Source organism: Methylobacterium sp. Leaf108, from assembly GCF_001423265.1.
In the GTDB taxonomy this organism is placed as follows: Bacteria; Pseudomonadota; Alphaproteobacteria; order Rhizobiales; family Beijerinckiaceae; genus Methylobacterium.
In genome coordinates, this window is sequence record NZ_LMND01000012.1 from 121,286 (window position 1) to 233,790 (window position 112,505).

General features: G+C 69.3%; 109 protein-coding genes and 2 tRNA genes (1 of these 111 cut by a window edge). 61 read left to right on the plus strand and 50 right to left on the minus strand.

The window, feature by feature from the left end; genetic code table 11:
* Together arfB and ASF39_RS08775 are read right to left on the minus strand one after the other, a co-directional pair.
* Positions 1-155 carry the beginning of an alternative ribosome rescue aminoacyl-tRNA hydrolase ArfB gene (gene arfB, locus ASF39_RS08770; protein ID WP_055887845.1) on the minus strand. It extends 268 nt beyond the left edge of the window, so only the first 155 of its 423 coding nucleotides appear in the window; its start codon is at positions 153-155; the stop codon falls past the left edge of the window.
* 18 nt (positions 156-173) lie between these two features.
* Positions 174-458 carry a BolA family protein gene (locus ASF39_RS08775; protein ID WP_055887842.1) on the minus strand — a complete coding sequence of 95 codons (285 nt, stop codon included), beginning with the start codon at positions 456-458 and terminating at the stop codon, positions 174-176.
* Positions 459-575: 117 nt separating this feature from the next.
* Here ASF39_RS08775 and ASF39_RS08780 point away from each other — a divergent pair, with 117 nt between their 5' ends.
* The 4 genes from ASF39_RS08780 (at position 576) to cobT (ending at position 4,867) form a co-directional block, all read left to right on the plus strand.
* Positions 576-1,202, plus strand: coding sequence for a DnaJ domain-containing protein (locus tag ASF39_RS08780; protein ID WP_056282869.1), 627 nt, complete (start codon positions 576-578; stop codon positions 1,200-1,202).
* A 239-nt stretch (positions 1,203-1,441) separates the two neighbouring features.
* Positions 1,442-2,425: a cobaltochelatase subunit CobS gene (gene cobS / locus ASF39_RS08785; protein WP_055887835.1), complete on the plus strand. Its 984-nt coding sequence runs from the start codon at positions 1,442-1,444 to the stop codon at positions 2,423-2,425.
* Positions 2,426-2,443: 18 nt separating this feature from the next.
* The gene (locus ASF39_RS08790; RefSeq protein WP_056282871.1) at positions 2,444-2,938 is read left to right on the plus strand and encodes a DUF29 domain-containing protein; all 495 of its coding nucleotides are present in this window, start codon (positions 2,444-2,446) and stop codon (positions 2,936-2,938) included.
* 27 nt (positions 2,939-2,965) lie between these two features.
* The gene (cobT, locus tag ASF39_RS08795; RefSeq protein ID WP_056282874.1) at positions 2,966-4,867 is read left to right on the plus strand and encodes a cobaltochelatase subunit CobT; all 1,902 of its coding nucleotides are present in this window, start codon (positions 2,966-2,968) and stop codon (positions 4,865-4,867) included.
* Between the two features lie 5 nt (positions 4,868-4,872).
* On the opposite strand, the gene ASF39_RS08800 is transcribed toward cobT, so the two are convergent.
* Positions 4,873-5,805 carry an AEC family transporter gene (locus tag ASF39_RS08800; RefSeq protein ID WP_056282877.1) on the minus strand — a complete coding sequence of 311 codons (933 nt, stop codon included), beginning with the start codon at positions 5,803-5,805 and terminating at the stop codon, positions 4,873-4,875.
* Between the two features lie 152 nt (positions 5,806-5,957).
* The gene (gene rpmB, locus ASF39_RS08805) at positions 5,958-6,263 is read right to left on the minus strand and encodes a 50S ribosomal protein L28 (RefSeq protein WP_056282880.1); all 306 of its coding nucleotides are present in this window, start codon (positions 6,261-6,263) and stop codon (positions 5,958-5,960) included.
* A gap of 409 nt (positions 6,264-6,672) precedes the next feature.
* Between rpmB and ASF39_RS21145 the strand changes: the two genes are divergently transcribed.
* From ASF39_RS21145 to ASF39_RS08870, 15 genes are all read left to right on the plus strand, one after another.
* Positions 6,673-7,464, plus strand: a complete 792-nt coding sequence (locus ASF39_RS21145) for a hypothetical protein (protein ID WP_244472326.1) — start codon at positions 6,673-6,675, stop codon at positions 7,462-7,464.
* 451 nt (positions 7,465-7,915) lie between these two features.
* A complete protein-coding gene (locus tag ASF39_RS08810; protein ID WP_056282883.1) occupies positions 7,916-8,779 on the plus strand; it encodes a DUF3108 domain-containing protein in 864 nt (287 codons plus the stop codon).
* 5 nt (positions 8,780-8,784) lie between these two features.
* Complete coding sequence (locus tag ASF39_RS08815; RefSeq protein WP_056282886.1) at positions 8,785-9,165, plus strand: hypothetical protein; 381 nt, start codon at positions 8,785-8,787, stop codon at positions 9,163-9,165.
* A 76-nt stretch (positions 9,166-9,241) separates the two neighbouring features.
* A complete protein-coding gene (locus ASF39_RS08820) occupies positions 9,242-12,688 on the plus strand; it encodes a helicase-related protein (RefSeq protein WP_056282888.1) in 3,447 nt (1,148 codons plus the stop codon).
* Between the two features lie 17 nt (positions 12,689-12,705).
* The gene (locus tag ASF39_RS08825; protein ID WP_055887810.1) at positions 12,706-12,999 is read left to right on the plus strand and encodes an RNA-binding S4 domain-containing protein; all 294 of its coding nucleotides are present in this window, start codon (positions 12,706-12,708) and stop codon (positions 12,997-12,999) included.
* Between the two features lie 224 nt (positions 13,000-13,223).
* Positions 13,224-13,562 carry a ferredoxin FdxA gene (gene fdxA / locus ASF39_RS08830; RefSeq protein WP_055887807.1) on the plus strand — a complete coding sequence of 113 codons (339 nt, stop codon included), beginning with the start codon at positions 13,224-13,226 and terminating at the stop codon, positions 13,560-13,562.
* Positions 13,563-14,057: 495 nt separating this feature from the next.
* Entirely contained in the window at positions 14,058-14,633 is a 576-nt protein-coding gene (locus ASF39_RS08835) for a CarD family transcriptional regulator (protein WP_055887804.1), read from the plus strand.
* 282 nt (positions 14,634-14,915) lie between these two features.
* Positions 14,916-15,788 carry an RNA polymerase factor sigma-32 gene (locus ASF39_RS08840; RefSeq protein ID WP_055887801.1) on the plus strand — a complete coding sequence of 291 codons (873 nt, stop codon included), beginning with the start codon at positions 14,916-14,918 and terminating at the stop codon, positions 15,786-15,788.
* 149 nt (positions 15,789-15,937) lie between these two features.
* On the plus strand, positions 15,938-16,171 hold the full coding sequence (locus ASF39_RS22040; RefSeq protein ID WP_210168662.1) for a hypothetical protein: 234 nt from the start codon (positions 15,938-15,940) through the stop codon (positions 16,169-16,171).
* Positions 16,172-16,285: 114 nt separating this feature from the next.
* Positions 16,286-16,993, plus strand: a complete 708-nt coding sequence (locus ASF39_RS08845; protein ID WP_244472327.1) for a 4'-phosphopantetheinyl transferase superfamily protein — start codon at positions 16,286-16,288, stop codon at positions 16,991-16,993.
* A gap of 97 nt (positions 16,994-17,090) precedes the next feature.
* Positions 17,091-17,167 (plus strand) — tRNA-Pro (locus tag ASF39_RS08850).
* 87 nt (positions 17,168-17,254) lie between these two features.
* Positions 17,255-19,318, plus strand: coding sequence for a glycosyltransferase (locus ASF39_RS08855; RefSeq protein WP_244472328.1), 2,064 nt, complete (start codon positions 17,255-17,257; stop codon positions 19,316-19,318).
* A complete protein-coding gene (locus ASF39_RS08860) occupies positions 19,315-20,403 on the plus strand; it encodes a glycosyltransferase (RefSeq protein WP_055887789.1) in 1,089 nt (362 codons plus the stop codon). Before ASF39_RS08855 ends, ASF39_RS08860 begins: the two co-directional genes overlap by 4 nt.
* A 280-nt stretch (positions 20,404-20,683) precedes the next feature.
* Positions 20,684-22,153: a GumC family protein gene (locus tag ASF39_RS08865; protein ID WP_056282891.1), complete on the plus strand. Its 1,470-nt coding sequence runs from the start codon at positions 20,684-20,686 to the stop codon at positions 22,151-22,153.
* A 164-nt stretch (positions 22,154-22,317) separates the two neighbouring features.
* Positions 22,318-23,115 carry a WecB/TagA/CpsF family glycosyltransferase gene (locus ASF39_RS08870; RefSeq protein ID WP_082494453.1) on the plus strand — a complete coding sequence of 266 codons (798 nt, stop codon included), beginning with the start codon at positions 22,318-22,320 and terminating at the stop codon, positions 23,113-23,115.
* A 12-nt stretch (positions 23,116-23,127) separates the two neighbouring features.
* Here the strand turns inward: ASF39_RS08870 and ASF39_RS08875 are convergent, their stop codons facing one another.
* From ASF39_RS08875 to ASF39_RS08895, 5 genes are all read right to left on the minus strand, one after another.
* A complete protein-coding gene (locus ASF39_RS08875) occupies positions 23,128-23,697 on the minus strand; it encodes an NUDIX hydrolase (protein WP_055887784.1) in 570 nt (189 codons plus the stop codon).
* Positions 23,698-23,829: 132 nt separating this feature from the next.
* Entirely contained in the window at positions 23,830-24,081 is a 252-nt protein-coding gene (locus ASF39_RS08880) for a sulfurtransferase TusA family protein (protein WP_056282894.1), read from the minus strand.
* Between the two features lie 86 nt (positions 24,082-24,167).
* Positions 24,168-24,602: a hypothetical protein gene (locus ASF39_RS08885; RefSeq protein WP_056283504.1), complete on the minus strand. Its 435-nt coding sequence runs from the start codon at positions 24,600-24,602 to the stop codon at positions 24,168-24,170.
* 189 nt (positions 24,603-24,791) lie between these two features.
* Complete coding sequence (locus ASF39_RS08890; protein ID WP_056282897.1) at positions 24,792-26,159, minus strand: glutamate--cysteine ligase; 1,368 nt, start codon at positions 26,157-26,159, stop codon at positions 24,792-24,794.
* Positions 26,160-26,302: 143 nt separating this feature from the next.
* The gene (locus ASF39_RS08895) at positions 26,303-27,055 is read right to left on the minus strand and encodes a 16S rRNA (uracil(1498)-N(3))-methyltransferase (RefSeq protein WP_056282900.1); all 753 of its coding nucleotides are present in this window, start codon (positions 27,053-27,055) and stop codon (positions 26,303-26,305) included.
* 297 nt (positions 27,056-27,352) lie between these two features.
* Between ASF39_RS08895 and ASF39_RS08900 the strand changes: the two genes are divergently transcribed.
* The gene (locus ASF39_RS08900) at positions 27,353-27,811 is read left to right on the plus strand and encodes a hypothetical protein (protein ID WP_244472354.1); all 459 of its coding nucleotides are present in this window, start codon (positions 27,353-27,355) and stop codon (positions 27,809-27,811) included.
* Positions 27,812-27,821: 10 nt separating this feature from the next.
* Positions 27,822-28,769, plus strand: coding sequence for a 4-hydroxybenzoate octaprenyltransferase (ubiA, locus tag ASF39_RS08905; protein ID WP_056282903.1), 948 nt, complete (start codon positions 27,822-27,824; stop codon positions 28,767-28,769).
* A gap of 13 nt (positions 28,770-28,782) precedes the next feature.
* Here ubiA and ASF39_RS08910 read toward each other — a convergent pair whose 3' ends face one another.
* Positions 28,783-29,295 carry a DUF6101 family protein gene (locus ASF39_RS08910; protein ID WP_056282906.1) on the minus strand — a complete coding sequence of 171 codons (513 nt, stop codon included), beginning with the start codon at positions 29,293-29,295 and terminating at the stop codon, positions 28,783-28,785.
* 317 nt (positions 29,296-29,612) lie between these two features.
* Between ASF39_RS08910 and ASF39_RS08915 the strand changes: the two genes are divergently transcribed.
* Positions 29,613-30,443 (plus strand): 3'(2'),5'-bisphosphate nucleotidase CysQ, encoded by an 831-nt coding sequence (locus tag ASF39_RS08915; RefSeq protein ID WP_082494454.1) that lies wholly within the window; start codon positions 29,613-29,615, stop codon positions 30,441-30,443.
* Between the two features lie 139 nt (positions 30,444-30,582).
* On the opposite strand, the gene ASF39_RS08920 is transcribed toward ASF39_RS08915, so the two are convergent.
* Positions 30,583-30,834, minus strand: a complete 252-nt coding sequence (locus tag ASF39_RS08920; RefSeq protein WP_055887766.1) for a hypothetical protein — start codon at positions 30,832-30,834, stop codon at positions 30,583-30,585.
* Positions 30,835-31,028: 194 nt separating this feature from the next.
* Positions 31,029-31,238, minus strand: coding sequence for a cold-shock protein (locus tag ASF39_RS08925; RefSeq protein ID WP_055887763.1), 210 nt, complete (start codon positions 31,236-31,238; stop codon positions 31,029-31,031).
* 289 nt (positions 31,239-31,527) lie between these two features.
* On the opposite strand from ASF39_RS08925, the gene ASF39_RS08930 reads away from it, so the two are divergent.
* Positions 31,528-31,917 (plus strand): hypothetical protein, encoded by a 390-nt coding sequence (locus ASF39_RS08930; protein ID WP_055887760.1) that lies wholly within the window; start codon positions 31,528-31,530, stop codon positions 31,915-31,917.
* Positions 31,918-31,924: 7 nt separating this feature from the next.
* Here the strand turns inward: ASF39_RS08930 and ASF39_RS20390 are convergent, their stop codons facing one another.
* From ASF39_RS20390 to ASF39_RS08955, 6 genes are all read right to left on the minus strand, one after another.
* Positions 31,925-32,143, minus strand: coding sequence for a hypothetical protein (locus ASF39_RS20390; RefSeq protein ID WP_056409316.1), 219 nt, complete (start codon positions 32,141-32,143; stop codon positions 31,925-31,927).
* A 227-nt stretch (positions 32,144-32,370) separates the two neighbouring features.
* The gene (locus ASF39_RS08935) at positions 32,371-32,670 is read right to left on the minus strand and encodes a hypothetical protein (RefSeq protein WP_056282909.1); all 300 of its coding nucleotides are present in this window, start codon (positions 32,668-32,670) and stop codon (positions 32,371-32,373) included.
* A gap of 272 nt (positions 32,671-32,942) precedes the next feature.
* Positions 32,943-34,307 (minus strand): acetyl-CoA carboxylase biotin carboxylase subunit, encoded by a 1,365-nt coding sequence (accC, locus tag ASF39_RS08940; protein ID WP_055887754.1) that lies wholly within the window; start codon positions 34,305-34,307, stop codon positions 32,943-32,945.
* An 11-nt stretch (positions 34,308-34,318) separates the two neighbouring features.
* Positions 34,319-34,792 (minus strand): acetyl-CoA carboxylase biotin carboxyl carrier protein, encoded by a 474-nt coding sequence (gene accB / locus ASF39_RS08945; RefSeq protein WP_055887751.1) that lies wholly within the window; start codon positions 34,790-34,792, stop codon positions 34,319-34,321.
* Between the two features lie 16 nt (positions 34,793-34,808).
* Entirely contained in the window at positions 34,809-35,273 is a 465-nt protein-coding gene (gene aroQ, locus ASF39_RS08950; RefSeq protein WP_055887748.1) for a type II 3-dehydroquinate dehydratase, read from the minus strand.
* A 118-nt stretch (positions 35,274-35,391) separates the two neighbouring features.
* A complete protein-coding gene (locus tag ASF39_RS08955) occupies positions 35,392-36,183 on the minus strand; it encodes a DsbA family protein (RefSeq protein WP_055887746.1) in 792 nt (263 codons plus the stop codon).
* Positions 36,184-36,383: 200 nt separating this feature from the next.
* On the opposite strand from ASF39_RS08955, the gene ASF39_RS08960 reads away from it, so the two are divergent.
* Both ASF39_RS08960 and ASF39_RS08965 read left to right on the plus strand, forming a co-directional pair.
* Positions 36,384-37,544, plus strand: a complete 1,161-nt coding sequence (locus ASF39_RS08960) for an aminotransferase class I/II-fold pyridoxal phosphate-dependent enzyme (RefSeq protein ID WP_056282912.1) — start codon at positions 36,384-36,386, stop codon at positions 37,542-37,544.
* A gap of 3 nt (positions 37,545-37,547) precedes the next feature.
* The gene (locus ASF39_RS08965) at positions 37,548-38,252 is read left to right on the plus strand and encodes a DUF429 domain-containing protein (RefSeq protein ID WP_056282914.1); all 705 of its coding nucleotides are present in this window, start codon (positions 37,548-37,550) and stop codon (positions 38,250-38,252) included.
* Positions 38,253-38,349: 97 nt separating this feature from the next.
* On the opposite strand, the gene ASF39_RS08970 is transcribed toward ASF39_RS08965, so the two are convergent.
* Positions 38,350-39,330 carry a TorF family putative porin gene (locus tag ASF39_RS08970; RefSeq protein ID WP_082494455.1) on the minus strand — a complete coding sequence of 327 codons (981 nt, stop codon included), beginning with the start codon at positions 39,328-39,330 and terminating at the stop codon, positions 38,350-38,352.
* A 453-nt stretch (positions 39,331-39,783) separates the two neighbouring features.
* Here ASF39_RS08970 and ASF39_RS08975 point away from each other — a divergent pair, with 453 nt between their 5' ends.
* Positions 39,784-40,155 (plus strand): hypothetical protein, encoded by a 372-nt coding sequence (locus ASF39_RS08975; protein ID WP_056282917.1) that lies wholly within the window; start codon positions 39,784-39,786, stop codon positions 40,153-40,155.
* Between the two features lie 159 nt (positions 40,156-40,314).
* Here the strand turns inward: ASF39_RS08975 and fae are convergent, their stop codons facing one another.
* Positions 40,315-40,854 carry a formaldehyde-activating enzyme gene (gene fae, locus ASF39_RS08980; protein WP_055887735.1) on the minus strand — a complete coding sequence of 180 codons (540 nt, stop codon included), beginning with the start codon at positions 40,852-40,854 and terminating at the stop codon, positions 40,315-40,317.
* A 171-nt stretch (positions 40,855-41,025) separates the two neighbouring features.
* Between fae and ASF39_RS08985 the strand changes: the two genes are divergently transcribed.
* Entirely contained in the window at positions 41,026-41,244 is a 219-nt protein-coding gene (locus ASF39_RS08985; protein ID WP_056282919.1) for a hypothetical protein, read from the plus strand.
* Positions 41,245-41,250: 6 nt separating this feature from the next.
* Here ASF39_RS08985 and ASF39_RS08990 read toward each other — a convergent pair whose 3' ends face one another.
* From ASF39_RS08990 to ASF39_RS09015, 6 genes are all read right to left on the minus strand, one after another.
* Positions 41,251-41,682, minus strand: a complete 432-nt coding sequence (locus tag ASF39_RS08990) for a hypothetical protein (RefSeq protein ID WP_200938192.1) — start codon at positions 41,680-41,682, stop codon at positions 41,251-41,253.
* Between the two features lie 82 nt (positions 41,683-41,764).
* Positions 41,765-42,136: a PIN domain-containing protein gene (locus ASF39_RS20395; RefSeq protein WP_244472355.1), complete on the minus strand. Its 372-nt coding sequence runs from the start codon at positions 42,134-42,136 to the stop codon at positions 41,765-41,767.
* Positions 42,124-42,411 (minus strand): type II toxin-antitoxin system VapB family antitoxin, encoded by a 288-nt coding sequence (vapB, locus tag ASF39_RS09000; RefSeq protein WP_056282924.1) that lies wholly within the window; start codon positions 42,409-42,411, stop codon positions 42,124-42,126. Before vapB ends, ASF39_RS20395 begins: the two co-directional genes overlap by 13 nt.
* A gap of 58 nt (positions 42,412-42,469) precedes the next feature.
* The gene (metH, locus tag ASF39_RS09005; RefSeq protein WP_056282927.1) at positions 42,470-46,222 is read right to left on the minus strand and encodes a methionine synthase; all 3,753 of its coding nucleotides are present in this window, start codon (positions 46,220-46,222) and stop codon (positions 42,470-42,472) included.
* A gap of 86 nt (positions 46,223-46,308) precedes the next feature.
* A complete protein-coding gene (gene metF, locus ASF39_RS09010; RefSeq protein WP_055887715.1) occupies positions 46,309-47,232 on the minus strand; it encodes a methylenetetrahydrofolate reductase [NAD(P)H] in 924 nt (307 codons plus the stop codon).
* Between the two features lie 55 nt (positions 47,233-47,287).
* Positions 47,288-48,337: a metalloregulator ArsR/SmtB family transcription factor gene (locus ASF39_RS09015; RefSeq protein ID WP_056282930.1), complete on the minus strand. Its 1,050-nt coding sequence runs from the start codon at positions 48,335-48,337 to the stop codon at positions 47,288-47,290.
* Between the two features lie 242 nt (positions 48,338-48,579).
* Here ASF39_RS09015 and ASF39_RS09020 point away from each other — a divergent pair, with 242 nt between their 5' ends.
* Complete coding sequence (locus ASF39_RS09020; protein WP_056282934.1) at positions 48,580-49,902, plus strand: homoserine dehydrogenase; 1,323 nt, start codon at positions 48,580-48,582, stop codon at positions 49,900-49,902.
* 117 nt (positions 49,903-50,019) lie between these two features.
* A complete protein-coding gene (glpX, locus tag ASF39_RS09025; RefSeq protein WP_056283509.1) occupies positions 50,020-51,003 on the plus strand; it encodes a class II fructose-bisphosphatase in 984 nt (327 codons plus the stop codon).
* 45 nt (positions 51,004-51,048) lie between these two features.
* Here the strand turns inward: glpX and ASF39_RS09030 are convergent, their stop codons facing one another.
* The 4 genes from ASF39_RS09030 to ASF39_RS09045 all read right to left on the minus strand — a co-directional run bounded on the left by ASF39_RS09030 (position 51,049) and on the right by ASF39_RS09045 (position 54,212).
* Positions 51,049-51,921 (minus strand): tetratricopeptide repeat protein, encoded by an 873-nt coding sequence (locus ASF39_RS09030; protein ID WP_056282937.1) that lies wholly within the window; start codon positions 51,919-51,921, stop codon positions 51,049-51,051.
* A 320-nt stretch (positions 51,922-52,241) separates the two neighbouring features.
* Positions 52,242-53,348 (minus strand): 5-(carboxyamino)imidazole ribonucleotide synthase, encoded by a 1,107-nt coding sequence (locus ASF39_RS09035; protein WP_056282939.1) that lies wholly within the window; start codon positions 53,346-53,348, stop codon positions 52,242-52,244.
* 5 nt (positions 53,349-53,353) lie between these two features.
* Positions 53,354-53,881: a 5-(carboxyamino)imidazole ribonucleotide mutase gene (gene purE / locus ASF39_RS09040; protein ID WP_055887702.1), complete on the minus strand. Its 528-nt coding sequence runs from the start codon at positions 53,879-53,881 to the stop codon at positions 53,354-53,356.
* Positions 53,882-53,993: 112 nt separating this feature from the next.
* Complete coding sequence (locus ASF39_RS09045) at positions 53,994-54,212, minus strand: DUF465 domain-containing protein (protein WP_055887699.1); 219 nt, start codon at positions 54,210-54,212, stop codon at positions 53,994-53,996.
* A gap of 222 nt (positions 54,213-54,434) precedes the next feature.
* Between ASF39_RS09045 and ASF39_RS20400 the strand changes: the two genes are divergently transcribed.
* The 4 genes from ASF39_RS20400 to ASF39_RS09060 all read left to right on the plus strand — a co-directional run bounded on the left by ASF39_RS20400 (position 54,435) and on the right by ASF39_RS09060 (position 58,354).
* Positions 54,435-54,611 carry a DUF465 domain-containing protein gene (locus ASF39_RS20400; RefSeq protein ID WP_082494456.1) on the plus strand — a complete coding sequence of 59 codons (177 nt, stop codon included), beginning with the start codon at positions 54,435-54,437 and terminating at the stop codon, positions 54,609-54,611.
* 162 nt (positions 54,612-54,773) lie between these two features.
* Positions 54,774-56,708, plus strand: a complete 1,935-nt coding sequence (locus ASF39_RS09050; protein WP_056282942.1) for a propionyl-CoA synthetase — start codon at positions 54,774-54,776, stop codon at positions 56,706-56,708.
* A gap of 138 nt (positions 56,709-56,846) precedes the next feature.
* Positions 56,847-57,965 carry an NADH:flavin oxidoreductase/NADH oxidase gene (locus ASF39_RS09055; protein WP_056282945.1) on the plus strand — a complete coding sequence of 373 codons (1,119 nt, stop codon included), beginning with the start codon at positions 56,847-56,849 and terminating at the stop codon, positions 57,963-57,965.
* Positions 57,966-57,982: 17 nt separating this feature from the next.
* Positions 57,983-58,354 carry a hypothetical protein gene (locus tag ASF39_RS09060; RefSeq protein WP_055888084.1) on the plus strand — a complete coding sequence of 124 codons (372 nt, stop codon included), beginning with the start codon at positions 57,983-57,985 and terminating at the stop codon, positions 58,352-58,354.
* Positions 58,355-58,360: 6 nt separating this feature from the next.
* Here the strand turns inward: ASF39_RS09060 and ASF39_RS09065 are convergent, their stop codons facing one another.
* A complete protein-coding gene (locus ASF39_RS09065) occupies positions 58,361-59,230 on the minus strand; it encodes an MBL fold metallo-hydrolase (RefSeq protein WP_055888083.1) in 870 nt (289 codons plus the stop codon).
* 130 nt (positions 59,231-59,360) lie between these two features.
* Here ASF39_RS09065 and ASF39_RS09070 point away from each other — a divergent pair, with 130 nt between their 5' ends.
* From ASF39_RS09070 to ASF39_RS09095, 6 genes are all read left to right on the plus strand, one after another.
* A complete protein-coding gene (locus ASF39_RS09070) occupies positions 59,361-60,632 on the plus strand; it encodes a glycosyltransferase family 1 protein (RefSeq protein ID WP_055887682.1) in 1,272 nt (423 codons plus the stop codon).
* A gap of 191 nt (positions 60,633-60,823) precedes the next feature.
* Positions 60,824-61,147 carry a rhodanese-like domain-containing protein gene (locus tag ASF39_RS09075; protein ID WP_055887679.1) on the plus strand — a complete coding sequence of 108 codons (324 nt, stop codon included), beginning with the start codon at positions 60,824-60,826 and terminating at the stop codon, positions 61,145-61,147.
* A 141-nt stretch (positions 61,148-61,288) separates the two neighbouring features.
* On the plus strand, positions 61,289-62,401 hold the full coding sequence (locus ASF39_RS09080) for an efflux RND transporter periplasmic adaptor subunit (protein ID WP_055887676.1): 1,113 nt from the start codon (positions 61,289-61,291) through the stop codon (positions 62,399-62,401).
* A 101-nt stretch (positions 62,402-62,502) separates the two neighbouring features.
* The gene (locus ASF39_RS09085) at positions 62,503-65,715 is read left to right on the plus strand and encodes a multidrug efflux RND transporter permease subunit (RefSeq protein ID WP_055887673.1); all 3,213 of its coding nucleotides are present in this window, start codon (positions 62,503-62,505) and stop codon (positions 65,713-65,715) included.
* 67 nt (positions 65,716-65,782) lie between these two features.
* Positions 65,783-65,860 (plus strand) — tRNA-Pro (locus ASF39_RS09090).
* Positions 65,861-66,046: 186 nt separating this feature from the next.
* A complete protein-coding gene (locus ASF39_RS09095; protein WP_156648445.1) occupies positions 66,047-66,706 on the plus strand; it encodes a YoaK family protein in 660 nt (219 codons plus the stop codon).
* Positions 66,707-66,766: 60 nt separating this feature from the next.
* On the opposite strand, the gene ASF39_RS09100 is transcribed toward ASF39_RS09095, so the two are convergent.
* Positions 66,767-67,270, minus strand: coding sequence for a pyridoxamine 5'-phosphate oxidase family protein (locus tag ASF39_RS09100; protein ID WP_055887670.1), 504 nt, complete (start codon positions 67,268-67,270; stop codon positions 66,767-66,769).
* A gap of 189 nt (positions 67,271-67,459) precedes the next feature.
* Between ASF39_RS09100 and ASF39_RS09105 the strand changes: the two genes are divergently transcribed.
* A complete protein-coding gene (locus tag ASF39_RS09105) occupies positions 67,460-68,578 on the plus strand; it encodes an Mrp/NBP35 family ATP-binding protein (protein ID WP_056282949.1) in 1,119 nt (372 codons plus the stop codon).
* A 7-nt stretch (positions 68,579-68,585) separates the two neighbouring features.
* On the plus strand, positions 68,586-69,221 hold the full coding sequence (gene mobA / locus ASF39_RS09110; protein ID WP_055887665.1) for a molybdenum cofactor guanylyltransferase MobA: 636 nt from the start codon (positions 68,586-68,588) through the stop codon (positions 69,219-69,221).
* Between the two features lie 16 nt (positions 69,222-69,237).
* Here the strand turns inward: mobA and ASF39_RS09115 are convergent, their stop codons facing one another.
* From ASF39_RS09115 to coaD, 5 genes are all read right to left on the minus strand, one after another.
* Entirely contained in the window at positions 69,238-70,149 is a 912-nt protein-coding gene (locus tag ASF39_RS09115) for an EamA family transporter (protein ID WP_056282952.1), read from the minus strand.
* A gap of 304 nt (positions 70,150-70,453) precedes the next feature.
* A complete protein-coding gene (locus tag ASF39_RS09120) occupies positions 70,454-70,915 on the minus strand; it encodes a peptidylprolyl isomerase (protein WP_055887658.1) in 462 nt (153 codons plus the stop codon).
* A gap of 2 nt (positions 70,916-70,917) precedes the next feature.
* A complete protein-coding gene (locus ASF39_RS09125; RefSeq protein WP_055887655.1) occupies positions 70,918-71,415 on the minus strand; it encodes a hypothetical protein in 498 nt (165 codons plus the stop codon).
* A 14-nt stretch (positions 71,416-71,429) separates the two neighbouring features.
* Positions 71,430-71,978 (minus strand): peptidylprolyl isomerase, encoded by a 549-nt coding sequence (locus ASF39_RS09130; protein WP_055887654.1) that lies wholly within the window; start codon positions 71,976-71,978, stop codon positions 71,430-71,432.
* A 75-nt stretch (positions 71,979-72,053) separates the two neighbouring features.
* Complete coding sequence (gene coaD / locus ASF39_RS09135) at positions 72,054-72,554, minus strand: pantetheine-phosphate adenylyltransferase (RefSeq protein ID WP_056282954.1); 501 nt, start codon at positions 72,552-72,554, stop codon at positions 72,054-72,056.
* Between the two features lie 270 nt (positions 72,555-72,824).
* On the opposite strand from coaD, the gene ASF39_RS09140 reads away from it, so the two are divergent.
* The 9 genes from ASF39_RS09140 (at position 72,825) to ASF39_RS09180 (ending at position 82,238) form a co-directional block, all read left to right on the plus strand.
* Complete coding sequence (locus ASF39_RS09140) at positions 72,825-73,472, plus strand: Maf-like protein (RefSeq protein ID WP_055887649.1); 648 nt, start codon at positions 72,825-72,827, stop codon at positions 73,470-73,472.
* Positions 73,469-73,678, plus strand: a complete 210-nt coding sequence (yacG, locus tag ASF39_RS09145; protein WP_056282959.1) for a DNA gyrase inhibitor YacG — start codon at positions 73,469-73,471, stop codon at positions 73,676-73,678. Before ASF39_RS09140 ends, yacG begins: the two co-directional genes overlap by 4 nt.
* 77 nt (positions 73,679-73,755) lie before the next feature.
* Complete coding sequence (gene recQ / locus ASF39_RS09150; RefSeq protein ID WP_056282961.1) at positions 73,756-75,612, plus strand: DNA helicase RecQ; 1,857 nt, start codon at positions 73,756-73,758, stop codon at positions 75,610-75,612.
* A 183-nt stretch (positions 75,613-75,795) separates the two neighbouring features.
* The gene (locus tag ASF39_RS09155; protein WP_056283515.1) at positions 75,796-76,959 is read left to right on the plus strand and encodes a hypothetical protein; all 1,164 of its coding nucleotides are present in this window, start codon (positions 75,796-75,798) and stop codon (positions 76,957-76,959) included.
* A 110-nt stretch (positions 76,960-77,069) separates the two neighbouring features.
* Positions 77,070-79,289, plus strand: coding sequence for a phosphoribosylformylglycinamidine synthase subunit PurL (gene purL / locus ASF39_RS09160; RefSeq protein ID WP_056282965.1), 2,220 nt, complete (start codon positions 77,070-77,072; stop codon positions 79,287-79,289).
* A 22-nt stretch (positions 79,290-79,311) separates the two neighbouring features.
* The gene (locus ASF39_RS09165; protein WP_055887638.1) at positions 79,312-79,548 is read left to right on the plus strand and encodes a BolA family transcriptional regulator; all 237 of its coding nucleotides are present in this window, start codon (positions 79,312-79,314) and stop codon (positions 79,546-79,548) included.
* 23 nt (positions 79,549-79,571) lie between these two features.
* Positions 79,572-80,078 carry a DUF29 domain-containing protein gene (locus ASF39_RS09170; RefSeq protein WP_056282968.1) on the plus strand — a complete coding sequence of 169 codons (507 nt, stop codon included), beginning with the start codon at positions 79,572-79,574 and terminating at the stop codon, positions 80,076-80,078.
* A gap of 27 nt (positions 80,079-80,105) precedes the next feature.
* Positions 80,106-80,444, plus strand: coding sequence for a Grx4 family monothiol glutaredoxin (gene grxD, locus ASF39_RS09175; protein WP_055887632.1), 339 nt, complete (start codon positions 80,106-80,108; stop codon positions 80,442-80,444).
* Positions 80,445-80,819: 375 nt separating this feature from the next.
* The gene (locus ASF39_RS09180; RefSeq protein WP_082494458.1) at positions 80,820-82,238 is read left to right on the plus strand and encodes a DUF882 domain-containing protein; all 1,419 of its coding nucleotides are present in this window, start codon (positions 80,820-80,822) and stop codon (positions 82,236-82,238) included.
* 46 nt (positions 82,239-82,284) lie between these two features.
* On the opposite strand, the gene eutC is transcribed toward ASF39_RS09180, so the two are convergent.
* From eutC to ASF39_RS09220, 8 genes are all read right to left on the minus strand, one after another.
* Positions 82,285-83,082 carry an ethanolamine ammonia-lyase subunit EutC gene (eutC, locus tag ASF39_RS09185; RefSeq protein ID WP_056282970.1) on the minus strand — a complete coding sequence of 266 codons (798 nt, stop codon included), beginning with the start codon at positions 83,080-83,082 and terminating at the stop codon, positions 82,285-82,287.
* Positions 83,079-84,473: an ethanolamine ammonia-lyase subunit EutB gene (locus ASF39_RS09190; RefSeq protein ID WP_056282973.1), complete on the minus strand. Its 1,395-nt coding sequence runs from the start codon at positions 84,471-84,473 to the stop codon at positions 83,079-83,081. The genes eutC and ASF39_RS09190 overlap by 4 nt, the downstream gene beginning before the upstream one ends.
* Positions 84,474-84,550: 77 nt before the next feature.
* Positions 84,551-85,411, minus strand: coding sequence for a transglutaminase family protein (locus tag ASF39_RS09195; protein WP_055887622.1), 861 nt, complete (start codon positions 85,409-85,411; stop codon positions 84,551-84,553).
* Between the two features lie 181 nt (positions 85,412-85,592).
* Positions 85,593-86,219, minus strand: coding sequence for an LUD domain-containing protein (locus ASF39_RS09200; protein ID WP_055887620.1), 627 nt, complete (start codon positions 86,217-86,219; stop codon positions 85,593-85,595).
* Positions 86,216-87,793, minus strand: a complete 1,578-nt coding sequence (locus tag ASF39_RS09205; protein WP_056282975.1) for a lactate utilization protein B — start codon at positions 87,791-87,793, stop codon at positions 86,216-86,218. The genes ASF39_RS09200 and ASF39_RS09205 overlap by 4 nt, the downstream gene beginning before the upstream one ends.
* Positions 87,790-88,533 carry a (Fe-S)-binding protein gene (locus tag ASF39_RS09210; protein WP_055887615.1) on the minus strand — a complete coding sequence of 248 codons (744 nt, stop codon included), beginning with the start codon at positions 88,531-88,533 and terminating at the stop codon, positions 87,790-87,792. The genes ASF39_RS09205 and ASF39_RS09210 overlap by 4 nt, the downstream gene beginning before the upstream one ends.
* 95 nt (positions 88,534-88,628) lie before the next feature.
* A complete protein-coding gene (gene poxB, locus ASF39_RS09215) occupies positions 88,629-90,392 on the minus strand; it encodes a ubiquinone-dependent pyruvate dehydrogenase (RefSeq protein ID WP_056282979.1) in 1,764 nt (587 codons plus the stop codon).
* A gap of 61 nt (positions 90,393-90,453) precedes the next feature.
* The gene (locus tag ASF39_RS09220; RefSeq protein WP_056282984.1) at positions 90,454-91,065 is read right to left on the minus strand and encodes a cysteine hydrolase family protein; all 612 of its coding nucleotides are present in this window, start codon (positions 91,063-91,065) and stop codon (positions 90,454-90,456) included.
* Between the two features lie 263 nt (positions 91,066-91,328).
* On the opposite strand from ASF39_RS09220, the gene ASF39_RS09225 reads away from it, so the two are divergent.
* The 3 genes from ASF39_RS09225 to ASF39_RS09235 all read left to right on the plus strand — a co-directional run bounded on the left by ASF39_RS09225 (position 91,329) and on the right by ASF39_RS09235 (position 95,065).
* Positions 91,329-93,983, plus strand: a complete 2,655-nt coding sequence (locus tag ASF39_RS09225; RefSeq protein ID WP_244472330.1) for a PBP1A family penicillin-binding protein — start codon at positions 91,329-91,331, stop codon at positions 93,981-93,983.
* 83 nt (positions 93,984-94,066) lie between these two features.
* Positions 94,067-94,246, plus strand: coding sequence for a hypothetical protein (locus tag ASF39_RS09230; RefSeq protein ID WP_055887606.1), 180 nt, complete (start codon positions 94,067-94,069; stop codon positions 94,244-94,246).
* A 117-nt stretch (positions 94,247-94,363) separates the two neighbouring features.
* The gene (locus tag ASF39_RS09235) at positions 94,364-95,065 is read left to right on the plus strand and encodes a VIT family protein (RefSeq protein ID WP_056282987.1); all 702 of its coding nucleotides are present in this window, start codon (positions 94,364-94,366) and stop codon (positions 95,063-95,065) included.
* A gap of 46 nt (positions 95,066-95,111) precedes the next feature.
* Here the strand turns inward: ASF39_RS09235 and ASF39_RS09240 are convergent, their stop codons facing one another.
* Positions 95,112-95,804 carry a ceramidase domain-containing protein gene (locus tag ASF39_RS09240; RefSeq protein ID WP_056282992.1) on the minus strand — a complete coding sequence of 231 codons (693 nt, stop codon included), beginning with the start codon at positions 95,802-95,804 and terminating at the stop codon, positions 95,112-95,114.
* Positions 95,805-95,912: 108 nt separating this feature from the next.
* Between ASF39_RS09240 and xth the strand changes: the two genes are divergently transcribed.
* Both xth and ASF39_RS09250 read left to right on the plus strand, forming a co-directional pair.
* Positions 95,913-96,707 (plus strand): exodeoxyribonuclease III, encoded by a 795-nt coding sequence (gene xth, locus ASF39_RS09245; RefSeq protein WP_056282995.1) that lies wholly within the window; start codon positions 95,913-95,915, stop codon positions 96,705-96,707.
* 85 nt (positions 96,708-96,792) lie between these two features.
* The gene (locus ASF39_RS09250; RefSeq protein WP_055887586.1) at positions 96,793-97,419 is read left to right on the plus strand and encodes a glutathione S-transferase family protein; all 627 of its coding nucleotides are present in this window, start codon (positions 96,793-96,795) and stop codon (positions 97,417-97,419) included.
* Positions 97,420-97,455: 36 nt separating this feature from the next.
* Here the strand turns inward: ASF39_RS09250 and ASF39_RS22045 are convergent, their stop codons facing one another.
* The 4 genes from ASF39_RS22045 to ASF39_RS09265 form a co-directional block, all read right to left on the minus strand.
* Positions 97,456-97,593 (minus strand): hypothetical protein, encoded by a 138-nt coding sequence (locus ASF39_RS22045; protein ID WP_210168663.1) that lies wholly within the window; start codon positions 97,591-97,593, stop codon positions 97,456-97,458.
* A gap of 65 nt (positions 97,594-97,658) precedes the next feature.
* The gene (locus tag ASF39_RS09255) at positions 97,659-98,564 is read right to left on the minus strand and encodes a tetratricopeptide repeat protein (protein ID WP_055887584.1); all 906 of its coding nucleotides are present in this window, start codon (positions 98,562-98,564) and stop codon (positions 97,659-97,661) included.
* The gene (gene ilvD / locus ASF39_RS09260) at positions 98,551-100,281 is read right to left on the minus strand and encodes a dihydroxy-acid dehydratase (protein WP_056282996.1); all 1,731 of its coding nucleotides are present in this window, start codon (positions 100,279-100,281) and stop codon (positions 98,551-98,553) included. Before ilvD ends, ASF39_RS09255 begins: the two co-directional genes overlap by 14 nt.
* Before the next feature lie 522 nt (positions 100,282-100,803).
* On the minus strand, positions 100,804-102,483 hold the full coding sequence (locus tag ASF39_RS09265) for a methyl-accepting chemotaxis protein (protein ID WP_056282999.1): 1,680 nt from the start codon (positions 102,481-102,483) through the stop codon (positions 100,804-100,806).
* A gap of 440 nt (positions 102,484-102,923) precedes the next feature.
* Here ASF39_RS09265 and ASF39_RS09270 point away from each other — a divergent pair, with 440 nt between their 5' ends.
* The 6 genes from ASF39_RS09270 (at position 102,924) to ASF39_RS09295 (ending at position 112,048) form a co-directional block, all read left to right on the plus strand.
* Positions 102,924-104,738: a site-specific integrase gene (locus ASF39_RS09270; protein ID WP_056283002.1), complete on the plus strand. Its 1,815-nt coding sequence runs from the start codon at positions 102,924-102,926 to the stop codon at positions 104,736-104,738.
* Between the two features lie 283 nt (positions 104,739-105,021).
* Positions 105,022-107,004 carry a class I SAM-dependent DNA methyltransferase gene (locus ASF39_RS09275; RefSeq protein ID WP_056283005.1) on the plus strand — a complete coding sequence of 661 codons (1,983 nt, stop codon included), beginning with the start codon at positions 105,022-105,024 and terminating at the stop codon, positions 107,002-107,004.
* Positions 107,001-108,431 carry a restriction endonuclease subunit S gene (locus ASF39_RS21150; RefSeq protein WP_156648439.1) on the plus strand — a complete coding sequence of 477 codons (1,431 nt, stop codon included), beginning with the start codon at positions 107,001-107,003 and terminating at the stop codon, positions 108,429-108,431. The genes ASF39_RS09275 and ASF39_RS21150 overlap by 4 nt, the downstream gene beginning before the upstream one ends.
* A gap of 70 nt (positions 108,432-108,501) precedes the next feature.
* Positions 108,502-108,717, plus strand: a complete 216-nt coding sequence (locus ASF39_RS09285; RefSeq protein ID WP_056283013.1) for a DUF433 domain-containing protein — start codon at positions 108,502-108,504, stop codon at positions 108,715-108,717.
* Entirely contained in the window at positions 108,717-109,046 is a 330-nt protein-coding gene (locus ASF39_RS09290) for a DUF5615 family PIN-like protein (RefSeq protein WP_056283015.1), read from the plus strand. Before ASF39_RS09285 ends, ASF39_RS09290 begins: the two co-directional genes overlap by 1 nt.
* On the plus strand, positions 109,043-112,048 hold the full coding sequence (locus ASF39_RS09295; RefSeq protein ID WP_056283019.1) for a type I restriction endonuclease: 3,006 nt from the start codon (positions 109,043-109,045) through the stop codon (positions 112,046-112,048). Before ASF39_RS09290 ends, ASF39_RS09295 begins: the two co-directional genes overlap by 4 nt.
* Positions 112,049-112,505 lie beyond the last annotated feature (457 nt).

Below are 112,505 nucleotides of genomic sequence, written 5' to 3' on the forward strand. Positions count from 1 at the left end.
TCCGGCAGGGAGCTCGAGCGGCGGGCATCGAAGCGCAGTTGCACGGCGGTGGAGAGCTTGTTGACGTTCTGGCCGCCGGGGCCGGAGGCGCGGACGAAGGTCTCCTCCAGCTCCGCCTCGTCGATGGCGATGTGGGGGGTGCATTGCAGGACCATCGGCACTCCCCCGCCGGTTCAGGCGGCGTCGGCCGGCGTGCGGGCGCGCACGGCCAGGGCGTGCAGCCCGCGCTGGAAGGCGGGCTCCAGGAGGGCGTTGACGAGGCGATGACGCTCGACCCGGCTCTTGCCCTCGAAGGCCGCGGAGACCACGTCGAGCCGGAAGTGTGTCTCACCCGCCTCCCGCCAGCCGCCGTGGCCGGCGTGGAGATGGGATTCGTCGACGACATCGAGGCTCACCGGCGTCAGCGACGCCTCCAGCGTCCGGGCGATCCACGCCTTCAGCGTTTCTGTCTCGGCCATCGTCACCCTCTTTTCGGTCCCCGCACCGGCTTACCGGCGTCAACCCCCGATGTCGGCATGCGTCATCAGGCCCGGCGCCCTTGTGTCCCCGGGCGCCCCCCTCATAATCGCCTTGTCATGGATCTCAACTCGCGCCTGTTCGACCGTATCCGCATCAAGCCGACCTGCGACGAGCCCAAGGCGGCCGCCGCCGCGTCGTGCGAAACGCCCGGCTGCCAGAACGCCGGGCTCTATCGCGCCCCCAAGGGGCGCAAGGCGGAAGGCCAGTACTGGCGCTTCTGCATCGACCACGTGCGCGCCTACAACGCGACGTACAATTATTTCGACGGCATGAACGACGCCGCGGTCCAGGCCTATCAGAAGGACGCGGTCATCGGCCATCGCCCGACCTGGGCGATGGGGGTCAACCCCGCCACCCGCGCCGGCAAGACCGACGCGCCCGAGGCGAACCGCGATTGGGCCTACGTCGACCCCCTCGGGGTCCTGCGGTCGGAAGGCGTCGGCGCCAAGACCCGGCGCGCCGCGCCCGAACCGATGCGACCGCGCCATTCCGCCAAGGTCCTGCGCGCCCTCGACGTGCTCGGGCTCGACGAGGGAGCCGATACCGCCGCCATCAAGGCGCAGTACAAGGTGCTGGTGAAGCGCTTCCACCCGGACGCCAACGGCGGCGACCGGTCGTTCGAGGAGAGGCTGCGCGACATCATCAAGGCGCATGACACCCTGCGCGCGGCCGGCCTGTGCTGACCGGTCGGACCGTCCCGGCACGATCGATGCACGCCCGCCGTTTTCCGGGCCGGGTACGGTAATTTGCCCGACGGGCCCTATATGCGATGAACGATCCCTTCGTTCGCAGTCTTGGCGTCAGACGCCGGCCGTGGTGAAGGGACATGCCGCGCCGCTCATCCGCGGATGCGGCACCCCGCCCGAGACACACCCTGCGAGGACCGAGCCCGAGGGCCGGCCCCGCCCCGACGAGGTCACGTATGCTCTCTGACGACACGCCCGCCTCGCTCCCCGACCGGACCGTCTCGGTCCGCGACGTGTTCGGCATCGACATCGACCTCAAGGTCCCGGCCTTCTCGCAGACCGACGAGCACGTGCCCGACCTCGACCCGGACTACCTGTTCGACCGCGAGACCACCCTGGCGATCCTGGCGGGCTTCGCGCGCAACCGCCGCGTCATGGTCACCGGCTATCACGGCACCGGCAAGTCGACCCACATCGAGCAGGTGGCCGCGCGCCTGAACTGGCCCTGCATCCGGATCAACCTCGACAGCCACGTCTCCCGCATCGACCTCGTCGGCAAGGACGCGATCGTCGTGAAGGAGGGCAAGCAGATCACCGCCTTCCAGGACGGCATCCTGCCCTGGGCGTTGCAGAACAACGTCGCGCTGGTGTTCGACGAGTACGACGCCGGCCGGCCCGACGTGATGTTCGTGATCCAGCGGGTGCTCGAGGTCTCGGGCCGCCTGACGCTGCTCGACCAGAAGCGGGTCATCCGCCCTCATCCGGCCTTCCGGCTGTTCGCCACCGCCAACACGGTGGGCCTGGGCGACACCTCCGGCCTCTATCACGGCACGCAGCAGATCAACCAGGGCCAGATGGACCGCTGGTCGATCGTCACGACGCTGAACTATCTCGCCCACGACCGCGAGGTCGACATCGTCCTGTCGAAGGCACAGCACTACCAGCGCGACGGCGGCCGCGACATCGTCAACCGCATGGTGCGCGTCGCCGACCTCACCCGCAACGCCTTCATGAACGGCGACCTGTCCACCGTCATGAGCCCGCGCACCGTGATCACCTGGGCCGAGAACGCCGAGATCTTCGCCGATGTCGGGTTCGCGTTCCGCGTCACCTTCCTCAACAAGTGCGACGAGCTCGAGCGCACCCTGGTGGCTGAGTTCTACCAGCGCGCCTTCGGCAAGGAATTGCCCGAGAGCGCGGCGAACGTGGCCTTGAGCTGACGACGATAGGAGGACGCGATGGGTGAGCCGGCTCTGAAAGGCGCGCCGCTTACCGATGGAGCGAGCCCCTCCGGAGGGCGGACGCGCCACGAGGACGACCTCTTTACCTGGGTTCAGGAGCAGGTCGCCCTGCTCCGGGCCGGTGCGGTCGAGACGATCGACGTCGCGAACATTGCGGAGGAGCTCAACGACGTGGGTGCCGAGCAATACGATCGTCTCGAAAGCGCCCTCGAAGTCCTCTTGATGCACATGCTGAAATGGGACCATCAGCCGGAACGGCGCAGTCGGAGCTGGGTCCTCACGATCGTCGAGCAGCGCAAGCGCGTCGACAAGGTCCTTCGCAAGAATCCCGGGTTGAGGCCCCGCATCGCCGAAGCGGTCGAAGATGGTTTCGACCTCGGCCGGGTGCGCGCGGCTCGCGAGATGAAACGCGATTTGGATACCCTTCCCGATCCGTGCCCCTACGACTGGGACGCGATCACCTCGCGGCCATTCTCTTTGGCCGAGGCATAGGCGCTCGAACCGGAATCACCCTGAAGAATGTCCATCTCCAACCGCAAGACCGGTGACCGCCGCGAGCCCGTCTCCGAGCCCCTGAAGCGTTCGGTGGCCGGCTGCCTGCGCGCCATCGCCAAGCGCGCCGAGGTCGAGGTGACCTATGCCAGCGACCGGCCGGCGCTCACCGGCGACAAGGCCCGCCTGCCCGAGCCTCCGCGAAAACTGACGCCCGGGGACGTGGCGATCCTGCGCGGCAACGCCGATTCCATGGCGCTCCGGCTCGGCTGCCACGACGTCGGCGTCCATCGCCGTCTCGCCCCCGAGAACGCGGCGGCGCGGGCGGTCTACGATGCGGTCGAGCAGGCCCGCGTCGAGGCGATCGGCTCGCGGCGGATGTCGGGGGTCGCCAGCAACATCTCGGCGATGCTGGAGGACCGCTATCACCGCGGCGGCAAATACGAGGACATCACCGACCGCGCCGACGCACCGATGGAGGACGCCGTCGCCCTGATGGTGCGCGAACGCCTCACCGGACAGGCGCCGCCCCTCGCCGCGCGCAAGATCGTCGAGCTGTGGCGCGAGCACATCGAGGGCAAGGCCGGCACGAACCTCGACGGCCTGCTCGGGTCGATCGAGAACCAGCGCCATTTCGCCCGCACCGTGCGCGAACTGCTGTCCTCCCTCGACCTGGCCGACGAGACCCCCCTCGATCCGGACGACGACGACAACGACGACGACAACGATTCGCAGGACGACGAGCAGCAGCCCAGCGACGGGGATGCCGAGGAGCAGTCGCAGGGCGACAAGGCCGAGATGGATTCCTCGGAGGAGGCCTCCGACGACCTCCAGGAGGGCGCCACCGAATCCGCCGACGCGCCATCGGGCGAACTGCCCGACGAGGCCGAGGACGCGGAATCGGAGGAAGCCTCCGAGTCATGGCGGCCGCCGCCCACCAAGGTGAACGAGGCACGCGGCCCCGACTACAAGGTGTTCAACCCCCGCTTCGACGAGATCATCCACGCCGAGGATCTCTGCGACGGCGAGGAGCTGGCGCGCCTGCGCAGCTACCTCGACAAGCAGCTCGCCCATCTCCAGGGCGTCGTCGGGCGCCTCGCCAACCGCCTGCAGCGCCGGCTGCTCGCGCAGCAGAACCGCGCCTGGGACTTCGACCTCGAGGAGGGCCAGCTTGACCCGGCCCGGCTCGTGCGCGTGGTCACCGACCCGTTCCAGCCGCTCTCCTTCAAGCAGGAGAAGGACACCAACTTTCGCGACACGGTCGTCACGCTGCTCCTCGACAATTCCGGTTCGATGCGCGGACGCCCGATCACCGTGGCGGCGACCTGCGCCGACATCCTGGCCCGCACGCTGGAGCGCTGCGGCGTCAAGGTCGAGATCCTGGGCTTCACCACCCGCGCCTGGAAGGGGGGGCAGTCGCGCGAGGCGTGGCTCTCGGCCGGCAAGCCCAACACGCCCGGCCGCCTCAACGACCTGCGCCACATCGTCTACAAGTCGGCGGACGCCCCCTGGCGCCGCGCGCGAAAGAACCTCGGCCTGATGATGCGCGAGGGCCTGCTCAAGGAGAACATCGACGGCGAGGCGCTGGACTGGGCGCACAAGCGGCTGCTCGCCCGCACCGAACAGCGCAAGATCCTGATGGTGATCTCCGACGGCGCCCCGGTCGACGATTCGACCCTGTCGGTGAACCCCGGCAACTACCTCGAACGCCACCTGCGCTGGATGATCGAGGACATCGAGACCCGCTCGCCGGTGGAGCTCCTGGCCATCGGCATCGGCCACGACGTGACGCGCTACTATCGCCGCGCCGTGACGATCATCGATGCGGAGGACCTGGGCGGCGCCATGACCGAAAAGTTGGCGGAATTGTTCGAGGAGGATGCCAAGGATACCGGCCGTCCCGTCCGGAAGGGCGGCGGCCGTCGCTGACGGGCCTACACCCGTCCCAGCACCCACAGCCAGCCGGCGGTCGAGAGGATCGCCAGCAGGGTCGAGGCGAGGATCGCGGCGGCGATAGGACCCTTCTCGGTGCCGTAGCGGTTGGCCAGCAGGTAGGCGTTGATGCCCACCGGCATCGCCGCGAACAGCACCGCCACGCCGGCATAGGCCGGCGGCATGGTGAAGACGTGGAAGGCGAGCACCCAGACCACCAGGGGATGGATGCCGAGCTTGAGTGTCGCGATCGACAGGGCGCCGGGCAGGTCGTGGACGAGGCGGTAACGGCGCAGGCCAGCGCCCAGCGCGATGAGGGCGCAGACCGACGCCGTGCCGGCCACGGCGTCGATGAGTTGCTTGGCCGGCCCGGACGGGACGATCGCGAACTGTCGCAAGATGAGCCCGAGCACCAGGGCGACGATGATCGGGTTGCGCACCAGCACCCACGCCAGCCCGCGCAGGCGCGCCAGGAACGACTTGTCCCCGTCAGCCTCGATGAGGAAGGTCGCGGCACCCATCATCAGCGGCAGATGCACGGCGAGCAGCATGAACAGCGGGAAGGCTCCGGCCTCGCCGTAGGCCTGCAGGATCATCGGCACGCCGACGAAGACCGTGTTCGACTGGCTGGAGGCGAAGCCGTGCAGGACGGCGCCGCGCCGGTCGATGCCCCCGCGTCGCCGTGCGATCAGCGAGCCGATCGCCCAGGCCACCGCCGCCCCGCCGAAGTAGCTGATCCAGTAGCTCGGGGTGATCTCCCCCGAGAGCCCCGGCCGCGTCAGGGTATCGAGGATCAGGGCGGGCACCGCGAGGGCGAAGACGTATTCCGAGAGTCCGTCGCTCACCCGTTCGGACAGGACCCCGGCCAGGGCCGCCGCCCAGCCGAGGAGCACGATCCCGAAGATCGGGACGATGAGGGCGACGATGCCGGTCAGGTGTCACTCGCTGACGACGGAGGGAAAACGCGAAAAGACCGCTGCGCGCGTCAGGCGCGAAGCGGTCTTTTCGATGGACACAACCTCGATCCGATCCTTGGGATCCGATCCTTGGGGCCGGCACGCGCTTCGACGTGCCGACGCATCGCCGGTCAGGCGGCGACCGGGGTCTCGACCTCGGCGAGCTTCTTGTGCAGCTCGCGCTTGATGAGGCGGGCGGCCTGCGACAGCTCGATCTCGCGGGCCTTGATGAGGAAGGCGTCGAGGCCGCCGCGGTGCTCCACCGAGCGCAGGGCGTGGGCCGTGACGCGCAGGCGCACCCGGCGCTTGAGGGCGTCCGACTGCAGCGTGACCTGGCACAGGTTCGGCAGGAACCGGCACTTGGTCTTGCGGTTCGAGTGGCTCACGAGGTGGCCGGTCTGCACGGCTTTGCCCGTGAGTTCGCAACGGCGCGACATGATCAGAAATCCCGTTTTCGTTTCGCGAAGGCCGGCCGGCTCGGCGGGAGGCTGTCCCCGCACCGCGAACGAAAGCCTCACGCACGCCCGATCCGATCGACCGGCGCTGTCATTGGAGGCGCGATGCTATAGGGGCTGGGGAGGGTATCCGTCAAGGCTGACGATGGGTCGATCAGGGCCATCGGGTGGCCCCATCGTCGGGACGGGTTGTAGCGTTGAGATTTGTGACTGCCACTCTTAATCACGACTGCCATGCGGTGAGTCAGGATAGTTCGACTCGGCTGTCGAGCCATCTACAAGGCACGGTCCAGAAGTCGTTGTATTTATGACAATAAAACATGTCTCCGGCGATGGTTATTGTATTTACTGCGGCGCAAGTTGTGACGTGGGCCTTCTCACGAAGGAACACGTGATACCGGACTCGCTCGGAGGCAAGTTAATATATGATGGTGCAAGCTGCATGATTTGTGCGGGCATTATTTGCGCTGTAGAAGATCATGTGTGCGGCAAAGTTTTAAAAAACTATAGATTTATAAAAAGATTCAAATCAAAAAGAAAACAGCCTTTAACGAGACAAGCAACATCAATTATAGAAGATATTCCACATACTATTGATCTAGATCGACACCAACTCCCTGGCTTCGTAACCCTTCCTTGCTTTAGGCCGCCACAAATTTTGCTTGGTGAAGCCCCAAGCGAGATATACCAAACAACCATGCTCAGAACGTGGAAACGAGCTCCAGCGGTCTTTTCCGAGAAAAATTTCAATCCGAAAAGAGTCATCTACCGAACCGATATACGTTTTGATTATTTTTTACGCTTTGTTGCCAAAATTCTTCATTCTTATACCATGGCGATCATGGGTCGAGGAAGTTTTGAACCGATGTTAATCGATCTAATTCTTGGAAAATATAAATACCCATCATATCTTATTGGCGGCATGCATTGGACTCCACTACCCACGCAGGAATTAAGACAAGAAATCGAAGTAGTCTACCATCGAATAAATAAAGATATATACCTTATCGGGCGCTTGAGGATTTTAAGTAATTTAGGGCGCGTGGATTTTACGGATGGATCACCCGTTTATCTCGGCGTGATTGGTAAAATCCCGCATGCCAGTCAAATGCAATACAGTAGCGCGGTCTACGAAGACGGTCTTGACGCGCTGGTAAAAAAATTCTCGTTCGACGTTAGTTAAATTATCTTATTCGGGGCTACTACGATAGTGAGCGCAATTCACACAATGCAAAGAGGCTCTTCGGAAGTCACCCAAAGACGACGGCATCCTCATCGTCTGGATATTTTCCTGATGTTCTAGCCGCGTTTATACTTGCATACACTACAACTGATGCTTGCCTGAAATCAGCAGATCTGCAGTACGACTTTCCCGTAGCACTTGCGATATCAACGTCACAATCAGGACGAATATCCTCCAAAAGCCCGCGGCGCGGGGCGCTCTTCGCGCCCCGTATCATCGACGATCGAGCGTTCACCCCATTCTCCTGCGGGCGGCGCCCGGCCGTGGCGACACGCTCGAACGATGTGTTAACCATCAACGGGCGACGATGCGAGCGTCGGGTCAGGTCGGCCCGTCCGGCGGCACGCATGCGACGTCGCGCGGCCTCGCGAGAACCCGAGTTCCTGAGCCCATGAGCGCCACGCGCCTTCTCGTCATCGCCTTCGCACTCACGACGGTCGCTGCCGTCCCCGCCCACGCGAAGCCGAAGGCCAGCCCCGCCCTCGTCACCGTCGAGTACGGCGTCAACCTCGCGGGCATCCCGATCGGGACCGCGCAGGTCTCCGGCTCGTTCGAGGGCACCCGCTACCGGATGGACGTGTCGGCGCGTCTCACCGGCCTCGTCGGCGCGGTCACCGGCGGCATGGGTTCGGCCCGCGCCAGCGGCCTCATCACCGCCGCACCTCAGCCGAGCACCTTCGCCATCGCCACCAAGACGTCGAACGCCGGCATCGCCGTACGGATGGCGCTGGCCGGCGGCAACGTCACCCAGGCCGAGATCACGCCGCCGCTCGTCGACCTCGGCGACCGCGTGCCGATCACCGCCGCCAACCGCAAGGGCGTGATCGACCCCGCCAGCGCCCTGATGATGCCGGCCATCGGCAAGGGCGCCCTCACCGACCCCGAGAACTGCAACCGCACCCTGCCGGTGTTCGACGGTGCCACCCGCTTCAACGTGACCCTCAGCTACGGCGAGACCCGCATGGTCGAAAAGCCCGGCTATTCCGGCCCGGTGCTGGTCTGCAACGCCCGCTACCAGCCCATCGCCGGCCATCGGCCCGACCGGCCGGGCGTGAAGTTCATGGAGGACAACCGCGACATGTCGGTGTGGTTGGCGCCCGTGGACGGTACCCGCGTGCTGCTGCCGGTGCGTATCGCGGTGCGCACCACCATCGGCACCAACATCATCGAGGCGACCCGCTGGGTGCGCAGCGGCGGCGCCACCACCGCCGCCACTCCGGGCTCGGGCGCGGTCGCGAGCCTCGACGGACGATAGGGCGGATGCGCGGCATCGCGTCCCCGGCAATTCTGGCGCTCCCGGCGATCCTGGTCGCGCTCATGACCGGGCCGGCCCTGGCGGAGGTGCTCGAGTCCGGATCCTCCTGCGGCGGGGACGCCTATTCCTCCGCGCAGGTGATCGAGGGCCGGCCGCCGCGGCGCGGGCCGCTCACCACCGTCCCCGACACCCTCTGCGCCGACGTAGCGCCCCGCGCCGGCTCGACCCGGATCGAGATCTACGGCGTACCGGGTTTGGGCGACGTGCCGGGCCTGGGCGACCCCGGCCGCGACGACGGCATGGTTGGCGCCGGGCAGGGTCGCGCCCCATATGAAGGGGATCGCGCTCCGGCGCGGCGTTCCGCGCCACGGTATCGGAGCGACTGACCCTCGTCGTTTCCTCGCGCGATCCTCGATCTCACGCGCCGACGGCCTCTTCGCCCCAAGGGACCGCTCCCTCACGATGACCCGCCGTTCCCTCCCCCCGCAGGCCCGCTCGCGCGGCGTCACGGCGGTGCTCGGGCCGACCAATACCGGCAAGACGCATCTGGCCATCGAGCGGATGCTGGCGCATCAGACCGGCATGATCGGCCTGCCGCTGCGGCTGCTGGCGCGGGAGGTGTACCTGCGCGTCGTGGCTCGGGTGGGGGTCGACAAGGTCGCCCTCGTCACCGGCGAGGAGAAGATCAAGCCGGACCGGCCGCGCTACTGGATCTGCACCATCGAGGCGATGCCGCGCGACCTCGACCTCGCCTTCGTCGCCATCGACGAGATCCAGCTCGCCGCCGACATGGACCGCGGCCACGTCTTCACCGACCGCCTGCTGCACCAGCGCGGCCGCGACGAGACCCTGCTGATCGGCTCGTCCACCATGCTGCCGCTGGTGCAGTCGCTGATCCCCGGCGTCGAGACCACGACCCGGCCGCGCCTGTCGAAACTCACCTTCGCGGGCGACAAGAAGCTCTCGCGCCTGCCACGACGCACCGCCATCGTCGCCTTCTCGGCCGAGGAGGTCTACGCCATCGCCGAGCTGATCCGGCGCCAGCGCGGCGGGGCGGCGGTGGTGCTCGGCGCCCTGTCGCCGCGCACCCGCAACAGCCAGGTGGAGCTCTACCAGTCCGGCGACGTGGACTACCTCGTGGCCACCGACGCGGTCGGCATGGGCCTCAACCTCGATGTCGACCACGTCGCCTTCGCCGCCAATTGGAAGTACGACGGCACCCGCTTCCGCAAGCTGACGCCCCCCGAGATGGGCCAGATCGCCGGACGGGCCGGGCGCCACCTGTCGGACGGCACCTTCGGGTCCACCGGCCGCTGCCCGGGTTTCGAGCCCGAGATGGTCGAGGCCCTGGAGAGCCACAGCTTCGAGCCCCTGCGCGTCCTGCAATGGCGCAACCCGGACCTCGCCTTCGATTCTCTCAAGGCCCTGCAGGAAAGCCTCGACGAGCATCCGCACGAAAAGGGCCTGACCCGCGCGCCCATGGGCGAGGACCAGTCGGCCCTGGAAATCCTGATGCGCGAGGACGACATCCGCGACCTCGCGCAGGGACGGGCGGCGGTGCAGCGGCTGTGGGACACCTGCGGCGTGCCCGACTACCGCAAGGTCCATCCCCAGACCCATGCCGACCTCGTGGCCCAGCTCTACCGCTTCCTCATGCGGGGGATGGCCGGGCGCATCCCCGACGACTGGTTCGCCAAGCACGTCGCCATGATCGACCGCATCGACGGCGACATCGACGCGCTGTCCCAGCGGATCGCGCAGGGGAGGACCTGGACCTTCGTCGCGAATCGCCCCGACTGGCTTCGCGATCCCCTGCATTGGCAGGGCGAGACGCGTCGGGTAGAGGACAGGCTGTCCGATGCCCTGCACGAGCGCCTTGCGAGCCGTTTCGTCGACAGGCGCACCAGCGTCCTGATGCGGCGCCTCAGAGAGAAGACGATGTTGGAAGCTGAGATCACCGCCGGCGGCGATGTCACCGTCGAGGGGCAGCATGTCGGCCACCTGCATGGCTTCCAGTTCGTGCCCGATCCGGGCGCGGAGGGCCATGAGGCCAAGACCTTGCGCAGTGCCGCCGAGAAGGCCCTGGCCGGCGAGATCGAGGCGCGGGCCGAGCGGTTCTCGGCGGCGGCCGATTCCGTCGTCGTGCTGTCGCACGACGGCGTGATCCGCTGGACCGGCGACCCCGTCGCCAAGCTGACGCCCGGCGACAAGCTGTTCGAGCCGCACATCCGCCTCCTGGCCGACGAGCAGCTCACCGGCCCCGCCCGCGACAAGGTCGAGGCACGGCTCACCGCCTGGCTCAAGGCGCATGTCGTGCGCCTGCTCGGGCCACTGATGGAGATCGAGACCGCGGCCGACCTCGTCGGCCTGTCCAAGGGCATCGGCTACCAGGTGGTCGAGGCGCTCGGCGTCCTCGAGCGGTCGAAGGTGATGCACGAGATGCGCAGCCTCGACCAGGACGGCCGCGGCGCCCTGCGCCGTCATGGCGTCCGGTTCGGCGCCTACCACATCTTCCTGCCGGCCCTCCTCAAGCCGGCGCCGCGCACCCTCGCGGCCCAGCTCTGGGCCCTCAAGAACGGCGGCCTCGACCAGCGCGGCCTCGACGAGATCGCGCATCTGGCCGGCTCTGGCCGCACCTCGATCAAGGTCGACCCCGAGATCGCCAAGGGCCTCTACCGCGCCGCCGGCTTCCGGGTGTGCGGCGAACGGGCCGTGCGCGTCGACATCCTCGAGCGCTTGGCCGACCTGATCCGCCCGGCCATCGCCTACCGGCCCGGCACCACGGCGGGCGACGCGCCGGCGGGAGCGGCCGACGAGGATACCTTCGTGCCGACGGTGGGCATGACCTCCCTGGTCGGCTGCTCGGGCGAGGATTTCGCGTCGATCCTGAAGTCGCTGGGCTACGCGCCCGAAACCCGACCGGGTACGGCGATCACCGTGCCGCTGATCCCGGCGGCGGCCACGAAGCCGATCTCGCCGGCCGCCGCGGCCGAAGCCGGCGACGAGCCCCGCGATGGCGATATCGCCGCGGCGGCACAGGACGGCGAGAGCGCCCCCGAGCCGACCGCCCCCGACGCGGAAGCGGGCGGGACCGTCGAGGAGATGCCGGTGGAGCCGGATTCGGTCGCCGCGCCCGAAGCGATCGCCGAGGCCGAAGAAACCTTCGCGCCTGAAGTAACCACCGCGCCAGAAGAGATCGCCGAGGCCGGCTCGCAGGTCGTTCCGGGCTCGACTCCCGATTCCGTCCTGCCCGACGAGACGCCGGCCGCGGTCGAAGACGCCGTCGCCGAGACAAGCGCCGAAGTCGCATCGGACGATGCGGCGGCCGGGCAGGAGACCGCCGAGCAGGAGACGCCCGAGCCGGTGGCCGATGCGGCTGCGATTGCCGGCGATGTCGACGTGGTCGCCGGGGATGCCTCGTCGGAATTGGTCGAGGCTCCCGCCGAAGCGGAAGAGCCCGCTGCGGAAGGCGTGGTGACCGAGGTCTGGCGTCTCCAGCGCCAGCAGCGCAATCCCAACCCGCGCCAGAACCGGCCCCGTGGCGGACGCGATGCGCCGGCCTCGGCCGGTCGCGGCCCAGGGGCTGGCCGTCAGGACGACCGCGGCCAGCAGGATCGCCGCCCCGGCGCGGCCGGCGCTCCCGACAACCGGCGCAACCGCTCGGGCGAGGCACCCCGCCCCGGCGCGGAAGGCCGCGAAGCCCGGCCCGAGGGCGGCCGGCCGCAGCGCCGCGAGCGTTTCGAGCCGGGCCGCACCCGCCCCGAGCGCCGCGACGAGCCGCGAAACGCACCCCCGCGCGAGGACCAGCGGCCGGCCCGGCGCGAGCGGGCCCCGGACCCGGATTCGCCCTTCGCCAAGCTCGCCGCCCTCAAGGCGCAGCTCGAGGCGGGAGACGGCGGCAAGCGTTAGGGCGATCGCGGCGGGCGATGAAGGCCGACCGGCAGCGGCTCGACAAGTGGCTCTGGTTCGCGCGGTTCGCCAAGTCCCGCGCCTTGGCCGCACGCCTCGTCACCGACGGCTTCGTCCGGGTCAACGGCGTACGGGCGCAGAGCACGTCGCGGGCCGTGGCTTGTGGCGACGTCCTCACCGTGGCGGCCGCCCATGCCACCGCGACGGTCAGGATCCGCGATCTCGGGGACCGGCGCGGGCCGGCCCCGGAGGCGCGCCTCCTCTACGACGACCTGTCCGCAGGCGCCTCCGATCCGGCGACCAACGCGTGATGTGGGAGTACCGAGGGAGCGTACGGACCGGGACCTGCGCCGACCCGGCGCTTGTCACGTCGTTTGGCAGCGTCTAGAGCCCTGGCTGCCGAAGGAAAGCCGAAAACGGGCATCCCTCGGCCGAACCCGTTAACCGTCATGCAAGATCGCTGACGCACCATCCCGTGACCAAGTCCGAGGCGACTTGAGGGCTCCGGGCCACCGGATCGAGGACTGAAGGCTCAATGACCTACGTCGTCACCGAGAACTGCATCAAGTGCAAGTACATGGACTGCGTCGAGGTCTGTCCGGTCGATTGCTTCTATGAAGGCGAGAACATGCTCGTCATTCATCCGGACGAATGCATCGATTGCGGCGTCTGCGAGCCGGAATGTCCCGCCGAGGCGATCAAGCCCGACACGGAACCGAGCCTTGAGAGTTGGCTGAAGGTCAACGCCGACTACGCCAAGAGCTGGCCCAACATCACCCAGAAGAAGGACGCTCCGGGCGACGCCAAGGAGTGGGACGGCATCGCCGGCAAGTTCGACGCGCATTTCTCCGCCAATCCCGGCACGGGCGATTGAGGCAACCCTCGCGCTCGCCCTGTTGGCGACCGCGATGACGATCCGTCGACCGCGCTGCCGGCCCTCGTGCGCTCGCGGATGGCGGCCGGTGATGCTGCGGGTGCGTGCACGACCGAAGCGCGAAATCCTGCCCGTTTCCCACCGCCCCGCCTGAACACGCTCCGGCAATCCTTTGATTTGCCATGCCGTTTGTGGTACACGGTGTGCCTGCCGTCGTTCGCGCCTGACGTGCTTTCTCCGACCGCTCCTGGTGGCTTCCAACGTCGTGTTGGGAAACGGATATCGCATGCGATCGACTGTGAGGATCGCCTCGGCGCCTCTCACGGTCTTTCATTCGTGAAGTCCGATCGACGGCAAGCCCAGGGAAACCCGGTGGCCTCCTGCGAGACTCGCAGAGGGCCGGTGGGTAGGGGCTCAGACCGGGTGACCCACCCCGGGCGACACGTTGCAGCGCGGGTTTTTCATACCGCGTGATGTTCTGGAGGCGCTTCTCGCATGACCACAGCTAAGAAGACGACGGCTGGCCGCCAAGGCTTCAAGACGGGAGAAGCGGTGGTTTATCCGGCTCACGGTGTCGGTCGCATCACGGCGATCGAGGAGCAGGAGATCGCCGGATACAAGCTCGAGCTGTTCGTGGTCTCCTTCGAGAAGGACAAGATGGTCCTGCGCGTCCCCACCGCCAAGGCCAACAGCGTCGGCATGCGCAAGCTGGCCGAGCCGGAACTGGTGAAGAAGGCCCTCGACGTGCTGACGGGCCGCGCCCGGATCAAGCGGACGATGTGGTCGCGCCGCGCCCAGGAGTACGAGGCCAAGATCAATTCCGGCGATCTCCTGTCGGTGACCGAGGTCGTGCGCGACCTGTTCCGGTCCGAGGCTCAGCCCGAGCAATCCTACAGCGAGAGGCAGCTCTACGAGGCGGCCCTCGACCGGATCGTGCGGGAGATTTCGGCCGTGAACCGGGTCACCGAGACCGAGGCCCTCAAGCTGATCGAGCAGAGCCTGGCGAAATCACCCCGTCGCGCCAAGGGTGAGGCCGAGCCCGAGGAAGACGTCCAGGAAGAAGCCGCCTGAGGCCCCCCCCGGCGAGCATCGGGCGAACGATAGGGTCTGAAAATCCCGGCCTCCCCCCATCGTCCGACGGTTCGAATTCGACACAGCCCGGTGCGCAAGCATCGGGCTTTTTTCATCGCACGGTCCCGCGTCATCATGCCCCGTCGGCGAGACGCCCGGAACCATGGCTCCCGCCCTAGGTTGTCGCAGGCCTGACAAAGGTCTGAAGGTCGTCGTCTGTTCGCCCGGGAAACCCCGGTGGCCGCGACAGACGCGCTCGATGCAGGAAACGCGGAGGCGGGCATGGCGGATATCGCTGGGATACGTCGGCAGTTCATTCGTACCGCGATGGAGGCTCCCTTCCTCGCCCGCGACGAGGAACGCGGCCTCGCCGTCGCGTGGAAGGACAGCCGCAACGAACAGGCCCTGCACCGCCTCATCTCCGCCCACATGCGGCTCGTCATTGCCATCGCCGGCCGCTTCCGCCACTACGGATTGCCGATGGCCGATCTCGTCCAGGAAGGTCACGTCGGGTTGATGGAGGCCGCCGCCCGGTTCGAGCCGGAGCGCGAGGTGCGGTTCTCCACCTATGCCACATGGTGGATCCGTGCATCGATCCAGGATTACATCCTGCGCAACTGGTCGATCGTCCGCGGCGGCACGAGTTCGGCGCAGAAGGCCCTGTTCTTCAACCTGCGACGCCTGCGTGCCCGTCTCATGCAGTCCACCGAGGAGCATGTGGGCGACGAGATCCACCGGCGCATCGCCACCGCCATCGGCGTGTCCCGCGAGGACGTGGCCTTGATGGACGCGAGGCTGTCCGGTCCTGACATGTCGCTGAACGCCCCCATCGGCGACGAGGGTGAAACCTCCTCCGAACGGATGGACTTCCTCGTCGACGGGGCCGACTTGCCCGACCAGACCGTCTCCGAATCCGTCGACGGCGAACGGCGCCTGACGTGGCTGAACGAAGCCCTCGCCGTCCTGTCGGAGCGCGAACTGCGCATCCTTCGGGAGCGCCGGCTTGCGGAAGACCAGGCGACCCTCGAGGCCCTGGGCCAGCGCCTCGGCATCTCCAAGGAGCGGGTTCGGCAGATCGAGAACCGCGCGTTGGAGAAGCTGCGCCGGGCTCTGGCGGAGCGTTTTCCGCAGACGGGCGGCAACGTCTACGGCTGACGTCGGGCAGCGCTCCCCACCGGAACGCCGCGTTGCAATTTTATGACAGCGCCGTCCGCGTTTCATGAAAATCGAATTTAGCGGACGCCATGGGGTGTACGCCTGCGACTGACCCGTGAAACCTGGGCGCCCTTCGACGCGGGTTCGCCATGACCGATCACTCCCCTTCCTGGACGCCGATCCTCTTGATCGTCGGCACCGTCCTGGCCCCCGTGGTCGTCGCCGTGTCGGTCCCTTGCGACATGGGGTGGCCGGCTTTCTGCGGCTTGGTTTACGGCGTCGTGGCAGCATCCGAATGCGCGTATCTGGCGTGGCTCTTCCTCGGACGGTCGTCGTCGGCGCAAGCTGCTTGGCGGCAATCGGATTGGCACACGCACACTTGATGCGACGGCGACCGGACCGGTCGCCCGCGCCATTCGATCGTGGCCGCCAGAAGGTCGGGACCTCGGCAGGTCCGGCCTTGCCCTGAGATGCGGGTCGCGAAGACGGCGGACGACGTGGCAAGCGGCGTCTGGGTCGTCAACCTCGCCCGTGAGCACCTGGGGCCTGCGGCCGTCAACGCCATCCTGTCGCCGGACGAGATCGCGCGGGCCGACCGCTTCCTGAGGCCGGCCGACCGCCGCCGCTTCCTCGGCAGTCATCTCGCGGTGCGGCTCGTTCTCGGGCGCGCCCTGGGCATCGATCCCGCTGACCTGGACTTCGCGGCCGGGCCGAACGGAAAGCCGGAGCTGAAGCCCTGTGGACGGGACCGGCTCGACTTTAACCTGTCGCACTCCGGCGATTTCGCCCTCATCGGCGTCTCGCGCCAGGGCGCGATCGGCGTCGACGTCGAAGTCGCACGCCCGATCGCGGATACCTTGCGCGTCGCACGCGCTCATTTCGCGCCGAGCGAAATCCAGACCCTCGAAGGCTGCACATCGGAGGCCCTCCCCGGCGCCTTCTTCGCATGCTGGACGTGCAAGGAAGCCTTCGTGAAGGCCACCGGCGCCGGTCTGTCGAAGCGACTCGACCGGTTCGCCGTGACGATCCCTCCCGCACCGGCACGGGTCGTCTCCATCGATGGGGATGCGACGGCGGGGCGGACCTGGAGCCTGCACCGCCTCGCACCGGCTCCCGGCCATGTCGGCGCCGTCGCCATCGCGGCGCCCGATACCGCCTGCGAGGTGCTGCATCTGGAGCCCGGTTGGGCGCGGGCGCGCTGGTGAGGCCGCGGCGACGACAGTCGGGACGACCGCAACGATCCGCTTGCGGCGACCGACATGGGTCGCTATAGCTCCGGGCGTCGGCGGCAACGCCGGCTGTCGGAGTGTAGCGCAGTCTGGTAGCGCACCACGTTCGGGACGTGGGGGTCGTAGGTTCGAATCCTATCACTCCGACCAATTTTCCCGCATACCGTTTCCATCGTCGCCGAATGCCTTGGGCGAGCCGGACACGGTTCTGAGGCAATCGGCCGTTTGGCGGGATACGTGCTGGCGACGGTCCCGGACCCTGGAACGGCGCGGTTCGGCGAGGCGGCGCACGGCGTTTCCGGGTGGCCGTTCGATGCCGACCCCTCCCCGCCTCTGCCCCTTGCCCTTCCCGACGGTAGTCCCTGGCCTTCGGTCACCGTCATCGTCCTCGAAGAGGGCGACGCCACCGGCCTTGCGGCGACACTGGCCGCGATCCACCGCCAGACCTACCCGGCACTCGACCACCGGATCGCCGCGGCGAGCCCCTCGACATTCGAACGCTCGGTCGCGGACCGTGATGCCGATGCGGTGATCGTGCTGCGCGCGGGCGACCTCCTCGCACCGGATGCCGTGGCGGCGATGGCGTTCGAAGCGGCCATGACGGGGGCGCAGGTGGTGACCGGCCTGCGGGTCCTTTACGACCGTGCGGTCCTCGCCATCGACGTCGTCGCCCATCCCCCCGGCCGAATCGGCGCGACCGCCCCGGCGATACAGGACGCCGCCCCACCCGGCTTCGGAGAATGGCTCCTCGACCGGCGCGCCGTTGAACGGGCCGGCGGCCTCGACCTGTCCGGCACGCAGCCGATGGCAGACCTCTGGCGGCGCATGGCCGCTAACGGCGCCCACCTCGCGCGGGTCGGCAGGCCGGTGGTGCTGCAGCGTGTCGACGCCGAGGTCCATGGGGCGCACCCGCCGGCCGCCGGCCTGTCGATCGTCTCGCTCACCGACATCGGCTATACCGCCGGCGCCGGCATCGCGCACCGCCGCCTGGCGGAGGCGCTGGGCCTGGCGGGCCACCGCATCGCCCACGTCAGGCTCGCCGACGAATCGCCGCCGGCCGCCGCCGAATGGACGGACGCCTTTCCGCGCTCGGAACAGGCGATCCTCGCGGGCGGCCACGACCTCGTCCTCGCCGGCAACCTCCACGGCACCACCCGCAGCACCCGCGTCCTCGCCCGCCTGGGGAAGCACCTGCCGGTCGTCGCCGTCCTGCACGACCTGTTTCCGCTCACCGGCCGCTGCGCCTTTCCCAAGGGGTGCGCGATCATCGCGAACGGCTGCAGCGCCGCCTGCCCGTCACCGAACTATTATCCCCAGTTGGCCCCGAGCCGGATCGCGCGTGCGCATGCCGACAAGCGTGACGTGCTGGTGGAGGCTGGCGCGCCCCTGCTCCTGGCCAATTCCGCCTGGACGCGAGAGGCGGCGCGCGATCTCGCGCCGGCCTCGACGCGGATCGCCCAGATCGACCTCGCCTTCCCCACGGGCGTCTTTCGCCCCGGCGACCGCGCCGACCTGCGGCGCCGGCTCGGCCTGCCGCCGGACGACGTCATCGTGATGTTCGGGGCGGTGATCGTGGATGCACCGGGTAAGGGCTTTGCCGATCTGGTGGCGATTTTCCGTCGCGTGGCGAGGCCGGGCATCCGCTTCGTGGCGGCCGGGCGGCTCGACGATCCGTCCGTGTTCGGCCTGCCCGATCTCATCAGCACCGGGCCGATCGGCGACGAGGCGGTGCTGGCCGATTGGTACCGCGCCTGCGACATCTACCTCACCGCCAGCCAGACCGAGACCCTCGGCCAGACGCCGATCGAAGCCGGGCTGTGCGGAACGCCGACGGTCGCCTACCGCTCCTGCGGCCTCACCACCGCCGTCATCGACGGCGTCTCGGGCCTCCTCGCCCCCACCGACCCGATGGCGCTCGCGGCCCTGCTCGCGCGGCTGATCGACGATGCCGGCCTGCGCCGCGATCTCGGCGCCTGGGGCCGCATCGCGCTGGAGAACCGCAACAGCTACGCGGCGGCTGCTCTGCGCTTCGACGACGTGGCCCGCCGGGAGGGTTTCGCGGCCTCGAGCGCCCTCGGCGGCCGCGTCCGGCTGTCGCCGGATCTCCTGGGGTATTACGCCTTCGCCGCACGCCGCCATCCGGGGGAGAGGGGAACGGTGCCCGCCGACAGGGGTGCCGCCACGCGATACCTGCGCCGGGCCAAGCACGCCGTATTGGGGCGGGGAATGCCGCCGTGGCTCCGGCGCTTCCTCCACCTGGCCAGCCTCGCCCGGCGCCGCCTGAACGGGACGTCCCGATGACCAGCGCATCCGATCGCAGGCGGATCTATGTCGACCAGACCCACCTGCGCGGCCACGTCACCGGCATCGAGCGCGTGGCGATGGAGCTCGTGTCCTCGCAGACCCTGGCGCCGCACGAGGTGCGCGAGATCAGGAGCAGCGGGCTCGCCAGCCTCGTCGCCTGGCAGCAGGTCGGGCTGCCGGCCCTGGGCCTCGCCGACCGGTCGGCGCTCTTCGTCTTCCCCGGCTTCCCGCCCGGCCCCCTCAGCGTGCTCCTCGGCGAACGGTGCATCACCTACGTCTACGACACCTTTCTCATCACGCGGCCGCAGGAATTGAACTGGAAGAGCCGCGTCTACATGGCGCCGAGCTTCCGCTTCGCGGCGCGCTTCGGGCAGCGGTTCCTCGTCATCTCGCGTACCACCGGCGCCGCCCTGCGCGCCTTCTGCCGGGACGATGCCCTGGTCGCCCTGCTGCGGCCGCCGGTGCGCGATGTCTTCGGCCTCGCCGACATGAGCGGCCCGGCGGTCCATCGGCCCGGCGATCCCCTGCGCCTGCTGGCGGTGGGAACCATCGAACCACGCAAGGACTACCCGGCGGCCATCGCCATCGTCGCCGCCCTCAACGCCGCCGGCATGCCGGCCGAGCTTCACGTCGTCGGCCGGACCGGTTGGGGGCAGCATGCCTTCCTCGCCGATCCGCCTCCCTTCCTCACCCTGCACGGCTATCTCGACGATGCCGGGTTGAAGGCGCTGGCCGGGCGCTGCCACCTCCTGATCTCGACGTCACGCGCCGAAGGTCTCGGCCTGCCGCTGCTCGAACTCCAGCATGGCGGCATGCCGGTGGTGGCGCCCGAGGGCGAGGTCTTCGCCGAGGTGCTGGGTTCCTCCGGCCTCTTCATCGCTCCGGACGATCCGGGCAAGGCGGCCGCGACCCTGATCGAGGCGGTCCGGACAGGGCGGCTCGGCGAGCTGGCGGCCCGCGCCAGACCCAACGTCGCCCGCTGGAACGCCCTGGCCGGCGCCGACGCCGAACGCTTCCGGGCCTTCCTGGTTCGCGGCGTCGAGGCCTACGCGGACGATCCGGAGGCGGTGGTCGGGCCCTAATCGTGAAAAGGCCGCAGCCGCATCCCGCGACGGCCCTGCGGCGGGTCCGCCCTCGGTCATGCACCGGGGATCGCGATCTCGGTAGACGCACGCGTTGACCGGCCGGCGATTGTCGCCGCTCCTGTCCGACGGGGCGAGAGCGGAAGGCCGGCACGAAAACCATGGCACGCCCGATGCGAATTTTCGTGTGCAACTGGCGTCGGCAGGGCCGATCGTGCCGAAACGGCACGATCCTGCGTCTTGTGGAGAGTGGCGGCGTAGCGTTCGGGGACCACGGCAGATGTTCGATTTCGGAAACGACGTCAGGGGCGAACCGGTGACCATGGCGGCGCCGGTCGAGCCCGGCCTCGACGGCCGGGCGATCCTGCGGCGCCTGCGCCAGGGTTTCGGCTTCATCGTGCTGACGGCCTTGTTCATGGTCGCCGTGGCGGTGGCCGCCCTGACGATGCTGGCGCCCCGCTACGCCTCCGGCATCCAGATCCTGGTGGACCCCGCGGACCTGCGGGTGCTCGACAACGACATCAGCAACCGCACGCCACAGGCCGACAGCGGCGTCTCGCTCGCCGAGAGTCAGGTGCGGGTGATCCAGTCGGACAACGTCCTGCTGCGCGTCGTGCGCAAGCTCGACCTGGCCTCCGACGACGAGTTCCTACGGCCGCCCTCCACCAGCCCGCTGGTCAACAGCGTCAAGCAGGTGCTCGGCATGGAGCCGCCGCCGGGCGGCAGCGATCCGGTCAACATCGCCCTCGATTCCCTTCGGCTGAAGACCACCGTGCGCCGGCCCGAACGGACCTTCGTCATCGACGTCATCGTCGAGACTCAGGAGCCCGAAAAGTCTGCCCGGATCGCCAACGCCATGGGCGACGCCTTCTTCGCGGAGGAAGCCGCCGCGCGCACCGACATCGCCCGGCGCGCCTCGGAATCGCTCACCGGCCGGCTCGCCGCCCTACGACAGGCGGTGGAGGAGGCCGAGCGCAAGGTCGTGCGCTATCGCCAGGACAACAAGCTCGTGAGCACCAGCGGCCGGCTGCTGAGCGACCAGCAGCTCGGCGACCTCAACCAGCAGCTCGTCACCGCCTCGATCCGCACCGCCGAGGCCCGCGAGCGCCTCGACCAGGCCAAGCGGATGCGGGCCGGCGAGGCCGGGACCGCCCTGCCCGAGATGCTGCAATCCACCGAAATGCAGAACCTGCGCCAGCAATACGCGACGCTCTCGCGCACCACCGCCGAGCTCGCGACCCGACTCGGCGAGCGCCACCCGGCCATGGCCGAGCAATACGCCCAGCAGCGCGACCTCCAGCGCCTGATCCAGCGCGAGAAGGAGCGGATCATCGACACGTCCAAGAAGGACTACGACCGCTCCGCGGCGAGCGAGGCCGCCATCCGCAAGAGCCTGGAGGGCGCCAAGGCCGAGACCGCCGCCAACGACCGCGCCAACGTGGGCCTACGCGAACTGGAGCGTGAGCTCGACGCGCGCAAGGCGGTCTACGAAACCTTCCTGCGGCGCTCGCGCGAGACCAACGAACAGGAGCGGCTCAACAACGCGAACGTGCGCATCATCTCGTCGGCGACGCCGGCGCGGGTGCGCAGCTGGCCGCCCTCCCCCAAGGTGGTCCTGCCCCTCGCCCTCGGGGTCGGCGTGCTGCTCGGCGCCCTCATCGCGCTGTTCCTGGGCGCGGGTCGCGACCGCAAGCGCCGGGAACCGGACGTGGTGATCCCGGGCCGCAGCTTTCGCGCCGTCGACGCCTGACCCGTGGCCGGGGCGACGCGCCGCAGTGGCCCGATGTTCGCAACGGGCATTCCGTATTCCCGGCGGCGTCGATGGTGTTGGGGCCCTGGATGGAAGTCGGTATGGCTGGGCGCGCGCCCCGCAACGTCGACGGCGGATGCGTGCGGCGCGGTAGGATCGAATGAATGGGCCTGAAACTGTTCGGTCTCGACTTCACGAAGGGGAGCGCGCGGGAGGTGCTCGCCGCCGCCGCGGCTGCCGACCACGGCCGGCCGCGCCTCGTCGTGACCGCCAACATGGACCACATCATCAGCCTGTCCGAGAACGCCGCCTTCCGCCGCGCCTATGACGGCGCCGCGGCGCGGACCCTCGACGGGATGCCGCTCGTTTGGCTGGCGCTCCTGCGGGGGCAGCGAGACGCCCGCCGCGTCACCGGCCACGACATCCTCGCCGAGGCCCTGGGCGAACCCTGGACGCCGCAGCGCCGGGTCTTCGTCGTCTGTGCCAGCGACCGGGTGGCCGACGCCGCCAGGGCCAGGATCCTGAGGGATGGCGGCACGCCGGACGCCGTGGCCGTGGCGGTCCCGCCGACCGGCTTCGAGCGGGACGCCGTCTACGGGGCCGACCTCGCCCAGCGCGTGAAGGCCCATGGCACCACGCTCCTCGTGATGGCGGTGGGCGCGCCGCGTTCCGAGATCTGGGTCGACCAGCACGGGACGGCGCTCGGGGCTCCCCTGGTCGTCGCGGTGGGCGACGCCTTGAGCGTCGCGGCGGGGCTGCAGACCCGGGCGCCGGTCTTCATGCAGCGCAACGGGCTCGAATGGCTGTACCGGTTCGCCCACGATCCCCGGCGCCTGTTCCACCGGTACTTCGTCCGCTCCTGGCGTTTCCTGGCGCTGATCGGAACGGAGTTCTCCGACGGACGAAGCGATCCTCCGGGACCGATGCGACCCAAGGCGGACCGCGTCTCCTCGAACCTGTGATCGCGGCCCGCGTCAGGCGGCGAACAGGTCGGGATGGCGTACCCGCAGGGTCAGGACCAGCATCAGGGTCTTGAGGTCGGTGAGTTCGCCCCGGTCGCTCATCGCCGCCAGGGTCGACAGGGCGATCTCGTGGACGGTGATCGTCTCCTGCTCCTCGGAGAGGCCGCCGCCCTCCCCGTGCCGGTCGGCGGCGCCGTAGGGAGCGAGGTAGAAGTCCATCTGTTCGGTGGAGATCCCCGGCATGCTCCAGCCGCAGGTGACGTGCTCGAGGTCGCGCAGCGTCACGCCGACCTCCTCGCTCGCCTCCCGCCGTGCGCCCTCCTCCGGGTCGGGCTCGTCGAGGAGGCCGGCGGGCACCTCGAGGAGGGAGGGAATTCCGGCGGCGAAGAAGGCGGCCGGCCTGAACTGTTCCGCGAGCAGGGCCACCCGGCGCACCGGATCGTAGGGCAGCACGGCGACGGCACGACCGTGGTCTTCGATCTCGCGCTTGATCCGGCTTCCGTCTTCGAGGGTGATCTCGGCCACGAGGAACCGGCTCCAGCCATCGTGCAGAATACGGGTGCCGCGGATCACCGGTGCCATGCTGTCCTTTCCCGGCCGGACGACCGTCGCCCGCGGCGACGCTCCCGGCTCCAAAGGCCGGGTACCAGACGAGATGGAGCACGATTGAGGCAGGCGTACCGGTTCGGTGCACCGGCATAGGGCGAACGGCCGTCACTCGGGCGCGAAAACCCGCGTTCCCCGGCGGATCGTGAAGCGGATGGCCTCGCCGTGCCGTCCCTGACCTTCGAGGAGGTCGCCCTCCTCCCGCACGAGGTGGGGAATATCGATCGCCGCTAGCGGATCGGTGCAGACGACGGCGAGGGTTCGTCCGGGGGACAGCCGGCGCAGGGCACGGCGGGTCTGGAGCACCGGCAGCGGGCACTTCAGGCCGGTGAGATCGAGTTCGACGAGATCGTCCGACATTGTCACCCGAACACTGGTCATCTCATGAAAAAGCCCCGCCGGGCGGTCGCGCCGGCGGGGCCTGTCTCGAGGGTCGGTCGTTACGGTCAGTAGCCGTAGCCGTAGGCCGGGTAGCCGTAGACCGGACGGGCGTAGCCGTAGCCGTAGACCGGGCGGGCATAGCCGTAACCACCGCCGTAGCCGTAGCCGCCACCGTAACCACCGCCGTAGCCGTAACCGCGGTCGTAGTAGCCGTAACGGGGAGCGGCGCTGGCGGCGAGGGCGCCACCGATGATGCCGAGGGCGGCACCGGCCGCCAGGGCACCGCCGACGCCGACACCGCGACGGCCGTACCCGCGACCGTAGCCACCGCCGTAGTAGCCGCCGCCGCGATAGCGGACCTCCTCCACATGGGCCGGCTGACCGGCGATCTGGTTGGCGTTCACTGCGGCCAACGGCGCGGCCTGCGACGGGGTGAAGGACCCGGCGGTCATGGCGACGGCGGTCGTTCCGGCGAGGGCGAGAGACATGATGCGCGACATGCGGAAAATCTCCATCTCTTGAAGTATGCTGTTTCTGCAACAGGCAAGATGAACCATAGCCGAACGGATGAGTTCCATGCGTGCGTGTGGACACGCCGTCATCGGATGCGCGCGGCTTGCCCGAGAAACGCGCGCGGCTCGCCCGAGAAATGCGCGCGGCTTGCCCGGGAGGCCCCGGGCAGGCGGCGCTCAGAACGTGCAGGTTCGGAAGGCGGGTTCGACGGACCGCTGCCATTCGCCCTCGAAGAGGGCCAGGCGCTCTTCGGCGAGGGATCGCCCGGCTGCGACGATCTCCTCCAGGGGGCGCAGATAGACGCACTCGTCGCGGCCGGTACCGTCGCGGCGACCGCGCGCCGACAGCCCGCGCCGTGCGATGGCCAGTGCTTCGGCGGCGACCGCACCGACGCTGCGGCCGCCCACGGTGGCCGCGAGCCCGAGGCGCGGCACGGTGGCGCGCAGGGAATCGCGCTCCGCCGACGTCCACTCCCGCACCAGCTCCCATGCGTCGGCGAGGGCGTCGGCGTCGTAGAGCAGACCGGTCCAGAAGGCCGCCTGCGCGGCGATCATCGCCGGACCGCCGACGTCCGCCCCGCGCATCTCGATGAAGCGCTTCAGCCGCACCTCCGGGAAGGCCGTGGAGGCGTGGTTGGCCCAGTCCGATACCGTGGCGTATTCGCCCGGAAGGGTGGCGAGCCGCCCCGCCATCAGGTCGCGGAAGGAGGCGCCCGAGACGTCGTGATAGGTCTCGCCGCGCTTGACGAAATACATCGGCATGTCGAGCAACCACTCGACGTAGGCGTCGTAGCCGAAGCCCGCCTCGAAGGCGCGCGGCAGCATGCCGGTGCGGTCGCCATCGGTATGGCGCCAGATCTCGGAGCGGCGGGAGAGGAAACCGTTGGGCCGCCCGTCGGCGAAGGGTGAATTGGCAAACAGCGCCGTCGCCACCGGCTGCAGGGCGAGGGCCACCCGCATCTTGGTGGCCATGTCGGCCTCGGAGGAGAAATCGAGGTTCACCTGCACGGTGGCGGTGCGCAGCATCATGTCGAGGCCGAGCGTGCCGACCTTCGGCATGTAGGCGGCCATGATTCGGTAGCGGCTCTTGGGCATCACCGGCGTCTCGGCCCGCGTCCACTTCGGGCTCATGCCGAGGTCGAGGAAGCCGATTCCCATGGGCTCGGCCACCGCGGCCACGGCGTCGAGATGGGCGCCGAGTTCGGCCATGGTGCCGTGAACGTCGGGCAGCGGTGCGCCCGACAGCTCGAACTGGCCGCCGGGCTCCAGCGAGATCGCGCCGCCCTCCGCGCCGGCCAGGCCGATGAGATGGCCGGCATCCTCGATTGCCTCCCAGCCCGTGCGACGGGCGACGCCTTCGAGGAGGGCGCGGATGCCGCGTGTCCCCTCGTAGGGCACCGGGCGGTTGTCGGCGCGGTAGAAGGGGATCTTCTCGTGTTCGGTGCCGATGGCGAACTGCGAACGCGGCTTCTCGCCGGCCGCAAACCACGCGACGAGTTCGTCACGCGTGGTGAGCGGCGTGGTGTCGGACGTATCGCGCGCCATGCGCTGCCTCACGAAAAAAGTACGGCGGAAAAAAGAGGACGGACCGTCCCCTTGCAGGAAGGCGCGCCGGATCGGGGCGGAACCGCCACGGCCGATGTGGGCTCCTTAGTCCAGCGGGCAAGGGCGGACAACGCGCCGTGGCATCAGCGTGTGTCGCCGAGCACCGACTGCACCAGCGCGAGTGCCACCACGGCGGCGGTATCGGCCCGCAGGATACGCGGCCCCAGCGACAGGGCGACCGTGTTGGGCCGCGCCGAGACCAGGTCGCGCTCCTCCCGCGAGAAGCCGCCCTCGGGTCCGATCAGCACCGCCAGCGGCGGCGGCGTGGCGGGATCGGCCGCCGCCCTCAGGGCGGCGATCGGATCGGCGATCGGCGCGTCCTCGTCGCAGAACACCAGGAGCCGGTCCGGGGCGAGGTCGGCGAGGGCCGCGGGCAGGCGCACCGCCGGCGGCAGGTCGGGAATGGCGAGGATGCCGCATTGCTCGGCGGCCTCGATGGCGTTGGCGCGCAGGCGGTCGGCGTTGATGGTCTCGCCCTGGGTATGGCGGGTGAACACCGGGCGGATGGTGCCGGCCCCCATCTCCACGGCCTTCTGGGCGAGGTAGTCGAGCCTCGCCGTCTTGAGGGGCGCGAACAGGTAATGCAGGTCCGCGGCCGCCGGCTGCGGCCGCAACCGCTCGCGCAGGTGCAGGTCGGCGCTCTTGCGGCCGGTCTGTGCGATCTCGGCGCGCCACTCGCCGTCGCGGCCGTTGAACACCAGCACCGGGTCCGTCGGCACCCGGCGCATGACGGTGAGGAGATAGTTCGCCTGCGCCCTGTCCAGGGGCAGAACCGCATCCGCCGACAGCGGCCGGTCGATGTAGAGGCGGGGCGCGGTGAAGTCGTAGGCGGCCATGGCGCGCTTGGTCGCGCGGTTGCCCGAGCCCTGTCAACGGCCGTGCGGCGCGGCGCGGAACGCGGCATTGCATAAATACAACACCGACCGGTTTTTGCGCCTTTGCCCACACGTCGGACGCTGCGATCGTTTGCGGCTCGAAAGACGCCACATTCCTATGCGGAAACGGGCGCTGATCGAGGTCGTCGCAGCGGACGAGCCGCCCGCGACCCATGGTGTCGCGACGGCGAGGTCGCTCGGGCTCGGGCATGTCGCCCTCGAGCCGGGCGAGGAGAGGGAGGTCTTGAAATGTCTTTCATGCGTATCGCCGTGGCGATGACGGCACTGCTCGGCGGTCTCGCGGCCGCCGGTCCCGCCCTGGCCCAGAGCGCCGAGTGCGGCGAGATCCAGAAGACGCTGCAGGCCCGCAAGGACCTCGTGGCCAAGGCCAACGTGGCCTCGTCGGCCAAGGTGAAGATGACGCCGCAGGCCGCCTGCGCCCTGTTCGGCAAGCTCCAGTCCAACGGCACCGAGGGCCTGAAGTGGATCTCCGCCAACAAGGAGTGGTGCTCGATCCCCGATTCGTTCGCCGAGGGCTTCAAGGCCGACCACACCAAGGTCGTCGGCATCCGCACCAAGGTGTGCAACGTCGCCGCCCAGGCCACCAAGATGGAGGCCCAGGCCCGCGCCCAGGCCCAGAACGGCGGCGGCGGTGGCGGCCTGCTCGGCGGCCCCGGCCTCACCGGCAGCCTGAAGATGCCGCAGGGCGCCCTCTGAGCCTGCCGGCGTGACAGCCCCGCCGGTCGTCGAAGACCGCGTCGCCGATGCGGTGAGCGGGCATTGGGTCGATCGCCGGGCACCACGCCCGGCGCGGCCCTACCTGCGCCTGGCGCGGATCGACCGGCCGATCGGCTGGTGGCTGCTGCTGCTGCCGTGCTGGTGGTCCTCGGCGCTCGCGGCGATCGCAGCGGGGCGTGCCCTGCCCGATCCCTGGCACCTTGTCCTGTTCCTCGTGGGTGCCATCGCCATGCGCGGGGCCGGATCCACCTACAACGACATCGCCGACCGCGACCTCGACGCGCAGGTCGCGCGCACCCGCAACCGCCCTCTCCCCTCCGGGCAGGTCCGGGCGCGACAGGCCGCCGTCTTCCTGGTGGTGCAGGCCCTCGTCGGCCTCGCCGTGCTGGTGCAGTTCAACGCCGTCGCCATCGCGGTGGGCGTGGCCTCGCTGGTCTCGGTGGCGATCTATCCGTTCATGAAGCGCGTCATGCCGATGCCGCAGCTCGTCCTCGGGCTGGCGTTCTCCTGGGGCGCGCTGATGGGCTGGGTCGCCCTGTTCGGTGGGCTCCAGGCCCCCGCGCTCCTGCTCTACGGCGGCACCGTCGCCTGGGTGATCGGCTACGACACGATCTACGCCCTGCAGGACATCGAGGACGACGAGATCGCCGGCATCCGGTCTTCGGCGCGGTTCTTCGGCGAGCGGGTCAGGCTGGCCGTGGGCCTGTGCTACGGCGCGGCTGCGGCCCTCGTCTTCGCCGCCGGCTGGCAGGCGGGCATGGGCATGGTCGGGGCGCTGGGCGTCGGCCTGTTCGCCGCCCATCTCGGATGGCAGGTCCGGCGTCTGCGCGCACGCGACGGGCACGGAGCCCTGGGCCTCTTCCGATCCAACCGCGATGCCGGCCTGATCCTGTTTGCCGGCCTCGCCGCCGATGCGGCCTGGCAGGGTCTTCTCTAACCTTCACCCGACCTCAAGACAGCGCGCCGCCGACGATCTCCGATTCGCCGCGGTGGATGAGCGGGCGCACGGGAAGCTGACCGGTCTTGCGCCGCACGAGGAAGCGGGGGCGCCGGTTGGTGAGGAACCCGTGGCGGCGACGCGCCTTGGTGGCCCCGAGGGCGACCGGGCCGATCTGGCGCGACACCGTGGCGAGTTCGCCGTCCTCGCGGACGATCATCCGCGGCAGGCCCGATTTCGCCGACACGTCGCGCCACAGCGCCACCACGTCGTCCTCGTCGAACGGGCCGAGGCGGCTGAGGGTGGCGCCGGCGGCATCGACGATCAGCAGGGCGAAGCGATCCTCGCCGCAGGTCTCGGCATCGCCCGCGGCGAAGCTGAGGGCGATGCCGGCGGGCGTGGCGCTACCGCCGATCCGCCCGAACATCGGCAGCCGCGAGACCACCGCATCGTGGGCGAGCGGCGCCACATCGTCCTGGACGATTCCGGCCTGGGCGCCGGCGGAGATGGTTGCGAAAGTCTTCATCGCGAGTATTGCCTTCTAGCTCGTGCCGGGCACAGTCGGGCTGTGCGTCATGACAAGAACATTGGCCTCGCAACTCCTCTGTCCTCCTTAAGAGCGACAGTTAAGCGATCGTGGCCGGGGTGAAAGCGGCCGGAATGCTCAACGGTTCCTTGCCTCGATCCGCGAAACGGGAAGGCACCCGCGGCGCCTGCGATCCTTGTGGCGTCCCCGGCGCCGCCCTACAACGCGACGGTAGCCGCCCCGAGTCACGTCGTGACCGGTCTTCGGCCGTTCACGAAAAGCCCTTCAGCCCCACCCCGATCAGTCCCCGGAGCCGCATGTCCGCCTCGATGTCCCCCGACGCCGCTCGGGCCTTGCTGCCGGCGCTGCGCGAGACGATCCGCGAGGCAGCCGATCTCGCCCTGCCGTTCTTCCAGGCGGGCGGCCAGACACGGGCACGGATCTGGTCGAAGGCCGGGGGATCGCCGGTGACGGAGGCCGATGTCGCCGTGGACACCTTCCTCAAGATCAGGCTGAGCGGCCTGCTGCCGGAGGCGGCCTGGCTTTCCGAGGAGACCGCTGACGATGCCGTGCGCCTCGGCAGCGATTTGGTCTGGATCGTCGATCCCATCGACGGCACCCGGGCCTTCCTGTCCGGCCATCCCGACTGGTCGATCGCCGTGGCGCTCCTGGCCGGCGGCGTACCGGTGCTGGGCTTCGTCCACGCGCCGGTACCGGACCGGTTCTACGAAGCGGTGGCGGGGGGTGGCGCCACCTGCAACGGCACTCCGATCGCGGCCTCGGCGCAGGCGGACCTCGCCGGCGCCCGGGTCACCGGACCCAAGCCGATGATCGAGCGGCTGGCACGGGGCGGGACACGGGACGGCGTGAAGCCGCCGATGGTGCAGGTCGACCGCGTGCCGTCGCTGGCGCTGCGCATCGCGCGGGTCGCGGAAGGCTCGATCGACGTCGGGCTTGTCTCGTCGGATGCCCGTGATTGGGACCTGGCGGCCGCCGATCTGCTTCTCACCGAGGCGGGTGGCGCTGTCACGGACCCCGGCGGCACCCCGACCGCCTACAACCGCCCGGATCCCGTCCACGGCGAGCTGGTCGCGGTCTGCGGCGGCCTGCGTCACGCCGTGATCGACGCCTTCGGCCGGCGCATATGAAAACCGCCACACTTTGCGGTGCGGCGGCGATGGTCGTTGCTATCGTATCGTGAAGGATCGGTCGCTACGCGTCGGGCTAGGCTTTTAGGGCCGAGCCTGCACGGACGGTGACATCACCGTCCGTCGGGCGTCCCGTCGATCAGGCCCGGACGCTTTCGCGCAGGGCGATCGCGGAAGGGGCGAGCCCGAAACGCTCGGCCAGATGCCACCGCAGTTCACGAGGCGAATGATAGTTGTAGGACCGATCGATCCGATCGGTGAGGTCGACGGCGCCATCGTTCAGGCTTTTCACGTCACCGGTCCGCGCCTGTTTCAGGCGGGCCACTTTGAAGGTAACCGCATCGGTCACGGGCGAACGCGCTCCGCGCTGGCGGGTGTATTCGAACAGCATGTTGTTGTGTGTTGGCTTTCAGGTGTCCTAGGAGGTCGCCCTCGGGCGACTCGCTCCAGATTTGCTTGGATATCGTCTGTCGTATGTGCCATCCGGCAACGATCTCCCACGGGAGAAGGTCGTCGGAAAGCGGAGACCGGTCTTATCATCCGGCGTGGTGACGCCAGCCCGATGGGCACGACGTCGGAGGGGCCTCAGGCCGCCTGGAGGTTTCCAGCCGAATCCTTGCCGCTGCGCTTGTCCGTCTGGATCTCGTAGGAGATCTTCTGGCCCTCGACGAGGTTGCGCATGCCAGCCCGCTCGACTGCGGAGATGTGAACGAACACATCCTTGCCGCCGTCATCCGGCTGAATGAAGCCGTAGCCCTTGGTCTCGTTGAACCACTTAACAGTGCCGGTATTCACGAATAAAACCTCGTATCGTTCACGTCCCCACCGTGGTGGCTCATCGCTGAGCGTCGCACGCCAGGGTATTTTCAGTCCTGCGGGAACAGCTAAGGTCTCGCACGCCGGCTGAGACAGGCGACCGCTCGACCTCGGCCCGCTACCCACTACTTAGGCTGAGGATGCGGCGGCAACAAGGCGTTTCGCCTGCATCCGCTGCCGCAGCCCCCCGAAACCCCGCAACCGGCCCCTGTGTTCTTCGCGCCCGGCTGTGCATATAAGAGTTCGGCCCCAGGCAGTTAGGCGATCCATGGCGGGTATTTCGGTTTCCCTCGAAGGCGCGAACATCCAGCTCTCCTTCCAGAAGGACGAGCAATCGACCGCCGTCGTGATGGACGCGCGGGCGGCCCGCGCCCTGGTGCGGGCGGTCGGCCATCTCCTCACCGCCATCGACGAACCGGACGACGCCGACACGATCGAGGACCTGAGCGACGAGGACATCGCCATGCTCGAGGTGACCTCGTCGGTGATCGAGGTGGGGACCGACGACAAGGGCCAAGCCGTCGTCGCCCTGCAGGCAGGTGCGCTGCCGCCTTTTCAACTGCGCCTGACGGACGAAGAGGCCCGTCACGTCGCGACGAGCCTCTCGGAGATTCTGAGTGCCCCGCGCGACGTTCGCGCCTCGCACGGGGACCATTGACGGGCGCCTACATTCTCACGCCGGGATCTGTCGGACCGCCGGGCAGGTAGTCCGGCTCGGAACCGGGGCCGCCGGGTTCGCCAATGCCGGGGTCGTCCACCGGGTAGGGAGACCGGGGGCCGGTCGGCCCGATGTCGGGGTCCTGGTCGGGGGGCGGTGGCATCGGCAGGTCGCCGGGGATGCCGCCGGGCAGGGGCTCTGGGATCGGTAGGCCTGGGTTGGCCATGGATTACCTCCTCTCGATCCGGGGTTGTGCGGGGTCAACCGATGCCCGCCGCAGGGGTTCCCGATTCGCGGCTCGCGAGCGCCGGTGCCCCGACCCGCCAGTCTCCTCGCCCGACCGCGGATTGGGCTCCGGATCAGGGCTCGGTCTGCACCAGACGCCGGAACGCGAAAGGGCCGGCCCCTCTCGGAGCCGGCCCTTCACCCGGAGATGATCGAGGGCGATTTGGCTCAGCGAGCCGGGCCGCCCGAGGTGTTGCCGGTGTTGGGGACGGTGCGGTTGTTCTGGTCGGCGTTGCCGCCCTTGGCCGAATCGCCAGCACCCATGCCGGCCGCACCGGGAGCGACAGGCGCCGCGTCCGGATTGGGAGCCATGCCACGGGTCGAGGGATTGTCGATCGGACCGCGGGTGGTGCTGCCGGCCTGCGGAACCGCCCGCTCAGGCTGGCTCACGTTGCCCGAGGGCGACTGGGCGAGGACCGGGGTCGCCGCAACGAGGGCAGAAGCGATCACGAAAGAAGTCAGACGCATCGGTAGGGTCCTTAACGGTCGAACGGGCCACCCTGAAACGCACGACAGCGTTTCCCCTGTGGCATCGCGGCAAGAACGATCCCGGCAGGGCCGTTGTTCCCCCCGTGACAGAACATCGGGCGTCGGCGTCAAGATCGCGGTCCGCCTGAAACACCCCACGAAGTGCGAAACTCGCCGGAGACCTGATTGCATCGTCCCGCGTGGTGTTCCCGGGCACGGAAAGCCTTGACGACCCAGGGGCCTGACCTTGGATCGGCCGCGCCCCGAGCCGATCAGCCGGCCGTCTGCGCGTCGAGGCCGCCTTCTTCCAGGAAACGCTCGAGCCAGTGGATGTCGTAGGCCCCGGCCTGCACCTCGGCATTGCGCACGAGGGTGCGGAACAGGGGCAGCGTGGTGTCGACCCCGTCCACCACGAACTCGTCCAGCGCCCGGCGCAGGCGCATCAGGCACTCGTTGCGGGTCCGCCCGTGGACGATGAGCTTGCCGATGAGCGAATCGTAGTGCGGCGGGATGCGGTAGCCCTGGAACACCGCCGAATCGACCCTGACCCCGAGGCCGCCCGGGGGATGGAAATAGGTGATCAGGCCGGGCGAGGGCCGGAAGGTGGCCGGGTGCTCGGCGTTGATCCGGCATTCGATGGCGTGGCCGGAGACCGAGATGTCGTCCTGCGTCACCGACAGCGGCAGGCCGGCCGCCACCCGGATCTGTTCGTTGACGAGATCGATGCCGGTGATCATCTCGGTCACCGGATGCTCGACCTGGATGCGGGTGTTCATCTCGATGAAGTAGAAGCGCCCGTCCTCGTAGAGGAACTCGACTGTGCCGGCGCCGAGGTAGCGCAGTTCCTGCATCGCGCGGGCGCAGATGCCGCCGATCTCTTCGCGCACGCCCGCGTCGATCACGGGCGAGCCGCCCTCCTCCCAGACCTTCTGGTGGCGGCGCTGCAAGGAGCAGTCGCGCTCGGCCAGATGCACGGCGTTGCCCTGCCCGTCGCCCAGCACCTGCACCTCGATGTGGCGCGGCGTCGTCAGATACTTCTCGAGGTAGACCGCGTCGTCGCCGAAGGCGGCCTTGGCCTCGGTGCGGGCGAGGTTCAGGGCCTCCTCGAGTTCGGCCTCCGATTGCGCCACCTTCATGCCGCGACCGCCGCCGCCGGAGGCCGCCTTGACGAGGACGGGATAGCCGATCTCGGCGGCGACACGCTTGGCCTCGTCGGTGTCGGTGATACCGCCCTCGGAACCCGGCACGCAGGGGATGCCGAGGCGCTTGGCCGTGCGCTTGGCCTCGATCTTGTCACCCATGATGCGGATATGCTCGGCCTTCGGCCCGATGAAGCCGATGCCGTGGTGGGCCAGCACCTCGGCGAAGCGCGCGTTCTCGGAGAGGAAGCCGTAGCCCGGATGGACCGCGTCCGCCCCGGTGATCTCGCAGGCCGCGATGATGGAGGGGATGTTGAGGTAGCTGTCGCGGGCGGACGGCGGCCCGATGCAGACGCTCTCGTCGGCCAGGCGCACATGCATGGCATCGGCATCGGCGGTGGAATGCACGGCCACCGTGGCGATACCGAGCTCCTTGGCCGCCCTCAGGATCCGCAGGGCGATCTCGCCCCGGTTGGCGATCAGGATTTTCTCGAACATGTGGGCGCCCGTCACTCGATCACGAGGAGCGGCTCGCCGAACTCGACCGGCTGGCCGTCCTCGACGAAGATCGCGGTGACGGTGCCGGCGCGCGGCGCGACGATCTCGTTGAAGGTCTTCATCGCTTCGATGAGCAGCAGCTTCTCGCCCGCGGCGACCACCGAGCCGACGTCGACGAAGGCCTTGGCGTCCGGCGACGGCCGCCGATAGGCGGTGCCCACCATCGGCGACGGGAGCGCACCCGGATGCGCGGCCGCCGGCTTGGAGCGCTCGGCACCCGGCCCTGCCAGGGGCGGCGGGGGCGGCGCGGGGGCGAGGGCCACGGGTGCCGGCGCGGCGACCTGGACCTGGACCGGCTCGATCCGGCGGACCACGCGGATGCGCAGGTCGCCTTTCTCGATCTCGATCTCGGTGAGGTCGGTCTCGGTGACGAGATGGGCGAGCACGCGCACGAGCTCGGGGTCGAAGGGATCGTTCTTGGACATCGGGTCGGTCTTGGACTCAGGCGAGAGTGGGGGAGGCGGCGGCGCGCGCCGCGATGATGTGCGCCAGGGCGTCGAGGCCCAGCGCATAGCTATGGGGGCCGAACCCGCAGATCACCCCGGCGCAGACGGGGGCGATCAGCGAGACGTGCCGGAAGGCCTCGCGGGCGTGGACGTTGGAGAGATGCACCTCGACGGCGACGACGCCGCTGCCGGCGATGGCGTCGCGAAGGGCGATCGACGTGTGGGTGTAGGCGGCCGCGTTGATGAGAACCCCGGCGCCGGCCCGGCCGGCGGCCTGGACCAGGCCGACGAGATCGCCTTCGCAGTTGGTCTGGTGGAAGCCGAGCGCGACCCCGAGCGCGTCGGCGCGCAGGCGCAGGTCACGCTCGATGTCGGCGAGGGTAGCGCTGCCGTAGATCCCGGGCTCGCGCGTGCCGAGCAGATTGAGGTTGGGTCCGTTGAGGACGTGGATCGGGATCATGACGTCGCGTTCAGGAGCGGTCGGGCGGACTGGCGCCGCCACGCCGGGCGGTCCCGGCGTGGATCGGTGAGGCGGGCGCGGGCCGGAAAGGCCGGCCCCGCCGCGGAGCGAGCGGGGATCAGCAGCTCGCGTGGCCGCACTGGCGCACGTCGGCGATGGTCTTGCGGATCGGCTCGATGCCGACGGCGCCGGGGATGATCTCGTCGCCGATGACGAAGGCGGGCGTGCCCGAGAGGCCGAGCTTGTCGCCCAGGCCCACGTTCTCGGCGAGCGCGGCCTTCACCTCGGCCCCTTGCGCGTCCTTGGCGAGACGGGCGACGTCGAGGCCCATCTCCTTGGCCACCGCCATCGCCTTCTCGGCGGTCACCCGGCCCTTGCTCTCCAGGAGCTTGGTGTGGAACTCGAACAGCTTGTCGCCCTTCAGCTGCTGCTTGGCGGCCAGCGAGATCTTGCTCGCCTCCAGCGATTCGGCGCCGAGCACGGGGAAGTCCTTGAGGACGACGCGCAGCTTGGGGTCCGACTTGATCAGCGCCTGGATGTCGGTCAGCGCCTTGCGGCAATAGCCGCAGTTGTAGTCGAAGAACTCGACCAGGGTGACGTCGCCGTTGGGATTGCCGGCCACGACGCTGTGGGGCGAATTGACGAGGGCTTCGCGGGACTCCTTGAGAGCCGCGCCCTGCGCGAGCTTCTGGGTCTCCTGGGCGCGACGCTCGCCCTCGGCGATGGCCTCCTGCAGCACGTCCGGATTCTTGACGAGGTAGTCCTTGATGATCGCCTCGATGGCCTGGCGCTGGCCGTCGTTGAAGACGCTCGTCCCGGCCTGCGGCGTCGTCTGGGCCGATGCCGCGGAGGCGGCGAGGACGAGCGGGCCGGCGACGAAGGCGGCGATGAGGGAACGGGGCAGCGTCATGTGTCCTCGGCTTCTGGTCGCGGCAGGTGGCGTGGCGCCCCGCCTTTGGATGCGTCGGTAGTGCCGGGGTTAGGCGTTTTCGCGGCGCCCGGTCAAATCACCTTGCCGTCCGCGCGCCCGGCCATCGCAGCTCCGGGCGAACGGCGCGGGATACGCCGCGGGTGCTTGGATCGTCGCGCGAATGGCGCGATAGCTGCGCCATGACGGTATCCCACCTCTCCCGCCGCGCCGCCACCGTGGCGCCGTTCCTCGCCATGGACGTCATGAGCGCCGCCGCCGCACGGGAACGGTCGGGCGCGCACGTCGTCCACATGGAGGTCGGCCAGCCCTCGGGACCGGCCCCGCGGGCGGTGATCGCCGCCGCCCGCGGGGCCCTCGAGAGGGGGCAGCTGCCCTACACCGAGGCCCTCGGCCTGCCGGCCCTGCGCGAGCGCATCGCCCGGCATTACCGCGACACCCACGGCGTGACGGTGGCGCCCGGGCGCGTCGTCGTGACGACGGGATCCTCGGCGGGCTTCGTCCTCGCCTTTCTCGCCCTGTTCGACGCCGGCGCACGGGTGGCGGTGCCCGAGCCCGGCTATCCGGCCTATCGCAACATCCTGCGCGCGCTGGACATCGACCCGGTGCCGTTGCGCCTGCGCGCCGAGAACCGCTTCGCGCCCACCGGTGCCGACGTGCGCGCGCTTCACGCGACGGGCGCGCTCTCGGGACTCCTGGTGATGAGCCCGGCCAACCCGACCGGCACGGTGATCGCCCCCGACAGGCTGGCCGAACTCGGCCGGACCGCGCGGGACCTCGGCATCCCCTTCATCTCCGACGAGATCTACCACGGCCTGTCCTACGGCCTTCCCACCGACACCGCGCTGCGGAGCGAACCGGACGCGGTGATCATCAACTCGTTCTCGAAGACCTGGTCGATGACCGGCTGGCGCATCGGCTGGATGGTGGTGCCCGAGGCGCTGGTCCGGCCGGTCGAGCGCTTGGCGCAGAACCTCTTCATCTCGCCGCCCTACCTGTCGCAGGTGGCGGCAACGGCCGCCTTCGACGCGCACGAGGAGGTCGAGGCGACCCGCGCCGGCTACGCGGCCAACCGCAGCCTGCTCCTCGACGCCCTGCCGGGGCTCGGCCTCGGCCGCATCCATCCGGCCGACGGCGCCTTCTACCTCTACGCCGACGTGTCGCAGCTGGCCGACGACGCCTCCGCCTTCTGCCGACGCATGCTGGCGGAGGCCGGCGTGGCGGCGACGCCGGGCCTGGATTTCGACCCCGTCGAGGGCGGGCATCACGTCCGCTTCTCGTTCGCCGGGTCGCGGGACGATTGCGAGGAAGCGGTGCGCCGGCTGCGGGCCTGGCTGGCCTGAACGATGGCGTGGATCGCGGGCGCGGACGGGTTCAAGAGCCGGTGGTGCGTGGTGCTGCAGGATCTCGACACCGGTGAACTGCGCGTCCGTATCGTGCCGACCTTCGCCGGCTTGCTCGATCTGGCCGAGCGCCCCTCGGTCGTCGCCGTCGATATCCCCATCGGCCTGCCGGAGGTCACGCTTGCCGGCGGCCGGGCCTGCGATGCGGCCGCGCGGCGGCGGCTCGGCCGGAGAGGCGCCAGCGTGTTCTCGGCTGTCGGACGCATCGCCCTGGCGGGCGCGAACCGGGCCGAGGCCGATGCCTTGAACCGGGCGCACGGTGGGATCGGCGTCGGCGCCCAGGCCTGGGGCCTCGCCGACAAGCTCAGGCAGGCCAATGCGGCGATGACGCCGGAACGCCAGGACACGGTCCGGGAGGTCCATCCCGAGGTCTCGTTCTGGGCGATGAACGGCCGCACGCCGATGGCTGACGGCAAGAAGTCGGCGGCAGGCGCCCTCGCACGGACGGATGCGCTCGCGGCATCCGGCTTTCCCGAAGCCTTCGTGCGTCGTGCGCCCAGCGCGAGGCCACGCATCGGCCCGGACGATTTCCTGGATGCCTGTGCCGCCCTGTGGAGCGCCCGCCGGATCGCCGCCGGCAGCGCCGAACGCCTGCCGGCGGCGGAGGACCGCGACGCGCGCGGTCTCGATCAGGCGATCTGGTTCTGAAGAGCCGGCGTCCGCTCACGCGATCCGCCGGCCCCTTCCTTCGCGCATCGGATGGCTGCGAAAGCCGGCAACCACCTTCCGGTCCGATGCGATCGGCTTACCGAAACAGGTTCAGGAGGCCGCCGGGCTCGGCGTAGATGCCGGGCGCGGCGGTGGAGGTCTGGAAGGTGATCGAGCCGATCACCGCCTCGCCGCACCACTTCGAGGTGCCGCCGTTGGTCAACTGGCGGAAGTCGCCCGTGAGCGCCGCGCACTGGCGCTTGTCGAGGTCGGTGTCGTGGTAGCGCACGTCGAGGGTGATGTTCTTGTAGGTGTAGGACAGGCCGACGTTGCCGTAGAGGTAGCTCGGCAGGTTGAACGACGGGAAACGGCCCGGCGCGGTGCTGCCGAAGGCGCCTGTGGCCGAACTCTTGGCGCTGCCGAGGAAGAAATAGCCGACTTCGCTGGAGAGCGAGAAGCCGCCGGCATAGGCCTCGGGCAGGAACGGGAACAGGGTGGCCGGCAGCAGGTAGGCGGCGGTGCCGGAGGCGTAGGTGCTGTTGGCGTGGGTGCCGAGGAAGTTGGGCGAAAAGAACACGTTGGCGCCCAGCGTCAACGCATCCGTGGCCGTGTAGAGCACCTTGCCGGCGGCCTCGTAATAATCGGTGTTGGCGGTGGTGAACGGCGTGATCCCGTCGGCGTTGAACAGGCGCGTCTCGTTCGGATAGAAGTAATATAGGATACCGAGATCGAAGGCGAGCTTGCCGAACGTCGGCCGAATACCGGCGACGAGATCGAACTCCATGTCCGGCCTGGTCGGCAGGCGGGTCTGGTAGGTGGCGAAACCGGCGTAGGCGAAGTTGTTGAGGAACTGCGCCTCGAAGAAGGTCTGGTAGCTGCCCTGCAGGTTCGACTGCGACACGCCGCGGAAATTATAGTCGGTCTGGTAGCGCGAGCCGAACGAGAAGCCGATCAGCGGGTCGGGCGCCTTGGCCTCCACCGGCATCACCTTGGGGGCGGCGAGATCGGCGGCGACCGCCGGGAACGAGAGGCCGAGCCCGCAGAGGGCGGCCAGGGACAGTTTCGTGACGGTGCGCATACCCAAGATCCCCTCGCCCGCGTTGGTCGCCGGGCCGTTGTCGGCAGGGCGTCGCCGTCTCCCGCGAACCCGCCGAAGCCGGAACGCGATGTCGTGCGATCTCCTGATGAGGGATCAGCGTATCCGTGGGTTCTTAAGCGACAAACCCGACGGGCGGACACATCTGGTGAAATTCAATGCAATCCGCCCAGCAAACCGCCAAGTCGTTCCGCCGGCCAGAGAATGAAAAGCACTGTTGCCACAATGCCGCATCGATCGTCGTGCCTCCGGGGTGGCAGGAGGTCTAGGCGAACTCGTCGATGTTCGTGATTCGGGCACCGCAGGCCGATCAGGGGCGCGGACGGGTCCGAGGGACGACAGGCCGAATGGACATCGGCGGATCGCGCGTCGCATCCGACGCGTTGGACGCCCGGAGCGTGCGTGGGCACGGCCGGCAACAGGGACGGGACCGGGATGGAGGCTGAACTCGCGCGGATGGTCAGGCAGGCGGCGGCGGATGCGCGCCGACGGGCCATGGGCTTTCCCGGATCGACCAGCGGGGACGACCTCCCCTGGGCGGTGACGAAAGCCTTCGACGACAGCGTGCGCGGCCATGTCGAGCGCGATCCGGGGATCGAGGACGAGCGGGACGGCGTGCTCGTCGCCGCCGTCGATCTCGCCGAGTCGGATCCGGAGGATGGCGACGAGATGCACCCGATGCTGCGCAAGCTCCTGGATGCCATCGACAGTCTCGAGCGGGTGACGCTGAGCCGGGGCGTCGTCAATCGCAAGGCGGCGGCCGCAGGCTACGGCACGGCCGGCCAGCGCCTCGCCCCGGCGAACTGAGCCGGTTCGGGCTGGCAGGCCGACGCTTCACCCTGCTCGGGTCCATGGTCTGTCGCGGGTCGTCGACGCGAACCGGCGACCACTCTTGCGACACCGGCTCGGTTTCGCTCCCCGACCCGAAACGGACCGTCGCGAGGGTGCCGGGGCGGGACGGAGCGATCAGTACTCGATCACGTCTTCCAGGGCGTAGTGCTTCACGGTCTTGCGGTTGGCGATCAGCTCGTCGATCGTCGGCTCGCCCTTCATCGCCCGGGCGATGGCGAGTTTCGTCGCCTCGTAGTTGGTGCGATAGAGATCCTTGCGGTCGAGGTTCTCGTCGCTGCCGCAACGCTCGTCGAGCCAGATCGTGATGATCATGCACAACTCGTCGAGGCCGTCCTTGGGCAGGACGCCCTCGATCACGCAGTCGACGATCGCGTCGCCCGTGGCCGCCTGAACCACGCCGCCGAGAAGCTCGGCGTATTCGGCGGTGTGGATCGTGACCTTGGTGGTCATCATCGTGGACGGGCGCACGAGCTGGTTGAGGTCGCGCACCACGAACATGCGGGTGTGGCCCTGGACCTGTCCGAGCATGCCGGCGAAGGCGTGTCCGACGGGCCCGCGGGTGGAGCCGATCAGCACCTCCGGCATCGCGTCGGTGAATTGACCCTCGGCGGCGAGCACCGTCGCCTCGCCGGTGCGGAACCAGATCTCGGACATCGTCAGCCACTCCTCAACGTCCGCGACGGCGGCACGCGCGGGCGCACAAACACCGCCGACGCACCCGAGGTCAATCGCGCAGGGACCGTTCAAGGGCGATGATCGACAGAACCGCCCGGATCGTCCATTCAGGTCCGGCTTCGGGCGGGATGAGCCGGGGCGGGAGGCGTCATGACCGGGCCACAGACGGAACGCGACTGGAGCCTGTCGGTGGCGCCGTCGGCGGATGGGGTGCGACTGGCCCTCGACCTGAAGGATCTCGGCGGCCAGCCGTTCACGGCGATCCTGTCGCTCGACCCCGTCGAGGCCCGCCACCTCGCCCGCGCCCTCCTCGCCGCGGCCGGCGATGCCGCGGAACGGACGTTTCCCCGCCCGCCGACGGTGGACTGAGCGCCGCTACCGGACGCCGACCTGGCTGCGGCCGGGCAGGCGCGGCACGGTGGTGCCGCGCGGCTCGATCGGCTCGGCGCAGGCGTAGGCGAATTCGGTCTGGAGGTCGGTGAAGACGATCTCGCCGGTGATGCGGCACTGCTCGCGCACGGTCTCGTCGAGGTAGGCCCGCGCCGCCGCCCGGAACCGCTTGGGACGGCTCGCCTCCGGCGACTCGCCGTCGAGGCCGCAGCCGGCGATCTCGCGCGGCCCGTTGGAGACGATCAGCATGCGCCGGGCCCGGCGCTGGTCGTAGACCTCGTAGGGGTCGTTGCAGCCGATCGTCACCACCTGCGGCGTCAGGCTGACGTAGGTCTTCGAGATGTAGGCGAAGCCGGTGCAGCCGCTCACCGCCGAACCGAGCACCAGGACGAGCGGAACCGCCAGCCGCTTCCCCATCACCGACACCCGCCTCATCACACGCGATCCCCGCCGCATTGGAACGGCCGTGCTTCCCCGGTCAAGCCCGAGCGGGCGGACCTTACCCCGCTTCGTCTTCGCAATTCTCCACCGGAAGATCCGGGACGCGCGAGAATTCGCGGGTGTTGCGCGTGACCACCACCAGGCCGCGCTGCAGGGCCTGGCCGGCGATCAGGACGTCGTAAGGGCCGATCGGCGTCCCGGAGGCGGCGAGCGCGGCGCGGATTTCCGCGGCTCGCTTGGCGTCGGCCGACGTGAGGTCCAGGATCGGAAAGCGAAGGCGTTCGAACTGCTCGATCGCCCGCTCGGTACGGACGGCGCGATAGGCCTCATAGAAAAGCTCATGCGCGACGATGACCGATAGACAGATGTCGCGGGGATCGATCCCCCGGACCGTCTCGGAGACGCGCGGATGCGGTTTCAGGAGAGCGATGACGACATTGGTGTCGACGAGGTACTACACTCGAACGCCGTGTCGAGTTCCGGGCGCTCCTGTTGCGGGACGTCTTCCTCGATCGCCGCAATGACATCGTCATCGATCGGCCCGATGGTTTTCAACCACGCCCATTCGTCCCCGACGAGCGGCTCGAGGATGACGGCGTCGCCCTCGCGCCGAATCCGCACCGCGGCGGCGTCGAAGCGGAATTCCTTGGGCAGCCGCACCGCCTGGGAGCGGCCGGACCAGAAGACCTTCGCGATATCGCCCATGGGCGCCTCCTGCCATGTCTCGCCAGAGACATAGCAGGAGAGGCTCGGGCCGTCCGCCCTACTCGGCGGCGACGGCGAGGTAGCGCGCCGGATCGTAGTTGAGGATCGGGCCGAGCCAGCGCTCCACAGCGACGAGGTCCATGCCCTTGCGGGCCGCGTAATCCTCGACCTGGTCGCGCTCGACCTTGGCGACGCCGAAGTAATGCGCCTCCGGATGCGCGATGTAGAGGCCCGACACCGACGAGCCCGGCCACATGGCGTAGCTCTCGGTGAGCTTTACGCCGATACGCGGCTCGGCCTGCAGGAGGTCGAACAGGGTGACCTTCTCCGTATGGTCGGGCTGCGAAGGGTAACCGGGAGCCGGGCGGATGCCGTCGTATTCCTCCTTCGAGAGGTCTTCCGGCGCATAGGCTTCGTGCGGCGCGTAGCCCCAGAACTCCTTGCGCACCCGTTCGTGCATGCGCTCGGCGAGCGCCTCGGCGATGCGGTCGGCGAGCGCCTTCACCAGGATCGAGCGGTAATCGTCGTTGGCCCGCTCGAACCGCTCCGCGATGCGGACCTCCTCGAGACCGGCGGTGACGACGAAGCCACCGACGTAGTCGGCCACGCCCGAGCCCTGCGGCGCGACGAAATCCGACAGGCAGGTGTTGGCGCGCCCGTCGCGCTTCGACAGCTGCTGGCGAAGGCCGTGGAAGGTGGCGAGCGTCTCGCTGCGGCTGTCGCCGGTGTAGAGCCTGATGTCGTCACCGACGGCATTCGCCGGCCAGAAGCCGAGGATCGCCTTCGGGTTGAACCAGCGCTCCGCGACGATCTGCTTGAGCATGCCCTGAGCGTCGTCGAACAGGGCCCTGGCGGCCGGGCCCTGGTTCGGGTCCTCGAAGATCGCCGGATAGCGGCCCTTGAACTCGTAGGTCTGCAGGAACGGCGTCCAGTCGATGTAGGGTACGAGGTCGGCGACCTCGTAGGTGCGGAACACCCGCGTGCCGGTGAAGCTCGGGCGCACCGGCGTGTAGCCGGACCAGTCGATCTTGAACGGGTTGGCGCGGGCCTTGGCGAGCGACAGGCGCTGCTTGTCGAGCTCGGAGCGCGCGTGGGCGTCGGCGACCTTCTTGTACTCGGCCCGGGTCTTCTCGATGGTGGCGTCCCGTGTCTCCTTCGACAGCAGGCTCGACACCACGCCGACGGCGCGGCTGGCGTCGGTGACGTAGACGGTCTGGCCGCGGGCGTAGGACGGGTGGATCTTCACCGCGGTATGGACGCGGCTGGTGGTGGCCCCGCCGATGAGGAGCGGCACGTCGAAGCCCTCGCGCTCCATCTCGGCGGCCACATGCACCATCTCGTCGAGCGAAGGCGTGATCAGGCCCGACAAACCGATGATGTCGACGTTCTCCTTGCGGGCGACGTCGAGGATCTTGGCCGCCGGCACCATCACGCCGAGATCGATGATCTCGTAGTTGTTGCAGGCGAGCACGACGCCGACGATGTTCTTGCCGATGTCGTGGACGTCGCCCTTCACCGTCGCCATCAGGATCTTGCCGGCGGCCTGGCGCTTGCCGTCACCGCCGTTGGCGAGCTTCTCCGCCTCCATGAACGGTTCGAGATAGGCCACGGCCTGCTTCATCACACGGGCGGACTTCACCACCTGCGGCAGGAACATCTTGCCGGACCCGAACAGGTCGCCGACCACGTTCATGCCGGCCATGAGCGGGCCCTCGATGACGTGGAGCGGGCGCGCCACGCCGAGCCGCGCTTCCTCCGTATCGGCGACCACGTATTCGGTGATGCCGTTCACCAGCGCGTGCTCCAGCCGCTTCTCCACCGGCGCCTCGCGCCACGACAGGTCGGCGGTCTTCGCCTGGACGCCGCCGCCGGACTTGAAGCGCGCCGCCGCATCGAGCAGGCGGTCGGTCGAATCGTCACGGCGGTCGAGGACCACGTCCTCGCAGAGCTCGCGCAGTTCGGCCGGCAACTCGTCGTAGATCGCGAGCTGGCCCGCGTTCACGATGCCCATGTCCATGCCGGCCTGGATGGCGTGGTAGAGGAACACCGCGTGCATCGCCTCGCGCACGGGCTCGTTGCCGCGGAAGGCGAAGGACAGGTTCGAGATGCCGCCCGAGATATGGGCGTGGGGCAACGTCTGGCGGATGATCCGGGTCGCCTCGATGAAGGCGACGCCGTAGCCGTTGTGCTCCTCGATGCCGGTGGCGACCGCGAACACGTTGGGATCGAAGATGATGTCTTCCGGCGGGAAGCCGATCTCCTCGGTCAGGACCTTGTAGGCCTTGGTGCAGATCTCGACCTTGCGCTCCAGCGTGTCGGCCTGGCCCTGCTCGTCGAAGGCCATCACCACGACCGCCGCGCCGTAGGAACGGCAGATCTTGGCGTCGGCGACGAACTTCTCGATCCCCTCCTTCATGGAGATCGAGTTCACGATCGCCTTGCCCTGGACGCACTTGAGCCCGGCTTCGATGACGTTGAACTTCGAGGAATCGATCATCACCGGCACGCGGGCGATGTCGGGCTCGGCCGCCACGAGGTTGAGGAACTCGACCATCGCCTTCTCTGAGTCGAGCAGGCCCTCGTCCATGTTGATGTCGATGATGCTGGCCCCCGCCGCGACCTGGTCGCGAGCGACATCGAGCGCCGCGGCGTAGTCGCCGGCGGTGACGAGCTTCCTGAACTTGGCCGAGCCGGTGACATTGGTGCGCTCGCCGACGTTCACGAAGGGGATCTCCTTCGTCAGCGTGAACGGCTCCAGGCCCGACAGGCGCATCAGCGGCGCGATCTGCGGGATCTTGCGCGGGGCCTTGTCGGCCACGGCCTGGGCGATGGCGCGGATGTGGTCCGGCGTGGTGCCGCAGCAGCCGCCGACCATGTTGACGATGCCGCCCTCGGCGAACTCGGCCACGAGCTTGGCCATCGCCTCCGGGCTCTCGTCGTAGAGGCCGAACTCGTTGGGCAGGCCGGCGTTCGGATAGGCGCAGACCAGCGTGTCGGCGATGCGCGACAATTCGCTGATGTGGCCGCGCATCTCGCGCGCGCCGAGGGCGCAGTTGAGGCCGATGGTGAGCGGAGCCGAGTGGCGCAGGGCGTTCCAGAACGCCTCCGGCGTCTGACCCGACAGGGTGCGGCCGGAAAGATCGGTGATCGTCCCCGAGATCATGATCGGGAGCTTGAGCCCGAGTTCGTCGAACACCTGCCATGTGGCCGCCACGGCGGCCTTGGCGTTAAGGGTGTCGAAGATCGTCTCGATCAGGATGAGCTCGGCGCCGCCCTCGATGAGGCCGCGGACCTGTTCGGCATAGGCGGTCTTGACCTCGTCGAAGGTCACGGCCCGATAGCCGGGATTGTTCACGTCCGGCGAGATCGACAGGGTGCGGTTGGTCGGGCCGATGGCGCCGGCCACGAAGCGGCGGCGGCCGTCCTGAGCTTCGGCCAGGGCCGCGGCCTCGCGGGCGAGGCGCGCGCCGTCCCGGTTCAGCTCGTGGACGATCGATTCCATGCCGTAGTCGGCCTGGGCGATGGTGGTGCCCGAGAACGTGTTCGTCTCGCACATGTCGGCGCCGGCGAGGAAGTAATCGAGGTGGATCTGCCGGATCGCGTCGGGCTGGGTCAGGATCAGGAGGTCGTTGTTGCCCTTCTGGTCGTGGGAATGGTCGAGGAAGCGCGACCCGCGAAAATCGGCCTCGCCGTAGCCGAGACGCTGGATCACGGTGCCCATCGCCCCGTCGAGGACGAGGATCTTCTCGGCCGCCCGCTGGCGCAGGGCCGCTTCGATTTCGGTGCCGTCGACGGGGCGCAGATCGGTCATGGGGTCTCTCGGATGTCGTGGGATCTCCCCTCCCCCGTGTGGGGAGGAGATGCGCCTTGTTCGTCGAACTCGGGTCTCACGCGACTTTAGGCGGCCGCCTTCTGCACCGCCACCTTCGGTCCCTGCGAACGCAGGCCGAGCAGGTGGCAGATGGCGTAGACGAGGTCGGAACGGTTCATCGAATAGAAGTGGAAGTCGCTCACGCCGCGGTCGACGAGGTCGAGCACCTGCTCGGCCGCCACCGCGGCCGCCACGAGGCGGCGCGTCTCGACGTCGTCCTCCAGGCCCTCGAAGCGGGCCGCCAGCCAATACGGCACCGAGGCGCCGGTGCGGCGGGCGAAGTTGGCCGACTGCTTGAAATTCTGCACCGGCAGGATGCCGGGGATGATCGGGATGTCGATGCCGGCCGCGCGCACCTTGTCGACATAGCGCAGGTAGATGTCGTTCTCGAAGAAGAACTGGGTGATCGCCTGGTCGGCGCCGGCATCGACCTTGGCCTTCAACGCGTCGATGTCGGCGTCCAGGGACGAAGCCTCGGGGTGCTTCTCGGGGTAGGCCGAGACCGAGACCTTGAAGTCGCCGATGCGCTTGATGCCGGCGACGAGGTCGGAGGTCTGCGCATAGCCGCCCGGATGCGGCCGGTAGGCGGTGCCGATGCCGTCCTGCGGGTCGCCGCGCAGGGCCACGATGTGGCGCACGCCGGCATCCCAATAGGATTGCACGACGGCGTCGATCTCCTCGCGGCTGGCGTCGACGCAGGTGAGATGGGCGGCGGGCTTCAGGCCCGTCTCCTTCACCATGCGCGCCACCGTGTTGTGGGTGCGCTCACGGGTGGAGCCGCCCGCGCCGTAGGTCACCGAGACGAACTTCGGCTGCAGCGGAGCGAGGCGCTCGATCGACGACCACAGGATCTTCTCCATCTCGTCGGTCTTCGGGGGGAAGAACTCGATCGAGACGCGGATCGGCAGGTAGCCGTCGCGGCTGGCGCGGTGCTGTGAGGCGTTGGGCATCGGTTCGTCCTCTTCGTCGATCGTCGGTCAGGGCCGTCGGCGTCGCTTGAAAAAATCAGGCCGCGGTCAGGGCCAGCTGGTCTTCGGGCAGAATGTCTTTGGCCAAGATGTCGTCGGGCGAAATGGCGGATCGGGACTCGGCGGCCAGCCAGAGGGTCACCGTCAGGAGGTCGCCGGCCTCACCCGAGGGAACGAGGTGGCGAATCGCCACCGATCCGAGCCCGGCGTCGGCCAGCCAACCCGATACCTGTTCGGCGGCAAAACCGAGGCGGCGGTGGGCCTGCGTCTCGCGCAGGAACTCGTGGTCGTGGGACGCGAAGTCCACCACGAGGAGGCGCCCCCCCGGCGCTACCAGCCGTGCCGCCTCGCGCAGGGCGCGGGTCGGGTCGTCGAGGTAGTGCAACACCTGATGCACCAGCACGAGGTCGAAGCTACCGCGGCCGAAGGGCGGGGCGTGGATGTCGCCCTGGCGCAGGTCGACCCGCGACAGGCCGGCACGCTCGAGGTTGGCGCGGGCGACGGACAGCATGGCATGGCTGGAATCGAGGCCCGTGGCGCGCTTGGCGCGCGCCCCCAGCAGCGACAGCATGCGGCCCGTGCCGGTGCCGAGGTCGATGAGGCTGTGGATCGGACGCGGCCCCAGCACATCGAGGACGGCTGCCTCCACCACCGCTTCCGCCACATGGAGCGAGCGCAGGCGGTCCCATTTGGGCGCGAGGCGGGCGAAGAAGCTCTGGGCGGCCTCGGCGCGCTGGGCGCGCACCGCATCGAGGCGCGCCTTGTCCTCCGACAGCGGCGGGCTCGCCCGGTCGAGGCCGGAGATCAACGGCTCGATCAGGCCGGCACGGTCCTCGGCCAGGCGAAAGAACGCCCAGGCCCCCTCCTTGTGGCGCTCGACGAGGCCGGATTCCACCAGGAGCTTGAGATGGCGCGAGATCCGCGGCTGCGACTGGCCGAGGATGTCGGTGAGATCCGTCACTGAAAGCTCCCCCCCGGTCAGCAGGGCGACGATGCGCAGCCGCGTTTCCTCCGCGGCCGCCCGGAGGGCGCCGAGGGCATCGGCGAACCGGATCGTTCCGGCCATGCTCGGGCTCTCATCAGACATAAAGATATCTTTATGTTAGTTATGAGCCGGGTGCAAGGGCGTTCCGAGGATCGTCGGCGGGGTGGTTTTCTCGGGCACCCCGTTCGTTTTCCCCGGCGCCCCGCGTTTCTTGCGGACCCCCGCGTTTCGTTGCAGAAGACCCGGGCGCCGAGAGCAGCGTCGTCACGCACGACGGATCGCCCGCCTGCCGGGCCGGGTCTCGCGCAAACGAGTCCCACCGATCGAGCCCCAGGATTGCCACCATGTCTCAGAGCCTTCGCCTCGGCGTCGCCGGTCTCGGCACGGTCGGTGCCGCGGTGGTCCGCATGGTCTCGCGCCGGGCCGAGGCGCTGGAGGCCGCCACCGGCCGCAGCATCCGCGTCACCGCCGTCTCCTCCCGCGACCGGGCCCGCGACCGCGGCCTCGACCTGTCCGGGGTGACCTGGTTCGACGATCCGGTGCAGCTGGCGCAATCCGCCGCGGTAGATTGCGTGGTCGAACTCATCGGCGGCGCCGAGGGGCCGGCCCGGGCCACCGTCGAGGCGGCCATCGCGGCCGGTCACGACGTCGTCACCGCCAACAAGGCGCTGCTGGCCCGCCACGGCGCGGCGCTGGCCAAGGTGGCGGAGGCCAAGGGCGTGGTGCTGGCCTACGAGGCGTCGGTGGCCGGCGGCATCCCGGTGATCAAGGCCCTGCGCGAGGGCCTGGCCGGCAACCGGGTCAGCCGCCTGTACGGAATCATGAACGGCACCTGCAACTACATCCTCACCCGGATGGAACGGGAAGGGCTGACCTTCGACGCCTGCCTCGCCGACGCCCAGGCGCTCGGTTACGCCGAGGCCGACCCGACCTTCGACGTCGAGGGCTTCGACACCGCCCACAAGCTCGCCATCCTCGCCAGCCTCGCCTTCGGCATCGAGATCGACGCGGACGCCGTGTCGGTGGAAGGCATCTCGGCGATCCAGCCCCTCGACCTGCGCATGGCCGAGGAACTCGGCTACCGCATCAAGCTCCTGGGCGTCGCGCAGGCCGCGGACGGCGGCATCGAGCAGCGGGTCCATCCGACCATGGTGCCGAAGTCCTCCGCCATCGCGCAGGTCATGGGCGTCACCAACGCCGTCACCATCGACGCGGATGCGGTGGGCGAACTCACGCTGATCGGCCCCGGTGCGGGCGGCGAGGCCACCGCCTCGGCGGTCGTCGCCGACATCGCCGACATCGCCGCGGGCACCCGCCGCCCCACCTTCGGGCGGGCCGCCACCGCGCTGCCGGCCTCGCCGCGGGTGGCGATGCAGCGCCACGAGGGCGGCTACTACATCCGGCTCACGGTCCACGACCGCCCCGGCGTGGCCGCGGGCGTCGCCACCCGGATGGCCGAGCGCGACATCTCGATCGAGAGCATCCTGCAGCGGCGCTCGCCGAGCGCGGCGCTCACCGACCCGCACGGGCGCTCGGGCCAGCCGGTGCCGCTGGTGCTGATCACCTACGCGGCCACCGAGGGCACCATCCGCGCGGCGCTGGATGCCATCGCCGCCGACGGTCTCCTGGCGGAGACGCCTCAGTTGATCCGGATCGAGCGGGAATAGATCCATTATTTTGCCGGATGCTATGGCGCCCTGCAGGATAGCGCAGCTATAGGGCTCCGCGACGGAGCGCCCGGGCCCTGTCCCGGCGAGCGAGGGGCACGAGCTGCCATGACCACGATGAACGACGCGACGGCATCCATGCCGGTGGCGCGCACCCTGACCCTCGAACTCGCCCGCGTGACCGAGCGGGCCGCCATCGCGGCCGCCCGCTTGCGCGGCCAGGGCAAGGAGAAGGAGGCCGACCAGGCCGCCGTCGACGCCATGCGCGACGAGCTCAACGCCCTGCCCATCGACGGCACCGTGGTGATCGGCGAGGGCGAGCGCGACGAGGCCCCGATGCTGTTCATCGGCGAGCGCCTCGGGACCGGCGTCGGGCCGAAGGTCGACATCGCGGTCGACCCCCTCGAGGGCACGACCCTGTGCGCCAAGGACATGCCCGGCGCCATCGCCGTGATGGCCATGGCCGAGGCGGGGTCGCTGCTGGCCGCCCCCGACGTCTACATGCAGAAGATCGCCATCGGCCCCGGCTATCCGGCCGGCACCGTCGACCTCGACGCCTCGCCCGCCGACAACATCGCGGCCCTGGCCAGAGCCAAGGGCGTCGATCCCTCGCAGATCACGGCGATCATCCTCGACCGGCCGCGCCACGCCGCCCTGGTCGCCTCGGTCCGCGAGACCGGGGCGGGCATCCGCCTGATCTCGGACGGCGACATCGCCGGCATCATCTTCACGACGAGCCCGGAGGAGACCGGCGTCGACATCTACCTCGGCACCGGCGCCGCACCCGAGGGCGTCATCGCGGCCGGCGCCCTGCGCTGCATCGGCGGCCACATGCAGGGGCGGCTGATCCTCGACAGCCACGACAAGCGCGAGCGCGCCGCCGCGATGGGCATCACCGACCCCAACCGGAAGTACGAGCTCGTCGACATGGCCCGGGGCGACGTCATCGTGGCGGCCACCGGCGTCACCGACGGGGCGCTCCTCAAGGGCGTGCGCTTCAAGCCGGGGCTGATCGAGACCGAGACCGTGGTCTACCGCTCCGCCACCGGCACCGTGCGCCGCATCCTGTGCGGCCACCGCAGGCCGCCGGCCAGGGGTTAGGAGACCAATGCCGGGCCTGCCCGGAGGCAAGCCCGGCCAGACCGGTCAGTTGAACAGCGAACCGACGCCGCCCTGCACCCGCGACAGGCCCTGGCTCGCCACCGGGTTGCCCGGCTCGAGGGACGAGGCGCGCTGGTAGTTCTCCATCGCCTCCTTGCGGCGCCCCGACTTCTCGTAGGCGAGGCCGCGATAGGCCCAGGAGGTGGCGTCCTTGTTGTTGACGTTGAGGGCGGCGTTGTAGTCCTCGATCGCCTTGTCGAACTGGTTGGTGGCGATCAGGCTCTGGCCACGGGCGGCATAGGGGGCGCTGACGAAGGGGTTGCGGTCGATGGCGGCGTCGAAATCGCCGATCGCCTGCGTGTTCTGTCCCTGCTTCTGCCGCACCAGACCGCGGGCGTGGTAGGCCTCGGCCGATTCCGGCGCCAGACGGATCGCCTGGTTGAGGTCGCTGCCGGCGCCGTCGAGGTCGCCCTGGGCGCGCAGCACGTTGGCGCGGCCGATGTAGGCGGGCGCGTAGTTCGGATCGGCCGAGATCGCCTTCGAGAAATCGGCCAGCGCCGCATCGTTGCGGCCGGTCTGGCGATAGGCGAGCGCGCGGTTGTTGTAGGCCGAGCCGGAGTTGGGATCGATCTGGATCGCCTTCGAGAAATCGGCGATGGCGTCGTTGAACTGCCCGGCGCGGGCATAGGCCGCCCCGCGGGTGGTATAGGCGGCCGCGTCGTTGGGATTGCGCTGGATCACCTCGCTCAGGGAGGCGATGTTGACGGTGGTGGCGCCCGTCTTGTCCGATTCGAGCACCGCGAACTGCCGCGGCGCGGCGGCATTGCCGTAGGTCTCGCATCCGCCGAGCGCGGCCGCCGCCAGCGCCACCGCCCCGATCAGCCCCACCTTCGATGCCTGCAGCATCACAACCGTCATCGCCCCGCTCCCTCCGGCGAACCGCGGCGTGCCGCGTCGTTCGCCTCCACCCGTTCGATTCGCTGTCCGACTCGATCGCCGTGCCCCAATCGGCGGCGCCCGGCGCGGCACGCCGCATCGCGTCTCCGGCGAACCGTCGGCGAAGGCGGTGAACGCATGCTTAAAGCCGGGACACAGGCTCGCTCAAGCGGCTGCGTGTGGCGAAGATATGGCCTCTTCCGGCCTCACCCCGAGTCCGGGCCGGCGCGGGCCCGATCGGTCCGCGGGTGTGCCATCCGCGACGCAGTTTAGGCCAGGTATCGGCGAGGAATCGCCCGGCCCTACGGCGGGAGCAAGAGACGGGTGACGTGTCCCATCTTGCGGCCGGGCCGGGCCTCGCCCTTGCCGTAGAGGTGGAGGTGGGCGCCCGGCTCGGCCAGGATCGCGTCCCAGGCCGCCGCCTCGTCGCCGATGAGGTTGTGCATCTCCACGGCGACACCGCCGACCCGGGCGGGATCCCCGAGCGGCCAGCCGCAGACCGCCCGCACGTGCTGGGCGAATTGCGAGGTCAGCGCCCCCTCGATGGTCCAGTGACCGGAATTGTGGACGCGCGGGGCGATCTCGTTGACCACGACCCGTTCCGGCCCGTCCCCATCGGCGACCAGGAACATCTCGACGGCGAGCACCCCGACGTAATCGAGGGCCTCGGCGATGCGCCGTGCGATGCCGATGGCGCTGGCCGCGGTGGCAGGGGCGATGCCGGGGGCCGGCACCCTAGTGAGGGCGAGGATGTGGTCGCGGTGGGTGTTGGCGCAGGGATCGAAGGCGGCGAACGCCCCGTCTGCGCCGCGCGCGGCGACCACCGACACCTCGCGCTCGAAGGCGACGAAGCCTTCGAGGATGCAGGGCGCGCCGCCGAACTCGGACAGGATCGCGGCCGGGTCGATGGCATCGCCAACGCGCAGCATGCGCTGGCCCTTGCCGTCGTAGCCGAAGCGCCGGGTCTTGATCACCGCCGGCAGCCCGATCTCGGCCAGCGCGAGGGTCAGGTCCTCGGGCGTGTCGACGCTGCGGAACGGGGCCGTGGGAATGCCGAGCCCGTTGACGAAGGCCTTCTCCGACAGGCGGTCCTGGGTCGTGGCGAGGGCCGAGGCGCTCGGATGCAGGGGCGCGAGGGCGGCGAGCCGGTCGGCGGTCTCGCGCGGGATGTTCTCGAACTCGTAGGTGACCACGTCGACGCTGGAGGCGAAGCGCGCCAATGCCTCGGCGTCGTCGTAGGCGGCCACCGTCGTGGCGGCGGCGACATCGAAGGCCGGGCTGTCCGCGTCGGGGGCGAAGACGTGCGCCTTCAGCCCATGCTGCGCGGCGGCGAGGGCGATCATGCGGCCGAGCTGGCCGCCGCCGACGATGCCGAGGGTGGCGCCGGGTGCGATCCGGGTCATGACCATCCGCCCTATGGTGTCTCGGCCTGCGGGAACTCGACCTTGGGGAACTCGGCCTGCGGGAACTCCGCCACCGCCGCGCTCTGGGCGGCGCGCCAGGCCTCCAGCCGTTCGGCCAGCGCCTCGTCCGAGACCGCCAGGATCGCGGCCGCCAGGAGGGCGGCGTTGACCGCCCCGGCCCGGCCGATCGCCAGGGTCCCGACCGGAATGCCCGCGGGCATCTGCACGATGGAGAGCAGGCTGTCCTGGCCCGACAGGGCCTTGGATTCGACCGGCACGCCCAGCACCGGCAGCGACGTCATCGCCGCGCACATGCCGGGCAGATGCGCGGCCCCGCCCGCGCCCGCGATCACCACCTTGAAGCCGGCGGCCTTGGCGCCCTTGGCGAAGGCGACGAGACGGTCCGGCGTACGGTGCGCCGAGACGATCCGGTCCTCGTGCGCCAGGCCGAGGGCGTCGAGGGTCTCGGCGGCATGGCGCATGGTCGCCCAGTCCGACTGGCTCCCCATGATGATCGCGATCCGGGGCTGGCCGGCCATCGTCTCGAATCCGTTTCTGTGGGCGTGCCGCGCGGCACGTCCGCCTCAACCCGAGTTCGCCGCATACGCGCCGGTCGCAGCGCGGGCAAGGCGGCTCGGGCGATAAGGCGGCTCAGGCGATGATGTCTGGGGTGATCTGGTCTTCGAGGTAGGTGATGCGGTCGCGCAGGCCGAGCTTGCGCTTCTTGAGACGCTGGATCTGGAGCTGGTCGCCGGCCACCACGAGCTCGAGGGCGTCGATGGCCCCGTCGAGGTCGCGATGCTCCTGCTTCAGCCTCAGGAGCTCGGCCTCGTACTCGGCCTTCGCCTCGTCACCCAACTCATCCGGCATCGCGTCCGACATCCTCGACAGCCGGCCCGGAGGCCTGCCCTCGAACCATGCGGCAGGGTGGTGCCAGGGGCAAGATCCGGCGGCGGCATCGCGGGGGCCAATCGTGTTTCGGGCGCGCGAACCCTGTTGAAAGGCTTCGTCAAGCACGGCCGATTTTGGGCTTCGACAGCCGGCGAAAGGTGTGCCAATCTGTCCACGTCGAAACGATGACAGGAGACATCCATGTCGCTGCAGACACACCTCACCCAGCTCGCTCGGAAGCACGAAGCCCTGGAGCGGGAGATCCACGACGCCATCCACAGCCCATCGGCGAACGATCTGCGCATCGCAGAGCTCAAGAGACGAAAGCTCCAACTCAAGGACTCGATGAACCGCCTCAAGACGGAATCCGTCCACTAGGCGCGTCACCGCCCCGGTCCTTCAAGTCTCATGCGTTCGCCGCCGCCGCTGGTCTCCAGGGCGGCGGTTTTTTTGTGCCGAATATCGTCCCTCCCGGGCGCGCGGTGGATATACTGGGCTCCGACCAGGCCGGCGTCGACGACCGGCCATCGGGGGAACGCCATGGCCAGCGACACCACAGACCCGACGGCGTCCAGCCGCTACGCCGCCGTTCACGCCGCCTCCCTCGCCGACCCCGAGGGGTTCTGGCTGGAAGCCGCCAAGGCGATCGACTGGATCTCGCCCCCCACCCGCGCCTTCGACGGGGCGGCCGGGGCCTACGGCCGCTGGTTTCCCGACGCGACGCTCAACGCCTGCCACAATGCCGTCGACCGCCACGTCGAGGCCGGGCGCGGCGACCAGGCCGCGATCCTGTACGATTCGCCCGTGGCCGGCGCCAAGCGACGCGTCACCTACGCCGAGCTGCGCGATGCGGTGGCGACGCTGGCCGCCGTGCTCGCCGACCTCGGCGTGAACCGCGGCGACCGCGTCGTCATCTACATGCCGATGGTGCCCGAGGCCATGTTCGCGATGCTAGCCTGCGCCCGGCTCGGGGCGGTCCATTCGGTGGTGTTCGGCGGGTTCGCCGCCAACGAGCTCGCCATCCGCATCGAGGACGCGACTCCCAAGGTGGTGGTGGCCGCCTCCTGCGGCATCGAGCCGAGCCGGATCGTCCCCTACAAGCCGCTCCTCGACGCGGCCATCGCCGCCAGCACGCACAAGCCGGACGCCTGCCTGATCCTGCAGCGGCCCCAGCGCGAGGCCGACCTCGTGGCCGGGCGCGACCACGACTGGGCGCAGGCCGTGGCCGATGCGACGGCGGCAGGGCGCCGGGCCGATTGCGCGGCCATGGCCGCCACCGACCCGCTCTACATCCTCTACACCTCGGGCACGACGGGTAAGCCCAAGGGCGTGGTGCGCGATACCGGCGGCTATTGCGTCGCGCTGACCTGGTCGATGCCCAACCTCTACGACGTGAAGCCGGGCGAGGTGTACTTCTGCGCCTCGGACATCGGCTGGGTGGTGGGCCATTCCTACATCGTCTACGCGCCGCTGCTCCACGGCTGCACCACGGTGCTCTACGAGGGCAAGCCGGTGGGCACCCCCGATGCCGGCGCGTTCTGGCGGCTGATCGCCGAATACGGCATCGCCTGCCTGTTCACGGCCCCCACCGCGCTGCGCGCCGTCAAGAAGGAGGACCCGCGCGCCGAACTCGTCGCCGGCTACGACCTCTCCGGCTTCCGCAGCCTGTTCCTCGCCGGCGAGCGCGCCGACCCCGATTCGGTGGCCTGGGCCGAGCGTGCCTTGGGCCGCCCGGTGATCGACCATTGGTGGCAGACCGAGACCGGCTGGGCCATCGCCGGCAATCCGGTCGGAATCGGGCAGCTGCCGGTGAAGCACGGAAGCGCCTGCAGGCCGATGCCGGGCTACGACCTCCACGTCCTCGACGAGGCCGGCAAGCCGGTGCCGGCCGACACCATGGGCACGATCGCCCTCAAGCTGCCGCTGCCGCCGGGCTGCCTGCCGACCCTCTGGGGCTCGGACGAGCGCTTCGCGCAGAGCTACCTCACCACCTTCCCCGGCTATTACGACACCTCGGACGCCGGCGTCGTGGATGCCGACGGCTACGTCACCGTGCTGGGACGAACCGACGACATCATCAACGTGGCCGGGCACCGGCTCTCGACGGGGGGCATGGAGGCGGTGCTCTCGGCCCATCCGGACGTCGCCGAATGCGCCGTCATCGGCATCCGCGACGCGCTCAAGGGCGAGCAGCCCTGCGGCTTCGTGGTGCTCAAGTCCGGCGTGTTGCGCGATACCGGCGAGATCGAGCGCGAACTCGTCGCCTCCATCCGAGAGCGCATCGGCCCCGTGGCCGCCTTCAAGCTGGCGCTGACCGTGGCGCGGCTGCCCAAGACCCGCTCGGGCAAGATCCTGCGCGGCACCATGAAGAAGATCGCCGACGGCGAGGCCTGGACCATGCCGGCCACCATCGACGACGCGGGCGTGCTCGAGGAGATCGGCGAGAGCCTGAAAGGACGCGGGATCGGCGGGTAGCTCGGCCGACAGGCGCGCCGCTTCCGGCGGCGGCCCGGCCTCAGGGGGCATGGCGCGGGTCCGGCAAAGCGGCGTAGAACCCGGGCCGATCCTACGTCCTGGCTCTCGCCCTCAATCTCGCCCTTGCCGGAGTCGCGCATGACCGCACGCCTGTTCGAGCCCCTGACCCTCGATGGGCTCACCCTCGACAACCGCATCGTCGTGGCGCCGATGTGCCAGTACTCGGCCCATGCCGGGCAGGCCGGCGACTGGCACCTGATGCACCTCGGCCAGATGGCGCAATCCGGAGCGGGCCTCCTGATCCTGGAGGCCACGGCGATTTCGCCGGAGGCGCGGATCTCGCCCGGCGATCTCGGGCTGTATTCCGACGCGACCGAGTTGGCGCTGGGCCGGGTGCTCGACGCCGTGCGGGCCTCTGCGCCGATTCCGATCGCCATCCAGATCGGGCACGCCGGCCGCAAGGGGTCGAGCCGGGCGCCCTGGGACGGCGGCGCCCAGATCCCGCCCGAGGCGCCGGACGGGTGGCGCACCGAAGGGCCTTCCGCCGTTCCTCACGCGGAGGGAGAGGCGCCGCCGCACGCCCTCGACGCGGACGGCCTCAAGCGCGTGCGCGACGGCTTCGTCGCCACCGCGAGGCGGGCGCTCGCCATCGGCATCGACGGGTTCGAGCTGCACGGCGCCCACGGCTACCTGCTGCACCAGTTCCTGTCGCCGCTGGCCAACACGCGCACCGACGCCTACGGCGGCAGCCTGGAGAACCGGATGCGGTTCCCGCTCGAATGCTTCGACGCCGTCCGCGACGCGGTGCCCTCGGGCAAGCCGGTGTGGATGCGGGTCTCGGCCACCGACTGGGTCGAGGGCGGCTGGACCCTGGAAGAGACCGTCGCGCTCGCCCGCGAATTGAAGCGCCGCGGGTCGGCCGCGATCCACGTCTCCACCGGCGGTGTGTCGACCCGGCAGCAGATTCCCCTGTCGGAGGGCTACCAGGTGCCCTTCGCCGCGCGGATCAAGGCCGAGACCGGGCTCACCACCATCGCGGTCGGGCTGATCACGCAGGCCCGGCAGGCCGAGGCGATCCTGGCCGAGGGCCAGGCCGACGCGATCGCGCTCGCCCGCGCGATGCTCTACGATCCGCGCTGGCCCTGGCACGCGGCAGCCGAACTCGGAGCCCAGGTGCGGGCGCCCCGGCAGTATTTTCGCTGCCAGCCGCGCGAGTTCAAGGCGTTGTTCGAGGACGCCACCCACGGACAACGCTGATGGACCGGAACACGCCGATGGACCGAGATACGCCACTCGACGACGTCACGACCTTCACGGTGGGCCGCGTCCGCCACGACGAGGAGAACGGGATCTGCCTGATCTCCGGGGCGGACGACGAGGAGGAGCCGGCCGGCTACTTCATCATCCAGATCGAGAAGGGCGACCCCGACGGGCCGCTGATCGAGGTGTTCGGCGAGGACCTGACCCAGTCGGACGGCGTGGTGTCCCTGGAGATCGGCGTGCGCCACCTCCTCTTCACCTTCGAGCCCACGAGCACGATCGGGTCCGAGATGCCGGCGGTGCGGATCGAATCCGAGACCGAGATCGCGCCGATCGTGCGCACGCGGCTCACCCTCGCCTTCGGCAAACGGGTGGCGCGGGCCTGAGCCGCCCTAGCGGCGCAGGCTGTCGAGGGGCACCGGCGCCGCGTGCGGCCGGCTCGCCAGCATGCCGTCGATGAGGGCCAGGACCTCGGCCCGGCCGCAGTTGGCGGCCGGCTCGAACGGCGTCCAGGTCTGGATGAAGTCGAGGGGCGCGAACACGTCGCGGTAGCGGCGCAACTCGTTGGGGGTGAGCGGTACGCCGCGCACGAAGGCCTTGTGGGCCGAGATCGTCAGGGCCGCGCGCGGGTCGGCCGGGTCGAGCTCGAACTTCAGGGCGTCGCCGCAGAACAGGATCTTCCGGGCACGGTCGAACAGCACGGCGTGGCCGTCGAAATGCCCCGCCGTGCGGTGCAGTTCGAGGCCCGGCAACGGTTCGAGGAGGTCGTCGTAGGGCCAGGAGACCTGGAGGCCGGCGCTCCAGGTGTAATCGGCCGCCGGCAGGCACAGCTCCGGGTCGAACCGGTCCTGCAGCTGGACGAGGGCGCCGTAGGAATGGGGATGCGAGGCCGAGAGCACCTGCATCCCGCCCAAGTCCGCGATGTGCCGCAGGGCCGCCTCGCTGAAGACCGGGCAGGCCTCGAAGCCCATGTTCCCGGCCGGCGTCTGGATCAGGTAGGCGCTCGGACCGATGCCGGAGACCGGGTCGTTCCAGAAGCGCCAGACGCCGGGCTCGAGTTCGGCCCAATGGCAGGGGAAGCGTTCCTGCGCCTGCGTCTCGGTCCAGAACTGCCACCCGCCCTGCGGCACCACGTGGCGGGCGTCGAGGCAGAGGGGACAGGAGGCGGGCGTCTCGAAGTGCCGCTGCCAGAACCCGCAGTTGTCGCAGGTATAGGCCGGGAGCTGGAGGGCGCCCGCGAAGGGCAGATAGCCGGGGGACAAGGGCGCTCTCTCTGGCGTGTCGCTGAACGGAATGGGGCCGGACCGATGGTCTCGGGCGGTGCGCACCGCATATAGGCCGGATCGGGCGGCCGGCGAAACCGCGCCGCCGTCGGCCACGTCCCGGAGGACCATGCCCGCCATCGCCATCGACCTCACCCGCCTGATCACCCGCCTGTCGCACGCGAGCCCGAGCGGCATCGACCGGGTCGACCTCGCCTATGCCCGCCATGTCCTCGACCAGCCGGGCGACCGCTTCGGCCTCGTGTCGACGATGCTCGGGCCGCGCGTCCTCGACCGCGCCGGGGCGCTGGCCGTGGTCGAGGCGGCGGCCTCGGGCTGGGAGGAGGATCGCGACGCCCTGGCCGACCCGGTCTATCGCGGCCTCATCGCCAGGCTCGGCGGCGCCGCGGGCCCGGCCGGTGCGCCCGCGGCCGGCCCGAGGCGGCGGACCCGCGTCCGCATCGAGGCGGCGCTGCGGACCCTGCGCGCCGGCGGCCACGAGGCGCTGCCGAAGGGCACGCTCTATCTCCACACCTCGCACCTGCGCCTCGACAAGCCCGGGCGGTTCGACTGGCTCTACGACCGCCCGGACGTCCGCGCGGTGTTCTTCGTCCACGACCTCATCCCGATCGCCTATCCCGAATACGGCCGCCCGGGGGAGGACGCGCGCCACGCGGTGCGGATGGAGACGATGGCCCGCCATGCCGACCACGTGATCGCTAATTCCGCCGACGTCGCGGGGCATTTCTTGCGTCACCTCGCGGCGAACGGGCTTCGGGCGAGGCCGGTGAGCGTGGCGCCGCTGGGAGTCGAGACGGTGTTCTGCGAGGCCGACCGCGCCACCGCCTTCGCGCCAGGGCGACCGGTCTTCGTGGCCTGCGGCACCATCGAGCCGCGCAAGAACCACCTCCTCCTGCTCAACCTCTGGCGTCGCCTCGCCGCCGATCTCGGCGAGGCGACGCCCCACCTCGTCATCGTCGGGCGCCGCGGCTGGGAGGCGGAGAACGTCATCGACATGCTGGACCGGTGCCCGGCCATCGAGGCCCATGTGACGGAGGTCCACGGGCTCTCCACCCACGGCCTGGCCGGGATCCTGCGCGGCGCCACCGCCCTCCTGATGCCCTCCTTCGCGGAAGGCTACGGCATCCCGGTGGTGGAGGCGGCGGCCTGCGGCCTGCCGGTGGTGGCCTCCGACATTCCCGTCCATCGCGAGGTCGGCTCGGGCTTCGCGACCCTGATCGACCCCCTCGACGGCCCCGGCTGGCGCGACGCGATCCTGGCCCTGAGCGAGCCGGGCTCGGAAACGCGCGCCGCCATGGCGGACCGGCTGCGAGGCTACGCCCCCCCGACCTGGCGCGACCACTTCGCGCTCGTCGACCCGATCCTCGCCACCTTTGCGTGAACCGGCTCGCATTTCACGGGACAACACGATGAGACCGAGGCCGCCGTCGGAAGCGGCCTCATGGTCGCCACGGCAGGCCCGGATTTGCGGTCGTGACGCCTGACGAATATGAACATGCGTTAGCGATGCCCGGCCGCCTTCGGCCGACACCCCGAGACGACCGCCTCCACCGCTCCGAGAAAAGGACCACCATGACGATCGTCGATCTGCACCGGGACGACATCAAGCGGGGCCTCGCCGAAGGCGGTATCCTCCTCATCGACGTGCGCGAGGCGCACGAGTTCGAGGGCGGCCACATCCCCGGCGCCGTGCCGCATCCGCTCTCGACCCTGGACACCACGGCGCTGGCGGCGCTGATCGCCGAGGACGGGCGCCGCCCGGTGTTCTCCTGCATGTCCGGCGTCCGCTCGGTCCATGCCCTGCATGCGGCGCAGGCCGCCGGCATCCCCGTCGAGGCCCACTACCGGGGCGGCTTCAAGGATTGGGCGGCCGCCGGCGAGCCGATCGACTCGTAATCCCCCGGCACGGCCGGTTCCCGTCAGGGTGGAGCCAGCATGTGCGCAACCGCACGACAAGCCGTGGACCGAGCCTCTAGCTCGGGACGCGCAGGGAACCAGAACATGCCCATGGCTCGATTGATTCGTCGCTTGTCGTCCATGGGCCTCGCCCTGGCGGTGCTCGGGGCGCCGCTGGCGGTACATGCCCAGGCCCCCGGCGGACCGCCGCCGAAGGTGACGACGGCCAAGCCCGTGGTGCGCGAGTTCGTCGAGACCGACACCTACACCGGCCGCTTCGAGGCGGTCGACTACGTCGAGGTCCGCGCCCGCGTCACCGGCTACCTCGAGAAGGTGCTGTTCCAGGACGGCGCCACCGTGAAGAAGGGCGACATCCTGTTCGTGATCGACCGGCGCCCCTACAAGGCGGCCCTCGACCAGGCACAGGCGGCACTCACTTCCGCCAAGGCCAGCCTGAATTTTTCCACCACCGACCTCGAGCGCGCTCAGACCCTGAGCCGCTCGGGCAACATCTCCGAGCAGGTCACCGACCAGCGCCGCCAGGCCTCGCAGACGGCGCAGGCCAACGTCGACAGCGCCGACGCGCAATTGCGCCAGGCCCAGCTCAACTACGATTTCACCGAGGTGAAGGCCCCCGTCTCCGGCCGGATCAGCCGCCGCCTCGTCACCGAGGGCAACATCGTCGTCACCGACCAGACCATGCTGACGACGATCGTGTCGCTCGACCCGATCTACTTCAGCTTCACCGTCGACGAGCGGTCGTTCCTGAAATACCAGACCACCCTCAAGATCGGGATGGGCGCGACCCAGAAGCAGAACGCCGCGCCGATCATGATCGCGCTCACCAACGAGACGAAGCCGACCCGCAAGGGCCTGCTCGACTTCGTGGACAACCGGGTCGACAACGCCACCGGCACCGTGCTCCTGCGTGCCACCGTCGAGAACCCCGACGGCTTCATCAAGCCGGGCCTGTTCGGCATCGTCTCCCTGCCGGCGACGAAGCCGGCGCAAGGGGTGCTGCTGCCCGACGAGGCGGTCTCCGCCAACCAGGACAAGCGCATCGTCTACGTGGTGGCCGAAGACGGTTCGGTCTCGACCCGCGACGTGCAGCTCGGCCCCAAGGTCGACGGCTACCGGGTCATCCGGTCCGGCCTCAAGGGCGACGAGAACGTGGTCGTGAACGGGCTGACACGGGTGCGGCCCGGGGCCAAGGTGGCGGCCGAAGCCACCACCCTGCCGCCGTCGCGGACGTAAGACGCATCGCACCGCGGTCCTGACCTCCCCCTTCTGCGGGGGAGGGTTGAAACACCGAGACATCACCGCCGAGCCGCATGACGCGGCGAGAGGTCTGACCGATGCGCTTTGCCCATTTCTTCGTCGATCGGCCGATCTTCGCGTCCGTCACGTCGATCATCTTCCTGATCCTCGGCTACGTCGCCTACGAATCGCTGCCCGTGGCGCAGTATCCCGAGATCGTGCCGCCGACCGTGGTGGTGCGCGCCTCCTACCCCGGCGCCAACGCCGAGACGGTGGCCGCCACGATCGCGACGCCCATCGAGCAGGAGGTGAACGGCGTCGACAACATGCTCTACATGACGTCGTTGTCGACCAACGACGGCAACATGCAGCTGACCGTCACCTTCAAGGTCGGCACCAACCTCGATATCGCCAACGTGCTGGTGCAGAACCGCCTGTCGGTGGCCCAGCCGCGCCTGCCGCCGGACGTCCGCAACCTCGGCGTCACCGTGCGCAAGTCCTCGCCCGACCTCATGATGGTCGTGCACCTGCTGTCGCCAGATAATTCCTACGACCAGAACTACCTCTCGAACTACATCTACCTGCGCATCCGCGACGAACTCCTGCGCCTCGACGGCGTCGGCGACATCACGGTGTTCGGCGGCAGCGAGTACGCCCTTCGCATCTGGATCGACCCCAACAAGCTCGCCGCCTACGGCCTGTCCACCACAGACGTCCTCTCGTCCCTGCAGGAGCAGAACGTGCAGGTCGCCTCCGGTGCCCTGGGGGCGCCGCCGGCGCCGAAGGACAACGCCTTCCAGCTCGTGGTGCAGTCGCAGGGCCGCTTCCAGACCCCCGAAGAGTTCACCGAGGTCATCGTCAAGGCGAGCGACGGCCGCCTCGTGCGCATCAAGGACATCGCCCGGGTCGAGCTCGGCCAGCAGACCTACACCACCCAGTCCTTCCTGAACGGGACGCCCGCGGTGGGCGTGGGTGTGTTCCAGCGGCCGGGCACCAACGCCCTCGACGCGGCCAAGCAGGTCCGCGCGACGATGGACACCATCAAGAAGAACTTCCCGCCCGGCGTCGAGTACAAGATCGCCTACAACCCGACCGAGTTCATCGAGGAATCGGTCTACGAGGTCTACAAGACCTTGTTCGAGGCGGTCGCCCTCGTCATCATCGTGGTGCTGGTGTTCCTCCAGAGCTGGCGCACCGCCCTGATCCCGGTGATCGCGATCCCGGTGTCGCTCATCGGCACCTTCGCGGTGATGCAGGCGCTCGGGTTCTCGATCAACAACCTGACCCTGTTCGGGCTGGTGCTCGCCATCGGCATCGTGGTCGACGACGCCATCGTCGTCGTCGAGAACGTCGAGCGCAACATGGCGGAGGGGCTCTCGCCGGGTGACGCCGCGCACAAGACCATGGACGAGGTCGGCGGCGCCGTCGTCGCCATCGCCCTGGTGCTGTCGGCGGTGTTCATCCCCACCGCCTTCATCCCCGGCATCTCGGGCCAGTTCTACAAGCAGTTCGCGCTCACCATCGCGGCCTCGACCATCATCTCGATGTTCAACTCGCTGACGCTGTCGCCCGCGCTCTGCAAGCTGCTGCTCAAGCCGCACCACGCCCACGCCAAGCCGACGTTCTTCCTGACGCGGTTCCTCGCCTGGTGCGCGGACGTCTTCAACCGCGCCTTCGACAAGCTCTCGAACGGCTACGCCAGCACCATCAACTTCCTCACCGGCAAGACCGTCGGCATCATCGGCATGGTGATCGTCTACGCCGCCATCATCGCCGGGACGCTGCATCTGGTGACGACGACGCCGACGGGCTTCATCCCGCAGCAGGACCAGGGCTACCTCATCGGCGTGGTGCAGTTGCCGGCGGGTTCGGCCTTGGAACGCACCACCGCCGTGGTGCGCAAGGCGGCCGACCTCGCCCTGAAGGTCGACGGCGTCGCCAATGCGGTCATCATCTCGGGCTTCGACGGGGCGACCTTCACTAACACCACCAACGGCGCGGTGATGTTCCTCACCCTCAAGGGGGCCAAGGAGCGGGCCGCCGCCGGCCGAACGGCGGCGGTCATCACCGGGGACGTCTTCAAGGCGACCGCCGGCATCCAGGAGGCGCGGGTCCTGTTCATCCCGCCGCCACCCGTGCGCGGCCTGGGCACCGGCGGCGGCTTCAAGATGCAGATCGAGAGCCGGCAGAGCTCCGAGATCGGGCCGTTGCTGGCGGCCGTCAACGAGATCCTGGGGCAGGCCAACCAGAGCAACGACGTCCAGCGCGTCTTCACCACCTTCGGCAACGACACGCCCCAGCTCTACATCGACATCGACCGCACCATGGCGCGGATGCTGAACGTGCCGCTGGCGAGCGTGTTCTCGACGCTCCAGACCAACCTCGGCGGCGCCTACGTCAACGACTTCAACACCTTCGGGCGCATCTACCAGGTCCGCGCCCAGGCCGATGCCGGCTTCCGCCTGGAGAAGCGCGACATCGAGCAGCTCAAGGTGCGCTCCTCCACCGGCGCGCTGGTGCCGATCGGGACGCTCGCCTCGATCCGCGAGATCAGCGGGCCGCAGATCGTGCAGCGGTTCAACCTGTTCTACTCGGTGCCGATCCAGGGCGATTCCAAGCCCGGCGTCTCCACCGGCCAGGCCCTCAACGCCATGGAGAAGATCGCGCAGAGCCTGCCGCAGGGCTACGCCTACGACTGGACCGAGATCGCGTTCCAGCAGAAGGCCACCGGCAACACCGCGATCCTGGTGTTCGGTCTGGGCGTGCTTCTCGTCTTCCTGGTGCTGGCCGCCCAGTACGAATCCTGGGCCCTACCCTTGGCCATCATCCTCGTGGTCCCCACCGGCGTGCTCTCGGCGCTGGCGGCGGTGCAATTCAGGGGGCAGGACAACAACATCCTGACCCAGATCGGCCTGATCGTGCTGATCGGTCTGGCCGCCAAGAACGCGATCCTGATCGTCGAGTTCGCGCACCAGCTCGAGGAAACCGAGAAGAAGGGTCCGGTCGCCGCCGCCGTCGAGGCCTGCCGCCTGCGCCTGCGCCCGATCCTGATGACGGCCTTCGCCTTCATCCTGGGCACCGTGCCGCTGGTCATCGCCACGGGGCCCGGCGCCGAGATGCGCCAGGCCCTGGGCACCGCCGTGTGCTTCGGCATGATCGGCGCCACCGTGTTCGGCCTGTTCCTCACCCCGGTGTTCTACGTCGTGATCCGCAAGATCCTGATCCGGTTCACCGGCAAGAAGAGCGGCCACGACGGGCATGGCGGCACGCCGGATGCCCATGGGCCGCATGCCACACCGGCAGGAGCGTGAAGCAGGGCGGATAAAGGGTTGCGCCGCGAGGGTCGGGAAGCTAAGACCCCCGCACCCTTCGGGGTGTCGGAGCGTGGCGCAGCCCGGTTAGCGCACTAGTCTGGGGGACTAGGGGTCGGAGGTTCGAATCCTCTCGCTCCGACCAAGAATTCACGATGGACGGCGATGGATCACAGGGGCGGCCTTCGGGTCGCCTTTTTGTTTGCCAGTTCCGTGCAGGGTGAGATCGGGCCGGTCACCACGGCGTGGAGGAGATTGCGTGCCATCCCTGCCTCCCGCAGCCCGGCCGACCGCCGCGAGCCCCCTTCGCGATGTCGACCTCTGGGCCGGCATCGGCCTCGCCTTCGTCGCGGGCTTCGTGGACGCCGCCGCCTTCATCGCCCTGGCCGGCCTGTTCACGGCGCATGTCACCGGCAACTTCGTGCTGATCGGTGCCGAACTCGTCTCGACCTCGACGGGGGTGGTAGCGAAGTTGCTCGCGCTGCCCGTCTTCGTCGCCGCCGTCGCCGTCACGCGATTGGCGTCGCTCGCCCTGGAGTGGCGTGGCCGCGCGCCGTTGCGTTGGCTGTTGGCTATCGAGATCGTGGTGCTGGCCGCCTTCTGCGGGATCGGCATCGCCCTCTCGCCGGTCGGTTCGCCCGACGGCATCGCCTCGATCACCGTCGGCATGCTCGGCGTGGCCGCCATGGGCGTTCAGAACGCCATCGGCCGCCTCGGGTTCGCGCATCTCGCCGCCACGACGGTGATGACCGTGAACGTCACCCAAGCCGTCATCGACGCCGTCGACCTCGCCCGGGGGGCCGCACCGGTCGGCGGCCCGGCGCGGGCGCGCCTGCGGCGGATGGTGCCGGCCGTCGTCGCCTTCGCAGGAGGCGCGCTCGCGGGGGCGTTCGGGGTCGCGGCGTGGTCGTTCGGATGTCTCGTCGTACCGATCGTGGTGCTGATCGGGCTCGTGGCGCTGGTTCGGACCCCGGCGCCTTCGCCCCCCTGAGCGGGTTCCGGGAACGCGGCCACGGCCGCTCCCGAAACCCGCCTCTCCGGCGAGACGACGTCAGGCGAGATCGACCTTCTTGGTCTCGGTCTTGGGCGATTCGCCCGTGAGGGCCGCCTTCACGTAGCCGAAGACGTGCAGCATCGTCGCGTTGGGGCTGTCCCAGTACTCGCCCTTCTCGGGATGCACGCGGATCAGGGCGACCTCGGGGTCTTCCTTGCCCTTGGGGAACCAGGTCTTCATGCTCTCCGACCACTTCTGGTCGATGATCGCCTGGTCGCGCACGATCTCGGCCTTGCCGGCCACCGAGACGTAGGTCTGGTTCGAGGGGTCGGAATAGGACAGGTTCACCGCGTTGTCCCGGCTGATCTCGGCGGTCTTGGGGCTGTGCAGCTTGGTGAAAAACCACAGGTCACCGGCCTCGTCGGCGTCCTGGTTCCACATCGGGCGGCTGTAGAGCTTTCCGTCGGTGTCGGCGGTGGTCATCATCGCGACCTTGATGTCCTTGATCAGGTCGAACAGTTTCTTCGCGCCGTCGTGGTCGCGATGGTTGCCGTCGTGCATGCGAGGGTACTCCGTGATGGGGATGGGTTCCGAAGCGACAGCCGACGCTCTGGAAATCGTGTCGACAACGGACGGGCGCCGGGATGGTTTCGGCGCGGGGATGCGGCGCACTGGTGTTTCGCGCCGACACGGCTACATGCATGCACGGGACGGGTGATCGGCGCCCGCCCGCCTCAAGGAACTGAGTGTGTGGCCATGACCCGCGACGACGTGCTGAAAGCGCTCTCCGCCGTCACCATCGACGACGCGGGAACGAGCCTGTCGGCCTCCGGCCGCCTGTCGCAGGTGGTGGTCGACGCCACGAATCGCGTGATGTTCTCGATCCTGATCGACCCGAGCGAGGCCGCGCGCTTCGAGCCGATCCGCAGCCGCGCCGAGGGAACGGTGCTGGCGATGCCGGGCGTCTCCGGCGTCTTCGCGAGCCTCACCTCCGAGCGCGGCCCGAGCCAGCCGGCCCCGCCGCAGCCGCCCGCCCCCGGCCGCGCCGCGCCGCCGCGCACCGGCCCGGCCCTGCCGGGCGTCCGCCACATCGTCGCCGTCGCCTCCGGCAAGGGCGGCGTCGGCAAGTCGACCACCGCCTGCAACCTCGCCCTGGCGCTTTCGGCGCAAGGGCTGAAGGTCGGCCTGCTCGATGCCGACATCTACGGCCCCTCGGTGCCGAAACTGTTCGGGCTGTCGGGCAAGCCCAAGGTGATCGAGGAGCGCCTGCTGGCGCCCATGGACGGCTACGGCATCAAGGTGATGTCGATCGGCTTCCTGATCGAGCCCGAGACGGCGATGATCTGGCGCGGGCCGATGGTGCAATCGGCCATCACCCAGATGCTGCGCGAGGTCGCCTGGGGCGAACTCGACATCCTGATCGTCGACATGCCGCCGGGCACAGGCGACGCGCAGCTCACGATGGCGCAGGCGACGCCGCTCTCGGGCGCCGTCATCGTCTCCACGCCCCAGGATCTCGCGCTGATCGACGCGAGGCGCGGCGTCACCATGTTCCGCAAGGTCGCGGTGCCGATCCTCGGCGTCATCGAGAACATGGCGACCTTCGTCTGCCCGAACTGCGGCCATGCCTCCCACATCTTCGGCCACGGCGGGGCCAGGGCCGAGGCGGCGCGGCTCGACGTGCCGTTCCTCGGCGAGATCCCGCTCAACATGACGATCCGCGAGACTTCCGATTCCGGCCGGCCGGTGGTGGCGGTGGACCCCGACGGGCCGCAGGCCAAGGTCTACCGCGAGATCGCCGCGCTGCTGTGGCGCAACCTCGCGGGCGGGCCGGCACCCCGCGCCGCGCCGCGCATCGTCATCGAGTAGCCGCACCATGCCGGTCCTCGGCGTGATCCTGGCCGGCGGCCTGTCGCGCCGGATGGGCGGTGGCGACAAGTCGCTCCTGCGCCTCGGCGGACGCTCGCTCCTCGACCACGTCTGCGAGCGGTTCGCGCCGCAATGCGCGGCCGGCGTAATCCTGAACGCCAACGGCGACCCGGCCCGCTTCGCGGGGTTCGCCCATCCCATCGTCCGCGATGGGGTGCCGGGACATCCGGGGCCGCTGGCGGGCATCCTGGCGGCCCTCGACCATGCCGTGGCCCATCATCCCGACGTCACGCATGTCGCCAGCGTCACCGGCGATTCGCCTTTCCTGCCGCGCGATCTGGTGGGGCGGCTCAGGGCGGCCATCGCGGGAGGGACCGCGGCCGGGGATGCAGCGAACGCGACGATCGCGGTCGCTTCCTCCGGCGGGCGGCAGCATTTCACGACCGCGCTGTGGCCGGTCGGCCTGCGCGACGACCTGCGGGCGGCCCTGGTCGAGCGCGACGAGCGCAGGGTCGGCGCCTACCTCGCCCGCCATGGTGCCGTGGCGGTGGAATGGGCGGCGACGCCCCTCGACCCGTTCCTCAACGTCAACACGCCCGAGGATCTGGCGGCGGCCCAAGCGTGTCTGCGAGCGCCGGGATAGGATACGCGGCTGGCGCTCACGCGGCCGGCGGAAGGCCGTCGAGCACGGTCCGGCGGCGCCAGCGCGGATACAGGACGCCGATGGCCAGGCCGCTCAGCACCAGCAGCGCCGCCCCGATCTTCCAGAACGGCAGGGGCTCGCCGAACCAGAGCGCGGAGGTCGCAAGGCCGATCACCGGCACCAGCAGCGACAGCGGCGCCACCAGCGCGGTGGAATGGCGCGCCAGCAGCCAGCCCCAGATCGCGTAGCCGAACATCACGTTGCCCACCGACTGCCACATCACGGTGGCCCAGGTGACGGCGTCGGCGCTGAGAAGGCCGGCCCGGATGGCGTCCCAGCCCTCCAGCGCGAAGGACAGCGCCAGCAGCGGCGGCGTCGAGAACAGGGCGGCCCAGACCACGTAGGCCAGCATGTTGGGCGCGCCGCCGCGCTTGGCGACGATATTGCCCCCCGCCCAGCCCATGGCGGCGAAGGTCACGAGCCCGAGCCCCAGAGGCGTCGTGGTAGCATCCGTATGGAGTGCGATGATCCCGATGCCGGCCGCCGCCAGGGCGAGCGCCGCCCATTGGTAGCCCCGCACCCGTTCGCCCATCGTCGCGACGGACAGGCCGATGGTGAAGAAGACCTGCACCTGGATCACCAGCGAGGCGAGGCCCGGAGAGATGTCGCCGCGGAGCGCCACGAAGAGCACGCCGAACTGCCCGACGCCGATGAGGAGGCCGTAGGCGGCCAGGTTCGGCCAGGGCACGGGCGGGCGCGGCAGCAGGAAGACCGCGGGCAAGGCCGCGAAGAGGAACCGCAGGGCGGCGAACAGCAGCGGCGGCAGGTGGTCCAGCCCGATCCGGATCACCACGAAGTTGGTTCCCCACACCGCCACCACCGCGAGGGCGAGGAGGAGGTCGCGAAGGGGGAGCGTCGCCGGACTCATCGGGTCGCTTTCGGGAGGTGGCCGGGCAGGAGGCCGCAACGAAACGGAGCGCCCGAGCCGGGCTCGGACGCTCCAGGAGGTGAGCGGGCGGCCATGTAACGTCCTGCGACGTGTTGCGCGATTCGCAGGAAGAAACGATGCGCCATGAAAGAGGTCTCAGCCCATTTCCGGTTGATCACTTCGTGATGCGGAAATGGGCTTCGCTCAGGCGCCGCGCGGGCTCGGTGATACGGTTCCCGCTTGATTCAAGCGGGAACCGTATCAGCCGGCTTTCGTGGGGCAACCCACGAAAACCGGCTGAAGATCAGGCCGCGGCGCCGACCGTCACCTTGACGATCTTGTCCGGCGAGCGCGGCGGCTCGCCCTTGTTGAGGGTGTCGACCACGTCCATGCCCTCCGTGACCTTGCCCCAGACGGTGTACTGCTTGTCGAGGAAGCGCGCGTCGCCAAAGCAGATGAAGAATTGCGAGTTGGCCGAGTGCGGGAAGTTGGTGCGCGCCATCGAGCAGGTGCCGCGCACGTGCGGCTCGGCGTTGAACTCGGCGTTGAGGTCGGGCAGCTCGGAGCCGCCCGAGCCGGTGCCGGTGGGGTCGCCGGTCTGGGCCATGAAGCCGTCGATGACGCGGTGGAACGGCACGCCGTCGTAGAAGCCCTGTCCCGCCAGCGTCTTGATGCGCTCGACGTGGTTGGGCGCCAGGTCCGGCCGCAGGCCGATCACGATGCGGCCCTTGGTGGTCTCGAGGGTGAGGGTCTCGGTCTCTGCCATGGTCAAACTCCCTGTCCTTTGGGTCCTTGATAGATGAAACGGAGCGCGATGGGGCGCCCCGCGATGGCGCCGCCGAGCCCGGGCGTGATCGGCGCGGGCGTACAGCGACGGATGGCGTCGCGGGCGGCGTCGGCCAGGAGCCGGAAGGCTCGGCCGTCGCTCGGCTGCGTCGCGAAGGTGATGCGCGGCTCGCCGATCACCGAACCGTCCCGCCGCAGGGCGAAACGGGCGGTGACCTCGGTGCGCTCGAAGCGGGCGAGGCCCGCCGGCGGCTGCCAGCAGGCGGCGAGCCGGGCGTAGAGTGCGCGCAGGCTCGAGGCCGGCTCGGGCGCGACGCCCGGGGCCTGGACTGGCACCTGGACCGTCGCGCGCAGCGTGGTGGGCAGGCTCAGCGGCTGCCCGACGGCCGCCACCGCCGCCAGGGGGATCGCCGAGGCGCTGACGACCGCCAGCGCCACGCCGCCGCGCAACGGGACGGCCGCCCGGCTACGACGATCCATGCCCCGGAGTCCCGCTACTTCGCCCCTTGGGCGAGCTGCAGCTTCACGATGGAATCCGGGTTCTGCACGGCGCCGCCCTGCGCGCCGGGGGCGGCTTTCTTGATCTTGTCCACGACATCCATGCCGGAGGTGACGACCCCGACCACGGTGTACTGGCCGTCGAGGAACGGCGCGTCGCCCAGGCAGATGAAGAACTGCGAATTGGCCGAGTTCGGCGAGGACGAGCGGGCCATGCCGACGGTGCCGCGCTTGAACGGCGCCTGCGAGAATTCGGCCGGGATGTTGGGCAGCGACGAGCCTCCGGTGCCGTTGCCCTTCGGGTCGCCGGTCTGGGCCATGAACCCGTCCATGACGCGGTGGAACTTGAGACCGTCGTAGAAGCCCTGGCGGACCAGCGTCTTGATCTGGGCGGCGTGCTTGGGGGCGATGTCGGGGCGCAGCACGATGGTGACGCGGCCGTCCTTGGTGTCGAGGTAGAGGGTGTCGCCGTCGGCGGCGCGGGCGGCCGGTGCGCCGCCGAGGGTGGCGGCGAACAGGAGGGCGGCGGCGAGGCGGCGCGTCATCGGGGTAGGCATCGTCTTCGAGGCACGAGTCGTCATGGGCAAGTCTTCTCCGGAAAACGACAAAGGAGGGGGGGGTCAGGCCTTGCGGAAGCGCGCGGCGAGGCGCTCGGCCACCGCCGGCGGGACGAAGGCGCCGACATCGCCGCCCATCGCCGCGATCTGGCGCACGAGGGTAGCGGTGATCGGCCGGACGTGGATGGAGGCGGGCAGGAACACGGTCTGGACCTCCGGCGCCATGGTGCCGTTCATGCCGGCGAGCTGCATCTCGTAGTCGAGGTCGGTCCCGTCGCGCAGGCCCCGGATGAACAGGGTCGCCCCGTGGCGCCGCGCGGCGGTGACGGCGAGATCGTCGAAGGTGGCGATTTCGAGCTCGGTGCCTTCCGCGATCGCAAGGGGCTCGCAGGTGGACCGGAGCAGGTCCACCCGCTCCTCGGGCGAGAACAGCGGGGTCTTGCCCGGATGGATGCCGATGGCGATGACGAGACGGGGCACGAGCCGGCAGGCCTGACGGATGACGTCGAGGTGTCCGTTCGTGACCGGGTCGAAGGACCCGGCGTAGAGCGCGGTGCGGATCATCGTGTGGCGGCCTAGAGCATTTCGCCCCGAAACGGAACCTCCGGCGGGCCCGGCGCGGTTTTCGGCTGCGCACCCGCCGGCGGGAAAGGAGCCGGCATCGACCGCAGACCGTTTCGCCCGGCGCGTTCCCAAGCCGGCCGGTTTCCAGTAGCGTCCCGCCGCCGAACCGCCCCCCCTTTTTCGTCGCCGGCGCCGTCGACGGGCGCGGCACCGTCCCGAACCCTGGCTTCAGACAGGATCGTCATCCCCCATGCCGGCTTTCCCGCCACGATGAACGACATCGCACCATCCGGCACCATCGCCTCGGCGCGCCTCGTCCTCGCGTCCGCCTCGCCCCGCCGCCTCGCCCTCCTGCAACAGGCCGGCATCGAGCCGGACGCCCTCCTGCCGGCGGACGTCGACGAGACGCCCCTCAAGGGCGAGACGCCCCGCGACCACGCGCGTCGCCTGGCACGGGACAAGCTCGCCGTGGCCGGCGAGGCCGCGCGCCGGCGCGACGACATGCGGGCGGCCTACATCGTGTCGGCCGACACCGTGGTGGCGGTGGGCCGGCGCATCCTGCCCAAGACCGAGTTGCCCGACGAGGCCGCCGATTGCCTGCGCCTGCTGTCGGGCCGCCAGCACCGCGTCTTCACCGCGGTCTGCGTCCTGTCGCCCAAGGACCAGCGCCGCGAGCGGCTGGTGGAGACCCGGGTGCGGTTCAAGCGCCTGTCGTCCCGCGACATCGAGCGCTACCTCGCCTCGGGGGAGTGGCGCGGCAAAGCCGGGGGCTACGCCATCCAGGGGCTGGCCGGGGCTTTCGTGGTCAAGCTCGTCGGGTCCTACGGGGCGGTGGTCGGCCTGCCGCTCTACGAAACCCTCACCCTCCTGGAGGGGGAAGGCTTTCCCGTGCGCGACCGCTGGGGGAGCCCGCTGTGAGCGCCCGCAAGGCTCCAGCCTCCGACGTGCCGCCCTGCCCGATCTGCGCCAAGCCGGCGAAGGCGGGCTTCGCGCCGTTCTGCTCGGCGCGCTGCGCCGACGTCGACCTCGGGCGCTGGCTCACCGACCGCTACGCCATCCCGACGCCCATCGACGAGGACGAGGACGGCGAGCCGCCCGAGAGCGGGCCCCGCGGGACGCCCTGAGCGCGGCCCGCTACAAGCCCCCACCGGCACCCCCTCGTCCCGGCCGGACGACCGCACCACGATCCCACAAGGCAGCGATGACATCCCGCCTCGACGAAGCCCGGCGCGCCCTCAAGACCACCTTCGGCTACGACGATTTCCGCCCCGGGCAGGACGAGGTGATCGGGGCCGTCCTCGACGGGACCGACGTATTCGCGGTGATGCCGACGGGGTCGGGCAAGTCGATGACCTACCAGCTGCCGGCCCTCGTCGAGCATTCGCTCACGGTGGTGGTCTCGCCGCTGATCGCGCTCATGCACGATCAAGTGCAGCAGATGCTCGGCTTCGGCGTCGCGGCCGCCACGCTGAATTCGTCGGTGCCGGAGGCGACCTCCCGCGAGACCTGGCGGCAGATCCGGTCCGGCGACCTGCGCCTGCTGTTCGTCTCGCCCGAGCGACTGATGATGGAGGGGCTGATCGAGGCCCTGCGCGACGCCGACGTGCGGCGCCTGGCCGTCGACGAGGCGCATTGCGTCTCGCAATGGGGACACGACTTCCGGCCCGAATACCGCGACCTCGCCCGCGCCCGTACCGCGCTCGGCGACGTCCAGACCCTGGCGCTCACCGCCACCGCCGACAAGGCGACGCGGGCCGACATCACCGAGCGGCTGTTTCCCGCCGGGCGCCCGCTCAAGGCCTTCGTCCATTCCTTCGACCGGCCCAACATCCGGCTGACCTTCGCGCCCAAGGACCAGCCGACGCGCCAGATCGAGCGGTTCCTGAAGTCGCGCCGCCAGGAGAGCGGCATCATCTACTGCTCGTCGCGCAAGCGCACCGAGCAACTGGCGGAGGTGCTGGCCAAGGACGGCTTCAACGCCCTGCCCTATCACGCCGGCCTCGACCAGGGCACGCGCATGAAGAACCAGGACACCTTCCTGCAGGAGGACGGCGTGGTGATGACCGCCACCGTCGCCTTCGGCATGGGCATCAACAAGCCCGACGTCCGCTTCGTCTGCCACGCCGACATGCCCTCCAACGTCGAGGGCTACTACCAGGAGATCGGCCGGGCCGGGCGCGACGGCCTGCCCGCCGACACCCTCACCCTCTACGGCCTCGACGACATGTCGTTGAAGCGCCGCCAGATCGACGAGAAGGACGTGCCGGACGAGCGTCGGCGGGTCGAGCGGCGCAAGCTCGAGGCGATGATCGCTCTGTGCGAGGGCGCCCTGTGCCGGCGCCAGTCGCTGCTCGCCTATTTCGACGAGGCGAGCGAGCCGTGCGGGCGTTGCGACCTGTGCCGCGGCGGCGTTTCGCTCGTGGATTCCACGGTGCCGGCCCAGAAGCTGCTCTCGGCGATCGTGCGCACCGGCCAGCGGTTCGGGGCGGCCTACGTCTGCGACGTGGTCCACGGCAAGGAATCCGACCAGATCCGCCGCAACGGCCACGCCGCGCTCAAGACCTTCGGGGTCGGCGCCGACAGGCCGGTGCCGGCCTGGCGGGCGATGCTGCGCCAGCTCTTCGCCGCCGGCGCGGTGGCCGAGAACGCCGACGGGCACGGCGGCCTCAGCCTGACCGGCAAGGGCGAGGACATCCTGTTCGGGCGCCAGACGGTGCAGCTGCGCCCCGATCCCGAGCCGCGCCCCGCCGAACCGCGCGACCGCCGCCGGGCCGGACCCGTGCGCGACGAAGCCGACCTCGACCTCGATCCGGCGACGGAGGCCCTGTTCCAGCACCTGCGCGGCCTGCGTGCCACCATCGCGCGCTCCGAAGGCATCGCCGCCTTCATGGTCTTCCCCGACCGCACCCTGATCGAGATGGCCAAATCCAAGCCGGTCGACCTCTATGCCCTGCGCACCGTCCACGGGGTCGGCGAGAAGAAGCGCGAGGCGTATGGCGAGCGCTTCGTGGGGGCGATCGCCGAGTTCCTGGCCGGGAGCCCCGCCGCGTCGGCCTGACGCGGTTTCCCCTCGTCGCAGGGTGGCCGGATCGTGTAGGGGACATGTCCCGCGCGCGTCCGAGGCCCCATCGCCCCGGCGCCGCCACAACCGGACGGACGGCCCATCTCCCACGACATCGCGCCCACCGGCACGCCACCCGAGACCCGAGCCAGGGACGCCCTGCCCCGGCAGGTGTTCTACATGCCCGGTTTCGATCCGCGCGAGCCCGAGACCTACTGGGGGTTGTTCCGCCGCGAGGCGCGGCTCACCGCGACGCGGCGGGACACGCCGATCACGGTCGGCGATCCGGTGCGCTCGGCCGACGGGCTGCGGCTCGACTGGGAGCTCGCGAGCGAGGGACAGGCGACCCGCTACACCCTGCTGCGCTGGGACGACATCGTGCGTGCCCGGTTTCCCCGCCCCAACGGCCGGCGCTTCGTGGAGACCCTGGCGCTCGGCTGGCGCCTGTGGCGCACCGGCTACCTCAGCGCCTACCGGCGCGAGGCGCGGCGGTTCTACCGGGTCATCGTCGGCATCCACCTGATCTACCTCGGCATCGTGGCGGCGAGCGTCGCCCTCGCCTGCACCCTGCTGCTGCTCCCCGCCCAGGTCCTGCCGGCGCCTGTCGCCATCCTCGCCGTGCCGGCGGCGGCCTACGCCATCCTGTGGTGGCTGATGCGGATCACCCGCGAGAAGCCGTTCTTCGTCGCCCATCTCGTGGACGACACCGCCTTCACCCATGCCCATGCCAAGGGCGAGGCCCCCGAGATGGAGGCGCGGCTCGACGCCTTCGCGGCCCTGATCCGCGCCGCCGAGGGCAAGGCCAGCGAGATCGTGCTGATCGGCCATTCCTCGTCGAGCTTCTTCGGCTACGAGGCCCTCGACCGGGTGCTCCTGAACGACCCCGACTTCGGCACCCGCGGCACCCCGGTCTCCTTCGTGACGATCGGCAGCGTGATCCCCTGGATCACGCTCGACGCCAACGCGCACGCCAGCCGCGCGGCGCTCGCCCGGGTGGGGGCCGCCGCGGCGATCGGCTGGCTCGACATCCGCACGAAGTGGGACTGGCTCTCGATCCACAAGCGCGATCCGCTCAGCGCCTCGGGGCTGCCCTCGCCCAAAGCGCATCGGCCGGTGGAATTCCACGTGCGGATGCCCGACCTCGTCTCGGAGAAGCGCCTGTCGCGCCGGCGCTTCAACCTGTTCCAGATGCACTTCCAGCTGCTGATGTCGAGCGAGAGCCCCGACACCTTCGACTACATCAGCCTCATCACGGGCGCGGAGCCGATCCACGGGCTGATCGAGCGGTGGCGCAGCGTGAAGGCGCAGCCGATGGGGCAGGAGTCCGCCGAGGTCGAGCGCTGACGGCCGGGTTTTCGTCGCGAAACCGGCGGCCACAAACCGGTGGCCACATCGCGCAAACCTGCTTAGAGCCGTGCCTTCCGGTTCCGGCCGAGCCGGTCGAGGGGAGTCGCATGTTCCGCAACGAAGTTCCGATCACCCCCGAGCTCATCAAGCAGCACGGCCTGACGCCCGACGAGTACGCGCGGTTCCGCGGCCTGATCGGACGCGACCCGACGCTGACGGAGCTCGGCATCGTCTCGGCGATGTGGAACGAGCACTGCTCCTACAAGTCGTCGCGCAAGCATCTGCGCGGGCTGCCGACCACGGGGCCGCACGTGATCCAGGGGCCGGGCGAGAACGCCGGCGTCATCGACATCGGCGACGGGCTGGCCTGCGTCTTCAAGATGGAGAGCCACAACCACCCGAGCTTCATCGAGCCCTACCAGGGCGCGGCGACGGGGGTCGGCGGCATCCTGCGCGACGTCTTCACGATGGGAGCGCGGCCGATCGCGGCCTTGAACGCCCTGCGGTTCGGCTCGCCGGACCATCCGCGCACCCGCCACCTCGTCTCGGGCGTGGTGGCCGGCATCGGCGGCTACGGCAATTCCTTCGGCGTGCCGACGGTGGGCGGCGCCGTCGGCTTCCATTCCCGCTACGACGGCAACATCCTCGTCAACGCCATGGCGGTGGGCTTGGCGCGCACCGACGCGATCTTCTACGCGGCGGCCACCGGCGTCGGTAACCCGATCGTCTACCTCGGCTCGAAGACCGGCCGCGACGGCATCCACGGCGCCAGCATGGCCTCGGCCGAGTTCGACGACGCCTCGGAATCGAAGCGCCCCACCGTCCAGGTCGGCGACCCCTTCGCGGAGAAGCTGCTGCTGGAGGCCTGTCTCGAACTCATGGCCTCGGGCGCCGTCATCGCGATCCAGGACATGGGGGCGGCGGGGCTGACCTGCTCGGCCGTCGAGATGGGCGCCAAGGGCGATCTGGGCGTCGAACTCCACATCGAGAAGGTGCCGGCCCGCGAGGCCGGCATGAGCGCCTACGAGATGATGCTGTCGGAGAGCCAGGAGCGCATGCTCATGGTCCTCAAGCCCGGCATGGAGGCCGAGGCGCAAGCCATCTTCGTGAAGTGGGGCCTCGACTTCGCGGTGATCGGGCACACCACAGACACGCTGCGCTTCGTCGTCAAGCACGACGGCGTCGTCATGGCCGACCTGCCGATCAAGGAGCTCGGCGACGAGGCCCCCCTCTACGACCGCCCCCACATCGCCAACACCCACCAGCCGGTGGTCGCGGCCGCCGAGGTAGCGGCCCCGGTCGGCGACGCCGAGGCGCTGCTGACCCTCCTCGGGTCGCCGGACCTGTCCTCGAAGCGCTGGGTCTACGAGCAGTACGATCACTTCATCGGCGGCAACACCGTCCAGAAGCCCGGCGGCGACGCCGCCATCGTCCGCGTCGAGGACGGTCCCAAGGGTCTGGTGCTCACCTGCGACGTCACCCCACGCTACTGCGAGGCCGATCCGGTCGCCGGCGGCCGGCAGGCGGTGGCGGAGGCCTGGCGCAACATCACCGCCGTCGGCGGTCGCCCGCTCGCGATCACCGACAACCTCAACTTCGGTAACCCGGAGAAGCCCGAGGTGATGGGCCAGCTCGTGGGCTGCCTCAAGGGCATCGGCGAGGCCTGCCTGGCGTTGGACTTCCCCGTCGTGTCGGGCAACGTCTCGCTCTACAACGAGACCAACGGCGTCGGCATCCTTCCCACCCCGACCATCGGCGGCGTCGGCCTCCTCGACGACGTCACGCGCCACGCCACGATCGCCCTGAAGCGCGAGGGCGACGTCCTGGTGCTGCTGGGCGAGACCGCGGGCTGGCTCGGCCAGTCGGTCTACCTCGCGGTCGTCGCCGGCCGCGAGGAAGGCGCACCACCTCCGGTCGACCTCGCCGCCGAGCGCCGCAACGGCGACTTTTTGCGCGGCTTCATCAGCTCCGGGCGGATCGAAAGCGTCCACGACCTCTCCGACGGCGGCCTCGGCATCGCCGTGGCCGAGATGGCCCTGGCCGGCGGCCTCGGCGCGACCCTGGGCGAGGGCCCCGCCGGCGTCCCGGCCCATGCCTGGCTCTTCGGCGAGGACCAGGCCCGCTACCTCCTGAGCACCGACCTCACCACGGCGCAGGACCTGCTGGCGCGCGCAGCGGAACTCGGCATCGCGGCGGCCATCGTCGGCAGCGTCGGCGGCGACGGTTTGACCTTGCCCGGCGGACAGACCATCTCGCTGACGGCCCTGCGCGAGGCGCACGAGGGCTGGCTTCCCGCCTACATGGCGAGCCGGCCGGCCGCCGCCTGACATTTCTTCGAGGAGACACCCGATGCCGATGGATGCGCGCGAGATCGAGGCGATGATCCGGGAAGCGCTGCCCGACGCGAGGATCGAGATCAAGGATCTCGCAGGCGACGGCGACCATTACGCCGCCACCGTCATCTCGTCGGCCTTCAAGGGCAAGACGCGGGTGGCCCAGCACCAGCTCGTCTACAACGCGCTCCAGGGGCGGATGGGGGGTGTCCTCCACGCCCTTGCGCTGACCACGGGCGTCCCCCAGGATTGATCCGCTTCAGCGGGGTCGATCACATGGATCAGCCGAGCCTCTACGACGACGACATCGTGACCTGGGCCGAGCAGCAGGCCGCTGCCGTTCGCGCCCTCGCGTCACGGCCCGATCTGTCGAATGCCCTCGACTGGGAGAACGTCGCCGAGGAGATCGAGAGCGTGGGGCGGTCCCAGATCAGCGCGGTCGAGCAGAAGCTCCTGCAGGTGCTCATCCACGTGCTGAAGTACATGTCTGCGCCGAGTGCACAATCGACCCGATCCTGGCGATCCGAGGTGATCGCTTTTCATGCGGCGGCCCACCGGGCCTACTCTCCCGGCATGCGGCAGCGGATCGACTGGTCGTGGTTGTGGAAGACGGCACGGATCCAGGCGGAAGTCTCCCTCCGGATGTTCGACGATCGCCTCGTCGTGGGCTTACCCGATGCGATACCGTTCACACCCGAAGAACTCGTTTCCGAGACCTTCACGATGGACTGGGCCTTGGAGCGCCTCGCCTCGACCTTGAACAGGCCGGCCGACCATCACTAGATCAAGCCACCAACGAGGACATACCCGATGACCGACGCCAACACCGCCATCAAGGCCGAGATCGAATCCCAGGACGTGGTCGTGTTCATGAAGGGCACGCCGCAATTTCCGATGTGCGGCTTCTCGGGCCAGGTCGTGCAGATCCTCAACCACCTCGAAGTGCCGTTCAAGGGCGTGAACGTGCTCGACGACATGGCCATCCGCGACGGGATCAAGGCCTTCTCGAACTGGCCCACCATCCCGCAGATCTACGTGAAGGGCGAGTTCGTCGGCGGCTGCGACATCACCCGCGAGATGTTCCAGTCCGGCGAACTGCAGCAGTTCCTGGCCGAGAAGGGCGTCCCGGTAAAGGCGCCCGCCGCCTGAGCGGCATCGTCACGGAACGTCGGAAAAGGGCGCGGGACCGCTTTGGTGGGCCGCGCCCTTGTCGTGAGGGAGGGTACCGTCCCGTCCAACCACGCTGAGGCAGGGTTGCCACAGCGTCGGTCCATGTGCGCGGCCACTCTTGCGCGGCACGATTTCGCCACGGTTCGGACTTAGCCGTTTGCCTGCAAACGATGCAGCGTTCGGGTCCGTTAACCCCCCGTTTACGGTTTTCGGCAACCCTGCATTCACCATGACGTGTCGCGCTCAGGCGTGGTCTGGCAGAGGGTGGGGACGATCGTGCAGGCACATCAGCGAGACAGATCGCCCGCGCCATCCCGGCATCGCCGCGGACTCCTGTCGCGATCCCTCGCCCTGATGACCGGCATCGCCGCGGGCGTCCTCGGTGGCGCGCACGGGACGCAGGACGCGGTCGCCAACGGCGACACCCGAACGATCTCGATCTTCCATTCCCACACGAAGGAAAGCGCGACGATCACGTTCAAGCGTGACGGGCGCTACGACCGCGCCGCCCTGGAGCAGCTCAACTGGATGCTGCGCGACTGGCGGGTCGACGAGCCGACCAAGATGGACCCGCGCCTGTTCGACACGGTGTGGGAGGCCTACCGCTCGGTGGGCTCGTCCGAGCCGATCACCGTCGTCTCGGCCTACCGCTCGCCGGGCACCAACGCGATGCTGCGCCGCCGTTCGCGGGGCGTAGCCGAGTTCAGCCAGCATACCCGCGGCAAGGCGATGGATTTCTACCTGCCGGACGTCTCGGTCGACCGCATCCGCGCGGTGGGCATGCAGATGCAGCGGGGCGGCGTCGGCTGGTACCCGAGCGCCGGTTCTCCCTTCGTCCACCTCGACGTCGGCTCGGTCCGCTCCTGGCCGCGCATGAGCCACGACCAGCTCGCGCGCCTGTTCCCCGACGGCCGGACCGTCCACCTGCCCAGCGATAACCGTCCGCTCGCCCGCTACGAGGAAGCCCGCGCCGAGATCCTGTCGCGCGGCGGCACCGTGCTGGGCTACACCCAGAACGCCCAAGGCGGTGAGGAGGACGAGGGCCCGAGCCTGAAGGGCTTCTTCGCCGGCCTGTTCGGCGGCGGCAGCCGGCCGAGCGAGGCCCAGATCCAAGCACCGGCCGCGCCCGCCAAGGCACGGACCAGGCCCGTCGTCGCCGTCGCCAGCGCCGATCCGGAGGACACGACCGGGACCCGCGCGGCACTGGCTTACGCCGCCGCCGAGCAGACCGCGAAATCCGCCCGTCGCGATGGCCGCGATGCCCAGAGCCTGCTCACCGCCGAGCCGCAGGCGGTGAAGGACACCGTCCAGGCGATCATGCCGGCACCGCCGCGCAGGCCGTCCGAATTCGCCGCCGTCGCCGCTGCCCTCGCGATGCCCCTGCCGCCGCCGCGTCCCTCCGTCCAGGTCGCCTCGCTCGGAACCGCCGGCATGGCCAATCTCGGTCCGGTGCCGGCGCGGGCCGCCGCGACGGCGAACCTCGCCGCCGCAGAGCCCGATCCGCTTCCCGCATCCGCGCGACTGCCGCCGGATTCCGATCCGCGCGCGCAGATGCGCTGGTTGTTCGCCGTCGCGGTCGCCCAGTCGATCGATCGGGTGGCGCCGGTGGTGCATATGGCGGTCGCCCGTCCCCGCACCGAGGGCGCTCCCGACGGTCTCGTCGCCCGGCCGGCCGACGCCATGGCGGCGACCCGCTTCACGGCGCAAGGATCGCAGGCTCCGGCCACCGCCCGGTTCTCGGGCTCCGCCACGCAGGCCCTCGCCCCGCGCTGATTCCGGCCGGACAGGATGTCCGGTCACGTCACGGACGGAGATCGCCTCAAGATGCCGGGTCGGCTTTCGAGGCGTCACCCAAAAGCTCACTGCGTGGGGCCGCTTCCAGGGCGACGCCGCTGCCGTCCTTGAGGCTCACCCCCGTAATCCCGCGCAGAAGAGCCTCGCGCAGCAGCCATTCGAGCTTGAACGCCGCCAGCTCGTGGGACAGCCCGGCCGGCCGCACGTTCGAGATGCAGTTGCGCTCGGCATCCGAGCGCCCGACACGGGGCGCGAAGGTGAGGTAGACGCCGAGGCTGTCGGGCGAGGACAGGCCCGGCCGTTCGCCGATGAGCACCACCACCGCGCGGGCCTTGAGTGCCGCGCCGATGCCGTCACCTAGCGCCACCCTTCCCTGCGTCGCCACCACCACCGGGGCGAGGCTCCAGCCGGCCTTGTCGATGTGCGGCTTGAAGGCGGTGAGGAAGCCCGCCGCACCCTCGTGGACGGCACGGGCCGAGAGCCCGTCGGCCACCACGATGGCGAGGTCGACCGGCTCGGCCGGTTCCTGCGTCAATACGGCGAGGCCGTCCTCGCTCAAGGCGCGCCCGAGATCGGGCCGGCGCAGGTAGGTCGCGCGGTCGGTGGCGGCGGAAGCCACGGTCAGGGTCGTGAAGCCGAGCGCTTCGATGCCGGCGGCGACCTCGCCGGCGTCCATCGGGGTATGGACCGCGTCGCGGGCCTGGGCGTGGGCGAGGCCGAAGCGCAGCACCTCGATGGTGGGCAGGCCGGCGCCGGCCCGTCCGAGGCCGATCCGGGCGGGCGTGAGGCGGGCGAGGCGCGCCCAGGGGTCTTCGCCGGTCATGCCGCGAGGTCTCCCGACAGGCCCGGAGCGGCGGCGATGAGCCGGGCGCTCGGCCCCTCCGGCAGCAGTGTCCCGTCGGCGTCGGTCAGCCCGATCTGTTCGAGCCAGGCCTCGAACTCCGGCGCCCGCTTCAGGCCGAGCACCTCGCGGATGTAGAGCGAATCGTGGAACGAGGTGGACTGGTAGTTCAGCATCACGTCGTCGGCACCCGGGATGCCCATGACGAAGGTGCACCCGGCCGTACCCAGCAACGTCAGGAGCGTGTCCATGTCGTTCTGGTCGGCCTCGGCGTGGTTGGTGTAGCAGACGTCGCAACCCAGAGGCAGGCCCATGAGCTTGCCGCAGAAGTGGTCCTCCAGCCCGGCCCTGATGATCTCCTTGCCGTCGTAGAGGTATTCGGGCCCGATGAAGCCGACCACGGTGTTGACCAGCAGTGGCCTGAACGGCCGCGCCACCGCGTAGGCGCGCGCCTCCAGGGTCTGCTGGTCGATGCCGTGATGGGCGTCGGCCGAGAGCGCCGAACCCTGGCCGGTCTCGAAGTACATGACGTTGTCGCCCACCGTGCCGCGCTTGAGCGCCAGCGCCGCCTCGTGCGCCTCCTTGAGGATGGGGAGGGTGACGCCGAAGCTGGCGTTGGCCTTCTGGGTGCCGGCGATGGACTGGAACACGAGATCCACCGGCAGGCCGAGGTTCATGGCGTCCAGCGTCGTGGTGACGTGGGTGAGGATGCAGCCCTGCGTCGGGATCGCGAGGCGCTGGATCAGGTCGTCGAAGAGATGGAGCAGGCCGCTGAGGGTGGAGACCGAATCGGACGCCGGGTTCAGCCCGATCACCGCGTCGCCGCAGCCGTAGGACAGGCCGTCGACGATCGCCGCGGTGATGCCGGCGGCATCGTCGGTGGGGTGGTTGGGCTGGAGGCGCACCGAGAGCCGGCCGGGCAGGCCGATGGTGTTGCGGAACTTCGTCACCACCCGGCACTTGCGGGCGACCAGGATCAGGTCCTGGTTGCGCATCACCTTCGAGACCGCGGCCGCGATCTCCGGTGTGATGCCGGGCGCGATCCGGGTCAGCGTCTCCGGCGAGGCCTTGATCAGGAACTCGCGAAAGTCGCCGACGGTGAGATGGGCGATCTCGGCGAAGGCCGGCGCGTCGTGGCCGTCGAGGATCAGGCGGGTGACGTCGTCGTCCTCGTAAGCGATCAGGGGTCTGGCCAGGATCTCCGCCAGCGGCACCTCCGAAAGGCACCAGCGCGCGGCCATCCCCTCCTCCGCCGTCTCGGCGGCGATGCCCGCGAGCCGGTCGCCGGAGCGCACCGGGGTCGCCTTGGCCATGAGCGTGGCGAGGTCGGCGAACACATGGGTCTTGGGGCCGACGACGTGGCGATAGGGCATGGGCTCACGAACTCCTCGACAACCTGTCGTGCCAATGCCGCTGCCGATCCTCGGGGCACGGCAGCGGCGCTAGCCGGTCATGCCGCCCCCGCATGCGGAGCGGGGATCTCCGTCGAGATCGCGTCGACGGTGCGGATCACCGCGTCGCTCACCCCGTCCGAGCGGGCGATGCGCACCTGCATGGCGGTGGGCTGCATGTTGCCGAAGGGGGTCGAGAACGCGATCTCGGCCGCGTCGCGGCCGACGCCGATGCGCACGAGGCCGTCGAGGTTGGCCTGCCGGGTCGCGTCGAACAACCACCAGCGCCCGTCGAGATAGGCCTCGAACACCGCGTGGAAGTCGCTCGGGACGAGGCCGTGCGCATAGGCCGAGACGAACCGGGCGGGAATGCCCAGGGCCCGGCAGAAGGCGATCCCGAGATGTGCGAAGTCGCGGCAGACGCCGGCCCGGCGCAGCAGGCTCTCGTCGGCGGTGGTCTCCGCATCGCTTGTGCCGGCCTGATAGGTGATGTGGGTGTGGATCCACGAGCAGATCGCGTTGACGCGCTGGTGGCCCTTGGGCAGGGCGCCGAACTCGGCCACGGCGAAGGGCGTCAGCCGGTCGGAGGAGACGTAGCGGCTCGGCAGCAGGAAGGGCAGGATGTCGAGGGGCAGCCGATTGACCGGGGTCTCGCCGATGGTCGCCGGGTCGGCCCGGAACGGGGTCAGATCCACCGTAGCGTTGTACTCGAGCGAGAACGGACCGGGCTGCACCACGACGCCGAGGTAGCGGTTCTGCAGGTCGGGGGTCACGTAGGTCCGCCGCGGCAGGTCGGGGGCCAGGGTCAGGGCCTCGCTCAGGATCTCCAGGCTTTGGAGGTGGGCGACCTCCACGTTGAAGATGAAGACCGTCTCCGAAAGGATGTTGTAGGACAGACTGCAGCCCAGCTCGTATCGCACTCGTCGCTCCCTGGCATCACATCGACCGCCGTTCCGTGCCGCAAAGCAAGGACCGGACCTCGCACAGCCAAGATCGCGAGACGGGCGGGGTTCCACGCGCTCGCGCCAGGCGGGCGTCGGAGAACCGCGTCGCCGCTGCACGATCCGCGACGGCCCGCGGCCACGGCGTGGGCGGCGGCGTTCAGGACGTCGCGGACCGTTCGCCGACGCCCTCCTCCGTCCGCGGCAGCAGCAGTACCGTCAGCGAGCGCACCCCTTGCGCGCCGTGGATCAGCACGCCCTCGATGTCGGCGGTGGCCGAGGGGCCGGTGTGGAGCACGGCGTAATCCGCCCGGGCGAAGTCCGGCCGGCGGTAGGCGGCCTGGATGTTGACCAGGATATCGGCCGGGTCGAGCAGCACGACGAGGTGCTGGGCGAGGTAGGCCACGGCGTTCACCTGCAACTCGGCCTGGGTGAACAGCACGGAACCGGTCTCGGCGACGCCGAACACCGCGCGCACGATCGCCACGTCCACATCGGCCAGATCGGCCGGCAGCGCCACCTGCGCGAGGTCGCGGTTGCCCGCGATCTCGGGCACGGCGGAGGCGATCACCGCGGCGCCGTCGAGACGCTCGCGCACGGCGGCGAACGGGTCCTGCCCGGGCACGACCTCGGCGACCCGCCCGCCCATGCGCTGAAGGCGCTCGCCGAACTCGGCCACGAGATCGTCGCCGACCAGGGGCGCGAACGCCGGGATCTCCGGCAGGGGATGATCGCCGGCCGGGCGGTTGCGCCGGATCGTGGCGAGGGTGGTCTCGCGCGCGCTCACGATGCGCCGTCCTTCTTCGCAGCGGACGTTTTGGCTCCGGCCTTCTTCCCCATCCGGTTCTGCTTGTACCAGCTGTGGAAGCTCCGGCCCGGGCTGTCGGGCATCTCGCGCGCCTTCCCCCAGGTGTTGAGCGGGTTGTAGACGGCAAAGCGCGGCAGGACCTTCAAGGCGGAATCGGCCGCGCCGATGGCGGCGCGGTAGGCCGCCGGGCGGCTCAGCACCTGGCCCGCCGCCTTCATCATGCCCTGCTTGAGGAGCGGGATCTGGTGCTCCTCGGCCAGCACCTTGCGCCAGGCGAAGATCTGCTCGTGGATGTTGATCTTGACCGGGCAGACGTTGGTGCAGGAACCGTTCATCGTCGAGGAGAACGGCAGGGTCGAGTACTTCCGCTTGTTGAAGGTCGGATCGATGATGAGACCGATCGGCCCCGAATAAGTGGCGCCGTAGCTCAAGCCTCCGCTGCGCCGGTAGACCGGGCAGGTGTTCATGCAGGCGCCGCAGCGGATGCATTTGAGCGAGGTCCAGAACTCCTCCATCCCGAGCCGCTCCGAACGGCCGTTGTCGACCAGCACCATGTGCATCTCGGTGCCCTTGCGGGGCGCCCGGAAATGCGAGGTGTACTGGGTGATGGGGGAGCCCAGCGCCGAGCGCGACAGCAGGCGCAGGAACACGCCGAGATGCTCGATGCGCGGGATCAGCTTCTCGATGCCGATGGAGTGGATCTGGAGCTTGGGCACGTTGCCCGAGAGATCGGCGTTGCCCTCGTTGGTGCAGGTCACCACCGTGCCGGTCTCGGCGATGGCGAAGTTGCACCCCGTCAACCCGGCGTCCGCCTCCAGGATAAGCGGACGCGTGTGCATGCGCTGGCTCTCGGCGAGGTACTTGGCATCGTCGTTCTCCGGGTCGGTGCCCATGGTGCGGGCAAACACCTCGGCCACGTCGAAGCGGGTCTTGTGCACGGCCGGCACCACGACGTGGCTCGGCTCCTCGTCGTCGAGCTGCTGGATGCGCTCGCCGAGATCCGTCTCGATCACCTCGATGCCGGTGGTCGCCATGTAGTGGCGAAACCCGCATTCCTCGGTCAGCATCGACTTCGACTTGATCAGCGACCTGGCGCCGTGATCCTTGAGGATGCCGTGGACGATGCGGTTGTGGTCGGCCCCGTCGGCCGCCCAATGCACGTGGACGCCGTTGGCCTTGGCGGCCGCCTCGAACTGCTCGAGGTAGTGGTCGAGGCGGCTCAGCGTGTGGGTCTTGATGGCGGAGGCGAGCTCGCGCAGTTCCTCCCACTCCGGGATGCCGAAGGCGGCGGTGTCGCGCTTGGTGCGCAGGTCCCAGAGCCGTGCGTCGTGGGCGGCCTGGTGCAGCGGGGCGGCGAGGAAGCGTTCGGCCGCCTCGGCCTGGTCGATCGGCCGGTCGCCGCGGATCTTGGCGCCGCGCGGCTGGGCCTCCCGCGGGGCTTTCACCGCCACGGGCTTCGTCGCGGCCTCGGCATGCTGGAGGGGGCGCCCGTCCTGGCCGCGGGCGCTCTCGGCCGGGGGCTCGGAGAGGCGGGGCTGGTCCTCGATGCTCATGCTGTCGCTCCATTGAGGATGCGGGCGATGTGGATGAACTTGAGCGGCACGCCGACCCGGTCGGCACAGCCCTTCTGGTGCATCAGGCAGGAGGAATCGGCCGAGACCACGTAGTCGGCCCCCGCCCTGGCCTGGTCGGCCACCTTGTCGTAGCCCATCTTGGCCGAGACCGCCGGCTCGAACACGCTGAAGGTGCCGCCGAAGCCGCAGCATTCGTCGGGCCGCGCCAGCTTGACCACCTCGATGCCGGAGACCTTGGCCAGGAGATCGAGGGGCTTGGAGAAGGCCGGCGCGTTCAGTTCCGACGGCTTGGCATGGTGGATGCCGCGCAGGGCGTTGCAGTTGGAGTGATAGGCGACCTTGTGGGGGAAGCGCGCCCAGGGAAACGCCTCGACCTTCAGCACGTCGTGAAGGAACTCCACCAGTTCGTAGGTCCTTTCCCGCACCGCCGTCACCTCGGGGGTCTGCGGGATCGCGGTCAGATGTTCGCGCACCTGGTGCGCGCAGGAGCCGGACGGGGTCACGACGTAGTCGAAGCCGGTGAAGTTCCTGACGAACAGAGCCTCGGTGGCGGCGGCCTCGGCGTGGCAGCCGGTGTTGGTCATCGGCTGGCCGCAGCAGGTCTGGTCGAACGGATACTCGACGTCGAGCCCCAGGCGTTCGAGCAACTCCAGGGTGGCGATGCCCACCTCCGGCTCGAAGGCGTCGACGTAGCACGGCACGAACAGTCCGATGCGCATGGCGTTTCCATATCGTTCTCGTCCAGCCCGCGTGCGCTTCCCTCCCCGCAAGGGGGAGGCGAGACGAGTCGGCCCGTTTCCAGTTTGGAAAAGCTCTACCGAATCACGTTCGTCTTCGCCAGATCGAGCACCGCGTCACCGCGTCCGCTCATCACGGCGCGCAGGACGTAGAGGCTGAAGCCCTTCACCTGCTGGCCGTCGATCTTTGGGGGGATCGACAGCTCCTGGCGGTTCACCACCACGTCGAGGACGGCGGGGCCGTCGTGGGCCAGCACCCCGCGGGCGGCGGCCTCCAAGTCGGCCGGGTCCTCGACGCGCACGGCGTGGATGCCGGCGGCCCGGGCCATGGCGGCGAAATCCGGGTTCTCGAGTTCGACGCCGGTCTCGAGATAGCCCGCGGCCTTCATCTCCATCTCGACGAAGCCGAGGGAGCCGTTGTTGAAGATCACCACCTTCACCGGCAGCTTTTCCTGGCGCAGGGTGAGGAGGTCGCCCATCAGCATGGTGAAGCCGCCGTCGCCCGAGAGCGACACCACCTGCCGACCCGGCTGGGCCGCCTGCACGCCGATGGCTTGCGCCATGGCGTTGGCCATGGAGCCGTGCACCCACGATCCCAGCAGCCGGCGCTGACCGTTCATCCTGAGGTAGCGGGCCGCCCAGATCGTCGGGGTGCCGACATCGGCGGTGAAGACCGCGTCCTCGGCCGCCGCCTCGCTCAGGACCTTCGCCAGGTACTGCGGATGGATCGGCGATTTGGTCCCGGCCTTGAGGCCGAACCAGCCCGACTTCGGCGTTCCGGTGGCCAGATCGTCGAGATCCTCGCGGGCCTTGGCGTAGTGCTTCAGGCTCGCATCGAGCCACGCGCGGTCGGCCTTCACCGTGAGCTTGGGCAGGAGCGCCCGCAGGGTGTCGCCGACGTCGCCCACGAGGCCGAGTGCGAGGCGGCTGCGCCGGCCGAGTTGCTCGGGCCGGATGTCGACCTGCGCCACCTTGGCGTCGCCGGGATAGAACTGCTTGTAGGGAAAATCGGTGCCGAGCATCAGCAGCGTCTCGCAGCCCATCATCGCGGCATAGCCCGACGAGAACCCGATCAGCCCGGTCATGCCGACATCGTAGGGATTGTCGTATTCCACGACGTCCTTGCCGCCGAGCGCATGGACGATCGGGCTCTTGAGCCTGCCCGCCACGGCCAGGAGGTCGGCGTGGGCTCCGGCGCAGCCGCGCCCGCACAGCAGGGTGACCTTGGCCGAACCGTTGAGGAGCTCGGCCAGGGCGTCGAGGTCGCGGTCGGCCGGCCTGACCAGCGGACGCGGCGGCTTGAGGCCGGGATTGGGCGAGGCCGCGCGCTTGGGTGCATCCATCTGCGCCACGTCGCCGGGGATGATGACGACGGAGACGCCGCGCTGGCCGATCGCCGCGCGCAGGGCGTTCTCCAGGACGAAGGGCAGCTGGGCCGGGTCCGAGACGACCTCGCAATAATGGCTGCATTGCGTAAACAGCGCCTTGGGGTCGGTCTCCTGGAAGTAGCCCGAGCCGATCTCGGCCGAGGGGATGTGGGCGGCGATGGCCAGCACCGGGGTGCGGCTGCGGTGGCAGTCGAACAGGCCGTTGACGAGGTGGACGTGGCCCGGCCCGCAGGAACCGGCGCAGACGGCGAGCTCGCCGGTGATCTGGCTCTCGGCGCCGGCGGCGAAGGCGCCGACCTCCTCGTGGCGGACGTGGACCCAATCGATGACGCCGCGCGCCCGGATCGATTCCGTCATCGCGTTGAGGCTGTCGCCGACCACCCCGTAGATGCGGCGGACCCCCACCTGCTGCAGGGTCTCGACGAGGACGTCGGCGACGGTGGCGATGCGCATGGTGCGGTTCCCGTGTTCAGGAGCCGAACCGCCGGGTCCGGTCACCCGTTCCCGTGAAACGTCAGGCGCCGATCTCGGCCACCGTCGGGGCGATGACGGCGAACAGGTCGCCCAGGGTCGCCAGGCTCGCCGCCTGCAGGGCCGCGGCCGGCACGATGCCGCCGTCGAGCCCGGGAAGGGCGCGGGTGGCGGTGGCGGAGGCGACCACGGTCGGGCTGAACCCGAGGTTGAAGGCGCCGCGCGCCGTCGAGTTGATGCACATGTGCGTCATGAACCCGGCCAGGATCACCGATTTGACGCCCGCTGCCTCCAGCCGCGCCTGGAGGTCGGTGCCGACGAAGGCGTTCGGAAAAGTCTTCACGATCACCGGCTCGTCGCCCTGCGGTGCGACCTCGGGGCTGATCGCGCCGATCGGCGCGGTGACGTCGTAGGGCGAGCCCGGCCCGGCATCGTGCTGGACGTGGAACACGGGAATGCCGGCGGCGCGGGCGCGGGCGAGCAGGCTTTGGGCCTCCAGCAACGCGGGCTCGACGCCCTCCAACCGCATCACGCCCTCGCGATAGGTGTTCTGCAGGTCGATCATCACGAGGGCGGAGCCGGACAGGGCGGCCGGCGCGGGACTGAGGCCGGAGACATCGCGCAGCGTCTTGAGGGGCGTGTCCGAAGCGGTCATGGCGGTGGTTCCCGATTGTTGGGGCAGGACTCGGCCGCGAACAAGCGGGGTTTGCGGATCGCGGTCAAGACGACACCGAAGATGCACGCGGCACCACGGCATCGGCGTCCGACGCGAAAACCTGTCCCGGCGTCCTCCACGGCCTAGCCTCGCCCGGCGCCGGGCGGCTAAGACTGCCGCGCCACGACCGTGACTTCACGGTCGCCATCGTCCCCTTCCCTGGTCGGCCGGGGTACATCAAGCGGTCAGGACACACGAACCGGATGACCTCGACCCCGCCCGACGACGCCGACCGCAAGGGTCCGACGACGGTCCAGGACACGCCCGCCTCCGCCAGGCAGGCCCCCGGCCCCGAGCCGAAACCCGCGCCCGACATGGCGGCCATGGCGGCATCGGCCCCGGCCAAGCCTTCGCGCATCGATGCTTCGCGTACTGAGTCTTCGCGTACCGAAGCTTCGCGCACGACGCCCTCGCCGGCCGCGACGCAGCCGGGCGCCACGGAGCCCGATCCACGGGCGGCGGCCGGGGAAGCGGCGGCGGCCGCACGCGTCCTCGCCCGTCAGCTCGGCATCCTCGCCGCCGGCGCGGCGCGCTCAGGCGGCCGGCGCGGGCGCAGCGTGATGGGCCGCCTGGCGGCCGGCAGCGCGGCGGCAGGCGCCACCCTGGCCGCGCGGCTGCGCACCAAGCCGGCCCCGGCGGACGTGCCGACGCCACGATCGGGCACCGGGTCCGCGCCACCTCCCGCCACGGGCCGCCGGCGGCAGGTGCCCTTCGCCGTCGGGATGGCCTGCGCCGTCACGGCCTTCGCGATCGCCGGCTACCTCCTGTGGATCCTGGCGACGCTGCCGCCGCTGGGCGGCGTCGTGACGGAGAACGAGCGCCGGGCGATCACGGTGGAGGCCGACGACGGCCGGGTCTTCGCCACGCGCGGCGTGTTCCAGGGCCAGAAGCTGGTGGCCGCCGACCTGCCGCCCCACCTCGCCCAGGCGATCATCGCGATCGAGGACAGGCGGTTCTATTCGCACTGGGGGGTGGACCCGCGCGGCCTCGCCCGGGCGATCTGGCGCAACCTGTCGAGCGGCGGCGTGCGCGAGGGCGCCTCCACCATCACCCAGCAGTACGTCCGCCTGACCTCGCTGACGCAGGAGAAGACCCTGCGGCGCAAGCTGCAGGAGGCCATCCTGGCCCTGCGCGCCGAGAGCCAGATGACCAAGCAGGAGATCCTGCTCGGCTACCTCAACACCGCCTATTTCGGTGCCGGCGCCTACGGCGTCGATGCGGCGGCACGGCGCTACTTCGGCAAGCCGGCCAAGACCCTGACCCTGCCGGAATCGGCGATGCTCGCCGGCCTCGTGCGCGCGCCCTCGCAGCTCTCGCCGACCCGGAACTTCGGCGGCGCCAAGGAGCGCGCCGACGTCGTCCTCCAGACCATGGTCGAGACCGGCGCCATCACCACGGCGGAGGCCGACAAGGCGCGGGCCGAGACCATCACCCTGCGCACGCCGCCCGAGACGCCGCCGGGCACCAACTTCTTCCTCGACGTGGTGGCCGCCGATGCCAAGCGCCTCGCCGACACCACCGGCGACGTCACGGTGCGCACCACCCTGAACCTCGACCTGCAGAGCCTGGCCGAGGGCATCGTCGCCCGCCGCCTCGATGCGGAGGGGGTCAAGAAGAAGGCCTCCCAGGCGGCGATGGTGGTGATGTCGAAGGACGGCGCCATCCTCGCCATGGTCGGCGGCCGCGACTACGAGGAGAGTCAGTTCAACCGGGCGACGCAGGCCAAGCGCCAGCCGGGATCGCTGTTCAAGCTGTTCGTCTACCTCACCGCCTACGAGAAGGGCTACACGCCGGAAACCGTGCTGGTGGATCGGCCGATCCAGATCGGCGAATGGGAGCCGCAGAACTCCAACAACCGTTTTCGCGGGGCGGTGCCGCTGCGCAGCGCCTTCGCCCTCTCCATCAACACCATCGCCGCCCAGATCGCCGACGAGGTCGGCATCCCGGCGGTGATCGAGACCGCCCGTCAGCTCGGCGTCCAATCCGACCTGCCCAACCTGCCGAGCCTCGCCCTCGGCTCGGCCGAGGTGACGCTTCTGGAGATGACCCGCGCCTACACCGGCGTGCTCGCCAACCGCACCGGGCTCGAGAGCTTCGGGGTCCACGCGATCCGCGGCGGCACCCCCCAGCCGCTCTACCTGCGGCCCGAGCCGAAGGCCGGCGTGCCGCTGCCCGGCGAGAGCCGGACGATGATGCTCGATTCGCTCCAGGCGGTGGTCGACGGGGGCACCGGCAAGGCGGCCCGCGTCGCCGGCATTCCCGTCGGCGGCAAGACCGGCACGACCCAGGACTACCGCGATGCCTGGTTCGTCGGGCTCACCCCGGACCTGGTGGTGGGAGTCTGGGTCGGCAACGACGACAACACGTCGATGAACAAGGTCAGCGGCGGCGACCTGCCGGCCGCCATCTTCCGCGACTTCGTCGAACGGGCTTCCGCGCAGATGGCCAAGGCCCGCAAGCGCCCCTCCGCCGCCCGGGCGCAGCCGGCTCCCGCCGCCGCCCCGCCGTCGACGCCGGCGAGCGCCGACCTGCGCGGCGTGCCCGAGGTGATCGACACCGGCACGCTGGCCTTCCGCGGCCGCGTCGTGCGGCTCCTGGGCGTCGAGGGCGAGGGCGGCGCCCTCGCCCGCCAGCTCGCCCGCTACCTGCGTCGCCGCGAGGTCACCTGCGCCGCTCCTCCCGAGCCGGCGGCGGGGACGCCCGGCACGGTCCGCTGCCAGATCGACGGCGACGACCTCGCCTCGCTGATCCTGGCGGCGGGCGGCGGACGGGCGGGCGAGGATGCGCCGGCCGACCTCCTCGCCGCGGAGGAGCAGGCCCGCTCCGAGCGGGCCGGTCTGTGGCGGCGCGAGCGATGAGACGACACGACGCTTTCCGGCCGAAAGACCCCATGCCATAGTGCCGCGAGGCGACGCTCAAGGTCGCGCATGGAGGTGGGCGGATGGCATTCTTCCTCGGGATCGGCGGACCCTGGATCGTCCTGATGATCCTCGACCTCCTGTCGACGAAGCGTGATCTCGACACGCTCCCCGCCGAGCAGCGGCGGCCCTGGAACGAACGCCTGGAATATCTGCTCCAGCACCGCGATCCGGTGCCCTCCCCGATCCGGCGGCGCGGCTGAGGCCGCTGGGAACCCACACTCCGGCGTCGGGAGAGACCGCAACCTCTGCCGCCTGAGACACGATCGGGCAGGCCGCTGGCGCGTCGCTCCCGGCGCGACGTTCGTCAGGGATCAACGATGCCGCCTGCCGGTTCCCATGGCGAAAGCCACCTCATCGACCGGATCGGTTGGCTCCGGGCGGCCGTGCTCGGCGCCAACGACGGCCTCGTGTCGACGGCGAGCCTGATCGTCGGCGTCGCCGCCTCGGCGGCGGCATCGAGCGAGATCCTGGTGGCGGGCTGCGCCGGGCTCGTGGCCGGTGCCATGTCGATGGCGGCCGGCGAATACGTCTCCGTCAGTTCGCAGGCGGATACCGAGCGGGCGGACCTGGCCCGCGAACGCGCCGAACTGCTGCAGGATCCTGCCGCCGAACGCGAGGAGCTGGCGGGGATCTACGTGGCGCGCGGCCTCGACCACAACCTCGCCCGGCGGGTGGCCGACCAGCTGATGGCCAAGGACGCGCTGGGCGCCCACGCCCGCGACGAACTCGGCATCTCCGAATTCACCACCGCCCGGCCGATCCAGGCGGCGCTGACCTCGGCCGCAACGTTCTCGGCCGGCGCGGCCCTGCCGCTCGCGGTCGCCTGGGCGTCTCCGGCCCACCTCGTCGTCTACCTGGTCTCGGGCGCGTCGCTGGTGTTCCTGGCCGGGCTCGGGGCACTCGGCGCCAGGGCGGGCGGGGCCGGGGTTCTGCGCGCCACCCTGCGCGTGGCGTTCTGGGGCGCCCTCGCCATGGCGGTAACGGCGGGTATCGGCCGCCTCGTCGGCACGGCGGTCTGACCCGACGACCGTCGTCGTCCGAGACCGTCGTTGTCCGAGACCGCCGTCAGCGGGCGCGATGGCGCGAGGCCGTCGCCACGAGGCCGTAGAGCACCCCGGCGTTGAGGAGATGCCAGAGGAAATGCGTGCCCATGGGCAGGCTCGGGCAGAGCGCCGTATCGACGGTGCGCAGGGTGAGCGAGAGGGCGAACAGCGCCGCGAGGCCGATGAGCGCCCAAGAGGACCGTCGCGCCGACGCCTCTTGTCCTTTCGTCAGGCGCAGGGCCGCGGCGACGCCCACGAGGGCGAGCACCGCCGGCAGGTAGGACAGCGAGCCGTTCGTCCGCAGACCGAGCGAAGGCCCGGCGATCGCGTCGAGAGCCGGCTCCAGACCGATGTTGAAGCCGGCGAACGACAGCGTGACGAGGATGGCCGCCGCGCTGCCCAGCCCGAGGAAACGGCGCATCGCCAGCAGGAAGTAGGCGTAGATGAACAGCGCGATCGGGACGACGTCGGCAAAGAGCGACCAGCGTACCGCGACGGTGTGGAACAGGAAGGAGCCGAGGCCGACGACGGCGATCAGGCCGGCCAGGGCCAGGGCGGCCGGATCGGCGGCCGCCGCCCGCCGCTCGCGCCGGAGCAAGGCGACGGCGGCGAGCAGGAAGGCCCCGTTCGAGACGGCATTGAGCGGCTCGGCCCAGAACGACGCATCGCCGCGCTCGCAATAGGCCCGGATGGGGGCGAACCAGGTCTCGGTCACGGCACGGCTCCCGGTTGCGGCGGCGCGAGGGCCACGGCTCGCCTTGCCAGCGGCCTGCGAAGGCCCGATGACGGGCCGCCCCTCCTCTCGCCAGCCAGATCAGAGCCCATGCGGATCGCCACCTGGAACGTCAATTCGATCAAGCAGCGGGTCGGGCATCTCACGGCCTTCCTCACGCAGGCCAAGCCCGACGTGGTCTGCCTGCAGGAGCTGAAATGCCAGGACGTGGCCTTCCCGCGCGACGAGATCGCGGCGGCGGGGTATACCGTCGAGACCCTGGGCCAGAAGGCCTACAACGGCGTCGCGCTGCTGGTGCGCGCGCCGCTGGCCATGAGCGAGATCCGCCGCGGCCTGCCGGGCGACGAGGCCGACGAGCAGGCCCGCTACATCGAGGCGCTGATCTCCGGCGAGGATCTGGCGCCGGTACGGGTGGCCTCGATCTACCTCCCCAACGGCAACCCGGCGCCGGGACCGAAGTACGACTACAAGCTCGCCTTCATGGGCCGCCTGCGCGCCCATGCCCGCCGGCTGCTGGAAGCCGAGGAGGCGCTGGTTCTGGCGGGCGACTACAACGTCATTCCCGAGCCGGAGGATGCCGCCAACCCCGAGGCCTGGGTCGCCGACGCGCTGTTCCTGCCTCCGACCCGCGCCGCGTTCCGCGCGCTGTTGGCGGAAGGGTTCACCGAGGCGCTGCGGGCCTGCGACGGGAGCAGCGGCCTCTACACCTTCTGGGACTACCAGGCCGGCTGCTGGCAACGGAACGCCGGCATCCGCATCGACCACCTGCTGCTCTCGCCCCAGGCCGCAGACCGGCTGGTCTCGGCATCCGTGGACAAATCCCAGCGCGGCCTCGAGAAGCCCTCCGACCACGTGCCGGTGACGGTGGACCTCGCCGATCGCTGAACCCGGACCCATATGGAGCGCGACGACCGCGCCCCGCTTCCCTCCCGGGCCCGGTCGCTTCTACCCACCTCAGGAACGCTTCCGCATGATCCTCTACGGCACCAGCCTGTCTCCCTACGTCCGCAAGATCCTCGTCGCCCTGGCCGAAAAGGGTGTCGAGGCCGAACACAACCCCTGCTTCTTCCATTCCCCCGACGCGGCCTTCCAGTCGGCGAGCCCGCTGGGCAAGATCCCGGCGATCGACGACGGCGGCTTCAAGCTCGCCGATTCTTCCGCGATCCTGTTCTACATCGAGGCCAACCACCCGACGCCGGCCCTGCTGCCCACCGAGGCCAAGGCGCGCGGCCGCGCGATCTGGTTCGACAAGTTCGGCGACACCGAGCTGTTTCCCGTGCTGATCACGCCGTTCTTCAACCGAGTGGTGAAGCCCAAGATGATGGGCCAGCCCTGCGACGACGCGGCGATCGACAAGGCCCTCACCGTGGACCTGCCCAAGCTCTACGACTACCTCGAGACCCAGGTCGACGGCCCCTACCTCGTGGGCAACGCCTTCTCGATCGCCGACATCTCCATCGTCACCGGCTTCCACAACCTGAAGCTCGCCGGCGAGGAGGTCGATGCGGGCCGCTGGCCCAAGCTCGCGGCCTATGTGGCGGCGACGCTGGAGCGGCCGTCGTTCGTGAAGGCGGTGTCGGCCTCCACCGGCGGCTGACCGCGGCATCGCTTGGCGGTTCGTATCCCGCGCTGATCAGGCCGCGTCGTGTTCCAGATGGTACGGCTTGATCAGCAGGGCCACCGGCAACTTCCAGGCGTCGCTGATCGCACGGATCTGGTCCGAGGTCAGGCGCTGTGGTCGCTCCGCGCGCAATGAAACAGGGCACGCCACGCGGGTTCTCTCCGTGGGTGCTTGCCCTGGAAGGCCGGAAGACTGCGCTCAGCGACGACCTGCATTCAACGCCGCCGCTTGGCCGATCCCGTCACCTGGGTCTGCACCTGTGTCTGCGCCTCGGCGCGGTCGGTCTCGCTGGCCTGGGTCCAGGCCTTGTCGTAGAGGGCGACGATCCAGTCGTCCTTGCGGCCCTGCGCGGCTTCGCGGGCGAGCGACAGCCACATCAGGCCGCGCGAGCGCTGGACCGGCACGCCCTGGCCGTTGATGAGCAGTTGGCCGAGCAGCGCCTGGGCCGGGGCATGCCCCTTCTCCGCGGCGAGGTTGAACCAGCGCGCGGCCTGGCGCGGATCGGATTCGACGCCGGTGCCATCGAGGTAGAGCCGCGCGAGGTTGTACTGCGCGTTCGGGTCGCCGAAGTACGAGGCCGCGTAATTGAACATGTCGTAGGCGCGCTCGGGGTTGGGGCGCACGTAGGTGCCCTTGATCCCGTCGAGGAAATAGGCGCCGAGCGCCGTGAAGGCGCTGGCCACCACGCCCGAGTTCTGGGCGTCGGGGCCGTCGTCGGTGGTGTCGTCGGCGATCCGGGAGAAGAACTCGAAGGCCTTGAGGTCGTCGTGGGGCACGCCGTCGCCCTCGGCGTACATGCGGCCGAGCTTCCACAACGCGAGGGCGTGGCCCTGGCCGGCGGCGTATTCGAGGGCGCGCGCCGCGCCCTCCTTGTCGCCGGCGTTGTAGTCGCGCACGCCCGAGCGCAGGGCCTCGCGGGCGGTGCGATAGTTCCCGGCCGGCACGGGCGTGCGGGCGGCCGCATCGAGGGCCTGGCTCGGCGGGATGCCGGGCAGCAGTGTCCCGGCCACGACCGCGGCCGCCGCCAGGGCGAGGCGCAGCCGAGCGGAAACCGCGGGCCGGCCGGGATCGGCCCCGGCCGGCCGCACGGGCCGGCTGAGGTCAGTCCTAGACATCCGCATAGGCCTGAAGCTCCTCGGCGCCGCCCGGATGGGTCACCGCGCCGTCCACCGCAGGCCCGACGGTCTGCATGTATTTCCAGAGATAGCCCGAGGTCGCGGAGTTGGTCCGCGGCGTCCAGGCGGCCCGGCGCGCCGCCATCTCGTCGTCCGACAGGGCGACGTCGAGGGTGCCCTTGATCGCGTCGAGCGTGATGACGTCGCCGTCGCGGATCAGGCCGATCGGCCCGCCGATGGCGGCTTCCGGCCCGACGTGGCCGACGCAGAAGCCGCGGGTGGCGCCCGAAAAGCGCCCGTCGGTGATGAGCGCGACCTTGTCGCCCATGCCCTGGCCGTAGAGGGCGGCGGTGGTCGACAGCATCTCGCGCATGCCCGGGCCGCCCTTCGGGCCCTCGTAGCGGATGACGAGAACCTCGCCCTCCTTGTAGGTGCGCTTCTGGACCGCCTCGAAGCAGGCTTCCTCGCCGTCGAACACCCGGGCCGGGCCGGTGAACACCTGCTTGTCGGGGCCCATGCCGGCGACCTTCACGATGGCGCCTTCGGGAGCGAGGTTGCCGCGCAGGCCCACGACGCCGCCGGTGACGGTGATGGGGGCGTTGGCCGGGCGGACCACGTCCTGGTCCGGGTTCCAGGCCACGTGCTCCATGTTCTCGGCCATGGTGCGGCCGGTGACGGTCAGGCAGTCGCCGTGCATGAAGCCGTGGTCGAGCAGCGTCTTCATGAGGAGCGGGATGCCGCCGACCTCGAACATGTCCTTGGCGACATAGCGCCCGCCCGGCTTCAGGTCGGCGATGTAGGGCGTGCGCTTGAAGATCTCGGCGACGTCGAACAGGTCGAACTTGATGCCGCACTCGTGCGCGATCGCCGGCAGGTGCAGCGCCGCGTTGGTGGAGCCGCCCGAGGCCGCCACGGCGGCCGCGGCGTTCTCCAGGGACTTGCGCGTGACGATGTCGCGCGGGCGGATGTTCTTGGCGATGAGCTCCATCACCTTCTCGCCCGCGGTCATGCAGAATCTGTCGCGGATCTCGTAGGGGGCGGGCGCGCCGGCCGAATAGGGCAGCGCCAGGCCGATCGCCTCGGAGACCGTGGCCATGGTGTTGGCGGTGAACTGGGCGCCGCAGGCCCCGGCCGAGGGACAGGCGACCTGCTCCAGCTCGTCGAGGTCTTCGAGGCTCATGTCGCCGACGGCGTGCTTGCCCACCGCCTCGAACAGGTCCTGCACGGTGACCGGCTTGCCGCGGAACGAGCCGGGCAGGATCGAGCCGCCATAGATGAAGATCGACGGCACGTTGAGGCGCACCATGGCCATCATCATGCCGGGCAGGGACTTGTCGCAGCCGGCCAGGCCCACGAGGGCGTCGTAGGCATGGCCGCGCATGGTCAGCTCGACGGAATCGGCGATGACCTCGCGCGAGGGCAGCGAGGCGCGCATGCCGGCGTGGCCCATGGCGATGCCGTCGGTGACGGTGATGGTGCAGAACTCGCGCGGGGTGCCGTTGGCGGCCGAGACGCCCTTCTTCACCGCCTGCGCCTGGCGCATCAGCGAGATGTTGCAGGGCGCCGCCTCGTTCCAGCAGGAGGCCACGCCGACCAGCGGCTGGTAGATCTGCTCCTTGGTGAGGCCCATGGCGTAGAGATACGAGCGGTGCGGCGCCCGTTCGGGCCCCTCCGTGACGTGACGGCTCGGAAGTTTCGACTTGTCTGTGGTCCGCACGTCCATCGCCTGTCCCGCGCCCCGGTCCGTTGTGCATGGACGCCGGATCGTCCCCTTCGCGGATGCGGGCGCGCTCACCGCCGGCGAGGCGATGGGGCGACCGGTTCGGCGCGTTGGGCGAATGACCCGAAATCCTGCGGTAACGCGTTGGGGAAAAAGCCGTTTACCGCGGATGCTGAGGTGGTCCCGGTTTATGGCGGGATCGCGGCGAATGAGGGCGTCTCCCAAGGCGATGTCGGGATGCTTTTGGGGTGTGTCGGCACCGCCACAGCCACGGTTCGACCGGACACCCCTGCCCTTCTCCGGAGGACGCGTTTGGGCGCGAGGGCGGGCAGGAGCGCCCCGCCCGCCGACGCCTCACCGGGATCGCGGCGAGAACCGCAGCCACCTCCGGCCGGACCTAGCCGGCGGGATCGGACGCCGTCGTCATGGCACGGGCGGCCGCTGCCGGCTCGCCCCCCCGCCTCACGCGGGTGAGCGTTTCCGGCTTCGCCCCGCAACCTTCGCCCCGCAACGCCTGGGATGCGGTCAGGCCGCGCGCACCGTCGCGAGGAAACGCGTGACCTCGGCCGACAGGTGCTCGGACTGGCGCGACAGCTCGGAGGCCGCGCCCAGCACCTGGGTCGCGGCCGCGCCGGTCTCCTCGGCGGCCCCCGCCACGCTGGCGATATTGGCCGTGACGTCGCCGGTGCCGCTCGACGCCTGCGCCACGTTGCGCACGATCTCCTGCGTCGCTGCGCCCTGCTCCTCGACGGCGGCCGCGATAGAGGTGGCGACCCCGGAGATTTCCTGGATGCGATCGGTGATGACGCCGATGGCCGTGACCGCCTGACCCGTCGAGGTCTGGATGCGGGCGATCTGGCTGGAGATCTCCTCCGTCGCCCGGGTCGTCTGGCCGGCCAGGTCCTTGACCTCGGCGGCGACCACCGCGAAGCCCCGCCCCGCCTCGCCCGCGCGGGCCGCCTCGATGGTGGCGTTGAGCGCCAGGAGGTTGGTCTGGCTGGCAATGGACGAGATGAGCCCGACGACGTCTCCGATGCGGGCCGCGGCCCCGCTCAGCTCCTGGACCAGCGCACCGGTGCGGTCGGCCTCGAACACCGCCTTGCGCGCCAGTTCGGCCGAGCCGTCGACCTGCCGTCCGATCTCCTGGACCGACGAACCGAGCTCTTCGGCCGCGGCCGCGACGGTGCTGACGTTGGTGGCCGCCTCCTCGGCGGCGGTGGCGACGCTGATCGATTGCGTCGCCGTCTCCGTCGCCGTGGCGGTCATCGTCCGGGCGGTGGCCTGCAACTCGGTGGCCGAGGCCGACACCATGCCGATGACACCGCCGACCGCGGTCTCGAAATCGTCCGCCATCTGGCGCATGCCGGCCTTGCGCTGCTCCTCGGCGGCCAGACGCGCATCGGCCGTCTCGGCCTCGATGCGACGGGCCCGGACGAGATTGTCCTTGAAGACCGCGACGGCGCTGGCCATCGCGCCGATCTCGCTGCGCTCGCCCGCATGCGGGACGCCGACGGTGGTGTCGCCCTGCGCCACCGTCTCCATCACGCCGGCCATCCGCCGGACGGGCACCGAGATCGTGGTGACGGCGATGCAGCCGATCGCCACGGTGACCGCCGCGACCAGGGCCAGGACGACGGCGATGCCGAAGCGACCGCTCTCACCGAGGGCGGTGGCCGCGACGGCGGCCTGCTTCGCGGAGGTTTCGTTGAAGTCGAGTTCGGCCTTCAAGGCGGCACGGGCGGCGTTGAGGGCCGGCAGCATGCCGTCGAGCAGGTGATCGCGCGCGCCCTTCACGTCGGCATCGTGCAGACGCTGCAGAAACTCCTCGCCCAGCGCGGCATAGGCCGGGACGGTCGTGGCGACGGCCTTCCACAGAGCCTCTTCGCCCTTGCTGACCAGGGGGGCGTAATCGGCCAGGTCCTTGGCGATATCGGCCTTGCTCGCCTGCAGCCGCACGAGGGACTGCGGACGGCGCTCGTCGCTGGAGACGAAATAGGCGAGCTGCCGGCTTCGCAGCGTCTCGAAGTTCGTGGCGAGGCGCCCCAGAATCCGCGTCGACGGCAGCGCGTTGCCGCCGATCTCGTCGGTGGCGACGCTCAGGGCCTGGAGCCGGACGTAGGAGAATGCGCCCAGTCCGGAGGTCAGGGCGAACAGCATCACCAGCGCACCAATGAGGCGCGCGCGAATCGTGAAGTTTGACAGCATGACGTTCGCCCCAGCGTGACACTACACCTATCGATACGCTGGTTAATTCAGGTTTAAGGGCACCGCATCGCACCATAGGGCGCCCGGACTTGAACCGACCCGACAGGCGCGAAGACTTGCACCGTCGTAAGGTCCATTCACCGCGAGAGCGATGCGACCGGCGAACGACGGAGCGCGCGGCGTCCGAAGACGGACGCCATCCGTGCCGCCGAGCGCGCTGAACGTCACGCGATCGACCCACCGCCCGTGACAGGCCGTGCGGGGCCCGGTCTTTGTCGAAGGAAATCGGTATTGGGATTGGCTGGGGCGCCAGGATTCCCAGCACACCCCAACCAAGCCCTTGATCCACAAGCAACATGCTGTTTCCGTTGCGTTTTTAGGCGAGACTGTTACGACTGACTGTTACGGCGAGCCGACCCGGCTACGCCCGAGAACGACCCATGTGCCTCGCCTCGAATATCGCCCGTCGCGCCGGCTCCGCGAGCTACTACGCCCGCCTTGGGGTGCCGAAAGATCTCCAGCAGATCATGGGCAAGAAGGAGCTGTGGAAGTCGCTCAACACCAAGAACGCGCGCGAGGCGAAGGAGCGGGCGCATGAGGTGCTAGCCGAATGGCACGCCGAGTTCGCCGAGCTTCGCCGACGCCGTGACGCGGTGCCCGCCACTGCCGACGCCCTCGCCACCGAGACTTGGGAGCATTACCGGGCCGAGATCGAGCATCAGCAGGACGAGCGCCGCCGGCTCCCATCTTCCGACGAGATCAGGCAAGCGCAGTCCGCCGCAGCCCGCACGATCCGTGATGAGTCCATCACCGATCCGATGGCGCAGCTCGCCGCCGCCGCCGAAGCCTTATTGATCCGCGACCAAGCAGAGCATGACCGAGACATTCGCCGGTACCGCAAGGCCGAGTTGGAGAAGCACATCGCGGGCGGCGAAACGGTCCTTGTTGCCGATGCGGCACGGGAGATCATCCGGGCGCGGAACTACGCCATCGAGCCGGGCTCCGGCGAATGGCGCGATCTCTGCCACCGCCTGATGCGCGCGGAGATCGAGGCGTTGCGCCGTGCTGAAGAGCATGACCGGGGCGACTACACGGGCAAGCTTCGCGATCCGATCATCAAGCCGCCGCTCCGGCTCGTTCAGGCGCCCATCGCCGCGCCGGGGGAGGGCGTGCTGGAGCTGTACGACGTGTTCGCTGCCGAGAACCCGCGCGGCGTGAAGCCCGACACGCTGCGCATGAACCGCGAAATCGTCGGCTGGTTCGCGCAGCACGTCGGGCAGACCTTCCCGGCGAGCGCCATCGACAAGAAGTCCGTAAGAGAGTGGAAGCAGGCCCTTGGCAAGTTCCCGATCAAGGCGGCTGAAGTGCGAGAGCTCCGCGGCTTGTCGTTCAAGAAGATCATCACCGCGAACGAGCACTTGAAGCGCCCGACGCTCTCCGACCGAACCGTCAACAAATACCTCTCGGCCCTCGGCGCGTTCTGCCAATGGCTGATGCAGAACGGTCACATCGACGCCAACCCAGTTGACGGCATGCACCTGGGCAAGGGCAACGGGCAAGGGAAAATCCGTCCCTACACCTCCGATCAACTCACGCACATCTTCGCCTCGCCGCTCTTCACGAGCTGCCTGTCAGAGGACGCGCCGCATCGGCCCGGCAATCTGCAAATCCGCGATCACCGCTATTGGCTCCCGCTCCTGTCGCTGTTCACGGGCGCCCGCATGGGCGAATTGGCGCAGCTTCTCACGGCCGACGTGCGCCAGGATCGCGGCCGGTGGATCATCCACATCACCCGCGAGGGCGACGACGCGAAGACAACGAAGACTAAGGGATCGCAGCGGGTACTCCCGGTGCATCCCGAGCTGGAGCGCCTGGGCTTCATCGCCTTCCACGCCGAGCGGGTCGCAGTAGGAGGCGCTCGCTTGTTTCCCGAGATCAAGCCGGATGCGCGCGGGCAGCTCGCCGGCAATTACTCCCGGTTCTGGGGTCGCTACGTGAAGCGCATCGGCGTGAAGGACGATGCCAGCGTCAACTTCCACTCGTTCCGCCACGGCATGGCCGACGCCCTGCGCCGAGCCGGCTACCGCGATGAGGAATTCGGCTTTCTGCTCGGGCATACACAGGCAACGACAACGGGCCGCTACGGCATTCTGGCAGAGGGCGAGCTGATGCAGCGCTGCGCCATGATAGATGCCGTCAGCTTCCCTGGGCTTGACCTGTCTCAGCTTGCCTCGACTATGGCAGTGTCACGCTGAAGACGCGCCACGCCGCGATCCTGAAAATCCCGCACTACGCTGCTGCAATTCATGCTGTTGACCCTTTGCGGATGCTGGGGAGGTCCGCTTCGGGGCAAGCGCGACCAGCCTCGTGCGCGCTCCTCCGGCGTGATGTTGCAGCCTTGAGCTTGGCAGTTTACGCGAGGCCTCCCTATGGTGGCGTGATCATCGCGTTGTCCGACCGAAGGGCGTCATTCGGTGTGGGAGGTAAGGGCGCCGACCGGTGTACGCGCGCCGGAGGTCGCCACAGGACGGGGCGGATATGAGCGACGGGGACCTCAACTGGATTGCGAACTTCATCTGGGGCATCGCCGACGATGTTCTGCGAGACCTCTACGTGCGCGGCAAATATCGTGACGTGATCCTGCCGATGACCGTGCTGCGCCGGCTCGATGCCGTGCTGGAACCGACCAAAGCCGCCGTACTGTCGATGAAGGACAACCTCGACAAGGCCAAGGTCACCAACCAAGATGCTGCCCTCCGGCAGGCGGCCGGGCAGGCCTTCTATAACACGTCGAGTTTCAACCTTCGCGACCTGCGCAACCGCTCGAACCAAGCGCAGCTCAAGGCCGACTTCGAGGCCTACCTCGACGGCTTCTCGCCGAACGTGCAGGAGATCCTCGACAGTTTCGAGTTCCGCAACCAGATCCCGCGGCTGTCCAAGGCCGACGCGCTCGGCACCGTCATCGCCAAGTTCCTCGATCCCACGATCAACCTCGGCCCCGCGCCGGTGCTGAACGGCGACAAATCGGTGAAGCAACCAGGCCTCGATAATCACGCCATGGGCACGGTGTTCGAGGAGCTGGTGCGTCGCTTCAACGAGGCCAACAACGAGGAGGCGGGCGAGCACTGGACGCCGCGCGACGCGGTGAAGCTCATGGCGCGGCTGATCTTCGAGCCGGTCGCCGACCGCATCACCTCCGGCACCTACCTGCTCTACGACGGCGCCTGCGGCACGGGCGGCATGCTGACCGTGGCCGAGGAGACGCTGAAGGCCCTCGCAGCCGAACGCGGCAAGCAGGTCTCGACGCACCTCTTCGGGCAGGAGATCAACGCCGAAACCTACGCCATCGCCAAGGCCGACCTGCTGCTCAAGGGCGAGGGGGAGGAGGCCGACAACATCGTCGGCGGGCCCGAATGGTCGACGCTGGCGCACGACGCCTTCCCGTCGCGCGAGTTTGACTTCATGCTGTCCAACCCGCCCTACGGCAAGAGCTGGAAGGGCGACCAGGAGCGCATGGGCGGCAAGACCGGCATCAAGGACCCGCGCTTCCTGATCGAACACGACGGTGAGCCCGAATACAGCCTCGTCACGCGGTCCAGCGACGGGCAAATGATGTTCCTGGCCAACATGCTGTCCAAGATGAAGCACGGCACGGCGCTCGGCAGCCGCATCGCCGAGGTGCACAACGGCTCGTCCCTGTTCACCGGAGACGCGGGCGGCGGCGAGAGCAACGTCCGGCGCTGGATCATCGAGAGCGACTGGCTGGAGGCCATCGTCGCGCTGCCGCTCAACATGTTCTACAACACCGGCATCGCCACCTACGTCTGGGTGCTCAGCAACCGCAAGCCGGCCCACCGCCGCGGCAAGGTGCAGCTCATCGACGCGACGGGCTGGTCCAAGCCGCTGCGCAAAAACCTTGGCAAGAAGAACCGCGAGCTCGGCGACGCCGATGTCGAGCGCATCGTCAGCACCTTCCTGGCCTTCGAGGAGACCGAGCAGTCGCGCATCTTCGACAACGCCACCTTCGGTTATTCCAAGGTGACGGTCGAGCGGCCGCTGCGCGCGACCGGCATCGACACGGGCCGCGCCTACGCGCCGAAGGAGATCAAGGCGCTCAAGGAGCAGGGCCGCGTCTCGGAGGGCGGCGCGCCCGTCATTCGGCGCATCCACAAGCCCGGCAAGGCGGCGCCCGACCCGCTGCGCGGGCTGTTCCCGGCGACGATCGAGGGCAAGCGCTGCACCGTCGAATACGAGCCGGATAGCGATCTGCGCGACACCGAGACGGTGCCGATGCAGGAGCCCGGCGGGATCGAAGCCTTCATCCGCCGCGAGGTGCTACCGCACGCGCCCGATGCCTGGGTCGACGAGGGCAAGACGGCTGTGGGCTACGAGGTCAGCTTCACCCGCTACTTCTACAAGCCACGGCCGCTGCGCTCGCTGGAAGCGATCCGCGCCGACATCCTGGCGCTGGAGCGCGAGACCGAGGGGCTGATGGCCGACATCTTCGGGGCGGCGCGATGATCGAAGTGTTGAAGCCGTATCCGGAGATGAGGGCGTCTGGGGTCGAGTGGCTTCCAGTTCTGCCCGATGGCTGGCAAATGCGCAGGGCGAAATACTCATTTTCTGAGGTCGACGACCGGTCGGAGGCCGGTGGTGAGGAACTTCTCTCCGTTTCGCACAAGACCGGTGTCACGCCTCGGAGCCAAAAGAACATCACGATGTTCATGGCCGAGACCTACGAAGGGCACAAAGTTTGTCGCCCGGGCGATGTTGTCGTCAACACCATGTGGGCGTGGATGGCGGCGGTTGGCGTCAGCCATCATACTGGCATTGTTAGCCCCGCTTACGGGATCTACCGCCCGCGAACCATAAATGAATTCGCACCTAAATTTCTCGACTATCTCCTCCGAACCGAAGTATATCGCGCAGAATACCTACGCAGTTCGCGAGGCATCACGACATCGAGATTAAGGCTTTATCCTCCTGATTTCCTAAATATCTCCTTCGTCCAGCCACCGCTCAACGAGCAACAGACTATCGTACGGTTCCTTGATTGGCATGGAGCGCAAACGGCAAAACTGATCCGTGGCAAGCGAAAGCTAGTTTCTCTCCTAAATGAGCAAAAACAGACTATTATACACCGAGCGGTCACAAGTGGCTTAGATCAACCAAAGCGGAAGAGATTTTCCGGCCTGACGTGGCTCGGAGATGTGCCAGAGGACTGGAAAGTTCAACGACTTCGCAGCGTAAGCTCTCGCATCACGAGCGGTTCGCGAGGTTGGTCCCGCTATGCCGCAGATCAGGGCCCCCTTTTCATCCGTATTGCCAATTTGTCCAGAAATGGACTGCACCTACGCTATGGTGATACTGTCCGCTTGGTACTTCCGATCAAGGAACTTGGAGAAGCAAGTCGAACACGAGCAAGAGCAGGCGATCTGTTGCTGTCAATAACAGCTTTCATCGGCTCAGTTGCGGTCGTCCCAGATGATCTCGGAGAAGCCTACGTCAGCCAACACGTCGCTTGTTGTCGCCTCATACCTGAGGTGAACGCTCGTTGGATCGGCTACGTTCTGCTGTCTCCTGTTGGGCAGACGCATGGCACGCTGTCGATGTACGGGGGCACCAAGCAGGGCTTGTCATTGAATGATGTCAAGAACTATATCGTTCTCCTTCCTCCGCGGCACGTCCAAGACGAACTCGTGCAATTTATCGATCGATCCACGCAGGAAATTTCGGATTCAATTTCTGCAGTCGAGAACGAAATCAGCCTACTTCAAGAATTTCGCACGCGCCTGATCGCTGACGTCGTCACCGGCAAGCTCGACGTCCGGGCCGCAGCGGCCAGCCTCCCCGCGATCGCCGAGGCCGAGCCGGCCGAGGCCCTCGTCGACGATGATGACCTCGACGAGGCTGCCGACGCGGTCGAGGACGAGGAGCTTGCCGCCTGAGCCTGTCCTTTCCGCCGCGACCCGCTAAGATGGCACAACCGACGATTACCCACCGGCCTGGAGGCGAGGGTTGAGCGAGCTCCATCGAGTCACCGTCGACCTCGGTCAGTGCGGCGGCCGGCCCTGCCTGCGCGGCCTGCGCATCCGCGTGCTGGACCTCCTGGCCGCGGGCGCCGACCACGCCGAGATCCTGGCCGCCCCCCCGCTGCTGGAGGACGGCGACATCACCGCGGCGCTCGAATATGCCGCGCGGCAGAGCGACCACCCGGTGCTGCGCGTGTCCTGATGCGCTTCCTCGTCGACGCGCAGCTGCCGCCCGCCTCAGCTCGCTGGCTCGATGCGGAAGGGCACACGGCGGCGCATGTCGGCGACCTCGGGATGGGCGCGGCGAGCGACTGCGCCATCTGGGACCGAGCGCGGGCGACGGGTGCGGCGGTTGTCACCAAGGACGAGGACTTCGCGCGGCGCAAGGCTTTGGCCGCGGACGGGCCGCCCGTCGTCTGGATTTGGCTGCCGAACACGCGGCGGCGGGACCTGCTGGTTTGGTTCGCGGCGGTGCCGCCGGACGTGCTGGCCGCGCTGGCGAACGGCAAAACGCTGATCGAGGTCACATGAGGACAGACACCACGGAGAGGGGTCTGGAAAACCTCATCGTCGCTGGGATGACGGGGCGTCCCGCAGCGCCGGCCGCCGGCGGCTTCGCCGAGGCGCCGGAGCTCTTCGTTGGCCTGCACGATTGGCGGCTCGGCGACCCGAAGGCCTACGACCGCGCCTGGACGGTCGACCTCGCTCAACTGCGCGCCTTCGTAGCCGCGACGCAGCCGCCGCTGCTCGCGGCACTCGACCTCGACCGGGATGGCCCGGCGCGCCAGAAATTCTTGGCGCGGCTCCAGGGCGAGGTCGGCCGGCGCGGCGTCATCGACGTGCTCCGGCACGGGGTCAAGCACGGCCCGCACGAGGTCACGCTCTTCTACGGCACGCCCTCGCCCGGCAACACCAAGGCGGCTGGGCTCCACGCGCTGAACCGCTTCTCCGTCACGCGCCAGCTCCGATACAGCCGGGACGACATGGCTCACGCGCTCGACTTGGCGCTGTTCGTCAACGGCCTGCCGGTCGCCACCTTCGAGCTGAAGAACAATCTCACCAAGCAGACCGTCGACGACGCCGTCGAGCAGTACAGGCGTGACCGCGACCCGCGCGAGAAGCTGTTCGAGTTCGGCCGCTGCATGGTCCACTTCGCGGTCGACGAAGCGCGGGTAATGTTCTGCACCAACCTCAGGGGCAAGGCCTCGTGGTTCTTGCCCTTCGACCGGGGTTGGAACGACGGGGCCGGCAACCCGCCGAACCCGGCTGGGCTGAAAACGGACTATCTGTGGAAGGAGATCCTCACCCCGCCCGGCCTCACCGACATCATCGAGAACTATGCGCAGATCGTCGAGCGGCGCGACCGCAAGACCGGCAAGGTCAAGCGCGACCAGCTGTTCCCGCGCTTCCATCAGCTCGACGTTGTTCGCAGGCTCCTGGCCGACTCCCTGAAGAAGGGCGCGGGGCGGCGCGTGCTGATCCAGCACTCGGCGGGGTCGGGCAAGTCGAACTCCATTGCGTGGCTGGCGCACCAGCTCGTGCGGCTCGAAGGCGCCGCAGGGCAGGTCTTCGACTCCGTGATCGTGGTGACCGACCGCCGCATCCTCGATGAGCAGATCCGCGACACCATCCGGCAGTTCGCACAGGTGGGGGCGACGGTCGGCCACGCCGAGCGTTCCGGCGACCTCCGGCGCTTCATCACCGACGGCAAGAAGATCATCATCACGACGGTGCAGAAATTCCCCGTCATATACGCCGATATCGGCGCGCTGCACCGCGACCGCCGATTCGCGATCCTCATCGACGAGGCCCATTCGAGCCAGAGCGGCAAGGCCGCCGCTGCGCTAAACGCCGCCCTGGCCGGTTCCGACGACGGCGACGATGAGGAGAGCGTCGAGGACCAGATCAACGCCCTGATCGAGAGCCGCAAGATGTTGCCCAACGCGAGCTACTTCGCGTTCACGGCGACGCCGAAGAACAAGACGCTGGAGATCTTCGGTGAGCCCTATGAAGAGGGCGGCAAGGTCAAGCACCGCCCGTTTCACAGCTACACCATGAAACAGGCGATCCAGGAGGGCTTCATTCTCGACGTCCTGCGCTATTATACGCCGGTCAACAGCTACTACCGGCTCGTCAAGACGGTCGAGGCCGACCCGGAGTTCGACGCCAAGCGCGCCACGAAGAAGCTGCGCCGCTACGTCGAGAGCAACGACCACGCGATCCGCCTCAAGGCCGAGATTATGGTCGAACATTTCCACGAGCAGGTGCTGGCGCTGAACAAGATCGGCGGGCAGGCGCGCGCGATGATCGTGACCTCGAGCATCGAGCGCGCCATCCAGTATTTCCACGCCGTCCGCGCCTACCTCGACGAGCGTAAGAGCCCGTATCGCGCCATCGTGGCCTTCTCGGGCGAGCACGAGTTCGGCGGCGTCAAGGTCACCGAGGCGAGCCTCAACGGCTTTCCGTCTAAGGACATCGCTGACGAGATCCAGAAGGACCCGTACCGCTTCCTGATCTGCGCCGACAAGTTCCAGACCGGCTATGACCAGCCCTTGCTGCACACGATGTACGTCGACAAGGCGCTTTCCGGCATCAAGGCGGTGCAGACACTGTCGCGGCTGAACCGGGCGCATCCGCAGAAATATGACGCCTTCGTGCTCGACTTCATGAACGATACCGAGACGGTCCGGGCATCGTTCGAGACCTTCTACCGAACGACGATCCTCAGCGACGAGACCGACCCCAACAAGCTGCACGATCTCAAGGCGGCGTTGGACGACCGTGAGGTCTACGGGTCGGAGATCGTCGAGCGGGTGGTCGAACTCTACCTGGCGGGCGCCGGCCGGCCTCAGATCGACCCTATCATCGATGCATGTGGCGCGGCCTTCAAGGATCTGGACGAGGACGGGCAGGTCGACTTCAAGGGCAAAGCCAAGGCCTTCGTCCGCACATACGCCTTCCTCGCGGCGATTCTGCCCTTCGCGAGTGCGGAGTGGGAAAGGCTATCCATTTTCCTGAATCTGCTGATCCCAAAGCTGCCGGCCCCGCCTGACGAGGACCTGTCGCGGGGCATTCTCGAATCGATCGACATGGACAGCTACCGCGTCGAGAAGCAGGCAGTGCAGCGCATCCGATTGGCGGACCAGGATGCCGAGATCGAACCTATCCCGACCGAGGGCGGCGGCCACAGGACGGAGCCGGAGTTGGATCGGCTGTCGAACATCATTCGCGGGTTCAACGACCTGTTCGGAAATTTGAATTGGGAGGACAGCGATCGGATCGCAACGCGGATTGCGACCGAAATTCCAGAGAAGGTTTCGGCGAACGCTGCCTACCGGAACGCTCAGCTCAATTCCGACAAGCAGAACGCCCGAATCGAGCATGATAAAGCGCTCGGCAATGTCATTGTCGGTCTTATGAAGGATGACACGGAGCTGTTCAGACAGTTCATGGACAATCCGGAGTTCAAGCGTTGGCTCGCGGACGTAACATTTCAAGCAACTTATGGTCGGCCGTCGTCCCACGTGCCGTGACCATGGACGAAAGAACAAGGTCAGTCAGCCAGCGCTGACGCTTTGGAGTTTCCCCCATCAAACCGGACACGAGGCTCGTTGCAGCTAAACACCGATCAACCCGCGCGGCGAGCACATACCGAGTCCACGGTGGAGATGGTATTCGTTGTGGTCGGTAATCCAGGGACCGTTCCGAGCCAGGACGGTATCGGCGTCGGGGCGAGGCTGTACGCGGGCAGGTGGCACAGAAGGGTGCGGTGATCCTCGAACCCGAGGCGCTGCATGATGGCCTGCCGTCAGCCATAAGGCTGTTCCCTGTGCGTTTTAGGCATTTTCGCACGCATTTTTCTGATGCGTGCCCGCCTATATCGTGCCTACAACGTCATTGTCTGAAACAGAGATAGTCGCGTCAAGCGCTATATCTCGGAAATATGAGACTTGACGTTGATGTACAACTTAGAAAGACGGGCGCTTGCCG

Coding starts and splice junctions, on each gene's coding strand:
- ASF39_RS21150 (WP_156648439.1), top strand. CDS start 107,001: ATGATCGAAGTGTTGAAGCCGTATCCGGAGATGAGGGCGTCTGGGGTC.
- ASF39_RS09225 (WP_244472330.1), top strand. CDS start 91,329: ATGACCTCGACCCCGCCCGACGACGCCGACCGCAAGGGTCCGACGACG.
- ASF39_RS08955 (WP_055887746.1), bottom strand. CDS start 36,183: ATGACGCTGCCCCGTTCCCTCATCGCCGCCTTCGTCGCCGGCCCGCTC.
- ASF39_RS08965 (WP_056282914.1), top strand. CDS start 37,548: ATGGCGTGGATCGCGGGCGCGGACGGGTTCAAGAGCCGGTGGTGCGTG.
- ASF39_RS08815 (WP_056282886.1), top strand. CDS start 8,785: ATGCGCGGCATCGCGTCCCCGGCAATTCTGGCGCTCCCGGCGATCCTG.
- ASF39_RS09070 (WP_055887682.1), top strand. CDS start 59,361: ATGCCCGCCATCGCCATCGACCTCACCCGCCTGATCACCCGCCTGTCG.
- ASF39_RS08865 (WP_056282891.1), top strand. CDS start 20,684: ATGTTCGATTTCGGAAACGACGTCAGGGGCGAACCGGTGACCATGGCG.
- ASF39_RS08935 (WP_056282909.1), bottom strand. CDS start 32,670: ATGCGTCTGACTTCTTTCGTGATCGCTTCTGCCCTCGTTGCGGCGACC.
- ASF39_RS09050 (WP_056282942.1), top strand. CDS start 54,774: ATGGCCAGCGACACCACAGACCCGACGGCGTCCAGCCGCTACGCCGCC.
- ASF39_RS08975 (WP_056282917.1), top strand. CDS start 39,784: ATGGAGGCTGAACTCGCGCGGATGGTCAGGCAGGCGGCGGCGGATGCG.
- purE (WP_055887702.1), bottom strand. CDS start 53,881: ATGGCCGGCCAGCCCCGGATCGCGATCATCATGGGGAGCCAGTCGGAC.
- fae (WP_055887735.1), bottom strand. CDS start 40,854: ATGTCCGAGATCTGGTTCCGCACCGGCGAGGCGACGGTGCTCGCCGCC.
- eutC (WP_056282970.1), bottom strand. CDS start 83,082: ATGACCGGCGAAGACCCCTGGGCGCGCCTCGCCCGCCTCACGCCCGCC.
- vapB (WP_056282924.1), bottom strand. CDS start 42,411: ATGGGCGATATCGCGAAGGTCTTCTGGTCCGGCCGCTCCCAGGCGGTG.
- ASF39_RS09265 (WP_056282999.1), bottom strand. CDS start 102,483: ATGCTGTCAAACTTCACGATTCGCGCGCGCCTCATTGGTGCGCTGGTG.
- fdxA (WP_055887807.1), top strand. CDS start 13,224: ATGACCTACGTCGTCACCGAGAACTGCATCAAGTGCAAGTACATGGAC.
- ASF39_RS09210 (WP_055887615.1), bottom strand. CDS start 88,533: ATGCGCATCGGACTGTTCGTGCCGTGCTACGTCGACGCCTTCGAGCCG.
- ASF39_RS09290 (WP_056283015.1), top strand. CDS start 108,717: ATGCGCTTCCTCGTCGACGCGCAGCTGCCGCCCGCCTCAGCTCGCTGG.
- ASF39_RS08915 (WP_082494454.1), top strand. CDS start 29,613: ATGTCCGCCTCGATGTCCCCCGACGCCGCTCGGGCCTTGCTGCCGGCG.
- ASF39_RS08900 (WP_244472354.1), top strand. CDS start 27,353: ATGCGTATCGCCGTGGCGATGACGGCACTGCTCGGCGGTCTCGCGGCC.
- ASF39_RS09180 (WP_082494458.1), top strand. CDS start 80,820: ATGACCGGCATCGCCGCGGGCGTCCTCGGTGGCGCGCACGGGACGCAG.
- ASF39_RS08880 (WP_056282894.1), bottom strand. CDS start 24,081: ATGTCGGACGATCTCGTCGAACTCGATCTCACCGGCCTGAAGTGCCCG.
- metF (WP_055887715.1), bottom strand. CDS start 47,232: ATGCCCAACGCCTCACAGCACCGCGCCAGCCGCGACGGCTACCTGCCG.
- ASF39_RS08910 (WP_056282906.1), bottom strand. CDS start 29,295: ATGAAGACTTTCGCAACCATCTCCGCCGGCGCCCAGGCCGGAATCGTC.
- ASF39_RS08825 (WP_055887810.1), top strand. CDS start 12,706: ATGAAGGCCGACCGGCAGCGGCTCGACAAGTGGCTCTGGTTCGCGCGG.
- accC (WP_055887754.1), bottom strand. CDS start 34,307: ATGTTCGAGAAAATCCTGATCGCCAACCGGGGCGAGATCGCCCTGCGG.
- ASF39_RS09235 (WP_056282987.1), top strand. CDS start 94,364: ATGCCGCCTGCCGGTTCCCATGGCGAAAGCCACCTCATCGACCGGATC.
- mobA (WP_055887665.1), top strand. CDS start 68,586: ATGCCGGTCCTCGGCGTGATCCTGGCCGGCGGCCTGTCGCGCCGGATG.
- ASF39_RS09205 (WP_056282975.1), bottom strand. CDS start 87,793: ATGAGCATCGAGGACCAGCCCCGCCTCTCCGAGCCCCCGGCCGAGAGC.
- ASF39_RS08985 (WP_056282919.1), top strand. CDS start 41,026: ATGACCGGGCCACAGACGGAACGCGACTGGAGCCTGTCGGTGGCGCCG.
- ASF39_RS09220 (WP_056282984.1), bottom strand. CDS start 91,065: ATGACCGCTTCGGACACGCCCCTCAAGACGCTGCGCGATGTCTCCGGC.
- xth (WP_056282995.1), top strand. CDS start 95,913: ATGCGGATCGCCACCTGGAACGTCAATTCGATCAAGCAGCGGGTCGGG.
- ASF39_RS09230 (WP_055887606.1), top strand. CDS start 94,067: ATGGCATTCTTCCTCGGGATCGGCGGACCCTGGATCGTCCTGATGATC.
- grxD (WP_055887632.1), top strand. CDS start 80,106: ATGACCGACGCCAACACCGCCATCAAGGCCGAGATCGAATCCCAGGAC.
- ASF39_RS09055 (WP_056282945.1), top strand. CDS start 56,847: ATGACCGCACGCCTGTTCGAGCCCCTGACCCTCGATGGGCTCACCCTC.
- ASF39_RS08775 (WP_055887842.1), bottom strand. CDS start 458: ATGGCCGAGACAGAAACGCTGAAGGCGTGGATCGCCCGGACGCTGGAG.
- ASF39_RS09130 (WP_055887654.1), bottom strand. CDS start 71,978: ATGACGCGCCGCCTCGCCGCCGCCCTCCTGTTCGCCGCCACCCTCGGC.
- cobS (WP_055887835.1), top strand. CDS start 1,442: ATGCTCTCTGACGACACGCCCGCCTCGCTCCCCGACCGGACCGTCTCG.
- ASF39_RS20400 (WP_082494456.1), top strand. CDS start 54,435: ATGTCGCTGCAGACACACCTCACCCAGCTCGCTCGGAAGCACGAAGCC.
- ASF39_RS09075 (WP_055887679.1), top strand. CDS start 60,824: ATGACGATCGTCGATCTGCACCGGGACGACATCAAGCGGGGCCTCGCC.
- ASF39_RS09255 (WP_055887584.1), bottom strand. CDS start 98,564: ATGCGGATGTCTAGGACTGACCTCAGCCGGCCCGTGCGGCCGGCCGGG.
- poxB (WP_056282979.1), bottom strand. CDS start 90,392: ATGCGCATCGCCACCGTCGCCGACGTCCTCGTCGAGACCCTGCAGCAG.
- ASF39_RS08990 (WP_200938192.1), bottom strand. CDS start 41,682: ATGGGGAAGCGGCTGGCGGTTCCGCTCGTCCTGGTGCTCGGTTCGGCG.
- ASF39_RS09015 (WP_056282930.1), bottom strand. CDS start 48,337: ATGTCTGATGAGAGCCCGAGCATGGCCGGAACGATCCGGTTCGCCGAT.
- ASF39_RS09035 (WP_056282939.1), bottom strand. CDS start 53,348: ATGGTCATGACCCGGATCGCACCCGGCGCCACCCTCGGCATCGTCGGC.
- ASF39_RS08930 (WP_055887760.1), top strand. CDS start 31,528: ATGGCGGGTATTTCGGTTTCCCTCGAAGGCGCGAACATCCAGCTCTCC.
- ASF39_RS08895 (WP_056282900.1), bottom strand. CDS start 27,055: ATGGCCGCCTACGACTTCACCGCGCCCCGCCTCTACATCGACCGGCCG.
- ASF39_RS08835 (WP_055887804.1), top strand. CDS start 14,058: ATGACCACAGCTAAGAAGACGACGGCTGGCCGCCAAGGCTTCAAGACG.
- ASF39_RS08885 (WP_056283504.1), bottom strand. CDS start 24,602: ATGTCGCGCATCATGTCTCTCGCCCTCGCCGGAACGACCGCCGTCGCC.
- accB (WP_055887751.1), bottom strand. CDS start 34,792: ATGTCCAAGAACGATCCCTTCGACCCCGAGCTCGTGCGCGTGCTCGCC.
- metH (WP_056282927.1), bottom strand. CDS start 46,222: ATGACCGATCTGCGCCCCGTCGACGGCACCGAAATCGAAGCGGCCCTG.
- aroQ (WP_055887748.1), bottom strand. CDS start 35,273: ATGATCCCGATCCACGTCCTCAACGGACCCAACCTCAATCTGCTCGGC.
- ASF39_RS20390 (WP_056409316.1), bottom strand. CDS start 32,143: ATGGCCAACCCAGGCCTACCGATCCCAGAGCCCCTGCCCGGCGGCATC.
- ASF39_RS08840 (WP_055887801.1), top strand. CDS start 14,916: ATGGCGGATATCGCTGGGATACGTCGGCAGTTCATTCGTACCGCGATG.
- ASF39_RS09165 (WP_055887638.1), top strand. CDS start 79,312: ATGCCGATGGATGCGCGCGAGATCGAGGCGATGATCCGGGAAGCGCTG.
- ASF39_RS09120 (WP_055887658.1), bottom strand. CDS start 70,915: ATGGCAGAGACCGAGACCCTCACCCTCGAGACCACCAAGGGCCGCATC.
- glpX (WP_056283509.1), top strand. CDS start 50,020: ATGAACGACGCGACGGCATCCATGCCGGTGGCGCGCACCCTGACCCTC.
- ASF39_RS09295 (WP_056283019.1), top strand. CDS start 109,043: ATGAGGACAGACACCACGGAGAGGGGTCTGGAAAACCTCATCGTCGCT.
- ASF39_RS09080 (WP_055887676.1), top strand. CDS start 61,289: ATGGGCCTCGCCCTGGCGGTGCTCGGGGCGCCGCTGGCGGTACATGCC.
- ASF39_RS09270 (WP_056283002.1), top strand. CDS start 102,924: ATGTGCCTCGCCTCGAATATCGCCCGTCGCGCCGGCTCCGCGAGCTAC.
- coaD (WP_056282954.1), bottom strand. CDS start 72,554: ATGATCCGCACCGCGCTCTACGCCGGGTCCTTCGACCCGGTCACGAAC.
- ASF39_RS09045 (WP_055887699.1), bottom strand. CDS start 54,212: ATGCCGGATGAGTTGGGTGACGAGGCGAAGGCCGAGTACGAGGCCGAG.
- ASF39_RS08810 (WP_056282883.1), top strand. CDS start 7,916: ATGAGCGCCACGCGCCTTCTCGTCATCGCCTTCGCACTCACGACGGTC.
- ASF39_RS08920 (WP_055887766.1), bottom strand. CDS start 30,834: ATGCTGTTCGAATACACCCGCCAGCGCGGAGCGCGTTCGCCCGTGACC.
- ASF39_RS09125 (WP_055887655.1), bottom strand. CDS start 71,415: ATGGATCGTCGTAGCCGGGCGGCCGTCCCGTTGCGCGGCGGCGTGGCG.
- rpmB (WP_056282880.1), bottom strand. CDS start 6,263: ATGTCGCGCCGTTGCGAACTCACGGGCAAAGCCGTGCAGACCGGCCAC.
- ASF39_RS08960 (WP_056282912.1), top strand. CDS start 36,384: ATGACGGTATCCCACCTCTCCCGCCGCGCCGCCACCGTGGCGCCGTTC.
- ASF39_RS09020 (WP_056282934.1), top strand. CDS start 48,580: ATGTCTCAGAGCCTTCGCCTCGGCGTCGCCGGTCTCGGCACGGTCGGT.
- ilvD (WP_056282996.1), bottom strand. CDS start 100,281: ATGGACGTGCGGACCACAGACAAGTCGAAACTTCCGAGCCGTCACGTC.
- ASF39_RS09100 (WP_055887670.1), bottom strand. CDS start 67,270: ATGCACGACGGCAACCATCGCGACCACGACGGCGCGAAGAAACTGTTC.
- ASF39_RS09155 (WP_056283515.1), top strand. CDS start 75,796: ATGCCCGGTTTCGATCCGCGCGAGCCCGAGACCTACTGGGGGTTGTTC.
- ASF39_RS08890 (WP_056282897.1), bottom strand. CDS start 26,159: ATGGCGCGCGATACGTCCGACACCACGCCGCTCACCACGCGTGACGAA.
- ASF39_RS08780 (WP_056282869.1), top strand. CDS start 576: ATGGATCTCAACTCGCGCCTGTTCGACCGTATCCGCATCAAGCCGACC.
- ASF39_RS09085 (WP_055887673.1), top strand. CDS start 62,503: ATGCGCTTTGCCCATTTCTTCGTCGATCGGCCGATCTTCGCGTCCGTC.
- ASF39_RS09275 (WP_056283005.1), top strand. CDS start 105,022: ATGAGCGACGGGGACCTCAACTGGATTGCGAACTTCATCTGGGGCATC.
- ASF39_RS09170 (WP_056282968.1), top strand. CDS start 79,572: ATGGATCAGCCGAGCCTCTACGACGACGACATCGTGACCTGGGCCGAG.
- ASF39_RS08790 (WP_056282871.1), top strand. CDS start 2,444: ATGGGTGAGCCGGCTCTGAAAGGCGCGCCGCTTACCGATGGAGCGAGC.
- ASF39_RS09250 (WP_055887586.1), top strand. CDS start 96,793: ATGATCCTCTACGGCACCAGCCTGTCTCCCTACGTCCGCAAGATCCTC.
- ASF39_RS09140 (WP_055887649.1), top strand. CDS start 72,825: ATGAACGACATCGCACCATCCGGCACCATCGCCTCGGCGCGCCTCGTC.
- ASF39_RS09190 (WP_056282973.1), bottom strand. CDS start 84,473: ATGCCCTATCGCCACGTCGTCGGCCCCAAGACCCATGTGTTCGCCGAC.
- ASF39_RS09115 (WP_056282952.1), bottom strand. CDS start 70,149: ATGAGTCCGGCGACGCTCCCCCTTCGCGACCTCCTCCTCGCCCTCGCG.
- ASF39_RS22040 (WP_210168662.1), top strand. CDS start 15,938: ATGACCGATCACTCCCCTTCCTGGACGCCGATCCTCTTGATCGTCGGC.
- ASF39_RS08875 (WP_055887784.1), bottom strand. CDS start 23,697: ATGGCACCGGTGATCCGCGGCACCCGTATTCTGCACGATGGCTGGAGC.
- ASF39_RS09060 (WP_055888084.1), top strand. CDS start 57,983: ATGGACCGAGATACGCCACTCGACGACGTCACGACCTTCACGGTGGGC.
- ASF39_RS09030 (WP_056282937.1), bottom strand. CDS start 51,921: ATGACGGTTGTGATGCTGCAGGCATCGAAGGTGGGGCTGATCGGGGCG.
- recQ (WP_056282961.1), top strand. CDS start 73,756: ATGACATCCCGCCTCGACGAAGCCCGGCGCGCCCTCAAGACCACCTTC.
- ASF39_RS08870 (WP_082494453.1), top strand. CDS start 22,318: ATGGGCCTGAAACTGTTCGGTCTCGACTTCACGAAGGGGAGCGCGCGG.
- ASF39_RS08860 (WP_055887789.1), top strand. CDS start 19,315: ATGACCAGCGCATCCGATCGCAGGCGGATCTATGTCGACCAGACCCAC.
- cobT (WP_056282874.1), top strand. CDS start 2,966: ATGTCCATCTCCAACCGCAAGACCGGTGACCGCCGCGAGCCCGTCTCC.
- ASF39_RS08820 (WP_056282888.1), top strand. CDS start 9,242: ATGACCCGCCGTTCCCTCCCCCCGCAGGCCCGCTCGCGCGGCGTCACG.
- purL (WP_056282965.1), top strand. CDS start 77,070: ATGTTCCGCAACGAAGTTCCGATCACCCCCGAGCTCATCAAGCAGCAC.
- ASF39_RS08970 (WP_082494455.1), bottom strand. CDS start 39,330: ATGCGCACCGTCACGAAACTGTCCCTGGCCGCCCTCTGCGGGCTCGGC.